The organism is Streptococcus sp. OMI750 (assembly GCF_047463895.1).
Taxonomy (GTDB): Bacteria; Bacillota; Bacilli; order Lactobacillales; family Streptococcaceae; genus Streptococcus.
In genome coordinates this window covers 747,469-862,811 of the sequence record NZ_JASHCZ010000001.1, presented here as the reverse complement: position 1 = coordinate 862,811, position 115,343 = coordinate 747,469, and the positions used below count along the sequence as shown (strand labels likewise).

Below are 115,343 nucleotides of genomic sequence, written 5' to 3'. Positions count from 1 at the left end.
AATTGAATATTTCTATATGAGGACAGACGAAACTTTTTTATCGGAGAATTTTCTACACAAATTATTTGGAATACTATTATTGTGGGGAATTCTTTCAATTAGCAAATTAGGATGGAAAGATATTGGTTTTACTTCTAACGGAATCATGAGTGGTGTAGGAAAGGGCCTGCTCTTTGGTTTAGTGTGCGCCATCTTTTCATATGTAGTTGAATGTCTTACCCTCTTTTTACTTCATGGAAATGTTTACGTATCGTTTTACGCTAGTGGTTTTTCCTTAACCAATGAAAAAGGATCACATGCAGGAATCTTATTTATCCTCTTAAGTGTTTTATTTAACCTGATAAATGTCTGGATGGAAGAAGGAATATTTCGTGGCCTTTTCACAAAAATTCTTGAAGGAATTTCTTACCGTAGAAGTCTATTTTTCATAGCCGTTTTATTTGGAATATGGCATTTGGTAATGCCGTTTAGAGATTTTCTTCAAGGAGAATCTTCCCTCACAAATCTTATTGTTATGGGAATTGGTTATGTCATCCTATCGGGAATGATGAGCATCAAATGGTCCTTACTCTACAAAATGACAGGTTCCTTGTGGCTAGGATTAGGAGACCATCTTTTCAACAATCTAGCTTCAAATCTGGTTCATGTTGTCTCAAATTCTGAAGGGGATAGTTTGCAGATAGTAAGAATTCTTCTGTGGCAGTTGTTGTCATTTGCAATTGTTTTGATCATTTATACAAGAAAGTCAAAGACGATAGCTAATCAATGATGAAGCTTTTTTAGGAATTTTTGAATCCTATTACAGTTTATAAACCGACGGTTTAAAAAGGAATTGTTTATAAGGAAGTAACAAAAATCCCCTGTCTGAAATGATCTCAGACAGGGGTCTTTCTTTATTCTTGGATCATGGCTAGGAGATCCTCTCCTGTAGTGGTTGGAAGGATCCGAACTCGTTTGAGGGAATAGAGGCCATCAGCGGAGCTGGCGAGTCCATTTTTAGTGGTGAGGCCCAGTTTGTAGTCAGCTTTCTTGGCTTGGTCGATCGTGACCTGGCTGTAGCGACCAGATGGGTAGACGATAACGCTGGTATTTTGATCCAGCACCTTATCCAGCAGGCGTTTAGAAGCGACGAGCTCATTCTTTTGGGTCTCAAGGCTGGAATTGGCTAGGTCTGGATGATTGACCGTATGGCTTTCAAAGGTCAAGCCAGCATGTTTCATCTCTTTGATTTGGTCAAAGGTCAGGACATTTTCTTTTTCCTGTTGAGTAAAGTCTGTGATGATATTGTTAGTGGCCGTCATCTTATATTTTTTAAGAAGCGGATAGACGATGGTATAGAAATCCTCGACGCCATCATCAAAGGTCAACCAGACATATTTCTTTCCTTTGGGAACTTCGTTCTTTGCGAGGATCCGATAGGCCTCCTCAGGGGTCAGTGTGTAGTAACCCGCTTTTTTCAGGGCCTTTAGTTGGCTTTCAAAGGTTTCTGGATCAACTATCAGATTGGCATTGGCAGCTTCGGACTCAGCCATATTATGTACAGAGTGGTACATGAGGATGGGCAGTTTGACCGGCTTTTTCACTCGGGTCCACTCGATAGAGGAGCTGTCTTCATCTAGCGAGCGCGTCATGGCAGTGTTACTTGTATTTCCATCACTGGGTTGAGTGATCCGTTTGATCAGAAGAAAGCTACAAATAAAGATAGAAACCAGAAGAAGGGCATTGATCCCAAGTAGGATTTTGATTTTTTTAGGTAGTCTTCGTTTACTCATGGTGTCACCGCTTTCATTATTTTCTTTATTGTACCACAAATTCTATGTTCTTTTCCAGAACTTGCTACAGCTTGCTATTGTCATGAAGATTCAGACTTTTTAAGGCAATTGGCTGTAAAAAACGCAAGTTTTTGTTATAATGGACCTATTATAGAAAATTCAAGGAGACCCATAGGATGTCTGTTAAGATTGCCTTACTAGGATTTGGTACTGTTGCCAGTGGCGTACCATTTTTATTAAAAGAAAACCATGAAAAGATTAGCCAGGCTGCTCAGGATGACATTGAGATTGCCAAGGTCTTGGTTCGCGATGATGCGGAAAAGCAAAGCTTGCAAGCGGCTGGCCATGACTACAACTTTGTGACCAATGTCGATGAGATTATTGAAGACAAAGAGATTGCCATCGTAGTTGAATTGATGGGCCGGATTGAGCCAGCGAAGACCTTTATCACCCGTGCTCTTGAAGCTGGTAAGCATGTGGTCTCTGCGAACAAAGACCTTCTAGCTGTTCATGGAAGCGAATTGCTAGAGGTTGCAAAAGAACACCAAGTAGCTCTTTATTATGAAGCTGCAGTAGCTGGGGGGATCCCAATCCTTCGCACCTTGGTGAATTCTTTGGCTTCTGACAAGGTGACCAAAGTACTCGGTGTGGTCAATGGAACATCCAACTTCATGATGACCAAAATGGTCGAAGAAGGCTGGACCTATGAAGATGCTTTAGCAGAAGCGCAACGCCTTGGTTACGCTGAAAGTGACCCAACCAATGACGTCGAAGGGATCGATGCAGCATACAAGATGGTGATCTTGAGTCAATTTGCCTTTGGGATGAACATCCAATTTGACCAAGTAGGTCACAAAGGGATCAGCCAGATCACTCCTCAGGATGTTTCGGTTGCACAAAGCCTTGGTTATGTGATCAAACTGGTCGGCTCTATCGTTGAAACAGAGTCAGGGATTGCAGCAGAGGTGACACCAACCTTCCTTCCAAAACAACACCCACTTGCTGGTGTGAATGACGTTATGAATGCGGTCTATGTGGAATCGATCGGGATTGGTGAGTCTATGTACTATGGACCAGGTGCAGGCCAAAAACCAACTGCGACTAGTGTCGTAGCCGACATCGTTCGCATTGTCCGTCGTCTAAAAGAAGGAACAATTGGTAAAGCCTTCAATGAATACAGTCGTCCCCTTCAATTGGCTAAGCCTGAAGATGTGAAGAACAATTATTACTTCTCAATCAAGGCACCAGATGCGACTGGTCAAATTTTGCGTCTCGCGGAGATCTTTAATGCAGAAGGAGCTTCCTTCAAGCAAATCCTCCAAGAAGACTCAGATGGTCACTATGCAAGTGTGGTCATCATTACTCACCAAGTCAACCAAACCCAATTCAAGAACTTGGTTGAAAAACTGGATTCAGAGCCGAATTTCGAACTCTTGAATACCTTTAAGGTCTTGGGAGAATAAGCATGAAGATTATTGTTCCAGCAACCAGTGCCAATGTAGGGCCCGGATTTGATTCTGTTGGTATCGCTGTTTCTAAGTATTTGACCATTGAAGTCCTTGAACCAGCAGATGCTTGGTTGATTGAGCATGATCTAGGAGCAGGAATTCCGACAGACGAGAAGAACCTCTTGCTCTCGACAGCCCTTTCCATCTCAACTGATATGCAGCCCCATCGGATCAAGATGACCAGTGAAGTGCCTTTGGCGCGTGGTCTTGGTTCTTCTAGCTCTGTCATTGTAGCTGGGATTGAGTTAGCCAATCAATTAGCCGACCTCCAGCTATCAGATGATGAAAAATTACGTATCGCGACCAAGATTGAAGGTCATCCGGACAATGTAGCCCCAGCTATTTTTGGGAACTTGGTCATTGCCAGTTACATCGGTGAAGATGTCCAATATGTGACAGCTGACTTCCCAACTTGTGATCTGGTAGCCTTTGTTCCCAGCTACCAATTGAAGACCAGTGATAGCCGCAATGTTTTGCCGATAGAATGGTCTTATAAGGAAGCTGTTGCAGCCAGTAGTGTAGCCAATGTGGCTATCGCAGCCCTCCTCAAAGGCGACTTGGTAACGGCTGGTCGCTCCATCGAGTTGGATCAATTCCACGAGCGCTACCGTCAATCCTTGGTTAAAGAATTCCCTCAGGTCAAAGAAGTTGCGCATCAACACGATGCTTATGCCACTTACCTTTCTGGTGCAGGTCCAACGATCATGAACCTTTTGGCACCGGAGCATACCGCATCCTTTGTAGCAGCTCTCGCAGCACTTGGGCTAGATGGTCAGATTTTCCAGCTTAAAATCGACACATTTGGCGTTTGTGTCGAGAAATAAGACTGAATGTAACACAATTGAAAAAAGGATGTATACATTTGTATATGTCCTTTTTCTTGATCCTATGGTAGAATAAGGAACTGTATGGGGAAATGCTCAAGCTTTCCCAATCATGTAGGGGGAAAAATGAAACCAGAATATTTACATAATATTGCTACAGATCTTGGTCTGCAGTTTGATAGTGAAGCGCGTGTCATGTATGGAGAGCGCGAGGGATTTTTATTAGTCATTGAAGGAACGGAAACCAAAAATGTTTTTAACATTTCATTCAGTGCTAAGCAAGGATCAGAGGGAGATTTGATCGAAGAGGGAAAAGACATCTGGGATGACTTAAAAACACAATCAAAAGCCATTCATGCGATTTCCTTCAATGATTATCTAACAACTGTCGTCGTCAAAGGTGGGATGACCAAAGGGAAGGCTGTCGAAACCTTGTGGACAGCCATCCAAGATATTGTCGATTTCTTGCTCAACCACCAATTCGTGCAAGTCAATGCGGCAACGGGTGAGGAAGAACCAATTGGTCTGTATCAAATCGGTGATACCATCTATTTAATCGATGATGCTACCTTCCAGGACTACCATGCAGAGGTTCAAGATACGGTTCAAGCATACGACGATCGGAAAGAAAACTTCCTTTTTGGGATAGTTGGGGCCGTAATCGGTGTGATCATCGGTGGAGCAGTTGCCCTCTTAGTAGCGCGTCTCGGCTATGTATCTGTTTTGGCAGGTGCAGCCCTCGGTTTTTGTACCATCAAGGGTTATGAGATTCTTGGTAAAAAATTGACTAAAAAAGGTGTGGTAGTTTCAGCAATTTTAATGGTCTTGACGGTCTTTTTGGTCAACCAATTAGATTATACTTTGGCGCTTATGAGTGAACTGGATTTGCCATTTGATATGACCTGGACGCTTCTCAATGAAGCGACATTCCAAGGGGACGTCCCAGATAACTTTTATTTGAATCTAGGCTTGTTAGCTGTCTTCACTCTTGGTGGTGCTTGGATTTCAGTTCAATCAGCTCTGGAAGGGAAAAAGAATCGTGCCATCGCACGTAAAATTGCCTAATTTATTAGAAAAGAAAAAAGCTGGGCAGGCCGTGTCCAGCTTTTGCTATTTCCTAGTAGTGAGTGCGTCCAATACTTTTTAAATTGGCTTGAAGAGGCTGGTGAATTTACCAGCCTCTTTCTTTATTGGGGGTCGAAAAAAAGTCAAAAATTTGGTATAATAGTTTGTATTTTATAGAGAGAGAACATATTGAAAGATGATCGAAAAAATGAACCAAATTCTTGAAGGGATTGATATCCGTTTTCAAGAACCATTAAAACATTATACCTATACAAAGGTTGGGGGAAATGCTGAATTTCTGGCCTTTCCTCGCAATCAATACGAATTAAAACGCATTGTACGCTTTGCGAACCAGGAGAATATTCCATGGATGGTCCTGGGGAATTCTTCTAATATTATTGTCCGAGATGGGGGCATTCCTGGTTTTGTTATTATGTTTGATCGCTTGAGGGACATTAGTGTAGATGGCTATGTGATCGAAGCAGAAGCAGGTGCAAAACTCATCGAAACGACTCATGTAGCCCTGTACCATAGTTTAAAGGGATTTGAGTTTGCAAGTGGTATCCCAGGAAGTGTCGGTGGGGCTGTTTTTATGAATGCTGGAGCTTATGGGGGAGAGATTGCTCATGTTCTGGTATCTTGTAAGGTCTTGACCAAGGAAGGGGAAATTGAAACCTTGTCGGCGAAAGAGTTGGCTTTTGGCTATCGTCACTCAAAGATTCAAGAGACAGGTGCTGTCGTCATCTCTGCCAAATTTGCTTTGTCTCCAGGTAATCATGAGCAAATCAAACAGGAGATGGAGCGTTTGACCCATCTTCGTCAGCTCAAGCAACCTCTTGAATACCCTTCTTGTGGATCGGTCTTTAAGCGTCCAGTAGGCCATTTCGCTGGTCAGTTGATTAGTGAAGCAGGACTAAAAGGCTATCGAATCGGTGGTGTTGAAGTCTCTGAAAAGCATGCTGGCTTTATGGTCAATGTGGACAATGGAACAGCTAAGGACTATGAAGATTTGATCGCTTATGTCATTGAAGCAGTCGAGGCTCATTCAGGTGTCCGTTTAGAACCAGAAGTTCGCATTATCGGCCAAGCCTAAGAACGTTAGTATTGAAGAACAATTGATAGTGTAAACATCGATAGCATCTGTTGGAGAGGGGGTGAGTGCCTATCGATACCGTAAATAGGTGGGGCAGTCTAGTAAGTCCCCGAGAGGTATTGGTGGCCTGACAGGTTTTCCTGTCAGCCGCTGCGTTTTCGTTTGAAAAGCAGTTTGGTAATCGCAGTAAAGAAGGAATTTATGTGAATTGAAAAAACCAATTATTGAGTTTAAAAATGTTTCAAAGGTCTTTGAAGATAGCGGAACCGTTGTCCTAAAGGATATCAATTTTGAATTGGAAGAAGGGAAGTTCTATACCCTGCTCGGTGCATCTGGATCAGGGAAATCGACCATCCTTAATATCATTGCCGGTCTTTTGGATGCTAGCGCTGGAGATGTCTACCTTGATGGGGAGCGGATCAATGATGTCCCAACCAACAAGCGGGATGTCCACACAGTCTTTCAGTCCTATGCTCTGTTTCCTCATATGACGGTCTTTGAAAATGTGGCTTTTCCCCTTCGTTTGAAGAAGGTAGACAAGGCTGAAATCGAGAGACGAGTAACAGAAGTCCTCAAGATGGTGCAATTGGGAGGCTTTGATAAACGTTCCATCCAGAAACTTTCTGGTGGGCAACGCCAGCGGGTAGCTATTGCACGGGCTATTATCAATGAACCACGAGTGGTCCTTTTAGATGAGCCTTTGTCTGCACTTGACTTGAAACTTCGAACAGACATGCAGTATGAGTTGCGAGAATTGCAACAACGCTTGGGCATTACCTTTGTCTTTGTTACCCACGACCAAGAAGAAGCCCTTGCCATGAGTGACTGGATTTTTGTCATGAATGAAGGGGAGATCGTCCAATCTGGGACACCAGTTGATATCTATGATGAACCGATCAACCACTTTGTAGCCACCTTTATCGGGGAGTCCAACATCCTTTCAGGTCGCATGATCGAGGACTACTTGGTTGAATTCAATGGCAAACGTTTTGAAGCCGTCGATGGGGGAATGCGTCCAAACGAACCAGTCGAAGTCGTCATTCGTCCTGAAGACTTGCAAATCACTCTTCCTGAAGAAGGCAAGCTCCAAGTGAAGGTGGACACCCAGCTCTTCCGTGGTGTGCATTACGAGATCATCGCCTATGATGATTTGGGAAATGAGTGGATGATTCACTCAACCCGTAAGGCTATCGTGGGAGAAGTCATTGGGCTAGACTTTGAACCAGAAGATATCCACGTTATGCGTCTCAATGAAACCGAAGAAGAATTCGATGCGCGGATCGAAGAGTACGTTGAAGTGGAAGAGCAAGAAGCTGGTTTGATTAATGCCATTGAGGAGGAAAGAGATGAAGAAAACAACCTCTAATCTATTTATCCTCCCCTATTTCTTGTGGATTTTTCTCTTTGTCTTGGCTCCTGTAGTCATGATCATCTTTCAATCCTTTTTCAACGTTGAAGGGCAGTTTTCACTTGAAAACTACAAAGAGTTCTTTACTTCGCAAAATCTGACTTATTTAAAGATGAGCTTTAATTCGGTCCTTTATGCCGGAATTGTCACCTTGGTGACGCTCTTGATCTCCTACCCAACTGCTTACTTTTTGACGCTTCTCAAACACCGGCAGTTGTGGTTGATGTTGATCGTCTTGCCGACCTGGGTCAATCTCTTGCTCAAGGCATATGCCTTTATCGGAATCTTTGGCCAAAACGGCTCCATCAATAGCTTTTTAAGCTTTCTCGGAGTCGCTCCCCAGCAGATCCTCTTTACCGATTTCTCCTTTATCTTTGTAGCTAGCTACATCGAGTTGCCTTTTATGATCTTGCCGATCTTTAACGTCTTAGATGACTTAGATCCAAACTTGATCAATGCCAGCTATGATTTGGGTGCCAATCGTTGGGATACCTTCCGTCGTGTGGTCTTCCCCTTGTCCATGAATGGTGTCCGCTCAGGTGTGCAGTCTGTCTTTATTCCTAGTCTGAGTCTCTTCATGTTGACACGGATGATCGGTGGAAACCGCGTCATTACCTTAGGGACTGCGATTGAACAGCACTTCCTGACAACACAAAACTGGGGAATGGGTTCTACCATCGGAGTTGTTCTGATCCTTGCCATGCTCTTTACCATGTGGGCAACGAGAGAAAGGAGAGAACGATGAAAAAAGTATCTCATTTCTATCTAGGTTTCGTCTTTCTGATCCTCTATCTTCCGATCTTTTATTTGATCTTTTATGCTTTCAATGAAGGGGGAGATATGAATGCCTTCACAGGCTTCACACTTGAGCATTTCAATGAGTTGTTCGCAGATAGTCGCCTGATGCTGATCTTATCAGAGACTTTCCTGTTGGCCTTCTTGTCAGCCTTGATTGCGACGGTGATCGGAACCTTTGGAGCCATCTATATATACCAATCAAAGAAGAAGTTAGAAGGACCATTGCTTTCCATCAACAACATTCTTATGGTAGCGCCAGACGTTATGATCGGGGCCAGCTTCTTGATTCTCTTTACGACGGTGAAGTACCAGCTAGGTTTCCTTTCTGTTCTGGCTAGTCACGTGGCTTTCTCGATTCCTATTGTGGTCTTGATGGTTTTGCCACGTCTCAAGGAAATGAACCGGGATATGGTCAATGCAGCCTATGACTTGGGAGCTACCCAAGTGCAAATGCTCAAAGAGATCATGTTGCCCTATCTGACACCAGCTATTATCGCCGGCTACTTTATGGCCTTTACCTATTCTCTTGATGACTTTGCCGTGACCTTCTTTGTAACCGGAAATGGTTTTACAACCTTGTCTGTAGAGATCTACTCACGTGCGCGTCAAGGGATTTCCCTCAGTATCAATGCCTTGTCCGCCCTTGTCTTTCTCTTTAGTGTGCTCTTGGTCATCGGTTATTACTTTATTACCCGTGAGAAGGAGGAAGCAGCATGAAAAAACTTTATTCATTCCTAACTGGGATTGTCCTTGTCATTCTGGTCCTCTGGGGAATTAGTCACCAGATCGAAGCGAGCATGAATACCAAGAATAGTGACAAGCTGGTCATCTATAACTGGGGAGATTATATTGATCCTGAATTGCTCCAGGAATTCACCAAAGAGACAGGGATTCAGGTGCAGTATGATACCTTTGATTCCAATGAAGCCATGTACACCAAGATCAAACAGGGGGGCACGACCTACGATATTGCGATTCCTAGTGAATACATGATTGCTAAGATGATGGATGAGCATCTGGTTGAAAAATTGGATCAATCCAAGATCAAAGGGATGGAAAACATTGATCCAAAACTCCTGAACCAATCGTTTGATCCGGGCAACCAATATTCCGTTCCTTATTTCTGGGGAACCTTGGGGATTATCTACAATACCAAGATGGTCAAAGAAGCACCAGAACACTGGTCAGATCTCTGGCGTGAAGAGTACAGAAATGACATTATGATGTACGATGGGGCGCGTGAGGTAATGGGAATTGGTCTCAATACCTTGGGCTATAGTCTCAACGAAAAGGATCCAAAGAAATTGCAAGAGGCGGTGGATAAACTCTACACCTTGACGCCAAATATCAAAGCTTTGGTGGCAGATGAGATGAAAGGCTATATGATCCAAAACAATGCAGCTATTGGGGTGACTTTCTCAGGGGAAGCCAGCCAAATGTTGGATGCCAATGAGGATCTTCGCTATGTCGTCCCAACGGAAGCCAGCAACCTTTGGTTTGATAACATTGTCATTCCAAAAACCGTTAAAAATAAAGAAGCAGCATATGCCTTTATTAACTTCATGCTTCGTCCTAAAAATGCTTTGAAAAATGCTCTTTATGTCGGCTACTCAACGCCAAATAAAAAAGCCAAAGCCATGTTGCCAAAAGAAATCCAAAATGACCAGGCCTTCTATCCAAGTGATGAAACACTGGACCATTTGGAAGTCTATCAACAACTTGGAAAAAAATGGCTCGGAATCTATAATGATCTTTACCTTCAGGTCAAGATGTATCGAAAATAACACAAAAGGAACCTCCGGGTTCCTTTTTGATTACCTTAGAAAAGCTCTAACTAGTGAGTTAGATTGAGATTCAAATGAAAGATGCTATAATAGTAAAGAAAGTGACTGGCCCATTCAGTCACGAAATGATTGATAGGAGAAAAAGAAATGAAGAGACGAGTGGAATTATTTTTGATCATCCTGTTACCGATTCTAGGACTTTTACTTCTAGGAGGAAAGATCATGAACATGACGAAGAAACCAGAACAGAAGGTAACGGCTTCTTCTTCAAAGAAAGTTGTACAAAAATCAAAGGAAGAAATAAAAAAAGAGCAAATCGCTTATCTCAAAGAGCACGAGCAAGAAATCGTCGATTTTGTGAAAGCTCAGAGTCCAAAAGTTGAATCCGTTCAGATTGATTGGGATGAAACTCAGATGAGTGATGGTGGACTTACAACTCCCGAATATAATATGAATGTTTTTGGGCGCATTAATCATATTGACGATTCTGGTTGGGGAATAGATATTCCAATTAATAATGATCAGTCAATTGAAATGCGAGAAATGTTTATGCTCCATGAACTTACGATTGGCGGAAAGCCTATTTCCTAATCAAGTACAATGGATTTTGAAAATGAACTGTTTTAGAGAAAGATAGAATATGATAAAACAAACGACGTTTAAATTAATCACTATATTAGCTCTCCTTGCAAGTATAGGAGGATGTACCATAAATTCAAAAGAGCAAACGAAACAAGTACCAATTGCAACCTCTTCGACAAGCAGAGAGGACAAAGAAGCGATAAATAAAAAACAAATCGCTTATCTCAAAGATCATGAGCAAGAAATGACGGCCTATGTGAAAGCACATAATGCTAACATTACGCAGGTGTCTTATGACTGGGACAGTATTAAAACAGTTGTAGGAGGTAATGGAACACCTCAGGGAGGTGATGAAATACTATTAGTATTCGGTTATGCCAATGGAAGTGATCTAACAAATTTTAGCCTGAATTTTACCTTAGACGAAAATAAGATGCCTAAAATAGATTCAATTGGTTCAGACAATTTATATCGGGTAGAAAAGAAATGATCCGTCCGTTAGATAATGAGAGATGCAATAGAGGAATCAGTTTTAAACGAAATAAAATTATGAAAAAACAAATAAACAATCTGGTGATCACAATTACTTTCATTTCAACACTTGGATGTCTAGTAGGATGTGTGAAGCAAGAACGTGAAAAGAGCAGACAAGAGAAAATTGTCGCATCCTCATCAATTAAAGAAGGCAAAGAAGCCATTAAACAAAAACAGCTCGCTTATCTGAAAGAACACGAGCAAGAAATCGTCGATTTTGTGAAGGTTCAAAATCCAAAAGTTGAATCCGTCCAGATTGATTGGAACAGTATGCAAATTGAAGAGTCTGGAAATGGAACGCCTCAGGGTGGTGGATACAATTTATCTATTTCTGGTCAGATTAATCAATTAGCAAACACAAAATTTTCAGTTGATTTTTACCTAGATGATCAAAATAGCCTACCAACTATTAAAAAAATGGGGATGCTTAATGATATTTATATCGAGGAAAATGGTGGTTGGAAAATTTTTTCCTGAGTAAATAGAAGTATTAGTGTTAGGAGGAAAATGAAAAGAAAAATGAAATTTATTCTTAAGTTAATAGCTTTAATGCTTGTTTTCACAAGAATTGGAGGTTGTAGTGTAAATCAAAAAGCCCATACGAAACAAGTACAAACTACCACCTCTTCCTCCACCAAAGAAAATGCAGAAACTGTCACACAAAAGCAAGTAAACTTTTTAAAAAAACACGAGTCCGAAATTACGAACTACATAAAGTCGAATGATCCAAAAGTTGTTCGGGTCAAGTATAACTGGGATAGCGTGAAAGTAGGAGATAGTGGTGCTTTTACGGAATCTGGATTTGACATCCGTTTAAAGGTCTATGGGGCAAATGATAAGGAACTCAATGGCTATTCATTCTTTATTGTCCCAAAACCAAATGTTGAGAATCCAATTTCAATTGATTCAATCTCTGGTTCAAATTTTCCTTAATATAATCAACAGATCATTCTACCTATTAAGAGGAAAGAATTTCAAGAATACTTGAGCTACGAGTTCATAATAGAATCAGAAATAACAGGTGGAAATTTTAGAGAATAAACTGTACAGAATGATAGGGGGACTTATGAAAAGTCGAAAAATTATGATGATGGTTGCTTCAATTGTAGCGCTCCTAAGTATAGGAGGGTGTACCGTGAAACAGAAAGAAGATACGAAGCAAGAGAAAACGAATCTTTCTTCATCTACGAAAGACCTGAAGGAAGAGAAGGAAGCTATAAAGAAAGAACAACTGGACTATCTAAAAGAACACGAACAGAAGGTCATTGATTTAGTCAAAGCACAAAATTCAAAAGTTGAATCCGTTCAGATTGATTGGGATCAGACACAATGGAGTGATGGTGGACTGACAACTCCTGAATATTATATGAATGTTTATGGAGGTATAAATAATATTGAAGAATCGAGTTGGGGAGTAGATATCCCAATTAATGAGGACAATACATTAAATTTAGATGAGATGTATATAGGATCCGACATTAGAATAGGGGGGAGATTACTTGAGTAATTGGCATTTGAGAAGTTTTGACAATCTATATGGTTCATTAGCTGAATCAACTTATCGTGATAGGCCCATGAACTTTCCATATAAACAATTGGATCAAATCCAGGAAGATCACTCAACGCTCAAATGGGAGTACGACAACGAGATCGATGCTTTCTATAAAAATCAGAAAAAGCTGGAATCGAAAGCCAAAAAAAATCAGTAAGATTGTCCTTACTGATTTTTTAGTTGGTTCCGGATGATGCTGTATCTGCGCCACTGTCTGTTGCGGTGGAGCCTTGGTCTTGTGCGGCAGACGAACTAGATTCTGTAGCGGATGAGCTATCGGTTTCTTTTTGTGAACTGGTATCTGTATTGCTTGAATCGGTTTGCGTATTGGCATCTGTATTGGTAGCGCTTGAGTCAGACTCCTTATCGTGAACCACGACGACGCTGGTGCTGCTAGATGGTTTTTCTTCTGTCTTTTGATTGTCTTTATTAAGCAGACTCATAATCGTAATAGAAGTGACGATAATCCCTAAAAGACTAGCAATGGTAGCTACAACTGTTTGAAATAGTGATAGACCTTGTTTGACTTTCTCACCGCGAGAAGGTCTTGTATCTGCTTTTTCCTCTGGTTTTTGGTTTTTATTACTTCTTGAATATTGTGACATGTTCATTCTCTTTCTATCAAAAATTGTTTTTTAACACTTTCTTATTATAAGTCATTTTCTGGAAAATGTCTAAAAAGAACTGAGTTTTAGGGAGTGATTTCCCCTCATCTCTCTTTATCAAATCCTTGTCCCAAGCGGTTAGAAATGATAAAATAGAAGTTACGTAAAAAGAAAGTGATGGATGCGTAGGACATGATTTATTTTGACAATTCAGCAACGACCAAACCCTATCCAGAGGCCCTTGCGACCTATACGGAAGTAGCGAATCGGATCTGGGGTAATCCTTCTAGTTTGCACAATCTAGGTAGTCAAGCTACTCGTGTTTTAGAGGCTTCTCGAAAACAGATTGCAGAGTTAATTGGTAAGAAAGCTGAGGAGATTTATTTCACGTCTGGTGGGACGGAAGGGGACAACTGGGCCCTCAAGGGTGTCGCTTTTGAGAAAGCTCCTTATGGCAAGCATATCATTGTCTCTGACATCGAGCATCCTGCCATTAAGGAATCGGCTACTTGGTTAGAAACGCAGGGATTCGAAGTGGATTATGCGCCAGTGGATGCCCGGGGCTTTGTCAAAGTGGATGCCTTGGCTAACCTACTTCGTCCGGATACGACCTTGGTCTCTGTCATGGCCGTCAACAATGAGATTGGCTCCATCCAGCCCATCCATGAAATTGCTGCTCTCCTAGAAGATCGCCCAACTATTAGTTTCCATGTTGATGCGGTTCAAGCCTTGGCCAAGGTAGCAACGGCGGGCTATCTACCAGAGCGCGTGGACTTTGCGACCTTCTCTAGTCACAAATTCCATGGTCTTCGCGGGGTTGGATTTGTCTATATCAAAGAAGGCAAAAAGATCACCCCTCTCTTAACGGGTGGGGGCCAAGAAAAAGAAATGCGCTCGACAACTGAGAACGTGGCAGGTATCGCAGCAACCGCAAAAGCCCTTCGCTTAGCTATGGAAAACCAAGAAGCTTTTGTCAGTAAGACCCAGCAGATGAAAGAAGTTATCCGCAAAGAATTGGCCAACTATCCTGATGTCACCATCTTTTCTGGTGAGGATCACTTTGCCCCTCATATCTTGACTTTCGGAATCAAGGGAGTTCGTGGTGAAGTAGTGGTCCATGCCTTTGAAGAGTTTGATATTTACATCTCGACCACTAGTGCCTGCTCGTCCAAGGCTGGAAAACCAGCTGGTACCTTGATTGCCATGGGAGTGGATAAGAGTATTGCCCAGACAGCTGTTCGCTTGAGTCTCGATCTGGAAAATGACATGAGCCAAGTCGAGCAATTCTTGACCAAATTCAAACTGATTTACGAAAAAACAAGAAAAGTACGTTAATTTTAGAAGGAAATCAACATGACCTTAACCTATTCAGAAATTATGATTCGCTATGGAGAGCTTTCTACGAAAGGAAAGAACCGTATGCGTTTCATCAATAAACTTCGCAATAATATCCAAGATGTTTTATCTATTTATCCGGCTGTCAAAGTGACAGCGGACCGCGATCGGGCCCATGCTTATCTACATGGGACAGATTATGAGCCGGTGGCAGAATCCCTCAAGCAAGTTTTTGGAATCCAAAATTTTTCACCTGTTTACAAGATTGAAAAATCAGTACCAGCCTTAAAAGCGGCAGTGCAAGGGATTATGAAAGAGATTTACGAAGAAGGCATGACCTTTAAAATCTCAAGTAAGCGGAGTGACCATACCTTTGAACTCGATAGCCGCGAGCTCAATCAAACCTTGGGTGGGGCTGTCTTTGAAGCGATTCCAACGATCCAGGCACAGATGAAAAAGCCAGATATCAATCTGCAAGTCGAAATCCGCGAAGAAGCAGCTTATATCTCTTATGAAACCATTAAGGGAGCTGGTGGCCTTCCTGTTGGTACATCTGGCAAAGGGATGCTCATGCTATCTGGTGGGATCGACTCTCCAGTAGCTGGCTACTTAGCCTTGAAGCGTGGGGTGGATATCGAGGCCGTTCACTTTGCGAGCCCGCCTTATACTAGTCCAGGTGCCTTGAAAAAAGCCCATGACTTAACACGGAAGTTGACCAAGTTTGGTGGCAATATCCAATTTATCGAGGTGCCCTTCACAGAGATTCAAGAGGAAATCAAGGCAAAAGCACCGGAAGCTTATCTCATGACCTTGACCCGCCGCTTTATGATGCGCATCACAGATCGTATTCGTCAAATCCGTGGTGGTTTGGTCATCATCAATGGAGAAAGCCTCGGTCAGGTAGCTAGCCAAACGCTAGAGAGCATGCAAGCCATCAATGCCGTGACCAATACACCGGTTATCCGTCCGGTAGTGACCATGGACAAGTTGGAGATTATCGATATCGCCCAAGCCATCGATACCTTTGAAATCTCTATCCAGCCTTTCGAGGATTGCTGCACCATTTTTGCGCCTGACCGTCCGAAGACCAATCCTAAACTCAAAAATGCGGAGAAATATGAGGAACGCATGGATGTGGAAGCTTTGGTTGAGCGTGCGGTAGCTGGCATCATCGTAACAGAGATCACACCAAAAGCAGAAAAAGATGAGGTAGATGACCTGATTGAGGACCTTTTATAATAGAGACTGGGATTTTCCAGCCTCTTTTTAAAAAGAACTAGAAGGAGAGAAAATGAAAAAAATTATCGTGTTAATGACGGGTTTGCTTCTGTTGACAGGCTGTGTCAAAGTATCCTTTACGAGCTCAAATAAAGAAACAAAAACGAGCCAAACCACAAGCAGTAAGAAAGAAGCCCTGACATTTGTTAGAGCTGACCAGTACAAAGATCAGGACAATGAGATTTTAGAACTTGCTGAAAAGTTTATCAAAGACAATCCGACGCTTGGGGATGCCGGTAAATTATTTGTCTTTTTCCCAGGTTATACGTTTGGAGATGAGGAAACTCGCTTGGCCCTGTTCTTAATGGTGAATCGGACCACTACAACCATTGATCGAGACGCTTCCTTTGTTGTGAACTTGGAATATGATGGAGCACCGATTCTTGAAAATATTACCGTAGATTATCAGATCAACGAATCAGGTGTTTTAAAACCGAATATGGTTTCAGCTATTCCTCTCAAAATCACCAAAGAGCAAGAAGAAAAATTGAATAGCATGACCGATTCGTCGAAAGCTAAAATGAGTTTTAAAGACTTTAAATATAAAAGCAAGGGATAAGAGGAAGAAGAGAAAAAATAATTAGACTTCAATCGCCCTGAACCTAGAGCTATCTTCTAGGTTGAGGGGCTTTTTGATATCAAGATAAAGAAAGGGATCTAGTCTGTAATGGGAAGGCTAGATCCTTTAAAATATAGAGGGTTACAAGATATATTTAGTAAGCATAGCTTAGTTTTTCGCTTGAATCGCTGCTTGAGCGACGGCTAGTCTGGCAGCAGGAACCCGGTAAGGAGAGCAGGAAACATAGGTGACTTGAATGTTTTGGAAGAAGGAGATCGAAGAAGGATCTCCGCCAACTTCGCCACAGATACCGATAGTGAGGTTCGGTTTTACTTGACGGGCCTTGCTGATAGCAATTCTCATTAATTCACCGACTCCCTCCCTATCGATTTTTTGGAAGGGATCAAAAGAAAGAATATCCTTGTCCTTGTAGTGGCCAATGAATTTACCAATATCATCCCGAGAGAAGCCATAGGTCATTTGGGTCAAGTCATTGGTGCCAAAGCTGAAGAAATCAGCCTCTTGAGCCAGTTTATCTGCGGTTAGGCAGGCGCGGGGCAGTTCAATCATGGTACCAATTTCATAAGGGAATGGCTCCTGACCATACTGTTTGAAAAGCTGTTCAATATGCTGAACAAGATACTCTTTGATGCATGCTAATTCTTTTTGATCAGCAATTAAAGGAACCATGATTTCCGGCTTAATCTGTTGACCTTCTTGATGCAATTTGATAGCACTTCTAAAAATAGCTTCTGTCTGTATCTTGTAGATATCCGGCTTGGTTATGCCGAGACGGCAACCCCGGTGTCCCAACATAGGATTGCTTTCCTGCAGACTTTCAATGCGGTCGGCAAGTTTATCAGGAGATTTTTTTAGTTTGCTTGCTAATAATGCAATTTCTTGGGAATCCTTAGGTAGAAACTCATGCATGGGTGGATCGAGCAGGCGGACAATCATTGGTTTATCTTGAACGGTTTGGAACATTTGGTAGAAATCTTCTTCTTGGAATTCTAGGAGCTTATTGAGGGCTTCTTTTGTTTCTTCTTCAGTATCCGCTAAGATGAGGCGACGCATTTCAAGAATCCGTTCTTTTCCAAAGAACATGTGTTCCGTCCGGGCCAACCCGACTCCTTTGGCCCCAAAGTTCATAGCGGTTGTCAAGTCTTTGACAGTTTCTGCATTGGCTCGAACTTGGAGGATGGCGACTTCATCTGCCCAAACAAGCAAGCGCTGGAGGTCTTGATTGTTCTCAACTAGGACAGTTGGAAGTTCGCCACGATAAATGCGACCAGAATAACCATCTACGGAGATGAGATCTCCCTCCCTTAGAACCAGATTGCCACAGGAAAGGCTTTTATTTTCTTCACTGATAGTCAATTCTCCGCAACCAGCGACACAGCAAGTTCCCATGCCACGAGCTACAACAGCAGCGTGGGAGGTCATTCCCCCTTGGCTGGTAACAATAGCTTGGCTGACAATCATGCCTTCAATATCTTCTGGGGAAGTTTCTTGCCGAACCAGGATGACTTTTTTACCTTCTTGATGGATTTCTTTAGCTCGGTCGGCGGTAAAGACGATTTGGCCAGTAGCTGCCCCTGGGCTGGCTGGTAGGCCTTGAGCTAAGATAGGTGCTTTCTCTAAAGCAATTTCTTCAAAGACTGGATGAATCAGTTGACTGATGGAACTAGGAGCGACTCTCAGGAGAGCTTCTTCCTTACTAATTAGACCTTGATCCACCATATCTAGAGCAATCTTTAAAGAAGCTTTGGCTGTTCGTTTACCATTTCGGGTTTGGAGGATGTAGAGCTTGCCTTTCTCAATGGTAAATTCAATATCCTGCATATCCTTATAGTGGTTTTCAAGGATCTTGGCGTAGTCTCTGAAAGCCTGATAGGTTTCAGGTTGGATTTCTTTTAAGGCTGCAATCGGCTCAGGAGTGCGGATCCCAGCTACCACATCTTCCCCTTGAGCATTGAGCAAAAATTCACCAAACAGTTCTTCCTCCCCAGTTGCAGGGTTTCTAGTGAAGCAAACCCCTGTACCACTGGCTTGGTCACTATTTCCAAAGACCATGGCCTGGACATTAACAGCAGTTCCTAAATCATGAGGGATCTGATGAAGCTCCCGGTAAATTCTAGCCCGGTTGTTGTTCCAAGATTTAAAGACTGCTTGGATGGCAGCATAAAGTTGCTCATTCGGGTTCTCAGGAAATTGCTTTTTGTGTGTGGAGTAGATATCTTTATAGTGTTGGATCAATTCTTGTTGCTGGGCTAGGTCAAAATCATGTACCTTTTTATTCTGTTTTTGTTCAAATGCTGCTAGTTGGTCATCAAAAAGTCCCTTATCGATACCATAGACCACATCAGCAAACATCTGGAGTAGACGGCGATAGCAGTTGTAGGCGAAATCAAGATTGGTTTCTTTGGCCAGTAATTGAGTCCGCTGATCATTGAGACCAAGATTGAGAATGGTATCCATCATCCCAGGCATAGAAAATTTGGCCCCGCTCCGGACAGAGACTAAGAGTAAGTGAGGATCTTCTCCGCTAAAGGACTTACTCGTTTTTTCTTCCAGTTGAGCAACTGCTTTCAAAACTTCCTCTTTTAAAGAGGACTCAAAGAAATCAGGATGATCGAGATAGTGGATACAACTTTTTGTGGTGATGGTAAATCCAGGAGGAACCGGTAGTCCCAGATGGCTCATCTCAGCTAAATTAGCGCCTTTCCCACCCAGGAGATCATTGGCCTTTGCACTTCCTTCTTCGAAGGAGTAAATCCATTTTGTCATATAAGCCTCCAAAAAAACTAAATATGTGTCACATTTAAGACAAAAACATTGTATTATACATCACATATATTTGTCAAATAAAACATACATCTTTTTCTGTTGACTAATTGGATTATTCTGCTATAATATTCAGTAAAAAAATGATGATTATTTGAAAGTGAAGGGTGAAAATATGATGAATATTGCTTTGGAGATGTCTGATATAATCATCATGGAGCTAGAAATAGAAAGGCTAGGAAATTTTGAAATTAAGTGAACGTCAAAAGAAAATAGTTGACATTGTAAAATTGCATCAGCCCTTAAGCGGAGAGAAAATTTCTGAGTTATTGGATATTTCAAGAGCGACCCTGCGCCCAGATTTGTCCTTTCTGACCTTGGTTGGTATTTTGAAAGCTACACCAAAAATTGGCTATACCTACTCTGGATTAGATCTCGAAACACTTTTCTTTTTTGATACTTTTCAAAAAGAAGTGGCAGAGATCATGACCTCTCCTGTTTTAGTCACCCAAGATTCCTATATTCAGGATGCCATTATCACCCTATTTATGTATGATGCCGATGTCCTCTATGTTATCGATGAAGACAAGCTTTTACTGGGAATTATGTCCCGTAAAGATTTATTGAGAGCATCTCTTAATTCGAGTATCCAGACCACCCCTGTAGCAGTTTGTATGACTCGAATGCCACATATCATTACCTGTACTAAAGATATGAATATCTTAGAAGCGGCTGCCCTCCTACAAGATCATGCCATCGATTCCTTACCAGTAGTCGATGAGGAGAATGACCGAAAAATTGTGGGAACGGTGACCAAATCAGCCTTGCTCGATTATATTATCCTACAAGCAAGAAGTGCTGAACTGAAGAGTGAAGAGGAATAAATATGAAAAAAGAGATCATTGTATATAGTATTTCAGATTCTTTGGGTGGAACTTCCCAAAAATTATTATCAGCAGTTACGGCACAGTATCCAGATATCATTTTTAATAATAGTTCCCGTTTCCCTTTTATCAATCAAGAAGAGGAACTCTTGGATATCTTATATGATGCCTTAAAGGATGATGCGCTTGTCATCAGCACCTTGGTCAATAGTCAGTTAGCATCAGTAGCTAGGGAATTTAGCCAAAAAAATGGTTTGGCTTATTTAGATCTTATGCATCCATTTTTTGAAATCATCCAAGAAAAAACCGGTACTAGACCAATAGAAGTTCCAGGAACCTTGCACCGCTTGGACAGTGATTATTTTAAGAAAATTTCAGCAATTGAATTTGCTGTGAAATATGATGACGGTAAGGCACCCCAGGGATTTTTAGAAGCCGATTTGGTCCTGCTTGGTGTTTCCCGTACCTCAAAAACGCCCCTGAGTATTTACCTGGCCAACAAGGGCTATAAGGTTGCAAATTTGCCTTTGATCCCAGAAGTTCCTTTACCTCAGGTCTTGGATAAGGTTGATTCTCGTCGCTTGATTGGGCTGATCTGTGAGCCCGAAAAATTAATGAAAGTTCGAAGCCATCGCTTGGATTCTTTAGGATTAACACAAGAAACAAGCTATACGGATTTAGAAAAAATCTATAAAGAATTGGATTATTCCAAGAAGGTCTTTAAACAATATGGCGCTCAAGTCATCAATATGACGGATAAATCGATTGAAGAGACAGCTTTCTTAATTGAGGAGCAAGTAAAGAAGATGAACTGATATTTGAATCAGCGTAGATGAGGTTGTAAATAGAGAATTTTTGGAGAGTTGATATGGAGCAATATAAGCGTATTTTACTAGAGAAATTTGATTCTCGTCAAAAAGTCATTACTGAATTGACTAATCTTGAAGCTATTTTAAACCTACCAAAAGGGACAGAACTCTACATAAGTGATATTCATGGAGAATTTGCGGCTTTTGATTATATTTTGAGAAGTTGCGCTGGAATTTTAAATGAGAAAATTAATGATTGCTTTGCAGCTTCCTTGACACAAGAGGAAAAGAATACACTGTCAGCTCTGGTATCTTATCCAGAGCGAGTTTTGGAAGGAGTGAATAAGGAGAAAGAGTGGTATAAATCAACGATTTCTCAACTCTTGACTCTATTGAGTTTTGTAGCAGCTAAATATAGCCGTTCCAAACTGAGAAAGGCCTTGCCCCAGGAATATGCCTATATTATAGAAGAACTGATCTATAGTGATCTTACGCTAGCTGATAAACATTCTTATTTCCATACTATCTTAAGTTATGTTATTGAACTAAGAGAAGCGGATCCCTTTATCTTGGGAATTGCCAGCAGTATTCGTCGCTTATTGATAGATCACCTGCATGTGGTAGGAGATATTTTTGATAGAGGGGCTGGAAGTGCCCAGGTAATGGATGAGCTTCTTCAGTTTCATTCCTTAGATATTCAATGGGGCAATCACGATATCATTTGGATGGGAGCTTTTTTTGGATCCAAGGCGTGTTTATTGAATGTATTGCGCATTGCAGCACGCTATGGTTATTTATGGGATATCGAAAAAGCTTATGGCTTAAACATTCGATCCTTAACCTTATTTGCGGATAAAACCTACAAAGCCAATCCTAAGTTTAGGCCTATCCTGGGGACAAGAGAGGAGGAATTTACACCAGAAGAAATATTACAGCTGGAAAAGGTCCATCAAGCGCTGGCCATTCTCCAATTTAAGATAGAAACTCAATTGATGAAGAGACGGCCAGAATTTCAGATGGGAAATCAAATCTTGCTGGATAACATTGATTATTGGAAGAATACAATCAGCATTGACGGGAAGAGCTATTCCTTGAAAAATACCTGCTTCCAAACCATAGATCGGGAAAATCCTTCTGAACTATCCTCAGAAGAAAAACAAATAGTAGACAGTATGCTGGCTTCCTTCCAAGGATCTCCCAAAATGGCCAAACATATGGAGCTGTTAATGAAAAAAGGTTCCATGTATAAGGTTTACAATCATCACCTGCTTTTTCATGGCTGTATTCCCTTGAAACCTTCTGGGGAATTTCAACCTCTGCTTCTTCATCAAGCCCAGTATGCGGGGAAAGAATTACTAGACTTTTTCGAATATCATATACGCTTTGCGGCAAAAAACAAAGAAGTTGGGGACGACCTTTCAACGGATTTAGTATGGTATTGCTGGCGAGGGCAATTATCTCCTCTCTTTGGGAAGAATAAGATGACGACCTTTGAACGGTATTTTATTGAGGAGGCAGAAACGCATAAGGAAATAGAAAATGAGTATTTTAGCTATCGCAATTCAAAAAAGATTTGCCAATTAATTTTAGAGGAATTTGGTCTTGAAGCCAAGGTATCTCGCATTGTGAATGGACATACACCAGTGAAGACAGGAAAGGGGGAATCGCCCATTCGGGGTGAAGGACTACTCTTTGTCATTGATGGGGGTCTTTGCGAAGCATATCAAAAGAAGACAGGTACAGCAGGCTATTCACTCCTTAATAATTCCTATGGTTTTCAACTGGTAACCCATCAGCCCTTCCAAGACATTCAAAAGGTAGTAGATTCGCCATTTGAGCAAACTTCCTTGAAGAGGGTTATTGAAGACCTGGAGGACCGTACTCTCATCCAATCCACCACCATCGGTCAGAACTTACTGGAACAACAGCAAGAACTGATCCAATTGCTCCATGAATTTTATGATGGGTGAGATCATTCATAAAAGGAAACAACTAAATCATAAATAGCTTCTTTATAAAGATAGCTGAGATTTATAGAAGTCATTTAATTCTAGTAAACACTTAAAAGAATTTTTTAAAAGAAAATTCGTTTTCAAAGCGCAAAAATGCTTGTCTTTGTCTGATAGAAGTGATATACTAAGAGAGTTGACTATGCACATGCCTGTGCAACCGCTCGATCATCGTTGCTCATTTTCATGAGAATAAGTGGTTCGTCCCACGATGCTAGGCGAGTCTTCACAAAAATACGGGGAAACCCAAAAATACATAGGAGGTGCATAATGAGCACATACGCAATCATTAAAACTGGCGGAAAACAAGTTAAAGTTGAAGTTGGTCAAGCAGTCTACGTTGAAAAATTGAACGTTGAAGCTGGTCAAGAAGTTACATTTAACGAAGTTGTTCTTGTTGGTGGTGAAAACACTGTTGTCGGAACTCCACTTGTTTCAGGAGCTACTGTTGTTGGAACTGTTGAAAAACAAGGAAAACAAAAGAAAGTTGTTACTTACAAGTACAAACCTAAAAAAGGTAGCCACCGTAAACAAGGTCACCGTCAACCTTACACTAAAGTTGTCATCAACGCAATCAACGCTTAATTTTTAGGAGAACACATGATACAAGCAGTCTTTGAACGAGCCGAAGATGGCGAGCTGAGGAGTGCAGAAATCACTGGGCACGCTGGAAGTGGCGAATACGGCTTTGATGTCGTGTGTGCATCGGTTTCTACGCTTGCCATTAACTTTGTCAACTCTGTTGAGAAATTTGCAGGCTATGAACCGGAACTAGAATTAAACGAAGAAGAGGGTGGTTTCATGCGGGTCACAATCCCGACAGACATTCCACCTCATCAAAGAGAAATGACCCAACTATTCTTTGAATCATTTTTCTTAGGGATGGCAAACTTATCGGAGAACTCATCTGAGTTCATCCAAACAAGAGTTATCACAGAAAACTAACATGGAGGAAAACAATTATGTTGAAATTGAATCTTGCTAACTTGCAACTTTTCGCCCACAAAAAAGGTGGAGGTTCTACATCAAACGGACGTGATTCACAAGCAAAACGTCTTGGAGCTAAAGCAGCTGATGGACAAACTGTAACAGGTGGATCTATCCTTTACCGTCAACGTGGTACTCACATCTACCCAGGTGTGAACGTTGGACGTGGTGGAGACGATACTTTGTTCGCAAAAGTTGAAGGCGTAGTACGCTTCGAACGCAAAGGTCGCGATAAAAAACAAGTTTCTGTTTACCCAATCGCAAAATAAAAAGGTTCAGTGAACTTTTTTATTCCGAGCCTTGAAATAAAAAGGTAAGGATGCTTTAAATAGCATAAAATAAGGCTTTCCGAATATATCGGAGAGCTTTTTTCATTGTTTTTGATAGAATTATTTGTTTAAGTCTGTTAATATAATGTTTGATTTTGTGTTTTTTAAAAAATGTAGTATAATAGAGACAAATATAGCAGGAATGGAAGTAGTACCATGAAAGATAGCAGACATGTTGAAATTCTTCAGGAACTGGATCGAAAAAGTGTGGTATCAGTCAAAGAACTCAAGGAACTCTTTGGGGTGACAGACATGACCATTCGTCGCGATCTGATCGATCTTGAAAAACAAGGTCTTTTAGTTCGTGTACATGGTGGAGCCCACAAAAAGGTAAAAGATAGCTTGTTAGAGGCTTCTCACAGTGAGAAAAATCTCATCAATATTGATGAGAAACGAACCATTGCAAAAAAATGTGCAGAGTTGATCGAAAATGGGGATACCGTCTTTATTGGGTCTGGTACGACAACAGATTTTATCGGGGACTATTTAGAAGGAAAGGAAATCAGTATTGTCACCAATTCCCTCCCCATTTTTGAAAAGCTAAAGGATTTTCCAAATTATGACTTGATCTTAGTTGGTGGTCGCTACCGAGTGAAGACACAAACTTTTGTAGGTCAATTTGCTAATAAACTCTTGAAAGAAATCAAGGTTTCTAAAGCTTTCATCGGGGTCAATGGCATCGATGGGCATCATGTTTCCACAGCCAATGAAGAAGAAGGAAATGGTAATGCCATTATTCTAAACAATGCAATTGAGAAATATGTGGTTGCTGATAACAGTAAGTTTGATAGCTATTCTTTCTATAGTTTCTATCGAGTGGAAGACCTGAATGCCATTATTACTGATGATAGTATTCCAAAGAAGATCAAAGACAAATATGCCTTGTATACGAAAATCATATAAAACAAAATATGGTGTATTTATTATTAAAAAATGTTCAAAAACAAACAATTTAATGTTGACTTTCGTTCGAAATAGGTGTAATATAATATCAAAAGTAAGAAAATGTTTCTTTGTGAAAAAATAACAACAGAAATATTGACGAAGCGAATAAAAGGAGGACAGGACATGTCTATTGTACTTGGTGCAGATGCTGCAGGATTAAGATTAAAAGATCTCGTAAAAGACTTTCTTTTAAAAGAGAGTTTCGATGTTGTGGATGTAAGCACAGATGGTCAAGATTTTGTTGATGTGACATTGGCAGTTGCGAGCGAAGTGAACAAAAGCGATCAAAATCTTGGAATCGTGATTGATGCTTATGGAGCTGGTCCGTTTATGGTTGCGACTAAAATCAAAGGAATGGTGGCAGCAGAAGTTTCAGATGAACGTTCTGCTTATATGACTCGCGGCCACAACAATTCTCGAATGATTACCATGGGAGCTGAAATTGTTGGGGATGAATTGGCGAAGAACATTGCCAAAGGCTTCGTCAATGGTAAATACGACGGAGGTCGTCACCAGATCCGTGTCGATATGTTGAATAAGATGTGCTAATGAGAGGAGAATTCAAATGAGAATTGCAATTGGTTGTGATCACATTGTGACAAATGAAAAAATGGCTGTTTCTGATTTTTTGAAATCAAAAGGATATGAAGTGCTCGATTTTGGAACCTATGACCATACGCGGACACACTATCCCATCTATGGTAAAAAAGTAGGAGAAGCCGTAGCAAGTGGCCAAGCAGATCTTGGTGTTTGTATCTGTGGTACTGGTGTTGGGATTAACAATGCTGTTAACAAAGTACCTGGTGTCCGTTCTGCCTTGGTACGCGATATGACAACTGCTCTTTATGCAAAAGAAGAATTGAACGCGAATGTCATCGGGTTTGGTGGTAAAATTACGGGTGAATTACTCATGTGCGATATCATTGAAGCATTCATCCACGCTGAATACAAACCAACTGAAGAAAATAAAAAATTGATCGCTAAGATCCAACATGTGGAAAGCCATAATGCTCATCAAGCGGATGCTGATTTCTTTGCAGAATTCCTTGAAAAATGGGACCGTGGTGAATACCACGACTAAGAGAAGAGGTGACGTATGATATTAACGGTCACGATGAACCCTTCGATTGATATTTCTTATCCTTTGGATGTACTCCAGTTGGATACAGTCAATCGTGTGGCTGAGGTGAGTAAGACAGCTGGTGGGAAAGGTCTTAACGTTACTCGTGTACTTTCTGAGATAAAGGATCCAGTGGCAGCGACTGGCCTACTTGGTGGTCGAACGGGGCAATTCATTCTCGATCATTTAGGAGAAGGGATAGAGGAACGTTTCTTTGAAATTGCTGGAGATACACGTAATTGTATCGCCATCCTTCACGAAGGCAAGCAAACAGAAATCTTAGAAAAAGGTCCAACCATTTCTGAGAAAGAAGGGCAAGACTTTCTCGACCATTATCGTCACTTGGTTGACCAAGTAGAGGTTGTTGCCATCTCTGGAAGTCTTCCTGCTGGTTTACCAGTGGACTACTATGCTAGCCTTGTCAAGATTGCAAAGGATGCTGGGAAACCAGTCGTACTCGATTGCTCGGGAGCTTCTTTAGAAGCTGCCATTCAAGAAGCTGTCAAGCCTACGGTCATTAAACCAAACAATGAAGAATTATCACAGTTGTTAGGAAAAGAAGTGAGTAAGAATGTGGAAGATTTAAAAGAAGTTCTTCAGGATTCTCTCTTTGATGGCATCGAGTGGGTAATTGTCTCCCTTGGTGCAAATGGCGCTTTCGCTAAGCATGGGGATGTCTTCTATAAGGTAGATATTCCTAAGATCGATGTCGTCAATCCAGTCGGATCTGGTGATTCGACTGTTGCAGGGATTGCATCTGGTCTCTATCATCATGAGAGTGACGCAGACTTGCTCAAGAAAGCAAATGTTCTTGGAATGTTAAATGCGCAAGAAGCACAAACAGGACATGTCAACATGGGGCACTATGATGCCTTGTATCAACAATTAATCGTAAAAGAGGTATAAAATGGTATTAACAGAACAAAAACGCAACTATTTGGAACGTCTTAGTACAAAAGACGGTGTCATTTCAGCTTTGGCCTTCGACCAACGTGGGGCTTTGAAACGCTTGATGGCCAAATACCAAGACACTGAGCCAACTGTAGCACAAATGGAAGAATTGAAAGTCCTTGTAGCAGATGAATTGACAAAATATGCTTCATCTATGTTGTTGGACCCAGAATATGGTTTGCCAGCTACGAAAGCCTTGGACAAAGATGCTGGTCTCTTACTTGCCTATGAAAAAACAGGTTACGATACATCAAGCACAAAGCGTCTACCAGACTGCCTCAACCTTTGGTCAGCAAAACGCATCAAAGAACAAGGCGCAGATGCTGTGAAATTCTTGCTCTACTATGATGTAGACAGTGCAGATGAACTCAACCAAGAAAAACAAGCTTATATTGAACGCATCGGTTCTGAATGTGCTGCAGAAGATATTCCATTCTTCCTTGAAATCTTGGCTTATGATGAAGGAATTGCGGATGCTGCGTCAGCTGAATATGCGAAAGTGAAACCTCGTAAGGTGATTGAGGCTATGAAAGTCTTCTCAGATCCTCGTTTCAATATCGATGTCTTGAAAGTGGAAGTTCCAGTTAATGTGAACTTCGTGGAAGGATTTGGAGAAGGAGAAGTAGTCTATAGTCGTGAAGAAGCAGCTGCTTTCTTCAAAGAACAAGAAGAAGCAACTAACCTTCCATACATCTATCTCAGTGCTGGTGTATCTGCAAAACTCTTCCAAGAAACCTTGGAATTTGCGCATGAGTCTGGTGCTAACTTCAACGGTGTTCTTTGTGGACGTGCGACATGGGCAGGTTCAGTAGAAGCCTACATCAAAGATGGAGAAGCAGCTGCTCGTGAATGGCTTCGTACAGAAGGTCGACAAAATATTGAAGAATTAAATGACGTCTTGGCTAAAGTAGCGACACCTTGGACAGAACGCGTATAAGATTCAAATGATGATTGCCTCCTAAAGCAACAGTTAGAGAGTGGGACAGAAATCGGTAATTCGTTAGAATTCTATTTCGTCGTCCCACCTCCGCACAGTTGAGTAGGGCTGTAAAAGCTGATGAAATCAGCGTAGTAGAGCCCACTCAACCACTGCGTCTTGCTCGACAATCCAAAGATGATTGAGAGGCTAGGACTTTTGTCCCAGCCTCTTCATTATTTTAAGGTCTTGTTTCTTTTTTATAAAAAAATGTTTAAAAATTTTCGCTGTAAGGGTTTACAAAACAAAAAGCTTATGATAGAATAAGTTTATAAAGTTGAATAGCAGTGAGCGTTACTAAGTTAGATTAGGCGTGACCACAAGTAGACTGAACAATTAGTGTAGGCTAATTTTTTCAGTTGCTTCGTGGTCATTTTTATTTGCTTTTAACAAATTTTACAAAGGAGAGCCTCATGTATCGTATTATCCATCCAATGAACAATAATGTTGCTTTGGTTCAAAATGAACTACAACAAGAGTTAATTGTTGTTGGGAGTGGGATTGCTTTTGGGAAAAAGAAAAATGATCTAGTAGCTGATGATAAGGTCGAAAAAGTATTTCGTTTAAACACGGATGAGTCAAGAGAAAACTTTATGGCCCTTCTAAAGGATGTTCCTCTTGATTTCATCACAACCACTTATGAAGTGATTGATACCTTGTCTAAGAAATATGCCTATCCTGTTCAAGAATATATCTATGTGACATTAACAGATCACATCTTTTGTTCTTACCAGGCAGTTCAACAGGGAAGATACAAACACAGTGACCTTCCTGATGCGTCTGCTATGCATCCAATTCCCTATAAAATCGCAAAAGAAGCGATTGAGATCTTTCGAAAGCGACTCTTGGATCAATTTCCTGACGATGAAGTGAATCGCATCGCTTATCATTTCATTAATGCACAAGGGGAAATGATTCATGAGCAAGATCCAGATGTCCAGGACCGACAAGTTATTTTGAAAGCTGTAGAAGAAAAACTAGCTCAAAATGGATTGAAACGGAAAGAAGAAAACAGTCATTTCTATGATCGCTTTATGATCCATCTCAATTATTTCCTAGATTCGCTAGATAAGGGAAGAGAAGATCCAGAAGGTTTGAGCGAGATGGAACAACTGATCCAGCTAAGTTATCCAAAGGCTTATGAGATTAGTCATCAAATCTACCAAACCATCGCTGAACAGACAGGAGCCAAGATATCTCCTAATGAAAGAGTCTATTTAGCCCTTCATATTCAACGTCTATTATAAAAATTTTCAAAAGGTATCATAAGGAGGAACCAACATGAATAAAGAAGAAGTCCAATTACTTGGGTTTGAAATTGTCGCTTATGCCGGTGACGCTCGATCAAAATTAGTGGAAGCCTTAAAAGCTGCTGAAAATGGTGATTTTGCTAAAGCAGAATCCTTAGTAGAAGAAGCAGGGTCTTGTATCGCTGAGGCTCACAAATCTCAAACGACCATGCTAGCGCATGAAGCAGCAGGAGAAGAAATCCCCTATAGCATTACCATGATGCATGGTCAAGACCATCTCATGACAACGATCTTATTAAAAGACGTGATTCACCATCTGATTGAACTATATAAAAGAGGAGCAAAATAATGAATAAACTGATTGAACTGATTGAAAAAGGGAAACCATTCTTTGAAAAGATTTCTCGAAACAAATATTTGCGAGCGATTCGGGATGGTTTCATTGCAGGGATGCCTGTAATCTTATTCTCATCTATCTTCATCCTAATTGCGTATGTACCAAACGCTTGGGGATTCCATTGGTCTAAAGATATTGAAACTCTCTTGATGACTCCATATAGCTATTCTATGGGCATCTTGGCCTTCTTCGTTGGTGGGACAACGGCTAAGGCTTTGACTGATTCAATGAACCGTGACCTCCCAGCAACCAACCAAATCAACTTCATTTCTACAATGTTGGCTTCTATGGTTGGCTTCTTGCTCATGGCTGCTGAACCTGCTAAAGATGGCGGATTCTTAACAGCATTCATGGGGACTAAAGGGTTGCTAACAGCCTTTATTGCAGCCTTTGTTACAGTTAATGTTTATAAGGTCTGTGTGAAAAACAATGTGACGATTCGCATGCCGGACGAGGTTCCACCAAATATTTCACAAGTATTTAAAGACTTGATTCCATTTACAGTTTCAATTGTTCTCTTGTATGCACTTGAATTAGTTGTGAAAGCAAGCCTTCATGTAACAGTTGCTGAATCAATCGGTACTCTTCTTGCACCACTATTCTCAGCTGCAGACGGATACCTCGGTATTACTTTCATCTTTGGTGCTTATGCCTTCTTCTGGTTTATTGGTATTCACGGCCCATCTATCGTTGAGCCTGTGATTGCAGCGATCACTTATGCAAATGCCGAAGTCAACTTGAACCTCCTTCAACAAGGTATGCACGCTGATAAGATCCTTACATCTGGTACACAAATGTTCATCGTCACTATGGGTGGTACAGGAGCAACTCTTGTGGTTCCATTCATGTTTATGTGGTTGTGTAAATCGAAACGAAATCGTGCTATTGGACGCGCTTCAGTAGTTCCTACATTCTTCGGTGTAAACGAACCAATCTTGTTTGGTGCACCACTTGTTTTGAACCCAATCTTCTTTATCCCATTCATCTTTGCACCAATTGCAAACGTATGGATCTTTAAGTTCTTTATTGAAACACTTGGCATGAACTCATTTACTGCCAACCTTCCATGGACTACACCAGGACCTCTTGGTATTGTTCTTGGTACAAACTTCCAGTTCTTATCATTCGCTCTTGCAGCATTGTTAATTGTAGTAGATATTGCTATCTACTATCCATTCCTCAAGGTTTATGATGAACAAATTCTTGAAGAAGAACGTTCAGGTAAAGCTAATGATGAATTAAAAGAAAAAGTAGCTGCAAACTTTAACACTGCAAAAGCAGATGCGATTCTTGAAAAAGCTGGTGTTGAAGGTGAACCAGTTCAAAACAATATCACAAAAGAAACTAACGTATTGGTTCTTTGTGCCGGTGGTGGAACTAGTGGACTTCTTGCCAACGCTTTGAATAAAGCTGCTGCAGAATACAATGTTCCTGTGAAGGCTGCTGCTGGTGGTTACGGTGCTCACCGTGAAATGTTGCCAGAATTTGACCTTGTTATTCTTGCTCCTCAAGTAGCTTCAAACTATGAAGATATGAAGGCTGAAACAGATAAACTTGGAATCAAATTGGCTAAGACTGAAGGAGCTCAATACATCAAGTTGACTCGTGATGGTAAAGGCGCTCTTGCATTCGTTCAAGAACAATTTCAATAATAAATACATTTACTGTTGATTAAAGTGAGATGGAGAAGGATTGCTCACTGACTCCTCTCCATCTTGCTTTATTTTTATTTTATGATTGAGAAGGGGAAACTTATGTCAAAAACATTACCTAAAGATTTTATTTTCGGTGGCGCAACAGCAGCTTACCAGGCAGAAGGTGCGACTCATACTGACGGAAAAGGACCAGTTGCATGGGATAAATATTTAGCAGACAACTATTGGTATACTGCTGAACCAGCGAGTGATTTCTACCATAAATATCCAGTAGACTTACAGTTGGCGGAAGAATATGGCGTAAACGGAATTCGTATTTCTATTGCTTGGTCACGTATTTTCCCAACTGGCTATGGTGAAGTCAATCCAAAAGGGGTAGAATTCTATCATAAGTTATTTGCAGAATGTCATAAACGTCATGTAGAACCATTCGTAACTCTTCACCACTTTGATACTCCTGAAGCTCTTCACTCAAATGGAGACTTCTTAAATCGTGAAAATATCGAACACTTTGTAGATTATGCTGCTTTCTGTTTTGAAGAATTCCCAGAAGTCAACTATTGGACAACCTTTAATGAAATTGGCCCAATCGGTGATGGTCAATACTTAGTCGGTAAATTCCCACCAGGTATTCAGTATGACCTTGCCAAAGTTTTCCAATCACACCACAATATGATGGTTTCGCATGCGCGTGCTGTGAAATTGTATAAAGACAAAGGTTATAAAGGCGAAATCGGGGTCGTTCACGCCCTTCCAACTAAGTATCCATTGGATCCTAAAAATCCAGCTGACGTTCGGGCGGCTGAATTGGAAGATATCATCCATAACAAGTTTATTCTAGATGCAACCTACCTTGGACACTACTCAGATGCAACCATGGAAGGGGTAAACCACATCTTATCCGTCAATGGTGGTAGCTTGGATCTTCGGGACGAAGACTTTGCAGCACTTGAAGCAGCTAAAGATTTGAACGACTTCCTTGGAATTAACTACTACATGAGTGACTGGATGGAAGCCTTTGATGGCGAAACTGAAATCATCCACAATGGTAAAGGGGAAAAAGGAAGCTCTAAGTACCAAATCAAAGGTGTTGGACGTCGTGTGGCTCCTGACTATGTCCCTCGGACAGATTGGGACTGGATCATCTATCCGCAAGGCTTGTATGACCAAATCATGCGCGTCAAGAAAGATTATCCAAACTACAAGAAGATCTACATCACTGAAAACGGACTGGGATACAAAGATGAATTTGTGGACAACACAGTTTACGATGATGGCCGGATTGATTATGTGAAACAACACTTGGAAGTCTTGTCGGATGCGATTGCTGATGGTGCAAACGTCAAGGGCTACTTCATCTGGTCACTCATGGACGTCTTCTCATGGTCTAATGGTTATGAAAAACGTTACGGACTCTTCTACGTTGATTTCGATACACAAGAACGTTATCCTAAGAAATCGGCTCATTGGTACAAGAAATTAGCTGAAACTCAAGTAATTGAATAAGTATCAACTGGAACTGTTTTAGTTCCAGTTTTTTTATTTTCACTTGATGAAGGTCTCTTAAACCCATCTCTTCTTTCAGCCCCTAATTTATGGTATAATAGATCGATACTGTAATAAGGAAAATAGAATGAATATACAACAATTACGATATGTAGTGGCGATTGCCAATAGTGGTACTTTTCGTGAAGCTGCTGAAAAAATGTATGTGAGTCAGCCGAGCTTGTCCATATCCGTCAGAGATCTGGAAAAAGAACTGGGCTTTAAGATTTTTCGTCGGACCAGTTCTGGGACTTTTTTGACCCGTCGAGGAATGGAATTTTATGAAAAAGCGCAGGATGTGGTCAAAGGGTTTGATATTTTTCAAAATCAATATGCTAGTCCTGAAGAAGAGAAGAATGAATTCTCCATTTCTAGTCAACACTATGACTTCTTGCCACCATTGATAACGGAATTCTCGATCCGCTATCCGGAAAATAAAAACTTCCGCATCTTTGAGTCAACGACGGTCCAAATTTTGGATGAAGTGGCTCAAGGGCATAGTGAGTTGGGGATTATTTATCTCAACCGTCAAAATACCAAGGGGATTATGCAACGGGTTGATAAATTAGGGCTTGAAGTGGTGGATTTGATTCCTTTTCAGACTCATATTTACCTTCGCAAGGGACACCCTCTGGCTAAGAAGAAAAAACTGGTCATGGAAGATCTAGCTCAGTTGCCAACTGTTCGCTTTACCCAAGAAAAAGATGAGTATCTCTATTATTCAGAGAATTTTGTCGATACCAGTTCGAGCTCCCAAATGTTCAATGTAACCGACCGGGCTACCTTGAATGGGATCTTGGAGCGGACAGATGCTTATGCGACAGGATCAGGCTTTTTAGATAGCCAGTCAGTGAATGGCATTACCGTGATTCCTTTAGAAGACAACTTGGACAATAAAATGGTCTATGTCAAACGCGAAGAGATGGATCTCTCCCCTGTAGCAGAGAAGTTTGTCACGGTCATGGTAGAGTATTTTGATCAAAAGAGGTAAGAAATGAAGAGAAAAACAATGGTTCCGGTAGCAATCGTGCTATTGGTCCTACTGGATCAGTTGGTCAAATGGTATGTAGTCAAGAACATTCCACTGGGTGTCATCAAATCCTTTGTCCCCCATGTGGTCAGCCTGACCTATCTTCAAAATACAGGTGCAGCCTTTTCGCTTCTTGAAAATCAGCAATGGTTCTTTACCATCATCACGCTCCTAGTGATGGCGGGAGCCTTTTACTATCTTTATAAGCACCTCAAGGGGTCGCTTTGGATGGTGACGGGCTTGACCTTGGTGATTGCAGGTGGCTTGGGGAATTTTATCGATCGCCTGCGTCAGGGCTTTGTGGTCGATATGTTCCACCTGGATTTTATGAATTTTGCCATTTTTAATGTGGCGGATAGCTATTTGACAGTTGGAGTTTTCTTGCTCCTGATCCTGATGTTGAAAGAGGAAATGCATGGAAATTAAAATCGAAGTAGCCGGTGCGCGACTGGATAAGGCTTTGGCAGATTTGACTCCCTTGTCACGAGCTGTAGCCAATGAGCAGATCAAAGAAGGAAAAGTTCTGGTCAATGGAACTGTGAAAAAGGCTAAGTATACGGTCAAACAAGGAGACATCATCCAGTATGAAGTCCCAGAAGTGGAAGAGGTCAGCTATGAAGCAGAAGATCTGCCCTTAGACATTGTCTATGAGGACCGGGATGTCGTCGTCGTCAATAAACCCCAAGGTATGGTCGTTCACCCCAGTGCCGGCCACACCAGTGGAACCTTGGTCAATGCCCTTTTATACCATGTCAAAGACCTTTCAGGAATCAATGGGGAATTGCGTCCAGGAATCGTCCACCGGATTGACAAAGACACGTCAGGCCTCTTGATGGTCGCAAAAAATGACCAAGCCCACGTCGCCTTAGCAGAGGAGTTGAAAGACAAAAAATCTCTCCGGAAGTATTGGGCCATTGTCCATGGTAATCTTCCGAATGATCGGGGCATGATCGAAGCACCAATTGGTCGCAGTGAAAAGGACCGAAAAAAACAGGCGGTGACGGCTAAAGGAAAACCTGCTGTGACCCGTTTTCAAGTCTTGGAACGCTTTGGGGATTACACGCTGGTAGAGTTGCAACTGGAGACCGGTCGGACCCACCAAATTCGGGTGCACATGGCCTATATTGGCCATCCAGTAGCTGGAGATCCTGCTTATGGTCCTAAGAAGACACTTAAAGGACAAGGGCAGTTTCTTCATGCACGAACACTTGGCTTTACTCACCCTCGCACAGGAGAGACTTTGGAATTTACAGCAGAAGTGCCAGCAATCTTTGAGAAAACGCTGGAAGACATTCGAAAAGGATAATGAAGATGACTGAATGGAGATTCAGTCACTTTCATTACATACGAAATAAATAGTATTAGAAAGAAACATAGAGATGAAAGCAAAACGAATCGTCTTTAAAGTAGGGACCTCGTCTTTGACCAATCCCGATGGGAGTCTCTCCAGACAGAAGGTCAAGGTCATTACCCAGCAGTTGGCTTCTCTTACACGAATCGGGTTATGAGTTGATCTTGGTCTCATCGGGGGCGGTTGCTGCTGGGTTTGGTGCCCTTGGTTTTAAGAAACGGCCGACTAAGGTGGCAGACAAGCAAGCCTCTGCGGCAGTTGGTCAAGGCTTATTGATGGAAGAATATACCTCTAATCTTCTTTTACGCAACATTGTTTCTGCACAAATTTTATTAACCCAGGATGACTTTGCGGATCAACGTCGCTATAAGAATGCCCACCAGGCCCTTTCTGTCTTACTCAACCGTGGGGCCATTCCGATTATCAATGAAAATGATACGGTCTCTATCGCTGAGCTAAAAGTTGGTGACAATGATACCTTGAGTGCGCAGGTTGCAGCCATGGCCCAAGCGGATCTTTTGGTGCTGTTGACGGATGTCGATGGCCTCTATACAGCCAATCCTTCTCAGGATCCAACAGCCAAGCGTTTGGAGCGGATCGAGCACATTTCTCGCGAGATGATCGAGATGGCTGGAGGTGCGGGTAGTAGCAATGGAACTGGCGGAATGCTGACCAAACTCAAGGCAGCCACCCTTGCGACCGAGTCAGGGGTTCCTGTCTATATTTGCTCGTCTCTTAAGTCCGATGCCTTGATCGAAGCGGCGCAAGAGCAAGCAGATGGCAGTTACTTCCTTGCAGAGGATAAGGGCTTGAAAACCCAGAAGCAATGGCTAGCCTTTTATGCAGAAAGTAAAGGAGCTCTTTGGGTGGATGCTGGAGCGGCTGAGGCCTTGTTGCAATACGGAAAGAGCTTATTAATTTCTGGAGTGACCAAGGCAGAAGGGGATTTTTCTTATCAAGACATCGTCAGCGTTTATCATCAAGAGTCAGGACAATTACTAGGGAAAGGGAAAGTTCGTCTCGGCCAGTCGGCTGTGCGGGATATGCTCCAATCTAAAAAAGCCAAGGGAATCCTCATTCACCGGGATGATTGGATCTCGGTAACTCCCGAGATTGACCTACTCTTTACAGAATTCTAGAGGAAAACGTATGGGAACAACACAAGAACAATTAGCCTTAGCGAGATCAGCTAAGAAAAGCATCAATACGGCCAGTACAGCTCTTAAAAATCAGGCCTTAGAAGCTATGGCCAGCCAACTTCTGAAAGCGACGGAAGCCATTTTAGCAGCCAATCAAATCGATATGGAAGCAGCACGCGGGAAGATCTCTGAAGTCATGCTCGATCGCCTCTTTCTTGATCAAGAGCGGATTGAAGGGATGGCACAAGGTATCCGTGCTTTAATCGATCTACCAGATCCGATTGGGGAAGTGCTGGATACTGAAGTTTTGGAAAATGGCCTTGAAATCCAGAAGGTTCGAGTCGCTATGGGCGTCATTGGGATCATTTATGAAAGCCGTCCAAATGTGACGTCGGATGCTGCGGCACTTGCCATCAAGAGTGGAAATGCAGTGGTTCTTCGTACTGGAAAGGATGCCTTTCATTCTGCCCAAGCGATCGTGACCTCACTCAAGAGTGGGTTGGAAGAAGCCGGACTCAATCCAGACCTTCTCCAATTGATCCAAGATACGAGTCGAGCTTCCAGCCTTGCTATGATGAAGGCCAAGGGCTACCTGGACTTGCTTATTCCACGTGGTGGTGCTGGCTTAATCCAAGCAGTGGTTGAAAATGCCATTGTCCCCGTGATTGAGACAGGAACTGGCATTGTTCATGTCTATGTGGACAAGGGGGCTGATTTCCAGAAAGCCCTAGCAATTATCGAAAATGCTAAGACCAGTCGCCCCTCTGTCTGCAATGCTATGGAGGTCTTGTTGGTCGATCAGGCGATCGCGTCTGATTTCTTGCCCTTGGTCAAAGAGCGCTTAGTGGATGAGCAGGAAAGATCGGTTGAGTTGCGTCTAGATGAGGACGCACAGGCTATCATTTCGGGGACAGCGGCGCAAGAGCAGGATTTTGATACTGAATTTTTGGATTATATATTAGCCATCAAGGTTGTTGATGGAGTCGAGGAAGCGGTGGACCACATTGAAGCTCATAGCACCCATCATTCGGATGCCATTGTGACTGAAAATCCTGATACAGCCGCTTACTTCACCAAGCAAGTAGATTCAGCCGCCGTTTATGTCAATGCTTCTACACGCTTTACAGACGGGGGTCAATTTGGCCTAGGTTGTGAAATGGGGATCTCGACCCAAAAACTCCATGCGCGTGGACCGATGGGACTGCGGGAGATGACCAGTTACAAGTATATCGTCAGTGGAAATGGTCAAGTGAGGTAAGTCATGAAAGTAGCATTTATCGGTCTTGGAAACATGGGAGCTAGTCTGGCCAAAGCAGTCGCAAAAGAAGTGGCTGCCACAGACTTGCTCTTGGTTAATCGTTCCCCACAAAAGGTGCAAGAGTTTATCAGCCAGTATGGGGGAACGGCGTCTGATCTTGAACAAGTCTTTCAAGAGGCGGAGGTCATCTTCTTAGGGGTCAAACCCTATCAGATTTGCCCTTTACTTGAAGAGTACCAGGACATTTTGGGCCAACGTTCCAATCTCCTGTTGGTTTCTATGGCAGCAGGTCTGGAATTGGAGCAAATGGCAAGTGTAGTTAAAAATGACCGCATGGGGCTCATCCGCATCATGCCTAATACGCCCGTTGCCATTGGGCAAGGGGTCATCAGTATGGCCCGCTCCCAAGCAGTGACAGACCAGCAAGTAGCCCAAGTCAACCAGCTCTTAGCAGGAGCAGGGGCCCTCTATGAAATCGAAGAAAAATTGATGGATCCTGCAACGGCTATCGCAGGCTGTGGTCCAGCCTTTGTTTATCAGATGATCGAAGCCATGGCAGATGCGGGAGTAGCCTTGGGACTTTCACGAGAGCAAGCCTTGCAGATGGCGGCCCAGACTTTCAAAGGAGCTAGCCAAATGGTCCTAGAGACAGGCGAGCATCCAGCCTGCTTACGAGATGCAGTTTGTAGCCCAGGTGGCTCTACCATCGCAGGAGTCAACCGCTTAGAACAAGTCGGCTTACGAGGCGACATTATTGCAGGAGTGGAAGCGGCCTACAAACGCACCCAAGAAATGGGACAAGAGGCAGGGCGAAATTAGATAAAATAATTGGTCAAAACCAAGTTTGGAGAACGTTGACAAACTGTTCTTTCATCCAAATCTAACAAATCAAGAATTATCCAATCCTCTATTGAAACTTTCCACCGTGAGAAAGAGTGCCTGAAACTTAATGGTTTCAGGCACTCGGAATTATTGAGACCTTAGGCTCAATAATTAGTCATGGAACTTCTATGAAGTTCGCTGATGTCCGTTCTCACCTAAGGAAAGTTTCTAAGGGGACTTTATTTTCAATGTAAAAGATTGGTTTTGGCCAATCTTTTTTACGTTAGAGCGACTCTATTTCTACCAAACCATTTTCCGTCAGACGATAGATTTTTTGGCAGACTTCTTTGAGGAAGGTCCGATCGTGGGAGACTGTAACCAGTCCGCCTGGGTAGTCTGCGAATAGGCGACGAATTTCTGGTTGGGAAGTGGGGGAAAAATTGCGAGTAGGCTCGTCCAAGAGCAGAAACTGGGGACTTGTAAGCACTAATTGAAGGAGAAAGAGTTTGCCTTGCTGGCCACCAGAAAGTTCAGAGATAGGATGGTGCATTTCAGAATAAGTAAAGTTGAGGGAGGCTAAATGCAATTGAATGGTATTGATTTCTTCGCGATCGCCTGAATGCTGCAGAAATTGAACGGGTGTCTGAGTTAGAGGGAGGCGTTCAGTGTAATCTTGAGGCATATAGGCAGTTCGGATACTCTTATTCTCTTGTAAAAGATCCCAGATCATTTTTAGGAAAGTGGATTTCCCAACACCGTTGGAACCGATAATCCCTATCTTATCCTGCCCTTGAAGTGTGAGGGAGAGGTTCTTGACTAGGACACGATCCCCAATTGCGAGCTCTTCCTGATCTAAGAGAAGGACTCTTTTTTGAGGAGACAAGGGAGTGAGGGAAGGGAAATGCAGATTAATGATTTCCTCATCATAGGGTTGGGAAGTCATGGATTGGAATTCTCGCTCGTAGCGCTTTTCTTGTGAGAGGAGGGACTTCATTTTTTTTGCCAGGAGACGTCCAGCAGTGCTATCCTTGGTATTTCGTAAGGAAATTTCGACTTGCTGACGGACGCGACGGTGCTTCTCCATTGTTTTTTGGTAGGCTCGTTGATCGTTGGCCGCTTGCTGAGACTGTTGCTTAAATTGTTGTTCCCTCTGGCTACTGTAGTCTTGATAGCCTAGGTGCTCTACGATGGTTTCAGCTTCCTTGCGGTGTTTGATCTGTCTGAGGTGTATGATGGTATCCGCCGTCTGAGTCAAAAAATCCTCATGATGGGAAATAAATATGATGGTTTGAGGACTCGTTTGGATCATCTGCTGGAGCCAATCCAAGGTCTCCAAATCCAGATCATTTGAAGGTTCATCTAAAAATAGCAATTCATGAGGACAACAAAGTTCGTGAAGCAGTTGGACCTTGAGGGCTTCTCCTCCAGATAGACTTCCGATAGTTTGATCGCTTGCAAAGCGGTCGCTATCAAAATGCAATTGATCAGCCAGTCTGTAGAGGCTGGCATAGTCTAGCTCGTCTTCTCCAAAAAAATATTCTTCCAAGCTTTTTTCTTTCAATGCTTCCGGCAAAGACTGGGGAATATAGGCATAGGAGTGAAAGTGAGTGGTGATTTCTCCTTCCATGGTCAGATAATCTGGTAGAGATTTTGGGGACATAAGGACATGAAGCAAGGAAGATTTTCCATTTCCTTCTTCGCCAATAATGGCAACTTTTTCCCCTTCATGAATAGTCAGGGATAGATCTCGAACCAGATCTCGTAAATCTTTTGTATGTCGGATAGTGAGGTGGGATAGTTTTAGCATAAGATTCCTTTCTACTGGGACAAAAAACAGCTCTACCTATTTAGTAGAGCTGTATTCATGTGGAACCCAAGCAGAAAAAAACCTTGTTTAGCCAACAAATGGTTGGAGAATAGGCGAGAGGGTACACAAAAAGAGATAGAACAAACAGTCCACTAAATAAAGTATTTTATTTAACGAAACTTAGTTGTTCATATCTCCTTACCTCCGAATATGATTAGATTTATTCTATTCCTTTTATTCGTTATTGTCAAGGAATTCCTTGCTTCTTATTCCCTTTTCTTTTCGGACTCGGGGGGATTTTATGGTATAATTAAAGGTATGCATACAAAACCAACGTCCGCTTATGTCCACATCCCATTTTGTACCCAGATTTGTTTTTATTGTGATTTTTCGAAGGTCTTTATTAAGAACCAACCGGTCGATGCTTATCTAGATCATTTGATCCAAGAATTTCGTCGGGAAGAAATTACAAACTTACGGACTCTCTATATCGGGGGTGGGACACCGACGGCCTTATCTGCAGATCAGCTAGCCTATCTGCTCAAGGAGCTGACCATGTCGCTTGATCTCTCTCAGATGGAAGAGCTGACTATCGAGGCCAATCCTGGTGATTTGGATCCGGATAAGATTGCGGTTTTGAAGGATTCGCCAGTTAATCGGGTTTCATTGGGCGTGCAGACCTTTGATAATCGTTTGCTCAAGAAGATTGGTCGAAGCCACCAAGAGCAGGACATTTATGACAATATCGACCGTCTGAAACTGGCTGGTTTTGACAATATTTCGATTGACCTCATCTACGCGCTTCCGACACAAACCATGGAGCAGGTCAAAGAGAATGTCGCTAAGGCTCTTGCCCTTGACATTCCCCACATGAGTCTTTATAGCTTGATTCTGGAGAATCACACAGTCTTTATGAATCGCATGAGAAGGGGCAAGCTTCCTCTACCTAAAGAGGAGTTGGAAGCAGAGATGTTTGAATACATCATTCAGGAGTTGGAGCGTGCGGGCTTTGAGCATTACGAAATTTCTAATTTCTCCAAGCCTGGTTTTGAAAGTCGGCACAATCTCATGTATTGGGACAATGCCGAGTATTATGGTCTGGGAGCTGGTGCATCCGGCTACGTCAATGGGATCCGCTACAAGAATCATGGGCCTATCCGTCACTATATGCAGGCTGTCGAAGAGGGAAATGCGCGTGTCCAAGAAGAGCACTTGAGTCAGACAGAAATGATGGAAGAAGAGATGTTTCTAGGACTCCGTAAGAAAACAGGCGTTTCCAAGAAGCGTTTTGAAGAAAAGTTTGGTGTGAATTTTGACCAACAATATGGACTAGTGGTTGAGGAATTGACCCAGCAGGGACTTTTGGTCCCTGACAAGGACATTGTTCGAATGACCAAGAAAGGTCTCTTTTTAGGAGACACTGTAGCAGAGAAGTTTATTTTGGAGTAGAAGATGGCAAAAACATTTGAATACAGCATGAAAATTCCTTTTGATATGAGCGATGTCAATGGTTCTATTAAGATTCCCCAATTGATCTTGCTGTCTTTACAGGTATCTGGCATGCAATCGATTGAGCTGGGCATGAGTGATATGTACATTTTAGAGAACTATAATCTGGTCTGGATTATCACGGATTACAATATGAAGATCGAGCGTCTCCCTGTATTTGATGAGAAAATCACTATCGAAACCTATGCCAAGAGTCACAATCGACTTTTCTGCTACCGGGCCTTTAATATCAAAGATGAAGCAGGAAATACTATCATTGAGATGGTCGCGACCTTTGTCTTGATGGATCGGGATACGCGCAAGGTTCATCCTGTTATGAGCGAAATCACGGATGCCTTTGACTCTGAATTTTCAAAAACTATGATCCGTGGTCCCCGTTTCAAAGAATTAGAAGGCGGCGTGGAACAAGAATACCGGGTTCGGTTTTACGACTTGGATATGAACGGACATGTCAATAACAGTAAGTACTTGGACTGGGTTTTTGAGGTGATGGGAGCAGACTTCTTGACCCATCATGTCCCTAAAAAAGTTCATCTGAAATATGTCAAAGAAGTGCTAGCAGGAGGTCTCATCACCTCTCAATATGAACAAGAGGGCTTGAAAACTCAGCACCAAATTACTTCAGATGGTCAGATCAATGCCCAAGCTGAAATTGAGTGGGAAGAAGTAGAAGAAAAGGGTTGGACTTATGGAAAGTAGAAGATTAAAAAATAAAAAACAGGAACTTGAAAGCTATCAAAAACGGGTTGTGGCCTATGCCAAGCGTCAAAAGAACCCTTTGTACATGTTGGGAGATTGGCTCTTGACTCTTTGTGCTTTGGGCATCATCCTGGTAGAGGAAATTTATAAATTTTTCCGCTATCGCTTGAATTTAGAGAGTTTTAGTCGCTTTTTGAGAGAAGATGTACGCTGGTATCGGGTCTGGATCCATTTCACCTTGGCCTTTCTTTTACCGGTCATGATCTTCTCGATTGGGATTACTAGCCAATCAGGATCCTTCTGGTCCAATTTCTATCACCGCTTGTCTCAAGGCGTGCTCTTTAGTACAACAGTCAGCCTCGCTGCGACCTTAGTGACGGATTTTGTGGAGAATTTGCAACCAGAAACTAAGTCTGACGGGAAAAATCGGAGCACCAAGCGCACGGTTTATCAAATCAGCGTGGATCAGGCAACCGTAATAGGATTGTTATTGACCATTGTGATCCTCATGGTGGCTTCCTTCTTGTTTACCCAATCAGGAAGTCAAGGAATCAATTTTACAGGTTTGATTTTACAATTTATCCTCTATGCTGGAGCCTTGCTCTTGTATGGGTCTGGTGGACGAGTCGATGCAGAGAAGTTGCATGAAGAAGCTAACACAGAAAGGGAAGAATAAATGCACTATAAGGGCTATTTGATTGATTTGGATGGCACTATTTACAAAGGAAAATCACGAATTCCTGCAGGAGAAGCTTTTGTTCATGAATTGCAGGCGCGTGAGATTCCATATCTCTTTGTCACCAACAATACAACCCGCACACCAGAGACTGTTCGGGATATGCTGGCCACTCATTTCAATATTGAAACCCCAGTTTCGACCATCTATACAGCTACCCTTGCTACCATTGACTACATGAATGACCAAAACTTGGGCAAAAAAGTCTATGTGATCGGAGAAGCGGGGCTCAAAGATGCTATTGAAGAAGCTGGCTATATCATCGATGAAGAAGCACCTGATTATGTTGTGATTGGACTGGATTGGCAAGTGGATTATGAGAAGTTTGCTAAAGCAACCTTGGCGATTCAAAAAGGGGCCCACTTTATCGGGACCAACCCTGACCTCAATATTCCAACAGAGCGTGGCTTGTTGCCGGGTGCAGGATCTCTAATTGCTCTTGTCGAAGCAGCAACACGGGTGGAGCCAGTGATCATTGGGAAACCAAAGGCCATCATCATGGATAAGGCTATTGAACATCTGGGGTTTGAAAGAGAAGAAGTCGTTATGGTAGGGGATAATTATCTAACAGATATTCGTGCTGGTATTGACAATGGGATTCCGACCCTTCTGGTGACGACTGGTTTTACCAAACCAGAAGAAGTGCCAACCTTACCAATTGCACCGACACATGTCGTTTCTAGTCTAGCGGAGTGGGATTTTGATGCTTAGAAGTTTGAGATCCATAAACCAAATCTTCTTCATCCTATCAGCTGCGATTCTTCTCACCATTGCTCTAGCCTGGGCCATCTATCCGCTGGAGATTCATTGGTTGGGGATTCAAAGTCGGACTGGTTTTTCGGCATCTGTCATCATGAAGAATTTCAATGTCTTGATGAACTACTTGACCAATCCTTTTCAATGGGTGTTGAAGATGCCCCAATTCCCCTCTTCTAAAAATGGCTTGCACCATTTCGAAGCCGTCAAGTACCTGTTTCATTTGGTGACGGTCGTTTTCTTGGTCACTCTACCTGGTTTTATCCAGTTTCTACGAACAGTTGTCAAAAAAGGCTATCTTGCCCTGTACCGTGGTCTATTTTTTTGGATGATGCTCCTACCGGTAATGGTTGCGGTGATGGCTGTCATCATTGGCTTTGATCAATTCTTTACGCTCTTTCATCAGATCTTATTTGCTGGGGACAATACCTGGTTGTTTGATCCGCGCGTGGATTCGATTATTCTAGCTCTACCAGAAGACTACTTTATGCATGCCTTTTTGATCTTCTTTGTTCTATATGAAGGAATATGTGCGAGTTTTTATCTATTATCTAGGAGAATCTAATGAACCAATACAACCGATTATTAGACCCCAAAAAGGATCTAGGAAAATTTTCTGGGACGCTTGCCATTTATCTCTTGGTGATGACCTTGGTGACCGTGCTGTGGGAAGTGCTCCTAGGCCTGATCCTTTCAGGTTCGCTCAGAAAAGATCCAAGTAAACTAGCGGAGAGAATGACTAGCCTGAATGTTTGGGCAGGAGTTCCCTATTTTATCTCCATTTTTATTGGCCTCTTTATCTTTAATGCCTATCGCAAAAAAGCCCTCTTTAAGTTTGATCTCAAGCATAAGGGACGCAAGATGACACCTTCTGTCTTCTTTATCCTTCTCGCCTTTTTAGGCTTCTCCCAAGTCTTCTCATCTGTCATGACGCAAGTGATTGAGCGCATGTTTGAGACCATTGGCCTTTATTCACCAAGTCCAGATATTGGCGATACCATTGAGCGGTCTTGGACCATGCTCTTGTATGCTGGTTTCTTGGGGCCGATCACAGAAGAGTTTTTCTTCCGTGGTGCTGGCTTGCGAGGCTTGGAGCGATTTGGAAAAATCTTTGCTATTGTCATGACGGCTATTTTATTCGGCCTCTTCCATGCCAATTTTGACCAGCTCTTTTTTGCAAGTATCATTGGTCTAGGATTTGGCTACATTGCTTTTGAATACAATATCTGGTGGGCGATTTTCTATCACATATTCAACAACTTTGTCATTTCCCAAGGCTTGCACTATGTGGCTTATCACGTGGATGAAGGATTAGCAAGTTGGCTCCAAATCGGCGTTTTAGCTATTGGATCCATTGTCATGCTTGTGGTTCTTGCGACCAAATGGCCAGCTATCAAGGCCTATATTGAGGATAATAAACCTCAACCGGGAGTTTTCCAGCGTGCCCTCGCTTCCTTCTGGTTCTGGTTCTTCGTGCTATTCACTATCCTGATGTCTATTGTTCCTTATGTGATTCCGATCTTCCAAATGGCAAATTTCAAAGGATAAGTATTATCAAAGGGGGATCCTTTTAGATCCCTCTTTTCTGCTATAATAGAGAGAGTAGAACACAAGGAGAGAAATTGTTTGATAGCTGGACTGGGCGTATAGTGCTCTTCGGCGATTTGTGACATGTAAGAAACTAATTAAAATCTCAGAGTAGTGGATTAGAAATTACAAATCTAAAAGATAAGGTAATTGAAAGGGGATAAATATGAAGATCTATGATGATGTGATCAATGCACTAAAAAATATAGACTTTTTGAAAGAGGAAAGAGCTATAAATTTACCAATCATTCAGTTAAAGACTCTCAAAGATGCGGAGAAGAGTATCAATAGTTTGAAGTGGGAGAATTTTGTATTAGAGAAAGATGGGGATTTTAGTGCTTATCTTTCTAAAAATCATAGTGATATGTATAAACACTGGAATTCACTGGCAATAAGTGCAAAAGAGGAAATTATTCCTCAAATTGAAGCACGATTAGATAACCTGATTGCAGATAGCAAACTGCTAGAATCCATGAAAGATCAGATAAAATTTGATATTGTTGGCTTGGCAATTTACTTAACCATCAAAAAAGAGATACCTCAAGCTAAGTCACAATTTTTCGATGAGTTGTATGCTTTATACCAAGCAGGCTACATTCCTTGCGGTTATGCCAAGGGGTGCTATAAGGTTTTATAAGAAGAATGAAGAATACAAGTTCAATTTGGATCGGTCATTTTTAAGATCTTATTTTGTTAAAAAAATCAATTAATTTAGTAGATTATAGAGAGGTTGGCTAAGTGCTAGACCTCCCTTTTTTGCTATAATAGAGAGTATGAATAACTTGATTAAATCCAAGCTCGAGCTCTTGCCGACGAGTCCGGGCTGTTACATTCACAAAGATAAGAACGGAACCATCATCTATGTAGGGAAGGCTAAGAATCTTCGCAATCGGGTGCGGTCCTATTTTAGAGGGAGCCACGATACTAAGACCGAAGCCCTGGTATCTGAGATTGTGGATTTTGAATTTATCGTCACTGAGTCTAATATTGAGGCCTTGCTTCTTGAGATCAACCTCATCAAGGAGAACAAGCCCAAGTACAATATCATGCTCAAGGACGACAAGTCCTATCCCTTCATCAAGATTACCAATGAGCGCTATCCGCGCCTCATCATCACGCGCCAGGTCAAAAAGGATGGCGGTCTCTATTTCGGTCCCTATCCGGATGTGGGAGCGGCCAATGAGATCAAGCGGCTTTTGGATCGGATTTTCCCTTTCCGCAAGTGTACCAATCCGCCTTCCAAGGTCTGCTTTTACTATCATCTAGGACAATGTATGGCCCACACAGTCTGCCACAAGGACGAGGCCTATTTCAAGGGCATGGCCCAGGAGGTTTCTGATTTCCTCAAGGGACAGGACGATAAGATTATCGATGAGCTCAAGCTCAAGATGAATACCGCTGCGCAAAACATGGAATTCGAGCGGGCGGCTGAGTACCGCGATCTGATCCAGGCCATCGGGACCCTGCGGACCAAACAGCGGGTCATGGCCAAGGATTTGCAGAACCGGGATGTCTTTGGCTACTACGTGGACAAAGGCTGGATGTGTGTGCAGGTCTTCTTTGTCCGTCAGGGTAAGCTGATCGAGCGCGACGTCAACCTTTTTCCTTACTACAATGATCCGGACGAGGATTTTTTGACCTATGTGGGGCAGTTTTACCAGGAGAAATCCCACCTGATCCCCAATGAAATCCTGATCCCTCAGGATATCGATGAGGAAGCGGTCAAGGCCCTAGTGGATACCAAGGTCCTCAAGCCCCAGCGTGGGGAGAAGAAGCAGTTGGTCAATCTGGCCATCAAGAATGCGCGTGTCAGTCTGGAGCAGAAGTTCAATCTCCTTGAAAAATCGATGGAAAAGACTCAAGGTGCCATTGAAAACCTTGGAAAACTCCTGCAAATCCCAACCCCTGTGCGCATTGAGTCCTTTGATAACTCCAACATTATGGGGACCAGTCCCGTATCTGCCATGGTGGTCTTTGTCAATGGGAAGCCAAGCAAAAAGGACTACCGTAAGTACAAGATCAAGACCGTCGTGGGGCCAGATGACTATGCCAGCATGCGGGAAGTCATTCGCAGACGCTACAGCCGGGTCATGCGGGATGGCCTGACGCCACCAGACCTGATCGTCATCGATGGGGGTCAGGGCCAGGTCAATATCGCTAAGCAAGTCATTCAAGACGAGTTGGGGCTGGATATTCCTATTGCAGGCCTACAAAAGAATGACAAGCACCAGACTCATGAATTGCTCTTTGGGGATCCTCTCCAAGTCATCGAACTCTCTCGAACCTCGCAGGAATTTTTCCTCCTCCAACGGATCCAGGATGAAGTACACCGCTTCGCCATCACCTTCCACCGCCAGCTTCGTTCCAAGAATTCCTTCTCTTCCCAGCTGGATGGCATCGAAGGTTTGGGACCAAAACGCAAGCAGTTGCTGATGAAACACTTCAAGTCACTGACCAAGATCAAAGAAGCTACTGTGGAAGAGATCGTCACAGTTGGCATCCCACGAGCAGTCGCGGAGGCGGTGCAAGCCAAGCTCCATCAAGGAAAGCAGGAAGAAGCAAGTCCATTGATGGAAGTGGCGGAGTCCGCAAAAGACTTGCAGTAAAGATAGGACACCAGAGGGTCAAGAGCTTGATTATTTATTGGAAATCGTAGAGTCATTGGGCTATGAAGTTCAATATGATAAGCGAGAACGATTTTTCCATATTAACTTGCAGCAAGTTGAGAATTTTCGTTTTGGTTTTTATTTTGTTTTTGAACATGGTAGATTGGAATTGATTTGGGTCATATATGAAGGAGATAAAGTCATCATGGGTAGTCCCTTTGAAATGGCTAATTTCTAGAGAGTATATTATTCTAGATCCAGTTATTTCTGATTATATTGATTTTCGGGATGTTATGAAAATTGCTTTTGAAATGTATGAGGATTTTAAACAAGCATTTATAAAGATTGCTAAAAATCAATAATTTAAAAATTTCAATTGGCCATCAGGCTCGTTCCATGCCAAAATGTGGTAACTAAGGTGTTATCGCATTTTTTATTTTTGTGAGTTTTTGTTATACTTGATTTAAACTTCTAACACTTTTTTACCAGTCAGCTACTGGTCACCTCGGGAATAAATACAAATCCTATAGAGCAAGTCAAGCAGCTAATGTGAACATCCACAGTGGGGAAGCGACTAGCTTTAAGGCTAGTATTAAAGATCGTGTCAAAACAACTTGGACGGAAGTTAAGACCAAGGTGGGTGATGTCAAGGTTCAAGCTGGAGAAGCTTTTGATAACTTCAAGAACCGTGTTTCAAATGTGAAGAACAAAACTGTTGCAGCAGGAGCAGAAGCGCTTCCAATAAAGTTCGGAACTTCAATGATTCGGAACTTCAATGATGCGATGGAAACAGGTCGACAAAATGTTCAAAACATGATGGATTCCATTGGAAATCAACGTCAACCTGCCTTTGCTCTTGCAGGGGATGGAAATGTTAATCTACCAAAGTCTAACGTCTCAACGAAGATAGATGATTTCGCCGATCGCATCCAACAAATCTCAGTCGATCACAAACAGAAGATTGCAGCATTCGAAGGTAGAGGTGGGGGAAGATCGATTCCTACACCAGTTAATAATATGCAAGAATTTTTTGAGACGGATTTTGGTGAACAGTTAAAAAGTTCGGTGAGAAAGACAAAGAAGCGATATGATGGACAAACTATTTATGAAGTAGTAGATAAGAGTATTCCTGGGCTTAAAAAAGGTGATCAGATATATTTAGATGGTATGCATAAAGACCATTTGGAAGTATTTAAGTCGAATGGAGAATTTAAAAAAGTAATAAATATTGACGGTACAATAAACAAAATGAAGACCAAATTAGGAGCAGGGCGGAGACTAAATAAATGATTGAAGTAAGCAAACTAATAAGACAATATATCGATTTTTTTGAACAATTAAATATTAAACAGCATATAGATAATTCTGAATATCTTATTGATTTAAAAACTTGTGAGAATGAAATAGAAGACTACTTGGAGCAATTAAAAAATGGAATTACCTTGTTAGACAAAAAGAAAGATAAGATTTCTTCATCAAAAGATCAAGATTATACAACTGGTTTTGTAGATGTCTTTTTGGCTCTAGACGGATTAGCAGATAGCTTTTCAGAGTTTAAGCAAATGTCCATAAAATTAAATAAGCAATTTATGTATCATAGCGGTGAAATCACTCATGAAGAATACCTAGATAATGGTTACTTGAATGTAGAGGTTGTAGAGGATGAAGAAGCCGATGATGAAGGGAATATCTAGTTCATTCTAGAACCTTATTATAATATAGTCTAAACCATTCATATTCATGTGGATGGTTTTCACGTTTTGTACTCGTTTTTGTTATACTAGTTTTATTGTATGCTGATTTAGGCGGGGCGAGATGTGATCACACGTCTTAAAATACAATAGGAACGAATGGATTTTAGGTTTGATGGAAAATAACTTACTACTGACAGGAGTAGATTTTGGTGGGGTTAGTCCTTTGTCTCTTAAAGAGTTGAAAACTAATCTAGAGTCTATTTCTGATGAAAAAGAATGTATTTTACTGATTGCAGAGATATTAAAAAAGGGGGATTTTTCAGTTAAACCATTGTTGATTGAACTGATGAATCAAACGAAAGATGAATCTGTCTTAAATTTGTGTATTCGATTGTTTTGCTCGGTATGCACCAATGAAGATTTAAGGGATGTTTCAAATCTTAGATGTTTATCCGATGCGTCGGAATTTGCTATTTTTACATTTATCACGGGTGCTGTGGACACGATGTCCTATGAAGTAGTTCCTTATTTGCTTGCACTTTGGGACGAGTGGGAAGATAGCAACTCTGACATTGAATATGCGATCAAAGATGCATTGGATAATTATTTTTATGATCAGAAATTATCGATGGAGGAAGCGACCAAAGAAGAGGTTGAAGGATTATGGATGTTAGTAGGTGATCAGAAAGAGCTAGATACCTATTACTATAAGGGGTGTCCGGTCTTTCCAGGAATGTTTGCTAAGGAAATTATGACCTCATTGTATGTAGGTATCCAAGCAGAGGGTAAATTTCATAAATACCTTCAGTCTGCTCTTCTTTCTACATATACTGGTAAAAGGGTTCCAGTAAAAGTCAACGAAATAATTTCAAGAAGAGATATTGATTCTATGATTGACTACATTGAATATGTTTCCAAACGAGACTGGGTCGAAGGAAGAAAATATTTTTATGGTTTTGAAATCAAATGATGACCGGTCGTTTAAAATGTGATATCCAAGTGTGATCACATTTTTTATTTTTGCTCGTTTTTGTTATACTTAAGGCACACAGATTTTTCAATCCAAAAAGGAGTAGTTATGAACCATCGAATCGCCATTTTATCTGATATACACGGAGATACGACAGCCCTGGAGGCAGTGATTGCGGATGCGCGTGCTCAAGGCGCGACGGAATACTGGCTTTTAGGGGACATTTTGCTACCGGGACCTGGACGAGAGGACCTTTTTGACTTGCTGGATGCAATTCCGATTACAACAGCTGTTCGTGGAAATTGGGACGATTGTGTCCTAGAGGCTTTGGATGGAGAGTACGGGCTTGAGGATCCGCAGGAGATCCAGATGCTTCGTCTCACTCAGTATATCATGGAGGGACTGGATCCTAAGCGGATCGATTGGCTTCGATCCCTTCCTTTGGTAGATAAGAAGGAGGTCAATGGTATTCGCTTTTCACTGACCCACAATTTGCCAGAAAAGAATTACGGTGGAGACTTGCGTCCAGCAAATAGAACGGAGAACTTTGACCAACTGCTGGATGACCAGACGGATATGGCCATCTACGGTCATGTCCACAAGCAGTTGCTTCGCTATGGCAGTCAGGGCCAGCAGATTCTTAATCCAGGAACCATTGGCATGCCTTATTTTGACTGGATGCCCCTACAAAACCATAGGGCCCAGTATGCGCTGATCGATGTCGAAGAAGATGGGGTGACCAACCTGCAATTTCGGAAGGTAGCCTATGACTATGAAGCAGAGCTCCAAGATGCCAAGGACAAGGGCCTTCCCTTTATTGAAATGTACGAAGAATTGAGACGAGAGGATAACTATCGGGGTCATAATAGTGAGTTGCTAGCTAGCTTAAATGAGAAATACAACTATGCAAAGGAAGTAGCTGCCTATTTTGACCTTTCCAATGAATCCTAGGTGGATCTCTTGTGTATTTAACCTATCCAAAAAGAGGTGGATCTTCAAAATGTCCGCTTCTTTTTTCACAATCTTGGGCTGTAAAACCCTGCAAGCTCTTTCATTTTGTGTTAAAATAGAGGTAATAGAATTAGAAAAGGAAGTTGACTATGAAATTCCTAGAACTCAACAAAAAACGTCATGCGATCAAGCATTTTACAGACCAGCCGGTCGATCCAAAGGATGTACGGACAGCTATCGAAATTGCGACCTTGGCACCAAGTGCGCACAATAGCCAACCATGGAAATTCGTGGTCGTTCGTCAGAAAAATGCGGATTTGGCAAAAGTAGCCTATGGTGGGAACTATGACCAAGTCATGGAAGCACCGGTAACTATCGCTCTCTTTACGGATACCGATTTACAACGTCGGGCTCGCAAGATTGCACGTGTCGGTGGGGTTAAGAACTTCTCAGATGAGCAGTTGCAATACTTTATGCAAAACCTTCCTGCTGAATTTGCGCGTTACAATGAGCAACAAATCAGTGATTATCTGGCTTTGAATGCTGGATTGGTGGCCATGAACTTGGTATTGGCCTTGACTGACCAAGGGATCGGCTCTAACATCATCCTTGGCTTTGACAAATCAAAAGTCAATGAAGTCTTGGAAATCGAAGAGCGTTTCCGTCCAGAACTCTTGATTACTGTCGGCTATGCTGCTGAGAAGGTAGAACCTAGCTACCGCTTGCCAGTAGACGAAATCATTGAAAAACGCTAATCCATCTAGCGAAAAAGAAGAACGAGGAGGAATGCATGACAACAGTTGATTTTAAAGCAGAAGTAGAAAAACGTCGCGATGAGATGATGGCTGACCTATACAGCCTCTTGGAAATCAATTCAGAACGGGATGACAACAAGGCAGATGCAGAGCATCCATTTGGACCTGGTCCTGTAAAAGCTCTTGAAAAATTCTTAGAAATTGCCAAGCGTGATGGCTATGAAACTAAGAACGTTGACAATTATGCTGGCCACTTTACCTTTGGTGAAGGAGAAGAAGAGCTTGGGATCTTTGCCCATATGGACGTGGTCCCTGCAGGTAGTGGCTGGAAGACAGATCCATACAAACCTGAGATTATCGATGGCAAGCTCTATGCGCGTGGCTCATCAGATGATAAAGGACCTACAGTAGCTTGTTACTACGGTTTGAAGATTATTAAAGACCTAGGACTTCCTGTTTCTAAGCGCGTGCGTTTTGTAGTCGGAACAGATGAAGAATCAGGCTGGGGGGACATGGATTACTATTTCAAACATGTCGGTCTTCCAGAACCAGATTTTGGGTTCTCACCAGATGCGGAATTTCCAATCATCAATGGAGAAAAAGGAAATATCACGGAGTACCTCCATTTTGGAAATGACAATACAGGGAGCGCCCATCTTCATAGCTTTACGGGTGGCCTTCGTGAAAACATGGTACCTGAGTCAGCGACTGCAGTCGTTTCTGGGCAATTACCAGATCTTGCAGGCCTCCTAGATGCCTTTGCTAAGCAACACCAGCTTCAGTATGAAATCTCAACAGTTGATGAAGAAACCTATACCATCACTATTGTAGGGAAATCTGCTCATGGCTCAACTCCGGAAGATGGGATTAACGGTGCGACCTATTTGGCTCTCTTGTTGAACCAATTCGATTTTGGTGGCGCTGCAAAAGGGTATCTTCATGTCGCAGCTTCACTTCTTCACGAAGATTTTGCCGGTGAAAAATTAGGTATTGCCCATACAGATGCCAAAATGGGTCCATTGAGTATGAACGCAGGTGTCTTCCATTTTGATGACAGCCAAGCAGATAATACCATTGCCCTCAATATCCGTTACCCTCAAGGAACAGATCCTGAAACCATCAAATCCATTCTCGAAAAAATTGACGGTGTAGCAATTGTGAGCTTGTCAGCCCATGGTCACACCCCTCACTATGTTCCGATGGATGATGAGTTGGTATCCACCCTCTTGCGTGTTTATGAAAAACAAACTGGCCTCAAAGGACACGAACAAGTTATCGGTGGTGGGACCTTTGGTCGCCTTTTGAAACGTGGGGTTGCCTTCGGTGCCATGTTCCCAGACTATGTCAATACCATGCACCAAGCCAATGAATTCGCAGATGTTGAAGATCTCTATCGTGCAGCGGCAATTTATGCCGAAGCCATCTATGAATTAATTAAATAATCCATACTCGGCCAGTTTTTCTGGCTGAGTTTTTTCTTAGAAGGAGTGCCCATGTCAAAGATTGAAACCATTAAGCAAGCCATTATGATGGATCCTCAAAATAAAGCTTATACGGATAGAGGGATTGAGCCACTCTTTGCGGCGCCAAAAACAGCTCGCATCAATATTATCGGACAGGCTCCTGGTCTCAAGACTCAGGAAGCGGGACTCTATTGGAAGGATAAGAGTGGTGGCCGCCTGCGCGAATGGTTAGGAGTTGACGAATCCACCTTTTACAATTCTGGTTTGTTTGCAGTCATTCCCATGGACTTTTATTTCCCAGGGCATGGAAAATCTGGTGATCTTCCCCCTCGCAAAGGTTTTGCGGAAAAGTGGCATCCTCAACTTCTCAAGGAGTGTCCGGATATTGAGTTGACCCTTCTGATTGGCCAATATGCGCAAGCTTACTACCTTCATGAAAAGGTTAGTGGCAAGGTAACCGAACGGGTTCAGCATTTTAAGAACTATTTGCCAACCTATTTTCCACTAGTTCATCCTTCCCCTCGTAATCAAATCTGGATGGCTAAGAATCCTTGGTTTGAGGCAGAGGTGGTGCCAGAATTGCAAACGTTGGTTCAACAGATCATTCAAAAATAAAGGAGATCGGAGATGGAGGCATACCAACAAGTTAAAGACAAATTAGAAGAACCTGGGATCGAATTTGAAGTAGTGGAACACCCACCTGCATTCACGACTGAGCAGGCCGATTCTTACATTGAAGGCTTAGAAGGTGTCCGGACCAAGTCCATGTTTTTGACCAACAAGAAGAAAACCCAATTCTATCTGCTCATCATGGACGACAAGAAATCATTGGATATGGATGATTTCAAAGAGCAAGTGGAAGCCAACCGGATCCGCATGGCTTCAGCAGATTCTTTAGCTGAAAAAATGCAATTACCGCCAGGTACGGTTTCTCCATTTGGTCTATTGAACAATGAAGAAAAAGATATTCGAGTCTATTTCGATAAAGACATTGTGTCAGAGGAGATCATGACCTTCCATCCCAATACCAATGAAAAAACCATCTTTATTAAAACCCAAGACTTGTTCCGATTTTTAGAGTCAATTAGCTTTAACTATGAAATCCTAACCCTTCCATAACAGACCATATAGGAGAAATCATGAAAGAAATTCTATTTTCAAGCTTTTACCAAGCTTATCAAAAAGGAGACTTACACGTTCTTGATGTACGCGAGCAGGAAGAGTATGATGTGCTTCATTTAGATGGAGTTCGTCTTCTTCCCCTATCGGAGTTAGCAGATCGCTACCAGGAATTAGAGAAGGATCAGTCCTATTATGTCATCTGCAAGTCTGGTCGACGCTCAGCACGCGCTTGCCAATTTTTGGAAGAGCAAGGCTATGATGTGACCAACGTCCAAGGTGGCATGGATGCATTTGAATCCTAAAAAAAGACCTCTGAAAAGAGGTCTCAGATTGAAGATAAAATCAAATTAAAAACTTTCCTTAGGTGAGTACGGACGTCTGCGAACTTCTTCGAAGTTCCAAGACTAATTATTGAGCCTAAGGTCTCAATAATTCCGAGTGCCTGAAACGTTATTGTTTCAGGCACTTTACTCACAGCGGAAAGTTTTGGTATTTTTTTGAATCGATTTTAAAATGGAACTCATTTTTATTTCTTTGAAGAATAGCTTAACTTATTTTACTTTAAAATAGTTTGTCTACATTCTACGACCTCTGAAAAGAGGCGTTTTTCTTTACTATTTCTAAAATGTATAGGATTTGTATGTTTTTCAAAAGATATTACAGGGATTTTCCAGTCTTTCATTGAAAATGGTTCAGAAATTTTGTATAATACCCTAGTATGAACAATAGTTAAGGAGATTAAATATGTCAAAACAAGATTGGCTGGATTATTTTGAAGCCGTAAATGGTCGTTCTGCTAGTGCAGAAGAAATTGCTCAAGCACTTGCTGCTGGAGAGTTTCAAGAAGAAGTAGTGGTTCCAGAAGCATCACAAGCCCCAGAGTTTGTCGCAGCCCCAGTTCAAGAACCAGTTTCAGCACCACAAGCACCAGAATTTGTGGCTGCTCCTGCAGCCCCAGTTCAAGAACCGGTTTCAGCGCCACAAGCCCCTGAGTTTGTTTCAGCGCCACAAGAACCAGTTTCAGCGCCACAAGCCCCTGAGTTTGTTGCAGCACCACAAGAACCAGTTTCAGCGCCACAAGCCCCAGAGTTTACCGCAGCCCCAACTGCCCCATTTGAAGCGCCAGCTCAAGGACCTGCGCCTCAAACTGCTCAAAATAATGGGCCTGCCTTCCAGCAAGCACCACAACAAGCTTACCAACAACAAGCTTACCAACAACCAAGTCAAGCTGGGTACCAACAAGCTCCTTTCCAAGGCCAACCTGGTCAACCTTACCCAGCACAACCAAGTCAATTTGGTGTAGCCGTTGGTGGTTATTGGAATTGGTTCCTCTCAGCTTTGAAACGTCCAACAGCTGTAAACCAACCAAAAGCGCTCAACGGTATTTTACAATATGTTTTGACTGCTTTTGTAATGAGCTTGGCTACATTCTTTACTGCTAGTGGATATACAGGTGGTTATGGTGCAGATTTCCGTGCCTTTCTGATCATCTTGATCATGGCTTATTTCAATATCTATGCCTTCCAGGTAGCAGGTTTCTTTGTCCGTCGTATCGTTCTTCAAGATAAAGAATATTCATACGGCCGCTCATTTGAAGAGTTTGGACGTTTGTCTGTTTACGCCTTGCCTGTTTCTCTATTTGCATTCTTAGTTGGACTTGTAAAAGCTTATGAATTCTATGGATTCCTAAACTTTTTGATCTTCTTCTTGTATACAGTTGGAACCTTGTATGTTGTATACCAAGCCTTGAACAACACAAAATTTAAAGCAGATAAATTCATATTGCTTGTAGCATCCATTGCGATTTTAATTGTGTTTGCAGCTCTTGTTGTTTACTTGGATCGTCAAATTTTGGAACAAGCTATTATGGGATCTATTACAAATACTCCAAATTTTGGAGACTTGGGTAATTTTGGATACTAAACATATCACAAAAAGGAAGGTGGGAATACCCACTTTCCCTATTTTATAATGAGGGAGATGAAATCCATGCAAAAGAAATGGGTTGAATTATTTGAAAAAGTGATCGGTCGCAAACCGTCACCAGAAGAGTTTATGGCTGGGAAAGCCTGTGGATTTGATTTAAAACAAATTCAGTCTATCGCAGGGAATACCCCAGTAGAGGAAGTAGCTCCTGTAGAGGAACTAGAGGTTAAGCCTGTTGAAGAAGTAAAGAATGTCGATCCACTTCTAGCAGCTCGTCAGGCTTGGTTGCAACATTTTGAAGAAACCTATGGTCGCAAGCCAAGTGCGGAAGAATTTACCGCGGCTAAAAGTCAAAACTTCGAGTTTTTTGTAGGACCTGTGCCTGAAGCAGAATTTGCAACCCCAGATTCAACAGAAGAAACACAGGAATATGTCGCTCAAGAGCCGACTCAAGAGTTTGCTCCACCACTTGCTGCAGAGCAAACCCAGGTCTATCCTGAAGCAAACTTTACAGAAGCTCTTCCAGCTCAGGAAAAACAAAAGGCACCTAAAAAGCAAAAAACAAAGAGTGGGAAGAAAGGTTCCAAGAAGAAAATTGGGATTATTGCTGCTCTTATCCTTCTTGTCATCGCATTAGTAGCCACTTTCTTTTACTTCCAGTCTACGACACGGGTCGAAGTCACAGCTGATCAATTTATTAAGGCTGTTGATACCAAGGACTATCGAGAAGCAGCGGACTTGCTTTCAACCGATAGCGATAAGTGGACAAAAGACGAAGCTGAGAGCTTTATCACCAGTATGGAAGATCAAGGCATCGATATTGGTACAGAGTTAAACAAGATCATTGATGATGGTGGTGAAGGCACCTATACGGATAAATCTGGAAACAAGATCTTTGGTCTGGAAAAGGCCGACAAGAAATTCGGGATCTTCCAAGAATACCGTGTGTCTAGCTATCCGATCCACGTTAAGGTCAAGACCAATTTGGATCAGGCTAAACTCAAAGTAGCAGATAATAAAACAGTGACCTTGAAAAAAGATGAGGTCACAGATTTAGGTTCTTTCCATTACAATGCAAAAGAAATGGAGTTGACCGCGAAAACAGAGGTTGGAAATGTTACTTCTAAGATCCACCTCAATCCTAAGAAAGCCACTAAGAATGCATTAGAATTGCAACTGAATTCTGAAAAACGCAATTTAGAAGTTGAGTTTCCAGAAGAAGTTGAAAATCCAACAGATGTGAAGGTTGTGGTCAATGGCAAAGAAGTTGGAACGAGTACGACTTTTGAAGTCGATAGCATTCCTTATCAAGAAATTGAAGTGCATGCTGTTTTCAACATGAATGGAGAAACCTACACAACTGAAAAAGCCAAGGTGACCATTGAAGAGGGGGAGAACGATCCGATCGAACTCAAACTAGCAAAGGATACCTATAAACGCATTAAGAGTGCTCAAGATGCTAAGAAAGCACAAGAAGCCAAGGAAGAGCAGAACCGTACTTTGGCAGAAGAGTTCTTGAAAGAGTATCGTGAAGCAGTCTTTAGCTCTGTCTCTAATCGAAACAATACCTATTCCAAATATTATGACACACAAAGTCAAGCCTACAAAGAGATGGTTGAATTCACAACCGGTGATGGTGTTCGCAAGGCTAAGATTGACTACTACACTCCAGGAGCTTTGGATATCCAAAGTGTCACGGAAGAAAATGGTGTGGTAACCATCAAGACCTATGAAGATTTCACGGTCCATTATACAGATAGCCATCCAGATTCACAAAACCGCAAGTACAAGACTTATACCTTGAAAAAAGTAGGTGCAAGTTATGTCATTACGGATATTGTCGTTACAAAAGAATCATAGGAGATTCCCCATGAAAGCAAGATTTTCCAAATTAACTTTGGTGACAGTTGCCTTGTTAACCCTGACAGCATGCTCCCAATTTCAATCAAGCAGTTCCAAATCTTCTGAAAAAGAAGAAACCTCACAAACAGCTAGCAAGTCTTCTAAAGAGACGTCTTCAGTAAAAGATCCATCTAAAGAGACAGGGAAAGAGGAGTCATCAAAAGCAAGCAAGTCAGATGTCAAAGTGGACTCTGGTGTTAGCTATAATGGTTCCTATTATAGTGTCAAAGGGAAATATGGCGAAGTCATGATCGCTAACAAACATTATCCTTTGGCGCCGGACTTTAATCCAGGTGAAGATCCTGAAGCTGTTTCGGCCCTTCATGAATTGATTGCAGCCATGCAGGCAGAAGGTTATCCGATCAGTGACCAATATAGTGGTTTTCGTAGTTACGATACCCAAGTTGGCCTCTATCAAAACTATGTCAATCAAGATGGTCAGGAAGCAGCAGATCGCTATTCAGCAAGACCTGGTTACAGTGAGCATCAAACGGGTTTAACTTTTGATTTGATTGATACTAGTGGGAATTTGCTGACAGAGCCTGCGCCAAGTAAATGGTTGCTCAAGAATGCTGCCAAATATGGTTTTGTAGTTCGTTACCAAGAAGGAAAAGAAAAGGTGACAGGTTATATGCCAGAAAGCTGGCATCTTCGCTATATCGGAAAAGAAGCACAGGATATCGCGGACTCAGGCTTGAGTCTGGAAGAATACTATGGCTTCACTGGCGGAGATTACGTTGATAAATAAGAAAAGGCTGGGATTTTAATCCCAACCTTTTTTATTGTATTGTTTTTAGAAATGCATCTAGCTCTTTTTGATTCTTGAGAGAGATGAATTTATCTGGATAGGTAGAACGGATATTTCGATACCTTTCTTTGGCATTCTTAGTTCGACCGTCCCAAAGGATCCAACGGATGAATTCCCAGTCGAAGCGTTCAGAGCAACCTGCTGCCATACTCTCACGGACCCGACCTTTATAACGACGGTATCGTTTCCAGGCTCTATAGAGGCAGTTCCAACGAGAGAAGTTGAGAAAGATAATGTGATCGGCTTGCTCCATTCTTTCCTCATAGCAACACCATGAATAATTTCCATCAATGACCCAGTCTTTATGTTGGCTAAGAAACTGTTTCATCTGTCCCTCCATCCAATCCCGGTCACTGTCCACCCATCCCGGTTGAAATTGAAGGGTATCCATGTGGAGCTTGGGGATGGAGTAGTGGCAAGATAAGGCTCCAGCCAAGGTAGATTTTCCAGATCCAGAATAGCCGATAATAACAATTTTCATAAGCACCTCTCAAAAAATTAGGAACAAAAAAAGCTCCGGAGAGCTTGATTTTTATGCTGTTCTTGATTAACCAAGTTTCGCTGCAAGACGTGCTTTATCACGGCTAGCTTTGTTCTTGTGGATCAAACCTTTAGTTTCTGCTTTATCGATAGCTGAGCTAGCAGCGCGGTAAAGTTCTTCAGATGGGTTTGCTTCAAAAGCTTTGATTGCAGTACGCATAGCTGATTTTTGAGCTGAGTTTTTTTCGTTTTGTTTAACGTTCAATTCAGCGCGTTTGATAGCTGATTTAATGTTTGCCAAGTTATTCACCTCCATTGATAATCTAACTATCTCATTATATATGAAAAGTTAAGATTTGACAAGCCTAAAATAGCTTTTCCTTAAAAAAGTACCGGTAAAAGGCCATTTTCTCTAGCATTTGAGATAAATTTCGTCGATTTCATGGTTGGTCGCCTTATGGAGAATCAGATCAGCCCGGTTACGGGTTGGTTGAATGTAATGTTGCAAGTTGACTAAATTAATGGATTCCCAGACCTGATGGGCCATGCTTAAAACTTCTTCTAGGGGTTGCTCTGTAAATCGATAGTAGTAGTTCTTGGGATCATTCTGAGCTAATGCCAGGAGTTTTTGGAAGCGATCGATATACCAAGATTCGATATCATCGACTGCGGCATCCACATAGATTGAAAAATCAAAGAAATCGGTCATATAGAGACTGTCATTTTGCGGATTTTGAAAGACATTGATCCCTTCTACAATGACAAAATCAGCCGGTAAAATCGTTTGCTTCTCATCTGGGACAATATCGTAAATTTCGTGGGAATAGACAGGGATTTCTACACTCTTGTTGTTTTTGATTTGATTGAGAAAATCAAGAAGCAATTCCATATCATAGCTTTCAGGAAATCCTTTTCGATTGAGGAGCTCTTGTTCTTTTAAGATAGCATTTGGATAGAGAAATCCATCTGTTGTCACCAATTCCACGGTCGAGCCTTCGAAAGTCCGCGAAAGTAGGATTTGGAGAAGACGGCTAGTAGTCGATTTCCCAACAGCGACACTCCCAGAAACCCCAATGATAAAGGGTTGGCGTTCACTGGTTTTTTGAAGAAAAATCCCTTTTGAGAAGGCTAAATCTTCTTTGGAACGCTTGTAGATTCCGATCAAGTTTGTCAAAGGCAGGTAGATGTCACGCACATCCTGAAGGTTGATGCGGTCGTTAAAACTTTTAATAGAATTTAGCTCTGTTTGAGAGAGAGGCGGGGTGGTTTTGCGATGCAAATTTTGCCAGGTTTCCCGATTGATTTTTTCAAAATGTAAAAATTCTTTGTCCATATGTCACTCCTATTGTAGTCTTTAGTATACCAATTTTTAGAGGTCGTGTAAACGATTTAAAAAACGAATGAATTATGATAAAATAACCTTATGAGTAAAATGTATTTCGATATAAACCCAGATGCAGCCCACGATATTCATGATCTGGCTGTTGTTTTATTGGGACAAAAGATGAATTTCTTTACAGATGCGGGCGTCTTTAGTAAAAAAATGATTGATTATGGAAGCCAGGTGCTCTTATCAACCCTGGATTTCCAAGGAGGAGAAAGCGTTCTTGATGTCGGTTGTGGCTATGGTCCAATTGGTCTCTCTCTAGCTAAAGCACAGGGAGTAGCCGTGACCATGGTGGATGTCAATGAGCGGGCGCTAGACTTGGCTAAGAAAAATGCCAGCCGAAATGGCGTGGAAGCTCAGATCTTTTCTTCGGATGTCTATGAAGCGGTTGAAGGGGTCTTTGACCATGTGATCAGTAATCCACCGATCCGAGCTGGTAAGAAAGTGGTGCATCAGGTGATTACGGGTAGTTTTGATCATTTGAAGCCAGGTGGAGACTTGACCATTGTCATTCAGAAAAAGCAAGGAGCTCCAAGTGCTAAGGCCAAGATGGAAGAGACGTTTGGCAATTGTGAGATCGTAAAAAAAGACAAAGGCTATTATATTTTAAGAAGTGAGAAAGAATCATGAGAGCAGTAGATATCATTCAGAAAAAAAGAGATGGTCTTGCCTTAAAAAAAGAAGAAATTGAATGGCTGATTGAGGGATATGTGGCTGGAACAGTTCCAGATTACCAAATGTCCGCTTTTGCTATGGCTGTTTATTTTAAAGGGATGACGACAGAAGAAATCTCCCATATGACCATGAAGATGGTCCAAACAGGGCAACAGTTTGATTTGTCAGCTATTCCAGGAATCAAGGTAGACAAACATTCAACTGGTGGTGTGGGAGACAAGGTAACCTTAGTCTTGGTACCTCTGGTTGCAAGTTTCGGAGTGCCAGTTGCTAAAATGAGCGGTCGTGGCTTAGGCCACACGGGTGGAACGATTGATAAATTAGAATCGATTAAAGGATTCCAAATTGAGCGGACTCAAGAGGAATTTATCCAGCAGGTGCAGGAGATCGGCTTATCGGTTATTGGTCAATCTGATCAACTTGTGAAAGCAGATAAACTCTTGTATGCTCTTCGGGACGTGACGGCGACAGTGGATACCATTCCGTTGATTGCTAGCTCCGTCATGAGTAAGAAAATTGCTGCTGGAGCAGATGCCATCCTTCTCGATGTCACCGTTGGAGAAGGGGCCTTTATGAAGACCATTGAAGATGCTCGTCGTCTAGCACGCACCATGGTGGATCTTGGAAATGCAGTGGGACGGAAAACCATCGCTGTCATTACAGATATGAGTCAGCCTTTAGGAACCAGCATTGGTAATCGTTTAGAAATTTTAGAAGCCTTGGATATTCTTAAGGGGCAGGGCCGAGCGGACGTAACGGAGTTTATTTGTGAGTTAGCGCAAATCATGTTGAAATTAGCTAATGTAGATCAATCGATTGAAGCCATACAGGAGCAGTTGACTAATGGACAAGCCTTGGCAAAATTCGAAGAAATGGTTCTTGCCCAAGGTGGCGACATCGAAGATTTGCATCGGCCTGTTAAAGTGGATCAGGTCATTGAAGTAACAGCGGATCAAGATGGTTTCATTGCAGCCTTGCCAGCCATGGAGTTTGGGCTATTTGCCATGCGTTTAGGAGCGGGACGTGCTGTCAAGTCAGATCCCTTGGATTATGAAACAGGTATTGTGTTTGATAAAAAAGTGGGAGAGCAGGTAAAAAAAGGTGAACGAATCGCGCGCATCTACATGAATGAAAAAAATTCACAAGAAAGCGTTACAGAATTCAAAAAAAATGTTAAAATACTAAAAAGAGCTGAAAGCGTTACAGAGATTATTGAAATAATATCTTAGGGACCTTTAGGAGATGATATGAATTTAAATAAATATATTGATCACACTCTTTTAAAACCAGATGCACAACAAGAACAAATCGAAAAGTTGATTGAAGAAGCTAAGAATTATGATTTTGCAAGTGTCTGTGTCAATCCTACATGGGTGAATTTTGCTGCGGAAGGTTTGCGTGAGTCAGACGTTAAAGTTTGTACCGTCATTGGTTTTCCTTTGGGAGCAAATACACCATTTGTCAAAGCGTGTGAAACAAAAAATGCCATTCAAAATGGGGCCGATGAAATTGATATGGTCACCAACATCGGAGCTCTTAAGTCTAAGAATTTAGCACTAGTTGAGGAAGATATTCAAGCAGTAGTGGAAGCGAGCGGTGATAAGCTTGTCAAGGTCATTATTGAGACCTGTCTCTTAACAGATGATGAAAAGGTCCTTGCTTGCCAAATTGCTAAGTCAGCTGGAGCAGATTTTGTGAAAACCTCAACTGGTTTCTCAACTGGAGGAGCGACTGTAGCAGATGTGGCCTTAATGCGCCAAACAGTAGGACCAGAAATGGGTGTCAAAGCTTCTGGTGGGGCTCGATCTTATGAAGATGCTCTTGCTTTTATCGAAGCTGGTGCGACCCGTATTGGGACTTCTTCTGGTGTAGCGATTGTGGAAGGGAATCTAGCTGATGGCGACTACTGATTTGATCGAATTAGCAGTTGAAGTGAGCAAGCAGGCCTATGTACCTTATTCTCATTTTCCGGTGGGAGCTGTACTGTTAACAAAGAATGGGAACATCTATACAGGTGTCAATATTGAAAATGCTAGTTTTGGATTAACCAATTGTGGGGAGCGGACAGCGATTTTTAAGGCTGTCTCTGAAGGGGCTCGCGATTTTAAAGAGCTCATTGTCTACGGGCAAACAGAGAAACCAATCTCACCATGCGGGGCCTGTCGTCAGGTGATGGCTGAATTTTTTGAGCCGGACCTTCCTGTAACCTTGGTATCTCAAAATAAATCGACGGTCGTGATGACGGTCAAGGATTTACTTCCATATTCCTTTACAGACCTTACTTAGAGAGTCTGTGAGGCGGTCTGTTGACCCTTTCAATACTTCGCAACAATGTTGCACAACAATTTAGGAGGTTCAGTAATGAACAAGAAACAATGGCTAGGTCTTGGTCTAGTAACTGTCGCTGCTATCGGACTTGCAGCATGTGGTAATCGTGCGTCTAAAAAAGATAGCGCTAACTCAGAATCTAAAACAGATTTGAAAGCTGCTATCGTTACCGATACTGGTGGTGTGGATGACAAATCATTCAACCAATCTGCTTGGGAAGGTTTGCAAGCATGGGGGAAAGAAAACGGTCTTTCTAAAGGAAATGGTTTTGATTACTTCCAATCAACAGATGAATCACAATATGCAACAAACTTGGACCAAGCTATTTCTGACGAATACAAATTGATCTTCGGCGTTGGTTTTGCCTTGCGTGATGCAGTAGAAAAAGCAGCTTCTGACAATGAAGACACTAACTTTGTTATCATCGATGACCGTATTGAAGGTAAAAAGAATGTAGTATCTGCAGTATTTGCGGATAATGAAGCTGGTTACCTTGCTGGTGTTGCTGCTGCGAAAACAACAAAATCAAAACAAGTTGGTTTCGTAGGTGGTATGGAAGGTGAAGTTATTTCACGTTTCCAAGCTGGTTTTGAAGCTGGTGTTAAATCTGTTGACCCATCTATTAAGGTTCAAGTAGACTATGCTGGTTCATTTGGTGACGCCGCTAAAGGTAAAACTATTGCTGCTACTCAATACGCTGCAGGTGCAGACGTTATCTACCAAGTAGCTGGTGGTACTGGTGCAGGTGTCTTCTCTGAAGCAAAAGACTTGAACGAGAAGAAAAATGAAGACGAAAAAGTTTGGGTTCTCGGTGTAGACCGTGACCAAAAAGCTGAAGGTGAATATACTTCTAAAGATGGTAAAAAATCAAACTTTGTATTGGCTTCTTCTTTGAAACAAGTTGGTAAATCAGTACAAGACTTGGCTAAATTAGCTTCTGAAGGTAAATTCCCAGGTGGTGAAGTGAAGACATTCAGCTTGAAAGATGGCGGTGTTGACTTGACAACGGACAATCTTTCTGCAGATGCTAAAAAAGCTGTTGAAGATGCAAAAGCTAAAATCCTTGATGGTTCTATTAAAGTTCCTGAAAAATAATATTTGATTGGACCGGCCCTGCCTTATAGGGCCGTTTCTTTTAAAGTGAGACTTTTTTGTCTCAATAAAATTTGTTAGTGTGGATCTAATAGATTTTATTGAAATAAAAATTTTTGAAAGGAAACAGCACATGACACATCAATATGTCATCGAAATGCGTGAGATTACCAAAAAATTTGGTGAATTTGTAGCAAATGACAAGATTAACCTTCAGTTGCGCAAAGGTGAAATCCATGCACTTCTTGGAGAAAACGGTGCAGGAAAATCTACCCTGATGAATATGCTAGCTGGTTTGTTGGAACCAACGAGCGGAGATATCTTGGTAAATGGAACAACTGTTAACCTAGACTCACCTTCAAAAGCAGCTTCTTTAGGAATTGGAATGGTGCACCAACATTTTATGTTGGTTGAAGCCTTTACTGTTGCTGAAAATATTATCCTTGGTTCTGAAACCACTAAACATGGTGTTTTAGACCTTAAAAAAGCCAGTCAAGATATTCTTGAATTATCTAAAAAGTATGGTTTGGCAGTAGATCCCTATACGAAAGTTGAGGATATTTCTGTTGGTGCTCAGCAACGTGTGGAGATCTTAAAGACACTTTATCGTGGAGCCGATATCCTGATCTTCGATGAACCAACTGCGGTTCTAACTCCTTCTGAAATCGAAGAATTGATGACCATCATGAAAAACTTAGCCAATGAAGGTAAATCGATTATCTTGATTACGCATAAGCTAGATGAAATTCGTGCTGTCGCAGACCGCGTAACAGTCATTCGTCGTGGTAAATCCATTGAAACAGTTGAAATTGCAGGTGCTACAAACCAAGATTTAGCTGAAATGATGGTCGGTCGTTCTGTTTCCTTTAAAACAGAGAAAGGTCCTTCTGAACCGAAAGAAGTGGTCTTATCTATCGAAAACTTAGTAGTTAACGAAAACCGTGGTGTGCCTGCTGTTAAGAATCTATCTTTAGAACTTCATGCAGGTGAAGTCGTCGGGATTGCGGGGATTGATGGAAATGGTCAGTCTGAATTGATCCAAGCTATTACTGGTCTTCGGAAGGTGAAATCTGGTTCGATTAAGATTAAAGGCAAGGATGTTGTCGGACTTCGTCCCCGTCAAATTACGGAGATGAAGGTGGGACACGTTCCAGAAGACCGTCACCGGGATGGATTGGTTCTGGATATGATGATCTCTGAAAACATTGCCTTGCAAACTTATTATAAGGAGCCACTCAGTAAGAATGGGATTTTGAACTATCCAAAAATCACTTCTTTTGCTAAGAAACTGATGGAAGAATTTGACGTTCGTGCAGCCAGTGAAGTGGTTCCTGCTAAAGCCCTTTCCGGTGGTAACCAGCAGAAAGCCATTATCGCTCGTGAAATCGACCGTGACCCAGATCTCTTGATTGTCAGTCAACCAACACGTGGCTTGGACGTTGGAGCGATTGAGTACATTCACAAACGTTTGATCCAAGAACGGGATAATGGGAAAGCTGTCCTCGTTGTCAGCTTTGAACTAGATGAAATTTTGAATGTTTCTGACCGTATTGCGGTTATTCATGATGGGAAGATCCAAGGGATTGTAACCCCTGAAACGACGAATAAGCAAGAACTTGGAATCCTGATGGCAGGAGGAAAGGTTGAGAAGGGAGCATCAAATGAATAAGAATGTAAAACAAATTGCTGTTCCATTGGTGTCTGTCTTTCTAGGTTTGATCTTAGGGGCCATCATCATGTGGATCTTTAGCTATGACGCGCTTTGGGGATACGAACTTCTCTTCAACAAAGCCTTTGGCTCAGTGAAAAGTTTGGGACAAATCTCTCGTGCGATGGGGCCACTTATCTTAATAGCCCTTGGATTCTCGGTAGCTAGCCGTGCCGGCTTCTTCAATGTCGGCCTTCCAGGACAAGCCTTTGCAGGATGGATTATGGCGACTTGGTTTGCTTTGTCCTTCCCAGATTTACCACGTGTTGTCATGATCCCGATGACAGTTTTAGTGGCAGCTATTGCAGGAGGATTTGTTGGATCGATTCCAGGTTTCCTTCGTGCTTACCTCGGTACTAGTGAAGTCATCATCACCATCATGATGAACTATATTGTTCTCTTCTCCGGGAATGCCCTCATTCACAGCTTCCCAGCGAGTATTATGAAGAACAAAGACTCGAGTATTGATGTTGGAGCGAATGCTGTTTATCAAACACAATGGTTGAGAGAATTGACCAACAAATCACAAATGAATATCGGTATTTTCTTTGCCCTTATTGCAGTTGTAGTGATTTGGTTTGTAATGAAGAAAACGACCCTTGGATTTGAAATTCGTGCCGTAGGTTTGAATCCAAATGCTGCGGATTATGCAGGGATGTCTGCTAAACGGACTATCATCCTTTCAATGATCATTTCTGGAGCCCTAGCTGGTATTGGTGGGGTTGTAGAAGGATTGGGTACTTACTCAAATGTTTATGTCCAAGGTAGCTCAATGAGCGTTGGATTTAACGGAATGGCAGTAGCCCTTCTTGCTATGAATTCACCTATTGGTATTCCATTTGCGGCCTTCTTGTTTGGAGTTCTTCAAGTTGGTGGTGTCGGAATGAAGCCAGCGGCTATTCCGGAAGAAATTGTTCAAATCGTAACAGCTTCTATCATCTTCTTCGTATGTGCTCACTACATTATTGAAAAAATGATTTCGATGCGTTCAGCTAAAAAAGGAGGAGCAAACTAATGAGTATTGTAACGATTTTAAGTATTCTTGTTTCCTCTATGATTGTGTATGCAGCGCCGCTCATCTTCACAAGTATTGGAGGAGCTTACTCAGAACACGCAGGAGTTGTCAACGTTGGTCTTGAAGGAATCATGGTGATGGGAGCCTTCGCAGGGATTGTCTTTAACTTGACTTTTGAACCTACTTTAGGAAGTTGGACACCTTGGGTTTCCTTGATTGTCGGAGCAGGTATCGGAGTTCTCTTCTCTTTGATTCACGCGGTCGCAACGGTGCATTTTCGTGCAGATCATATCGTCTCAGGAACAGTCTTGAACTTGATGGCAGCACCATTGGCAGTCTTTCTTGTTAAAGCGATGTACAACAAAGGGCAAACGGATAATATCAAAGTTGCCTTTGGGAAAACATCAATTCCAATTTTATCCAAAATTCCAGTCATTGGCGATATCTTTTTCAATAATGCCAGCATTATCGGCTGGATAGCCATTCTCTTCTCATTCTTTGCTTGGTTTGTTATGTTCAAGACAAAATTTGGATTGCGTCTTCGTTCAGTTGGAGAGCACCCACAAGCAGCGGATACCTTGGGAATTAACGTTTATAGAATGCGTTACCTGGGGGTTATGATTTCTGGAGCTCTAGCTGGTATTGGAGGAGCCATTTATGCGCAATCCGTTTCAGTTAACTTTGCAGTAACAACCATCGTAGGACCTGGATTTATCGCCCTTGCAGCTATGATTTTTGGTAAGTGGAATCCTATTGGTGCTATGTTGGCTAGTCTTTTCTTCGGAGCTTCACAAAGTTTGGCGGTTATCAGTAACCAATTAGCCTTCCTTAAAGGAGTTCCAACTGTTTACTTGCAAATTGCACCGTATGTCTTAACCATGATTGTCTTGGCAGCCTTCTTCGGACAAGCAGTTGCTCCGAAAGCAGATGGTGTCAACTATATTAAATCGAAATAATACAAAGAGAGACACGGGGTTTCCTCGGTCTCTTTTGCTTTCTAAAGGCGCCTCTTAGTCGCAATTTCTTTGGATTTAGGGTACAATAGGAATACAACTTTTCACGTATTGGAGAAACAAATGTTTAAATGGATCAGACGCCTAATTGGCTTGTTTATCGTTTTATTTATTTTATTAGTGGTCTTGTTGGTTCCTGGATCTATCCCTGAAGGGGAGCAATTAAGAAACGTGCAAGCAGGAAGCTCATTTATTGAACTAGCTCAAAATGCGGTTTCAAATGCCTCTGTGAGTACGGAGGGTCTTTCTACTGAGCTGACTCTTAATTCTGTGCAATTGAGCCAAGTCGTAAAAACTAGTGCAGGATCAGCTCTTGAAAATTCTGACTATGAAAAGATGGCTCTTGGGATGGATGGCAATGACCTTCATGTCAAAGTTCCAGTATCGCTTGGACCTGTTGATAGTTACCTGGATTTGACGATGACGGGACAAGTCGAGAATAATGTTATGAAGTTGACTGTAACAGGTGCTAAATTAGGGAAAATGCCTATTCCGAAATCCTTGGTTCTCAACTATTTGAAAGATCAATCCAGTCAAGACGGATCAGCCTTGACAGTGAGTGGGGATCAAATTTTGCTAGAGATTCCTCAGGCTGGTTATAGCATTCCAAAAGCGAGAGTAGAAAATGGCAATGCTAAAGTGACAATTCGTATATCGTTATTTTAAATCTTTGAAGATGGAGTTGTGATGGTTGTCTTTGAATTTTGTGCGGAGAATTTAACCTTGCTTGACAAGGCGATTGCTGCCGGTGCTAGTCGCATTGAACTATGTGATAACCTTGCAGTAGGAGGGACTAGCCCCAGTCTGGGCGTGATCAAAGAAGCGCTCAAACTCACAAGCGAGAAGTCTGTGGATCTTTGTGTCATTATTCGTCCGCGTGGAGGAGATTTCGTCTATACAGCTTCTGAAGTCGATGCCATGTTGACAGACATTGGTGCGGCAAAAGAATTAGGGGTGTCTAGTTTTGTGCTTGGGGCGCTGTCCGAGGATGCTCAGTTGGATCGGTTAGTCATCCAGAGATTACTGGCTGCATGTGGGGACTCAGAAGTTGTCTTTCATATGGCTTTTGACGAGCTAGCAGTTGAGGATCAGCTAGAGGCAATTGACTGGCTCGCTAGCCAGGGTGTGGCTCGCATTTTGACACGTGGTGGCAGTCTAGACGCAACACTTGAGCAACGCTTTGCCCACTATCATCGTTTACTGGCTGTAGCCAAGGGAAAGATTCAGATCCTACCAGGTGGGGGCGTAACGCTAGAGAATCGTCAGCTTTTTTTGAAGCAATTAGGCGTTCATCAACTGCATGGGACACGCATCGTGTTTTAAAGGATTAGATCACTAGCTTAGGCCGTTTTATGGTTGAGTTATCAAGGTTGGGCACATTGTTCCCAGCCTCTTCTCGTTCAGTCATGCATAAGGGAGAGTAGATGTTTTTAGAGCATTATTTTGACAAATATAGCTTTCAGCCAGATAAAGCACAGGCATATGGTTTTAAGAAAATGGATGGCATTTTCGAATACCAATGCCCAGTCTTGTCTGGTAGTTTTTTCTTAAAGATGTGGATTAAGGCTCAGGAGGTTTCCTTTAAGGTCTATGACCAGGATACGGGTGATGAATATATCCAGATCCATCTGGAACAACTTCAAGGAGATTTTGTCGGCCAAGTTCGCGAAGCTTGTCAGGAAACCCTGGCAGCCATTCGACAGTCATGTTTCGAGGTGGAAGATTTTCTCTACCCACAAGCAAAACGTCTCATGAACTATATTTCCCAACGCTTCCAAGGAAGGATTGAGTATTTATGGGAAAGATCTCCAGATTCAGGTGCTATTCGTCATCGAGACACTCTCAAGTGGTATGGGGTGTTTATGGCCATTGATTGGAAAAAATTGGATGCTGGTAAATCTGGAAAAATTGAAGTCTTGAATGTCAAGACCAATCAAGTTGCGGATTTAACGCAAGAGAAGGGGATTTATCCGGCATTTCATATGAATAAAAAATATTGGGTGAGTATCCCATTAGACAATACATTAGCTGATGAAGAGCTATTTGCACTAGTGGATCGGAGTTGGCAACTCACAAAAAAGGGGAAATAAAATGAACCTGTTAGGGAAACTCTCATGGTTTTTTAAAGTCGAAAAGAAGGGCTATTTGATTGGGATAGGGTCCTTGATTTTGGTCAGTTTTTTAAATCTCATTCCTCCAAGAATCAAGGGAATGGTGATTGATTTGATTGATAATAGACAGTTAAGGCCATGGCGGTTATTTATGGATATCGCACTTTTAGTCATTGTAGCTCTTACCATGTATGGACTTCGTTTTATTTGGCGTCGCTATATATTTGGAACCGCCAATAAGTTGGCCCGGATTTTACGTTATCGCTTGTTTAAACAATTTACATTCATGTCGCCTTCTTTCTATCAGCGCTATCGAACAGGGGATCTCATGGCGCATGCGACCAATGATATCAATGCAGTAACCATGTTTGCAGGTGGTGGGGTCATGTCTGCAGTCGATGCCTCTGTGACAGCCTTGGTAACCCTAATTAGTATGTTTTTCATGATTGATTGGCGCTTAACCCTACTAGCGATTGTCCCCTTGCCGGTCATGGTCCTAGTGACTTCAGCTATTGGACGCAAAAATCATCAGGCCTTCAAGGAAGCCCAAGAAGGCTTTTCAGAATTGAACAACTTTGTTCAGGAATCAGTTTCTGGTGTTAGGGTAACCAAATCCTTTGGCTTTCAAGAAGATGAGATTCAAGCCTTTGAAAAGACCAATCAAATGGTCTTTCAAAAGAATATGACTTCAGCTAGTTATAATGCTTTATTTGATCCGACCACTCTTCTTTTTGTAGGTCTCTCCTATGTCTTGACCCTTTATTTTGGGGGCCTCTTTGTCCAGGAGGGGAGCTTGACGGTTGGTCAAATCGTCACGTTTATCACTTATCTCAATATGTTGGTGTGGCCCCTACAAGCCATGGGATTTTTGTTTAATATTAGTCAGAGGGCTAGCGTCTCTTATGAGCGAATTGAAACACTTTTAGCGGAAACGCCTGCTATCAAAGATCCAGTTCATCCAGTCACAGGCATTCAAAATGGAGATTTGGAGTATGCTATCGAAGAATTTTCCTATGAGAAAGAGCCTGTTCTTGAAAAGGTTTATTTTCGCTTAGAACAAGGGCAAACTCTTGGCATTGTGGGACCAACTGGATCTGGAAAGACCACCTTGTTGCGTCTCTTACTTAGAGAGCACGACTTAGATCAGGGAGCTATCTTTCTAAATGGGATCATCATCAAAAACTATCGGTTGGACGATTTGCGCAGCTTGATTGGCTATGTCCCTCAAGATCAGATCCTCTTTGCCATGACCATTCGCGAGAATGTGGCTTTTTCTGATCCACAGATCAAGGAAGAAGAGTTAATCGATGCCCTGAGAACTTGTGGGGTCTATGAGGATATCCTAGCCATGCCAGACCAGATGGAAACAGTCATCGGTGAGAGAGGAGTTTCTCTCTCCGGAGGGCAGAAGCAGCGGATAGCTATGAGTCGAGCCTTGGTCATGAATCCGGAAATCCTAATTTTGGATGATTCCCTCTCTGCAGTAGATGCTAAGACGGAGCATCAGATTATAGAAAATATGAAGCAGGAACGCGAGGGGAAAACAACGATTATTACCGCCCATCGCTTGTCTTCTGTTGTACATGCGGATTTGATCCTGGTAATGGAGAATGGTCAGATCAAGGAGCGTGGAAAGCACGAGGAATTAATGGCCCAACAAGGCTGGTACTATGAGACCTACCAAGCGCAACAATTATCGGAAGAAATGGAGGGAAGGCTCAATGAAAACATCTGAAGTACCTGTCATGAAGCGTCTCTTGACATACATGTGGCGCTATAAGTGGTTGACGGCTTTGGCCTTGGTCTTTACCTTTTTGACCAGTCTCTTGTTAACAGCGATTCCTCTTGCGGCGCGTTGGTACATTGACCACCTGGTGGATCCAAAAGAAGCAGATTCACCGGTTATGAATGCTTTTCAGTTTCTTATTCTTTATTATGGACTATTTATTGGGCGCGTGCTTGCAACATATCTGAGTCAATTGACCTTTTCACGTGTCTCCAATTCGATTGTAAGAGATATCCGGCTAGATGTTTTCCGCAATCTACAAGGGTTGGGCATGGCTTTTTACGACCAGACAGCAGCAGGTTCGATTGTTTCCCGTGTGACCAATGATACACAGGCAGTCGCAGATATGTTTTCCACAGTCTTCTCAAGTCTGGTTTCATCCTTTTTACTTTTTGTAGTGACCTTGGTGACCATGTTTAGTCTGGACTGGCATTTGACTATTTGGATTTTGCCTTTTCTTCCGATTATTTGGTTTTCTATTAGTCTCTATCGCAAGTTATCCAGTCGTCTGGTCAAGATGACCCGACAGAAATTATCAGATATCAATGTGAAATTATCTGAATCCATAGAAGGAATGCGGATCGTGCAGGCTTTCCGTCAAGAAAAACGTTTGACGGATGAGTTCGAACAGATTAATGGGGAACATTTGGACTATGCCAACCGGTCTGTAGATATCAATTCCCTCTTTTTAAGGCCAGCGATGACTCTGTTACAGGTGTTGGCCTATGCAGTTATTCTGACCTTTTTCGGCCTCAATTGGCAGTCCTCTGGCTTTACAGCGGGTCTTATCTACGCTTTTATTCAGTATGTCAGTCAGCTGTTCCAACCCTTGATTGATGTTACGCAGAACTTTGCTACCTTGCAGACCTCTACTATCTCTGCGGGGCGTGTTTTTGAAGTTATGGATCGATCAGATAAGGAACCCAAGCAAGCCGGCAGCCGAGAAGAAATCGAACGAGGAGATATTCGCTTTGAACATGTGTCTTTTTCTTATGATGTTAAACAAGAGGTCCTGAAAGATATTTCGTTTGAGGTCAAAAATGGAGAAACCATTGCCTTTGTCGGCCATACTGGTTCTGGTAAATCCTCTATCATCAATCTCTTTATGCGCTTTTATGAGTTTGATCGTGGTCAGATTTTGATTGATGGACACGATATCAAAGAATATAGTCAAGAAGCCTTGCGAAATGCTATAGGTTTAGTCTTGCAAGAACCCTTCCTCTATCATGGAACCATTGCTTCCAATATCCGAATGTATCATGAAGAATTGTCGGATGAGAAAATACAAGAAGCTGCGGAATTTGTGGATGTTGCAGACTTTATTGAGAGTCTTCCTGATGGCTATGACCATCCAGTAACTGAGCGAGGATCGACTTTATCCACTGGTCAGCGTCAGCTTCTTGCTTTTGCTCGGACCATTGCAGCCCGGCCAAAGATATTGATTTTAGATGAGGCGACTGCAAATATTGACCAAGAGACTGAAGAGTTAATTCAAAACTCTCTGAAGAAGATGCGCCAAGGTCGGACGACCATTGCCATCGCCCATCGACTCTCAACCATCCAGGATGCTACCTGTATCTATGTTCTTGAAAAGGGAAGAATCATCGAAGCGGGGAACCACGAACAACTCATTACTCTTGGTGGAACTTACAAGAAAATGTACGACCTCCAAGCAGGCATGATGAAATAAAGACAAACAAGGAGAGTGGGACAGAAATCGGTCATTCGTTAGAATTCGATTTCGTCGTCCCACCTCCGCACAGTTGAGTAGGGTTGTAAAAGCTGATGAAATCAGCGTAGTAGAGCCCACTCAACCACTGCGTCTTGCTCGACAATCCAAAAACAAGAGGCTAGGACTTTTGTCCCAGCCTCTTGTTTTTGTTGATGGAAAGCTGTAAAATAGAGAAAAGAACAGAAAAGGAAGCACAAGCTATGTCAAATGATCTTATCCTGATGGGGGTTGTCCTTGTCTTGTTTGGACTTTATTTCACTCTTCAAGTTGAGCTCAATAAAGTCAGAAGTCAATTTACCCATTATCTCCTTCAACCAGGTAGTATCCCCAAGGAACAAAAGGAAAAGTACCTCAAAGAATCTGAGATGGAAGCGATTCGCTTAATTCGTCTAGACTATCATGTCGGTATTCAAAATGCTAAAATAATCTATGAGCAGTTGAAGAAATAGATGAAAACCTCGTATAGTTTTATACGAGGTTTTCTGTTTTAAATAAGGAGGAGAGTTCAGGTAAAACACGAGCAACATCAGCTGATTTGATCTTAACTAGTTGATAAGGACAGTTAGCAATATAGGCTGCTTCAAAAAAATCAAGAGGGAGGCCACTGTGTTTTAAGGCCGCAAGGGATCTAACGTAGCTGAGATCAACTAGGACCCCGTCGTGGTTCAGGGTGAGTTGAGATAGGAGGGAAGACTGAGAAATTAAGGTCTTCAGATTTGTCTCTTCCTCTTTTCTTCGAGCTAGGAGTCTTTTTTTATTTGTTAGATACATCCCGTTATCAATATAGAGGCTTAAAGCCTTTTGCATGATGAGGTTGCTATCATAGTCTAGAATGGTCTTATAGGTTAAGACCGGCTTTAGGAGTTCCTTGGGAAGAATCATGGACGTGATTCGAAGGGCAGAAAAGAGATTGGTCGAAAAAGATTTGATATAAATGACCCGGTTGTTCCGATCCAGATAATGAAAAGAAGGAGCATTACTGGCATCGAGATCGGCCAGATAGTCGTCCTCGACTAGGTAGACATCATATTGATCCGCTAGTTGTAAAATAGCTTCTTTCTCCTTAGGGGAATAGCTATGACCGAGTGGGTAGTGAAAACGGGGGATGGTGTAAAAGAATTTGATATGGCCACTTTTAAAAATCTCCTCAAGGTTTTCGAGATCAATCCCCTTTAAGGTTCTCTCGATCGTCCGGTAGGGAAGTTGCTGAGTATCGAGGAGCTGGTTCATCCGATGATAAGTCGGTTGCTCGATCAAAATCTGCGATTTTTTATTGGGGAAGTCAATCTGGCTGAGGATATTAAGCGCCTGCTGAGTTCCAGAGGTCAATACAATCTGATCTGCAGTTGTATAGATACTTTCCTCCTCTAATAAAGCCTGAATAGACTGGCGTACCTCTTGCAAGCCCGCCTGATCTGAAAAATTATTAAATAAATAATTTTCACGACCGATTAAGGTTTCATTGATACAAGTCCGAAAATCTTCAAAAGCTTGGTTCCGGTCTTCCTCGAATTTAAGAGGGAGATCTTGGTGGCGACCCGGCTCTTGCTCCAAAACATAGAAGCCACTTTGAGGCTTGGCGTAAATCAAGTGCTGATAGGTTAAGTCTAGCAAAGCCCGCTGAACGGTATCCTTACTGCAAGTAAATTGACTGGCCAACTGGCGAACAGAAGGAATTTTCTGCCCGGTTTCAAGTTGGCCCTCTTGAATAGCTTCTTTTAAAAATGCGCTAATTTGTTGGTATTTGCTTGTTTTCGTCATAGCTGTCCCCATACAGTTTTTTTCTATTGTACAGGAAAAGACACAAAAAAACCACTCAAAAGAGTGGTGGCAGGATTACATAAAGTATACAATGGCTAAATACTGAAGAGCAGAAGCCGCAAGGATAAAGAGATGCCAAATCATGTGGAAGTATGGTTTTTTCTTAGCATAAAAGCCAGCTCCAACAGTGTAGCACAGGCCACCCATGAGCATTAGTCCCCAAAAAACTGGTGTTGTTTGGCTAATGATTTGAGGAATGATAAAGACAACCAACCAGCCCATGATCAAGTAAAGAGCTAGGCTGAACTTCTCATTGACTTTTTTAGCAAAGATTTTGTAGAGGATACCAAAAATAGTAGTGCTCCATTGAATAAAGATAATGCTATAGCCCATCCAGTTGTTCATCAAGGTGAGGACAACAGGCGTGTAACTGCCTGCGATCGCAATGTAGATCATGGAGTGGTCGATAATGCGAAGCACATACTTTTGAGGAGAATCATAAGACATGGCATGGTAGATAGTCGAAGACAGAAACATCAAAAAGAGGCTAATGACAAAAATAGAAGTCCCAAAAGCACTAAGAAGACCGTGCTGCTCAAAGCTGTAGATAGCGGAAATTGGAAGCAGAATCAGCATGAGGAAAGCCCCAACCGCATGGGTAACGCTGTTTGCAATCTCTTCTCCAAAAGATAATTTTTTACTTAGTTTCATGGTGTAATTCATCTGGTTCATCCTCCGTTTTTGATGGTTGAATATAAGATAGAGTTTCTAGATACAGTTGTACGGTCTGACAAGCAGAGCGAATAATTGGAGCAAGTGGCTCTTTTTGCTCATTGAGATAAGCGACAAAGCTATTGTAGAGAAGATCGGAGCTAGCCTCTTTTTGTAAAAAATTCAGGGTAGAAGAGATCTCCTGGATCGAAAAGACCGTTTTTAAGGTTGTAATAGCGATTAAGCGAGCTACTTGGTGACGCTGGTATTTTTTCTTTTCAGGCTTTTCGATGTAACCATGTTTCACGTAATTGTTGATCATGGCAGCCGTCAAGCCCTTGTCTGAAGAAGAGAGAACAGGTGCACATGTTTTATTGACATAAAGCAGGACCTGATCGAGATAGAGGTCTAGCTCAGGCAGTTGCTCCCATGTTGGATAGGAAAAAGTGGACACAAAATCTTCACCTTTCTTTAATCTGGTTTTCATAACTAGATAATAACATTAATAAAAACTCCTGTCAAGAAAATTTGAAAAATATGGTACAATAGGACTATGAAACTATTAATTCCATCCGCTAAAGAACTGAACGAACAGGCTCGTACCGTCGAGGCAAAGCCCTTATCCGATCATACACAAACAATCCTCCAAACTTTAAAGGACTATTCGCTAGCAGATTTGGCTAGCTTTTACGGGATTTCAGAGGAAAGAGCCCAGGTAGAAAAGGAGAGGATTGAGTCTCTATTAAATGGGAGTGCCAAGTCCTATCCTGCGTTAGAACTCTTTGACGGCCTGATGTACCGAAGCATCCAGCGTCAGGACTTATCCAAAAAAGAGCAGGCCTATCTTCAGGAACATTTGTTGATCACCACTGCCCTTTATGGAGTTATCCCAGCCTATGAAGGGATTGCTCCCCATCGTCTAGACTTTATGATGAAGCTAAAACCTGCTGGGCAGTCTTTAAAGGTGCTCTGGAAAGAGGAGTACGATCGATCTATAGAAGAAGAGGAGCAGATCCTATCACTCTTGTCATCTGAGTTCGAAATGGTCTTCTCAAAAAGCATTCGAGAACGAATGATACAGATTAAATTTATGGAGAACCGTGGTGGCAAACTTAAAGTTCACTCGACGATTTCAAAAAAAGCACGAGGTGCTATGGTCACTGCTATGATGAAAGCAGGTATTAGCCAGCTAGAAGATCTGAAACTATTAGAAGTAGCAGGTTTCTCATATCGTGAGGATTTATCGCAAGAGAAAGAATGGGTATTTGTGAAAGAATAAATAAAAATGAGGCTGGGACAAAAGTCCTAGCCTCTCCATTGTCTTTGGATTGTCGAGCAAGACGCAGTGGTTGAGTGGGCTCTACTACGCTGATTTTATCAGCTTTTACAGCCCTACTCAACTGTGCGGAGGTGGGACGACGAAATCGAATCCTAACGAATGACCGATTTCTGTCCCACTCTCATTTTTTTGATCTATCAGATAAAGAGAATGCACCACGAAAACTCCAAAATGAAGAATTTTGGAGTCATTACCATCTTGATTTGTGCAATTAGGCGATGTGTTTGAATTTCTTCAAAAGTTCTGTCAATTCAGCTTGTTCGCCACTGTTAAAGACTTGCATCAAGCGTTGGATATTTTTGATATGATCTGGAAGTGCTTCCTCGATCTTTTGACGACCAGCATCTGTAATCGAAACAAGATAAGCACGACGGTCTTCTGGATCTGTTTCACGTGTAATCCAGCCATCACGAACCATATTACGGATTACAACTGTCATATTTCCGGAGGTCGCAAGGATGCTGTCGATCAAATCTTGAATGCGGAGATCGCCCTTAGTATACAAAGTCTCAAGTACAGAGAATTGAGTTGGTGTCAACTGGTGCTTTTTAAAGATATGCGCTTCAGATGCACGGATCAATCGTTCTGCCTTGTGGAAGACGATCATGGTTTTTAAATCTACGTTTGCTTCTTTGAATAATCTCTTTAAATTTTCCATATCTATATTTTATCAATAAATAGTGTTTCTGTCGTTTAATTTTATTTTCAAATTAGTTACAAAATTGTAACAAATTTATCCAACTATGAACAAATGGTGTTAAAGATGTTAATTTTACTTTGTTGCTCAAACAATTTTATACTAAAATATTATAAAAGAGATGAAATATTAGTAACAATTCTTTCTTTAAAAAATCTATAGAATTCTAAGTGGCTTTGGTGTATAATGGGGGAGTGAAACAGAAAAAAAATCTTTTTATCGTATGGCAACACGTTATAGGAATTTGTATCGTAATAGTGACGGTTCTCTTTTCTTGGCTATTTCTTGCTGAAAAAACTTCTGATCGCATGCACAATCAAATTGCGCAAGCAAGAAAAGTAGCTTTGTCTCACTCTTCCTTAGCCACAATTGATAGGGAGAGTTTCTTTCATGGTAAAGAAGCTTATGTTTCCTTTATCGGGAAGGACCAAGAGGGGCAAAAGCTGGCGGTCTTGGTCGCGCAGGCAAATGATCAGGTCTATACTTATCCTTTAGTAGAAGGGACTAGCCAGAAGGAGGCTATCGCGCTTGTGAAAGAGGAGAGTCAGGACGCGATTGATCGAGTAACTTTTGGTCGCTTTAAGGGAAAACCGATCTGGGAAGTTAAGTCTGGCAGTTCTTATTATGTGGTGGATTTTAAGACTGGGAAAGTAACTAGTGTTTTTTAAGATTTGAGGAGGAAATATGAAATTATCAAATCGTGTATTGGAAATGGAAGAAAGTGTGACCTTGGCAGCAAATGCGCGTGCTAAAGCTTTGGCAGCTGAAGGTCGTGATATCTTGAGTTTGACGCTTGGTCAACCTGACTTTGCGACTCCAAAAAACATTCAAGAAGCAGCAGTTGCATCTATCGAGGATGGTCGAGCTAGCTTTTATACGGTAGCGTCTGGACTTCCAGAATTGAAGGATGCCATTAGTGACTATATGAAAGAGTTTTATGGCTATGCTGTCAGCCGCAATGAAGTAGTAGTCGGTACAGGTGCCAAGTTTATCCTTTATGCTTTCTTTACTTCTGTTATCAATCCAGGTGATGAAGTCATCATTCCAACACCTTGCTGGGTCTCTTATGTGGATCAAGTCAAGATGGTTGAAGGAACACCCGTTACTTTCCAAACAACAGAAGAAAATCACTTTAAGGCAACAGTTGAGCAACTGGAAGCAGCACGGACAGACAAGACCAAGGTTGTCTTGCTAAATTCGCCATCCAATCCAACAGGAATGATCTACAGCAAAGAAGAACTCGAAGCGATTGGAAACTGGGCTGTTGAGCATGACATCTTGATTTTGGCAGATGATATCTATGGTCGTTTGGTCTATAATGGCAATACTTTCACGCCAATTTCTAGCTTGTCAGAAGCGATTCGCAAGCAAACCATCGTGATTAACGGCGTTTCCAAAACTTATGCTATGACCGGATGGCGTGTTGGGTTTGCAGTTGGAGAGCCGGAGATTATCGGGGCTATGGCCAAGGTGATCAGCCAAACAACTTCGAATTTGACGACGGTTTCCCAGTATGCTGCCATCGAAGCACTCACAGGAGATCAATCTTCTATTGAGACCATGCGTCAAGCTTTTGAGGAACGCTTGAATACCATTTATCCTCTCTTGAATGAAGTGCCTGGTTTTGAAGCTATCAAACCTCAAGGGGCCTTCTATCTCTTCCCAAATGTGAAGAAGGCCATGGAGATGAAGGGTTACACGGATGTGACAGAATTTACCACAGCGATTTTAGAAGAAGCGGAGGTGGCTCTGGTAACTGGTGCAGGCTTTGGTGCCCCAGAAAATATACGCTTGTCTTATGCGACAGATTTGGATACGCTAAAAGAAGCGGTTCGCCGTATCAAGGCCTTTATGGAGAAATAAAAGAAAAGACCTTTGTCTCAACTGACAAAGGTCTTTTTGATAGGCTAGGAAATTCCTGCTTATAAATAATCGACAGCAAGGATAGTATGTCCTTTTTTAACAGGAATACGTGTCTTTGCGCCATTGTTCCCTTTTGGAAGGCGGAATTTTTTCACTTCTGGACTGGCTGGTTTACTTTGAACTTTTTTACCAACTGGAACCCGTGTTTTTACTCCATTATTCCCTTTTGGAAGACGGAGTTTTTGACTAGGTTTTTCTGGTAGCTGAGGAGTTACAGGTTTTTCAACAACTGGTGTGGTGACTTCTTTATAGAAATAGGTTACTGTAACCAGGTTTGAAACACGAAGTTTATGGGAAGTTAATTCCCCTTTGTCAGCAGATTGGTAAGTATAAGTTTTTCCATTGGCTTGGATCTGAGCAGGTGCTTTAGGAAGACCAGCTTCATAAGCCAAATCAAGGCTCCGCTCGATGCTATTTTCTTGGGAAGGAGCAATTTCTTGTCCCTTATCGTCTAAAAAACGAGCACGTTTTACAACTTCAGGATTCAAATCGATATCATCATAGAGATGGATGACTTCAATGACGGGCGCGGTAGCAGTGCCTTTTTCAGGAGCGCTCTTGTAATGGAAGCCATCTTTAATATCAAGCTCAGAATAACGTACTCGATACCATGTTTTTCCATTTTCGTCTGTAACGGTTGCTGGTCCATTTCCAGATACGTCATATTCGGTAAAAGCACGTGCCTCAACTGTCTTGTAGACGACATCTGTTGAAGATGCAACTGGAGAATAGTCTGGTTTAAGAGTCCGACGACGATGGATAACACGAATTTCAGAGATTCGTGGATCTAAGGGAGCTTCTGTTGGAGTTTCTTCACTGGTACTGAGGTTTAAAGGTGCTTCTGGAGTGACTGGTGTAACAGTTTCTTCTGAAGCAAGCGGAGCTAGGGAAGGGGTTGCCTGTAGTTCAGTCATTGGTGCTTCGGCAGATGCAGTTTGCTCCTCTGCATAAGTGGTAGTAGCAAGACTGAGGGCTAAAACAGCAGCGCACAGTCCTGTTGTTAGTTGAATGTTCTTTTTCATATTTTCCTCCTTATTATGTAGTGATATTATAGCTTGAAAAAGTTTTCTCTGTCAAAAAAAAGCAAGTTTCATGACCTGAAATGCAAGGATTTCAGTTTGAAAAATCAAATAAGTGTGGATTTTTTAAAAAGTGGTTCAAGATTTTGAGAAAACAAGGGCTATTCAACAGATTGGGACGTGTGATCAATTAGAGAGTCATGTCATCCGTTAAAATTTTGATATTTCGACGGTAGAGGATAGCTATTAGCTTCTATTTGTGGTAAAATGAGAAATGATAATGTCTTCGGACAAGTACAATGAGAAAAGGAAGATGTATTATGACAAAACGGATTACCATCATCGAAGTAAAAGACTACGTCGGTCAAGAAGTGACTATCGGTGCTTGGGTTGCGAATAAATCAGGAAAAGGGAAAATTGCTTTCTTGCAATTGCGTGACGGAACGGCCTTCTTCCAAGGTGTAGCTTTCAAACCAAACTTTATCGAAAAATTCGGTGAAGAAGTAGGTCTTGAAAAATTTGATACCATCAAACGCTTGAGCCAAGAAACGTCTGTTTTTGTAACAGGTATTGTCAAAGAAGATGAGCGCTCAAAATTTGGTTATGAGTTGGATATTACAGACATTGAAGTCATCGGTGAATCTCAAGATTATCCAATCACTCCAAAAGAACACGGTACAGATTTCTTGATGGACAACCGTCATTTGTGGTTGCGTTCACGCAAACAAGTAGCAGTGATGCAAATTCGTAACGCAATCATTTATGCAACTTATGAGTTCTTTGATAAGAATGGCTTCATGAAATTTGATAGCCCAATCCTTTCAGGAAATGCTGCAGAAGACTCTACAGAACTTTTTGAAACAGACTACTTTGGAACACCAGCTTACTTGAGCCAATCAGGACAGCTTTATCTTGAAGCAGGTGCTATGGCCCTTGGTCGCGTCTTTGACTTTGGACCAGTATTCCGTGCGGAGAAATCAAAAACTCGTCGTCACTTGACTGAGTTCTGGATGATGGACGCTGAGTACTCATACTTGACACATGATGAGTCACTTGACTTGCAAGAGGCTTATGTTAAAGCGTTGCTTCAAGGTGTTCTAGATCGTGCTCCTCAAGCCTTGGAAACCTTGGAACGTGATACAGAGCTCTTGAAACGCTACATTGCTGAGCCATTTAAACGTATTACTTACGATGAAGCGATTGACCTCTTGCAAGAGCATGAAAACGACGAAGATGCTGACTACGAACATTTGGAACATGGAGATGATTTCGGTTCACCACACGAAACGTGGATTTCAAACCACTTTGGTGTACCAACCTTTGTGATCAACTATCCAGCTGACATCAAGGCTTTCTACATGAAACCAGTTCCTGGGAACCCAGATCGCGTGCTTTGTGCAGACTTGCTCGCGCCAGAAGGCTACGGAGAAATCATCGGTGGTTCTATGCGTGAGGAAGATTATGATGCACTTGTAGCGAAGATGGAATCACTTGGTATGGATCGTACAGAGTACGAATTCTACCTTGACCTTCGTAAATATGGTACAGTACCACACGGTGGATTTGGTATCGGTATCGAGCGTATGGTCACCTTCGCAGCTGGAACGAAACACATCCGTGAAGCTATTCCATTCCCACGTATGTTGCACCGTATCAAACCTTAATAACTATAAAAACGCCGTCTGGCGTTTTTACTTTAATGAAAGAGGTGGAGAAAATGTAGGCAAATCTAGGTAAGTCTTTTAGAAACAGTCATACTACATATGGAAAGAGAGAAAACAATGTTTAAAAGAACTTACAAAGGCAATATTCCACTCCTAGCAGGTCTGGAATTCACATCTTATTTTGGAATTACCAGTTTTTGGATTTTATTCTTTATTCAAAATGGTCTTTCCTTGCTTCAAATCGGTTTACTAGAAAGTATCTTTCATGGGACCAGTCTCTTGTGTGAGATCCCATCAGGTATGTTGGCAGATCGATTTAGCTACAAGGCCAATCTCTATTTGGCTCGCTTGGCCAGTATTGGATCCTCTATCTTGATCTTACTTGGTCAGGGGAATTTTTGGATTTATGCGCTTGCTATGATGGTCAATGCTTGGTCCTACAATTTTGACTCAGGGACCAGTACCGCTTTCTTATACGATTCTGCGGTAGAAGCAGGGCAAAAGGACCGGTATCTTCAGATTTCTAGCTTTTTGTCTGGGGTGGCCGAAGTCACCCGAACTTTAGGTACCGTTGTGGCAGGCTTCTTTGTTCATGGAGCATTGGCTTGGACCTACCTGATTGCTATTGGACTCTCCTTGCTTTCCATTCTCTTGATTTTTCTGATGAAAGAGCCAGAGAGCAAGAGTAGTGAAAGAAATCATTTGACCTTAAAACGGATATTGGTAGTAGTGAAACAAGAATGGCAGGAAAAACCTGTCTTGTTTTACTTGATGCTCACCTATCAGCTGCTAGGAACCATCATGTGTATGTTTTATTTTTACTACCAACAGAAAATCAGTGACTTAGCCAGTTGGCAAGTTTCGCTCATTATGTTGATTGGCAGTGGATTCAATCTCCTAGCGGTTTATCTGGCCAGTCAAATCGGGAAAAAATGGAATAGTAATCAAGTCTTTCCAATTCTGGTTGCGTTGACAGGTTTGGCCTTGCTTTTGGTAGCTTTCAAGACTCCATTTGCCTATCTGAGTGTCTATCTTTTGACCAATGCACTATACGCAGTTTATCAACCCATTTACTACAATGAGCTACAAGCTTATTTACCTTCTAGTGTACGAGCAACCATGCTGAGTATCAATTCCATGATGTTTAGTCTTTCCATGATTGTGATCTTCCCACTTACTGGTTGGTTGATCGATACTTGTGGATTTGTAGTTGTTTTTCTTGTGCTAGGCCTGATAACACTCCTTTCTTTCCCACTCTTACTGATTGGATTGAGGAAAATGGGCAAGATCTTAAATAAGGGGACAAAGATGGAATAACATTCCTGGCCTTCATTCGTCTAAACAAGTGCAAATGAAACAAGAGCATGCTGAATAAGCTGGTCAAGAAAAACCGAACGAACTCTCTCTGCTTTGCAGGGAGAGTTTTTTTATCTTTAAAAATTGTGATAAAATAGGTACATCTCTTACAATTAGAATCGAGTAGTATGAAATCTTTATTGAAGTATTTTAAGGGCTATCTAAAAGAGACTATATTAGGTCCTGTGTTCAAACTATTAGAAGCCATTTTTGAATTATGTGTCCCCTTAATCATGGTCCACTTGGTCGATCAGGTCATTCCGAAAAAGGAAACGAGCGGAGTTGTGATGATGGTCGGTGCTTTATTTTTATTTGCTAGCCTTGGTGTCGTCGTTGCTATTACGGCTCAGTATTTTTCATCTAAAGCAGCTGTCGGATTTACCCGTGAGATGACCAAGGATTTGTATGATAAGATCTTGTCCCTTCCAAAGGACAAGCGCGATAAAATCGGTACTTCTAGTTTGGTAACCCGTCTGACTTCTGATACTTATCAAATCCAGGTTGGGATCAATCTCTTCTTGCGCCTCTTTTTGAGGGCGCCGATCATTGTCTTTGGCTCTATCATCATGGCCTTCACCATCAGTCCTAAACTAACTCTTTGGTTTTTGGGGATGGTGGCGATTTTAACCCTGATTATTGTTATCATGTCTCGGATTGTCAATCCGCTCTTTGCTAAGATTCGGAAAATCACAGACCGAATGGTCACAGTAACTCGTCAGCATTTTCAAGGGATGCGAGTGATTCGGGCCTTTGGACAAGATGCTAGTGAATTAGAAGATTTTAGAGAGGTCAATCAGGACTACAAAGTCTGGCAAATTCGCGCTGGTATCTGGTCTAGTTTGGTGAGTCCCTTGACCTTCCTTGTGGTCAATACGACCTTAGTCTGTGTTATTTGGCAGGGACAGTTGACTATCTCTGCTGGTCTTCTGACTCAAGGAATGTTGGTCGCTTTGGTCAATTATTTATTGCAAATTTTAACAGAATTGATCAAGCTGGCTATGCTGGTCACGTCTTTAAATGTCAGCTATATTTCAGCCAAGCGGGTACAAGAGATCTTTGATTTGAAAGAAGAAGACCTCCTAGAAGCTTTGACAGAGGAAACCGCAAGAGAACAAGAAGCGATCAGTGCAGAGGAAGTTTCTTTCACCTATCCAACGGCTTCAAGCCCAGCCCTAGAGGGAATTTCCTTTGATCTTGACCAAGGACAGATGCTGGGAATTATCGGTGGTACAGGATCTGGGAAGTCCACCCTTGTTCAGTTATTGAGTCATTTGTATGCTGTTAGTCAGGGAAAATTAGCCCTCTATCATCAAGGTCACTCTCCTAGAACTCTCAAGGAATGGCGGGAGTGGATAGCTGTAGTCCCACAGAAGGCAGAGCTCTTTAGAGGAACTATCCGCTCGAATCTCTTATTAGGGATGGATGAAAGTCTGACGGATCATGATTTGTGGTGGGCGCTAGAAACGGCTCAGGCGGCTGATTTTGTCCGTGAAAAAGAAGGAAAGCTGGATGAGCCGGTAGAAGCCTTTGGTCGAAATTTTTCAGGTGGCCAACGCCAGCGGTTGACCATTGCGCGTGCTCTTTTGAAAAAGGCCCCTTTCTTGGTTTTGGATGATTCGACTTCTGCCTTGGATTATTTGACGGAGGCTCGTCTCTTAAAATCGATTAAAGAAGAATTGAGTGACACAAGTTTGATCTTAGTATCTCAACGAACCAATAGTCTCAAGTCGGCTGATCAGATTTTGGTCTTGAATAAGGGGCATCAAGTAGGACTGGGAAATCATGATTTCCTCTTGTCCACGAATGAGATTTATCAAGAAATTCATGATTCACAACACGGAAGGGAGGAAGCATGAGTCAAAAACGTTCCAGTTATTTAAAACGTCTCTTTAGAGATTTTGCTCACCATCCCGGTCTCCTGATTCTAGCCAGTATTGGAACTATCGTTCAAGTTGGCTTAACGGTTTGGTTACCGATCCTGATCGGACATGCGGTTGACTTTGTCATGAATCCTCAAGGGATGAAAGTCTTATGGCCCGTTTTGATCCAGATGCTTCTAATCATTGTGGCCAATACCTTGATCCAATGGATTAATCCTCTTCTCTACAATCAATTGGTCTATCGGTTTAGCCAAACCCTAAGAGAAAAAGTAATGGAAAAAGTGCATCGCTTGCCCTTGTCTTATCTGGACAAGCAAGGAAGTGGGGATTTCGTCAGTCGTTTAACAACCGATGTAGAGCAACTTAATAGCGGTCTTCTCATGGTCTTTAACCAGTTCTTTGTGGGCCTCTTAACCATTCTTGTCACCATCGTGACCATGGCAGGATTAGATTTCTTTATGATGGTAGCAGTTCTGGTATTGACCCCATTGTCTCTCTTGATTGCTCGTTTCATTGCCAAGCGCTCCTATACGCTTTTCCAAGCACAAACCAAGGCGCGTGGCCTGCAAACTCAGTTGATCGAAGAGTCTTTGACCCAGGAAAGTTTAATCCAGTCCTTTAACGCTCAGGATCAATTCCGTAAGGCTTTTAAAGGAACGAATGAAAGCTATGCCAAGTATTCCCAATCTGCTGTCTTTTATTCTTCAACGGTCAATCCTGCAACTCGCTTTGTGAATGCCTTGATTTATGCGGTAGTGGCTGGATTTGGAGCCGTACGGATTATTTCGGGATCTCACTTTACTGTCGGTCAATTAGTGACCTTCCTCAATTATGTCAACCAATACACCAAACCCTTTAATGATATTTCTTCTGTCTTGTCAGAACTCCAAAGTGCTCTTGCCTGCGCAGAGCGCCTGTACAGCGTATTGGATCAAGTTGAGATCGAAGAGACGGGACATCGTGTTATAGAAACTCAGGATGTCAAAGGAGCGATAGGTTTTGAGCACGTCGCATTTGGCTATGATTTAGGGAGGACCTTGATCAAAGATTTAACCATTCAGGTTCCAGCCGCTAGTAAGGTAGCGATTGTAGGGCCTACAGGAGCAGGGAAGTCGACCTTGATCAATCTACTCATGCGTTTCTACCCTGTGAACTCTGGGATGATTACGATTGATGGGGTGCCGATTACGGACTACACCCGTGCTTCCTACCGCCAACAGTTTGGTATGGTTCTACAAGAAACCTGGCTCAAGGTCGGGACGATTCATGAAAATATCGTTTTTTCTCGTCCAGATGCGACCAGAGAAGAAGTGATAGAAGCAGCCAAAGCGGCCAATGCGGATTTCTTTATCAGGCAGTTGCCACAAGGGTATGATACTTATCTTTCAGATGCTGGAGAGTCTTTGTCTCAAGGACAACGTCAGCTCTTAACGATTGCGCGTGTTTTCCTTTCCGTTCCTAAGATTTTGATCTTGGATGAAGCGACATCGTCCATTGATACTCGGACTGAGGCCTTGATTCAAGATGCCTTTCATCAACTCATGAAGGGACGGACCAGCTTTATCATCGCCCACCGCTTATCGACCATTCAAAATGCCGATATGATCCTTGTCATGGTGGATGGCGATATTGTCGAGCATGGCACTCATGAAGAGCTAATGCAAGCACAAGGTGTTTACTACAAGATGCAAACAGCTCAGCAACAGATTCGTTAACATGAAAAGCATTTTCAGATTTGAAAATGCTTAGATTGAAGATAAAGACATATTCAAAACTTTCCTTAGGTGAGTACGGACGTCAGCGAACTTCTACGAAGTTCCATGACTTAGTTTTGAACCTAAAGTTTCAAAACTCCCGAGTGCTAGAAACTGATTTGTTTCTAGCACTTTTCTCACAGCGGAAAGTTTCAATATTTTCTTGATTCATTTTAAAAATTGAAAATCATTGTTGTTCCTTTTAGAAACGTTTTACTTATTTTATTTTAAAATAGTTAGTCCACATTCTAAGCATTTTCAGGTTTGAAAATGCTTTTTTAGTCTAAAAAAAGCATCTAGCAATTTTGCTAGATGCTTCAGGAACCACTCGTTTTTATCTCAATTAAACGTTTAAAACCTTATCCAAGAATTCTTTCAAACGTGGGTGTTGGGGGTTATCGAAAATTTGGTCTGGTTTGCCGTCTTCGAGGAATTCACCATCTGCGGTGAAGATGACGCGGTTGGCCACTTGGCGGGCAAATCCCATCTCGTGGGTGACGATAATCATGGTCATCCCTTGCTTGGCCAAGTCCTTCATAACGTTCAATACATCTCCAACCATCTCAGGGTCAAGGGCAGAAGTCGGTTCGTCAAAGAGCATAATATCTGGATTCATGGCGAGTCCACGGGCAATGGCCACACGTTGTTTTTGACCACCGGAAAGGCTGTTTGGATTGGCATCGGCTTTATCTGCGAGACCAACTTTTTCTAATAATTCCATCCCGACTTTTTGAGCTTCTTCGCGAGTCATCAGTTTGTGCTCTACTGGCGCAAACATAATGTTTTCTAGGACGCTCATGTGAGGGAAGAGGTTGAAGTGTTGGAAAACCATCCCAATATTTTCACGGACCAAATCAACATTGGTTTTTGGATCGGTTAGATCATATCCATTTACGGTAATTTGACCTTTTGTAACTTCTTCGAGGAGATTGAGACTCCGAAGGAAAGTAGATTTACCAGAACCGGACGGTCCGATAATACAGACCACATCCCCTTCGTAGAATTTCGTTGAGATTCCTTTTAAGACCTCATTTTCACCATAGTATTTGTGGAGGTCATGGACATCAATTTTTAATTTAGCCATTAGTTAACCTTCTTTTCTAATTGTTTTGCAAAACGTGTCAATAAGGTAATGATGACGAGGTAGACGACTGCCAGGATAGCATACATCTTGAAACTTTGGTAGTTTCGAGCAATGATGATCTTACCAGTTTGGAAGAGTTCTACCAATCCGATCGCAGAAACGATAGTCGTATCTTTCAGCGCAATGACGAATTGGTTAACAAAGTTTGGAAGCATGAGTTTGGTTGCTTGTGGCAAGATGATCTTGCGCATGGTCTTGCCATAAGAGATCCCAAGGCTTCGGCTGGCTTCCATCTGTCCAATCGGTACAGCTTGGATCCCCCCACGAACAATTTCTGCGATATAGGCAGCAGCATTGAGAGAGAGGGCGATGGTACCTGCGACAAAGTCGTTGATTGGGGATTGATGACCTGTGACCGATTCAATCAAGTTTGGAATTCCCCAGAAGATGAAGGCAGCGAGGATCATGAGTGGGATCCCACGAATAACATCGACAAAGATTTCTGCTGTCCAGCGGAGCCACTTATAAGGGCTAACACTAAACATCCCAAAGATAACACCGATCACCATAGCGATGGCAAAGGAGAGAATAGCAAGGGCAAGAGTTATACCCAAACCACTTAACAATTGTTTGTAGTTGTTTTGAAGCAATCCCCAGATTGTTGTTTCATCTACGGCTGTACTAGAAGTACTTGATTTGCTATCTGACTTAAGATATTTATCGAGAATCTTTTGGTATTGGCCATTTTTCTTTAAGTTTGCAAGACCGTAATTGAACATCTCGATCAATTCAGGATTTTCACCTTTTTTAACGGCAAATGCTAGTTGACCACTTGGAGTTCCTTCGATAGGTGTTTTGAATTTACGTCCTTGTTTAATAGCGTATTTGATGACGGGTTCGTCATCCATAATCGCAGCGACAGAACCTGAGTTCAAGCTGTCGTACATAGAAGCCCCGTCAGAGAAAGTTTTGATCTTGTAGCCATATTTATTTTTATTCTTTTCAAGGAAGGTCTGCGATGCAGTTCCGTTTTTAACACCGACCGTCTTACCTTTTAAGTCATCGTAAGAATCAATCTTACTATCTTCTTGGACTGCAAGAATAGAGTTAGCAGTATAATATGGTTCAGAAAAATCAAATGTTTCTTTCCGAGCATCGGTCACGGTCATCCCTGCGATCATTCCTTGCGCATGACCAGATTGGACATCACTTACCGCAGCGTCAAATCCAGGGTTATCAATTTCAATGGTAAATCCTTGGTCTTTGGCAATGGCCTTGATCAAGTCCATATCGATCCCTGTATACTTATTTTTCCCATTCTGGAAAACGAATGGTGCAAAAGATGAGTCACTTGAAATTACATATTTTGACTTTTTAGGCGTTGCTTTTTGTCCAGCAGGAGTAGTTGTTGTTGGAACAGCACTGTTAGCAGTTGATTGGCTTTCACCGGTCCATTTCTTGATGATCTCATCAAGTGTTCCATCAGCTTTCATTTGAGCGAGGGCCTTGTTAAATTCAGTGATCAACTTTTCATGATTTCCACCTTTTTTAACACCAAAGGCAAAGCCACCGACTGCTTCCCCGTCCATATTTATCGCTAGGTCCTGACCCTTTTGGATGGCATATTGAATGACGGGTTGATCATCCATGACTGCATCCACTGCACCAGTTGATAAACTGTTGTACATGAGATCACCCGTATCAAAAGTCTTGATCTTGTAGCCGTATTTGTCCTTGTTTTTGTCGAGGAAGCGTTGGGCTGCAGTACCGTTTTTGACACCGACTGTCTTCCCTTTTAATTGGCTGTACTTCGTGATTTTGTCGGCTTTTGTAGTTGCAATGACAACCTTTGTATCGTAGTAAGTATCAGACATGGTGAAGACTTTTTCACGTTCAGTTGTTTTGGTCATTCCGGCCATAATGGCATCCGCTTGACCAGCTTGGACAGCATTAACTGCAGCATCAAATCCAGGGAAGGATTTATCTAAATCCCAGCCATTGATTTCAGCGACCTTGTCCAAGATTTCTACGTCAATTCCTTTATAGGTTTGATCTGAATCCTTAAATTCAAACGGAGCATAAGCTGTGTCGAAAACGACCTTGATCGTCTCAGCATGAGCATGACCAGCGAATGCTACCAGTGGAAATAAGAAAAGCAAATAGGCTAGTAATTTTTTCTTCATTTCTGTCTCCTTTTTCTTCATTTCTCTTTGGGTGTTTGACCCATGAGTGCATTGACCAAAGGATGGCCTGAAAAAACAAAACATTCATACCAAATAGAGTATGAATGATCTTATGTTTTTCTATAAAAGCTATTATATCAGAAAAGTATCAGTTCAGCAAGAAAAATCAACTTTCGATGTTAGGTTTTCTGACATGAAGTGGTGTTGCAGGTCTGGATTTTCTTTGCTACAATGGACCTATCAGATAAATGGAGGTTATTAGATGAAGAAAGGGATGATCATTCAAGGTATCAAAACGAAAGCTTCTGTGCCAGTTTTCGTTTCTACACTATTCTACGTGTTTTTAGCTTCCTTCTTTATAGAAGGAGGACTATGGATCAGTAGTGAATTGGTGGGACCATTTTCCATTGCAATAGGTACTCTAACAGAGTTCTTCTCACCAGGAAATGGGGTTGCAAGTATTCAAGAGTTTTTCTACCATTATATTCTCTATTATGAGCTCTTCAGTTTTGTATTTATTCTCTTACTCTTTATTTTTTGGGTGAAGTTCATTGAGAAGAATCCCTTATCGACTTTAGGTTTTGTAAAAAGAAATTGGCTTAAATATCTTAGCTGGGGAGTCTTAATCTCCCTGCTTCAAATGGGTGTGATTGCCCTTGTCTACCAGGTGGGGGGAATCGGGTCTTTTGAGCTTAATGAATTAAGTTTAGAACCCATCCTCTTTATTCTAGGTTTATTCCCTTTTTGGCTTCTTCAAGGAGGGACTGAAGAAGTAGCGACGCGGGGTTGGCTCCTAACTCGGATTGCAGCAAGAACTAATCTACCTTTAGCAATCGCGATTTCTAGTAGTCTCTTTGGCTTTCTCCATCTGGGAAATTCAGGAGTGACCTTCTTATCCGTACTGAATATCATCCTCGATGGAGTGCTAGCTGGTCTTCTCCTTATCTACACCAATAGTATCTGGCTAGTGGTCGCCCAACACGGCACCTGGAACTATGTACAAGGCAATCTCCTTGGTTTTCAAGTCAGTGGGACGGGGGCAGATGCCTCTATCTTTACCTTTACCATGGGGTCAGGACCTGACTGGTTGACTGGAGGGGAATTTGGAGCGGAAGGATCGATCATCACAACTCTGGTTCTTCTAGTATCCGTCGTGATTGTTTATCGTTTAGGGGAGAGGAAAGAAAGAGTTTAATGACTAACTTCTGTGTAATGTCTGAAAGTCATATATGAAAAAGACAAACACCAAAAATGACGTTTGTCTGTATTCTGAGTCGAACACATATTGATGAGTTCGGCTTTTTCTATATAATAATGGGAATGATTAGCTTGACTTGTGCACCATCATGAATATTTTCTAAATGCATCGTTCCATTATGAAGTTTCATGACGCGTTTTACGAAAGATAAACCAAGTCCATAGTGACTTTCTTGAGAGGATGTTCTTGCTTGGTCATCTTTATAGAAAAGATTTCCAGCATTCTGTAATATATTTTTTGAAAAAGTAGATTGATTATTCCATATGGTTAGAACTAATCGATTATTTTCTTGTGACATTGTTAGCTGGATCTTTGCATCATTATCTTTTTGATGTTGTATTGCATTATTAATAACATTTGTGATTGCTCGAAAAAATAAATTGGAATGAATAGCAATTTGTGCCGATGAAGTTACTGTGTTATTAAAAACAAAATGTGTATTTCTCGGGAGTAAAGGTGTGATATATTCCTTCAATTGATGAGTTACTTGTTGAATCGATATATTTTCAAGTTGAATATCATGGTCGTAAAAGGTTTTGGAGTATTGGATGAAGTGGTTGAAATAATCGTTTAATTGAATACTTGCTTGCTCAAGATCTTTTAGACATTCCATTGTTTGAGGTGTTTGCTTGGTAGATTGTAGGAATTCAGCATTTCCTCTGATGACAGTTAGAGGGCTACGAAGATCATGTGCAGCGCTAGATACTTGAAACATGAGTTCTTTTTTTTGTTCTTTTTCATGTTCAATCCTATTTTTTATATCAGATTGCATTTTTTCGATTAGTTCATTTGTTTCAATGAATTCTTTAATCTGCAAATGGTGATGTTCATTTTTGGTGAAATATAGACCACTATGATAAACCATGTTCATTTCTTTTTGAATCTTGGTTAATAATTGTCTAATATTTATTACAATGATAAAAATCAAAATGATGCAAAGATAAATCCAAGAACTGACGCTAAAAAATAAAGCAAAGCGATTGGCATTTCTCTCATTTATTCCAGATACAGAAGATAGAAGAGCTGGAACTATGTAAAAAAGTATCAGACATAGAAGAAATTGCCAAATGATTTTAAGGTAGGTACGCTTAATGAGTTGCTTGATTGTCAATTCTTTTTCCATTTGTATCCTCCTCCCCATACTGTTTTGATAGGATCAATTTGATGAGCCTTGAATTTTTGTCTAATTTGATAGATGTATTCAGTGATTGACCGTAGTTGAGCATCAGAGCTTACGGGATAGAGGTAATCGTAAAGTTCCTCTACGCTAAATATTCGGTTCTCATTTTTAGCTAAAAGATAAAGTAAATCAAACTCTCGCTTAGTTAATGAAATTCTCTTTGAATGATAATAAACTTCTTGACTATCTCGATAAAAAGTTATATTTGACTCCATCTCTTCTTTAGAGGAATGGTGTGATCTTTCTTCTCTACGAAGATGCATTTGAATTCTTGCAATCAATTCTTTAATGCTGAATGGTTTTGTGATGTAATCATCGGCTCCGGCTTGTATTCCTTTTAATAAATCTTCTTCAAAATCTTTAGCGGTTAGAAATAAGATTGGAGTAGCAATTTGTGAACGAATGGAACGACAAATTTCTATACCAGAAATAGGCATCATGACGTCAAGTAAAATTAGATCAAATCCAGTAAAGTCACAGATATTGATCTCCTCTATATTTTTACGAGTTTCCACGTGAAAGTTGTTTGCTTCTAATGCATTCCCTATTAATCGTAAGATTTTTTCATCATCGTCAATGGCTAAAATTTTATACTTCATAGTTCCTCCAATTATATGAGCATATTATAGCAAATATAGAATGTAATTTGTTGAAAATAAAAAAAATAATTATTCTGAGAATTTCCTGATTTTCTCCTGTTATACTTGCTCCAAGTGAAGGTGGAATTTCACTAAAAGTCAGAAGGGAAAAAGAATGAATGATAACAATTCAAAAGCTACATAAGGAATATAATAATAAAATTGTCCTTCAAAACGTGTCTTTCAAAGCTAAGAAAGGTGAGATTACTGGATTGATTGGACCGAATGGATCTGGAAAATCAACTTTAATCAGAATTTTACTTGGATTAGAAAATAGTCAAATGGGAATGACGTTGATCGATGGCAAAAAATACTCTCAATTGGGAGATAATCCTTTTTGTATTGTTGGATCGTTCCTTGACAGTTGCCAACCTTACCCAACCAGAACAGGATTTCAACATCTTCGTTGGATTGGCTTGGCTTGTGGGGTTGATAGAAATAGGTGCAAGGAATGTTTAGAGTTGGTGGGGTTAAGTGAAGCTAAAAATAAAAAAGTAAAAGACTATTCATTAGGAATGAAGCAACGTCTTGGTTTAGCGACAGCCTTATTAGCAAATCCTGACATCTTAATTTTAGATGAACCAATCAATGGACTAGATCCAGAAGGAATTCGCTGGGTACGTAATTTTTTGCAGTCTTTTGTCAATGAAGGTAAAACTGTATTAATGACAAGTCATTATATGAGTGAGTTAGAATTAACTGTAGATCATTTGGTTGGTATTTCTAATGGCAAAATTGTTATTGATGCTTCTACAAAAGATATTTTGAAACAGTTTGGCTCTTTTGAGGAAGCATATTTTAAGGCACTCGAAGGGAAAGAAGGTGAATAATATGTTGAAGCGTTCCTTTTTTAGTGATCTCTATAAATATTGTAGTTTACCTACTTTTAAATTCACTTTTTTTCTTATTTTGGGAGTCAGCATATTTTTTACAATTCAAAATATCCAGGTGATAAATGCCTTAGTAGAAGGAAATGGACAGGCGGTTAACCTTGATCCATCTATGTCATCATCGAATCCAGTGTATACAGTCAGGGATGCTCTCTTATCTTCACCCTACCAAGCAAGTGTTATTTTCTTGCCAATTCTTGTTTCACTTGTTTATTCAACCCATTATCAATTTGGTGATGATTATTTTAGCCAGTTATTGATTCCTAACTGGAAAGTTCGTCTTACTGGGTTTATTGCAAGTTCAATTGTCCTATCGTTACTTTCTACTTTAATAATTTCTATAGTAAATGCTGTTATCTTACTCATTTTTCTAGATTCAACTCTAAAGAATCATTTAGAATTGACCTTGTTCTTAGATGTCACGGTAAGAATTATGATATTTGCAATCGTTCTTACTTTATTAGCTTTACTTTTCGTAATCGTAACGAAAAAACCAATGACTGCATTAATTGCAGACGTTTTATTATTGGTAATCACCTTATCAGGTATTCTAAGAGGAATTTCCTCTAAAATAGAAAATCTATTGCCTTTGATTGGAGCAAAGTCATTTGCATTTGGTCGAATTGAAGGGACTCAAACGAGCCAATTGTATGGAATTACACTTTTAATAGTAGAAGGGATCTTGTTCTTGGTGTTCATAATGGTTGTAGAAAAGATTCGAATGGGGAGGAAGAATGGCAAAAGTATTTTTCAGTCTTATCGTCAAAAAATATAGTTTAAAACCCGTAAAGTACCAGATAGGCATACAGTCTCTTTTAATAGGTTTTGTGTGTCTATTGGGTGTGTTACCAGTTGCAATTAATGGTGCAATTGTAGAATTATCTTTAAAGCAAGCTCTTGTTTTTGCATCAATGCTCTCTGTTGGTATTGGGTGTGTTAATGCATTTGTTGAGTTACAATCACACGAAACAAAGCTAGTTTACTTGGAAAGTGGAAAAAGGATCTTAAGTTCAATTAGGATCCTGTTCATAGAGTTATTTGATGTAGTACTACAATCAACCTTGTATTTCATTGTACTGCTTATATGGTTTCAATTTTATAGGAGCGAAAATGGTGTCAGTTTAGAAATCTTCAGTTTCTATTTGTTTGGCTCCATCCAATACTTTTTGATTTCTTACTTCTTAAGTTATTTTTTCAAAAGTCCAATGGGGAGTTTAGCTATTTTGCTGCTATTTCCTATTTTGGTACAACCATTCATAGAAAGAGTAGTGGAACCATTGACTAGTTATCTATTTTATAATATTGTTGCGGATACAATATTAGGGAGAGCTTCCTATCTGCAACTCTGTATTTACGTTATTGGACTGGTATGTTTACTTGGAGCAACACTCTACTTCTTGGTAAGGAATCAAGAAGTTAAGTAGTAAATAAAAATGATACTGATGAGCAAACCTTGCTAATTTTGTAAATCAATGACATTGATGTTTATTACGTATTTCATGGTTTTAGAATAAAAGACAAGACTTCCGAAGTAATTGCGAGAGTCTTGTTTAGTTTTTATGCTAATGCGTGTCCAATTAATTAGATTGTAATTCGCTCATGTACTAATTTAATGAATCGTTCTGTAACATGTTGTCTTCCCTCTTCATTCCTCATCTCAGAGAATTCTAGTGATTTATGGTAAAATAAGGTCTATATATGTGAGGACAAAGAGATGATTAATCGAATTACAGACAACAAATTTAAACTAGTATCCAAATACCAACCGTCTGGGGACCAACCGCAGGCCATTGAGCAGTTGGTGGATAACATCGAGGGAGGCGAGAAGGCCCAAATCTTGATGGGGGCGACTGGTACGGGGAAGACCTATACCATGAGCCAGGTTATTGCCCAGGTCAATAAACCGACCCTGGTCATTGCCCACAATAAAACGCTAGCAGGTCAGCTCTATGGGGAGTTCAAGGAGTTCTTTCCAGAGAATGCTGTCGAGTACTTCGTTTCTTACTACGATTACTACCAGCCAGAAGCTTATGTACCATCGAGTGATACCTATATCGAAAAGGATAGCTCGGTCAATGATGAGATTGACAAGCTTCGTCACTCAGCAACCTCAGCGCTCTTGGAGCGTAACGATGTCATCGTTGTAGCGTCTGTTTCATGTATCTATGGGTTGGGTTCGCCTAAGGAATATTCCGACAGCGTGGTCAGTTTGCGTCCAGGTCTGGAGATTTCTCGTGATCGTTTGCTCAATGACTTGGTGGACATCCAGTTTGAACGTAATGATATCGACTTTCAACGGGGGAAATTCCGTGTCCGTGGAGATGTGGTCGAGATTTTCCCAGCTTCGCGTGATGAGCATGCCTTTCGAGTCGAGTTTTTCGGAGATGAGATTGAGCGGATTCGTGAGATTGAAGCTTTGACCGGCCAGGTTTTAGGAGATGTGGACCACTTAGCGATCTTCCCAGCCACTCACTTCGTGACCAATGACGACCATATGGAAGTGGCCATTGCCAAGATTCAGGCGGAACTAGAGGAGCAGTTGAAGGTCTTTGAAAAAGAAGGTAAGCTCTTAGAAGCCCAACGCCTGAAGCAACGGACCGAGTATGATATTGAAATGTTGCGAGAGATGGGCTACACCAACGGGGTGGAGAACTATTCTCGCCACATGGATGGACGAAGCGAAGGAGAGCCGCCTTACACCCTTCTTGACTTCTTCCCAGAAGATTTTCTCATCATGATCGATGAAAGCCACATGACCATGGGACAGATCAAGGGAATGTACAATGGTGACCGTTCTCGTAAGGAAATGCTGGTCAACTATGGTTTCCGTTTGCCGTCTGCCTTGGATAACCGGCCACTGCGTCGGGAGGAGTTTGAAAGCCATGTCCACCAGATTGTCTATGTGTCAGCGACACCGGGTGATTATGAGATGGAACAAACCGATACTGTCATCGAACAGATCATTCGTCCGACAGGTCTACTCGATCCCGAGGTGGAAGTGCGCCCTACCATGGGACAAATGGACGATCTCTTGGGTGAGATCAATGCGCGTGTAGAACGGGGAGAGCGGACCTTTGTCACCACCCTGACCAAGAAGATGGCAGAGGACTTGACCGACTACTTCAAAGAAATGGGTGTCAAGGTCAAATACATGCATTCGGATATTAAGACTTTGGAGCGGACAGAAATTATCCGTGATTTGCGTCTGGGTGTCTTTGATGTCTTGGTCGGGATCAACCTCCTTCGGGAAGGGATTGACGTACCGGAAGTGAGTCTAGTTGCCATCCTCGATGCGGATAAGGAAGGTTTCCTCCGTAACGAGCGGGGACTCATCCAGACCATCGGTCGTGCTGCCCGTAATAGTGAGGGGCACGTGATCATGTATGCGGACACCATGACTCAGTCTATGCAAAAAGCTATCGATGAAACAGCCCGTCGTCGTCAGATTCAGATGGCTTATAATGAAGAGCATGGCATTGTGCCACAAACCATCAAGAAGGAAATCCGTGACCTGATCTCTGTTACAAAGGCGGTGGCCAAGGAAGAGGACAAGGAAGTGGATATCACCAGTCTCAACCGCCAAGAGCGCAAGGAACTGGTCAAGAAACTACAAAGCCAGATGCAAGAAGCCGTCGAAGTGCTTGACTTTGAGTTAGCAGCGCAAATCCGTGATATGATGTTGGAAGTCAAGGCCTTGGATTAGATAGGATAATGCGAATGAAGATTATCATTAAAACAATGGAAACTCCTGAAGAGATAGAAGGAAAATCTCTCGTTCATTGGCAAACGTGGAGAGAGGCTTATGACAATCTTTTACCCGCGGAATTTCAGGAGACGATGACTTTAGATAGATGTCGTTTCTTTAGTCAAAAGTATCCAGAAAATACCTTGATTGCGATGGATGGAAAGAAAGTCGTTGGATTTATCAGCTATGGAAATTTTCGTGATGAGGCCATTCAAGCTGGTGAAATCATTGCTTTATATGTTTTAAAAGACTATTATGGAAAAGGTATTGCTCAGAAATTAATGAAGGAAGCTTTGAGGACTCTTGATCATTTTTCTGAAATTTATTTATGGGTATTGAAAGATAATAAGTGAGCCATTGCTTTCTATCAAAAAATGGGTTTTACTTTTGATGGGCAAGAAAAAATACTTAAACTTGGAAAACCCGTTAAGGAATTGCGGATGATGTGTTCTTCAAATAATAATTCCTAAAGGACCTATCTATCAATCTTTGAATCATTATCAATTAATCAAGTAAAAAAATAAAAGAGATAGAATGAACTAAAGAAATGAAGGAGAAGACGAATGAAGATTTTAGTGATCAATGGGCATCCGGATAAGGAAAGTTACTGTCAGGCTATTTTTCAAACCATTGTAGAAAATATTGACTCAGGTCGCCATGAGCTTAAAGTGATCAATCTCAATGAAGAGGACTTTGATCCGGTTCTTCGCTGTGGCTATCGAAAGCGGATGGAGGAAGATCCATTTATCCTTCGTTCTCAAGAATGGATTCAGTGGGCGGATCACCTGATCTTTGTCTATCCCATCTGGTGGAGTAGTATGCCGAGCCTTATGAAGGGCTGGATCGACCGGGTCTTTACACCGGGGATTGCCTACTCGGCCAATGATCAAGGAAGCTTCATCTGGAATTACCTTAGAGGCAAGCAATTTAAGAAGTTGCTTAAAGGAAAAACAGCCAGCATTTATGCGACCTCCATGGCGCCTACTTGGTGGTACAAGATCTTTTCAGGCCCTCTCAACATTCCAGATAGTTATGGCATCTCTGTTTTGAAGAATGCCGTCTTGAACCACTGTGGGATTAAAACCAAGCGCGTCTGCATCTTAGGAGAAGTCGGTCGCGATGTGAATACCGCTAGTATGCGGGAACAGCATCTCCAAAAGGTCGCAGAAGAAGTGAAGAAACTCTGAGTAAATCCTTAACGTTAGGAAATGAGGGTAATGAAGCAGAAGAAAAATACTTTAAAGAAGGTCAACCATCAAAATAGAATAAAGAGTAAAAGAAGCTGGTTAGATCGCTTAAACCTGTGGCTTGAAAGGCATTCAGGTATTGGTATGCTTCTGGATTTTATCATGTTTTTGTCAATGGGAGCGACCCTAGGTGTCTTTCTTTTTGACAATCATCTAATCCCAAGGACATACCGTGATTTTAATTATCTATTTCCCTTATTCATGAATCTATATTTATTGCTGAATGGATTGTATTTTAATGTCTTTCGAGTGCAGAAAGAAGACCGAGCTTCCATTGAATATTTCGCAACCGTCTTTTTGTACGTGAATGCAATTACGTCTGTTGTGCATATTGGGTTTGGGATCAAAGGGCGACGCATGGGAGATTATATTCCACCGCTTTACACTTTGAATCTGAAATACATCTGGTTTCCTATCGTGACCTATGCGATATTCTTCATTATAGCGGCCTTGATCTTGTTCATAATAAAATTGAGGAAAAAGAAGAGAAATAAGGAATGATTAAACTCATAAAAGTATTTCAAATTGTTTATATTCTTTTACTGACTTTCATGTTTGCTAACGTCCTTTTAGGTTTCTATGGCTACGCATTTACGCCGCTTCTGTGGAATCCTTGGCTGTATCTTGGAGCTGTGACGGCTTTTAGTCACAGCTGGTATCGCTTCTATCGAAATCATGCTACAAATTGGAAGAATCTTGTGAGTGTTCTTTTGAGTCTCTTTGCTATGCTGATTCTAGTATTTTTCATTGAGTTGGTCCTTAGCTTCGATGGTCATGGTTCGGTAACGATTCACTCGGAGTATTATTTAAAAGAGAAGTCAATTGTCTTTCAGAGAGGCTCTCTTTTGGATGCCTATGATGAATACCATGAGCTGGTAAATCCCTTTGTGATGAAAAAAGAGATAAAGAAAAAAGTTTATATTGATTAATTGTCAATATCATAGAAAGGAAATATATGTCACGTACAACGCCTACTATACTGTGCAATCTTTGCATGGTCGAAGATCTTGAAAATGGGAAAGTAGTCCTCCAATACCGCTCACCTGAAAAGACTCACTGGGCTGGCCATGCTTTTCCAGGTGGCCATATCGAAGAAGGAGAAAGCCTTGTAGAATCCGTCATTCGTGAAGTTTACGAAGAGACAGGACTGACAATTGCAGATCCAAAACTGGTTGCAGTCAAAGACTGGGAGCCAGATGAGGGAGGCCGCTATATTGTCTTTTGCTACAAAGCGACAGAATTCACCGGCCAGCTCAGATCGTCTGATGAAGGAGAAGTTTCTTGGGTTGAGAAGGACCAATTAGAAAAGTTGGACTTGTCCTACGACATGCTTCCTCTACTGGAAGTGATGGAAGACCCGGATTTATCGGAGTACTATTACCGCAAACGGACAGACGATGGCTGGGAAAAATTAAGATTTTAAGCAAAGAGCTAGAACTATCTAGTTCTTTTTTAGCTCTAAGGAACTGCCCCTTTTCTTGTATCTAGTCCTTAATTGTAGTATGATAGAGGAGTTGAAAAGATGCTAGAAAAGGTGGCAAATAGATGAAAGATTTTCACTTCGATGCGATTGCTGCATTTGAAAATTATGACATTAAAAAGATGAGAGACGGCCATGTCATTGTGACAACCAAGGTCGTGGAATCGTCTCTCAATTATTATGGAAATGCGCACGGTGGCTATCTCTTTACCTTGTGTGACCAGATTAGTGGCTTGGTCGTGATTTCTCAGGGAGTAGACGGGGTAACCTTGCAGTCTTCTATCAATTACTTGAAAGCAGGTGCTCTGGGGGATGTTCTGACCATTCACGGGGAATGTGTCCACAGTGGGCGGACGACTCGTGTTGTAGATGTCGATATTACCAATCAAGACGGTACCAATGTCTGCAAGGCAACCTTTACCATGTTTGTTACGGGAGTGAGAGATGAATCCGCGCAAGTACGCATTTAAAAACTATATTTTTGATTTTTATGGAACTTTAGTCGACATCGAAACTGATGAGTCGAGTCCAGTCTTATGGGATACCATGGCTCAGATCTACCAATCCTACGGGGCAAGTTACACAGGAGAAGGTCTGCGCCTGCGTTATAGAGAGTTGGTGCAACAAGCCGAAGAAGACTTGGCTAAGGAAAAACAAGTTGCCTATCCTGAGATTGATCTGACGGTTATTTTTGTGCAATTGTATTTAGAAAGTCATCCAAGTGGAAACAGTGTTGCCCACCTCAAAGAGTGGGGACGTTTGATTGCACGGACTTTCCGTGTCCTTTCTCGCAAACGATTGGAGCTTTATCCTCACACGAAAGAAGTATTAGAGGATATGAAAGCTGCAGGTTGCCGGATCTATCTCTTATCCAATGCCCAAGCAGATTTTACCAATCCTGAGATTGATTTATTAGGCTTGAGAGAACTTTTCCATGCCATTTACTTGTCATCAGATGCAGGCATTCGCAAACCTCAGCCAGAGTTCCTCTTGAAAGTGCTGAAAGAACACCAGTTGAACCCTGAGAAAACAGTCATGGTGGGCAATGACTTTACAACAGATGTTGCTGTTGCCCAAAGTATCGGCATGGAGAGTATCTTGATCAATACCTTCCCATACTCTGAAGCTGAACTGCGCGAAAAGAATCAAGCAGGAGTGTGCGTGATTCGGGATATTCAAGAATTGCAAGAAGATTGAAAGATATCATCCATGTAAGGGGGCCAAGTTGCCTCCTTTTTATACAGTCGAGCAGGATTTGTCAAATGTTCGCTTTCATGGTATACTATGAAAGTTAATTTGAATAAGGAGATTGAAATGAATAACTTACCAAACTGTCCAAAATGTAACTCTGAATATGTCTATGAAGATGGAGCTCTCTTGGTGTGCCCAGAGTGTGCTTATGAATGGAACCCAGCTGAGGTCGAAGAAGAAGAGGGTGTCGTAGCGATTGACGCCAACGGAAATAAATTGGCTGATGGCGATACCGTGACCTTGATCAAAGACTTAAAAGTCAAGGGGGCACCAAAAGATTTGAAACAAGGAACGCGCGTGAAAAACATCCGTATCGTCGAAGGCGATCATAACATCGATTGTAAGATTGATGGCTTTGGCGCAATGAAACTCAAATCAGAATTTGTAAAGAAAATCTAAGGATAAGAAGAAGGGCCCAGCCCTTTTCTTTCAGGAGAATACTATGAAATTCAAACTATTGTTTAGCTATCGTTTTCTATTGTTTATCTTGAGTGTCATCGGCGTTTATCTGCAACTGACCAAGCATGGTGGTTTTGGGATGATGCTTTATTACACTATTTTGTCCAACATGTTGGTCATGTTCTTCATGGGAGACATGGTCTGGCGCATGCTTCGGGGTCGATCAACCCAGACCCAAGGTTACCTTCGCATAAAGGGGGCGGTCACCATGTCCATTATGATCACCTGTGTCATCTACCACTTTATGCTAGCTCCCATCGCGACACCTGAGAAGTTTTACCGCTTGGAAAACTTCCTCTGTCACTATATTGTTCCCTTGATGTTCTTCTTTGACACTCTAGTGATTGATAAGCCCAAGCAATACCGTAAGCTGGATCCTTTGGCTTGGACCTTGCTTCCTGTAGCTTATATGCTTTTTGCTCTTCTCAATGGTTTGGTTCTTAAGTGGCCGATTCCAGGTGCTAAAGATAGTCCCTTTGCCTATTTCTTTATCAATGTCAATAAATACGGCTGGGCTTTTGTGGGCAAATGGGTGGTGATCATCTTTATCGCCTACCTTTTAGCGGGCTATGTGCTCTATGGGATCAAAAATATCAAGCAAAAATCGTCTGTTTCTTAGTAAAAACCGAACGTTCTTTCATGTAAAAGTGCAGTTTTTAAATTTTTTTGAAAAAAATTGCGTTTTTTCTTGCATGTCGTTTGAAACTGTGATATAGTTATCTCAATTAAATAAATCCTTTAATCCTGTCCCGTGAGGCAGGCAAGGAGACTGTGAAAAACAATGGCTAGGACCATAGGGCGAGACTCTATCCTCTTAGACCATTCATTTGCTGAACCTCCTTGAAAAAGGAGGTTTTTCTTTTACCACTAAGGAGGACTGAATGAAAACCAAAGAAGTCGTTGATGATTTGACGATGAAGCGGGCCATTACCCGCATCACCTACGAAATCATTGAACGAAACAAAGATTTAAGCCAGATTGTGCTGGTGGGGATCAAGACGCGCGGTGTTTACATTGCTCGCCGGATCCAAGAACGCCTCTCTCAGCTGGAGCAAATTGATGTTCCTGTTGCAGAACTCGATACCAAGCCTTTCCGAGATGATATGAAGGCAACAGAAGATACGACAGTGTTACCAGTTGATATCGCTCACAGAGAGGTCATCTTGATCGATGATGTCCTCTATACAGGTCGCACGATTCGCGCTGCCATTGACAATCTGGTCAGTCACGGTCGTCCTGCTCGAGTAAGTCTTGCGGTTCTAGTCGACCGTGGGCATCGGGAGTTACCGATTCGTCCAGACTTTGTTGGGAAAAATATCCCGACAAGTAAGTCAGAAGAAATCATTGTCGAGATGGTGGAGCTAGACGGTCAAGACCGCGTCCTCATCAAAGAAGCTTAATTAATTTGTAACCATCTACATCCAAACTAAAAGGAGAATCATCATGTCTGAAAATCAAATCGCTCTTAAAAACCTTGTCTCAATGGAAACTCTTACCAACGAAGAAGTAATGGCTTTGATCAAGCGTGGGATTGAGTTCAAAAACGGAGCTAAAGTAGCCTACGAAGACCAACATATCGTCTCAAACCTTTTCTTTGAATCTTCAACTCGTACCCATAAAGCCTTTGAAGTAGCAGAGTTGAAATTGGGATGTGATCTCCTTGACTTTGATGTGAAGACAAGCTCTGTAAACAAAGGGGAAACACTCTACGATACCATCTTGACCATGTCTGCTCTTGGAGTAGATGTCTGTGTCATCCGTCACCCTGAAGTGGACTACTACAAAGAATTAGTGGAAAGTCCAACCATTACAGCTTCAATTGTCAATGGTGGGGATGGTTCAGGTCAGCATCCAAGCCAAAGCTTGCTAGATTTGATGACCATCTATCAAGAATTTGGTCACTTTGATGGCTTGAAAGTTTGTATCGCTGGAGATTTGGACCACTCACGTGTGGCAAAATCTAACATGCAAATCTTGAAACGTTTAGGAGCAACCCTTTACTTCGCTGGTCCAGACGAATGGAGAAGTGAAGAATTTGAAGAGTATGGAACCTTTGTCACTATCGATGAAGTGATTGAAGAAGTAGATGTGATGATGTTCTTGCGTGTGCAGCACGAACGTCATGATTACGAATCACTCTTCTCTAAAGAAAACTACCACCGTCTTCATGGTTTGACACAAGAACGTTATGACCGTATGAAAGATACTGCGATCTTGATGCACCCAGCACCAGTCAACCGTGACGTTGAAATTGCTGACCACTTGGTAGAAGCTCCTAAATCACGCATCGTAGAACAAATGACCAATGGTGTCTTTGTCCGTATGGCCATCATTGAAGCCGTCCTTAAAGGGCGTGAAGCTAAATAAGTTAACTGACAATCCATTGAAAGGAAAGAAAGAGGACAGAGTAGATCGCTACATGGAATCTGACTTTCCTTTTTTTGAGGAACTGTGATAAAATTGGATTAGTGTAATAGAAGGGAGGGGTTCAATGAAACGATTATTGGTCCTAGAGGATGGGACTGTATTTGAAGGAGAAGCCTTTGGTGCAGATCTATATGTGACTGGTGAGTTGGTCTTTACCACAGCCATGACAGGTTATCAAGAATTGCTCACGGATCAGGCTTTTAGTGGCCAAATTCTCTCCTTTACCTTCCCGGTTATTGGCGCAGCAGGGATCAATCGGGATGATTCTGAATCCATTACACCCACTTGTTTAGCGGTAGTGGTTCAGCATCTGGTGGAAATGCCGAGCAATTGGCGGCAACAGATGACCTTGGATGAGTTCTTGAAGCGAAAAAAAATCCCAGGTATTGTAGGGATTGATACCCGCCAGGTTGCAAAAATTGTCCGCAAGTATGGACGGATGAAGGCAACTGTTATTAACAAGGGGGATTCGATCGAGCATATCTTGGATCAGTTGCGAGCGACAGTCCTTCCAAAAGACCAAGTGCGTCAAGTCTCGACCAAAACGGCCTATCCTGTACCTGGTTTTGGAAAGAGTATTGCCTTGATTGATCTAGGGGTCAAGCACTCTGTCTTACGCCAGCTGAGTCAAAGGGACTGTAATGTGACAGTTTATCCCTATGATATCTCTTATTTTGAGCTGATGGAGCAACAACCAGATGGGGTTATTTTATCCAGTGGGCCAGGCGATCCCCGTCAGGTGAAAAAACTCTGCCGCTTGATCAAAAAGCTCAATGGTCAGATTCCGATGTGGGGCATGGGCTTGGGAGCACAGGTGTTAGCTCAAGCTTATGGAGCAGAACTAGCCCCTATGGAAGTTGGTCACTTCGGATTGAATATTCCTGTTCGTGAAATAGCAACAGGAAAAATTGAGTTGACCAGCCAAAATCACTTGTATAGTATAGCGAGGGACAGTCTGCCCCATGATTTATTGGTCACACATGAAAATGTCAATGACCATAGTATTGAAGCTTTTCGTCATCGTTACCAACCAATTTTAGGGGTTCAATTCCAAGTAGATGCTAGTCCAGGTCCAAGAGAAAATCTCTATTTTTACGACGAATTTTTAGAGTTGATTGATGCCAAAATTCACGAAAGTAGAAGGGAGAAGGAATGATGAAACAAAACCAGAAATTGCTTCTCCTGTGTGGAGATTCTTATCAGGATATTAGTCTTTTGGCTGCGGTAAATGAAGCACAAAAACTCAATGCCAAGGATGGGAATGCTCTTGTCCTTTACTTGGGCGAAGAAAATGCTATCACCCAAGAAGCTGCAGATATAGTTGTAGTTAGTAAGCTCAAGCTGGATGCTCTTAGGACGACTCTTCTTTCTTATACTGGATCTCGCTTGCTCTTAGCTTTCGCGGACAAACAGATTTTGAATCTCTTGTTTCGTTTGGAAGAAACTGGATTTTTCAAAGATGCATCGATCATGATTGTCGGGCCGAGTCTCCAACGGTACCGTAGCTTTTATCAGCAGGCAGATCAACGACGTCTCTTTCAAGAGCTGGGCTATCAGGTACCGGCTTCGGCACTGGTGAGCTCAGTTCGAGAAGCTATCGAGTTTTCTGAAGGCATTCAATTTCCTGTTATGATCTGGCCGGTAGCAAGTAAACAAGGGCAAGGGCGAAAGATTGCTCATAACCTGGATGATTTGTGCGAAGCTGTAGAAATGGGACTTTCGGTCTCTCCAAGTCAGCAGTGTTTGCTAGAATTTTCGACTTATGGCTTTAAGGAACTGGATTTTGTAGTCATGCGGGATCGTGAAGACAATCACTACTTGGCGGCCTCTATTGAAAGCATTGATCCTGTTGGGATCCACTCCAGTGACTCTTACCAATTCATGCCAGCGGTCACTCTGACTGACCGGGAGTTTCAAAATCTTCGTGAAGCAGCGATCCACATCAGTCGCTATCTGAAGCTGACAGGAGCCATATCCATCAAATTTGCTCTAGATCCGACTAGCTATGCTTTTTATATCTTAGAGGTTAATCCATTTGCTTCAGATAGCATATCGATGGCCTCTATGGGCTTGGGCTATTCCTTGTTTGAGCAAGGCGTGCAGCTGCAATTGGGGCGCTCTCTCGAGCATTTGCCTCACCCTTTATTAGAGGATCTAAAGGCTGTCTATGAACCCAGTCTAGACTATATTTTCTTTAAGATTCCGATCTTTTTAGATGCTGCACAGAATGCCCGTCTCAATACCCAAATTCACTCTTATGGGGCAGTTTATGGATTTGGAAAGAGGATCGATGAAGCTTACCAACAGGCCTTAGAAACCATTAAAGATAAAAAACTGCTGACTGTCTTTCCTGAAGAAATGAGCGATGATGAGTTAATCCAAAAAATAGCTCGTCATATGCCCCATCGGCTCTTCTATATTTTAGAGGCTCTGAAACGTGGTTTTGAATTTGAGGAACTATTGGATTTAAGTAAATTAGCACCGATTTATTTGCAGGTTTTAGCCAACCTTGTAGAAATGGAAAAAGTAGCAGAAGCTGAAATCAAACCAGCATTTCTTCCGGTTGAGCCATCAGCTGGCTTATATGAGGTCAAAGAAGGAGCGGCCTATTATCTGACCCAAAACGGGACCAATGAGTCATTCGGTTTGGATGCTGCTTGTGTCTTGGTGGATGATCTAGACATTCGCGATGTTCACTTTTATGAGAAAGTCCGCCTGCAAGTTCAAAAGCTGAAAGAAAAGGGACAAGAAGTGATCTTGCTCACCAATCGTCCTTTTACAGAATCTTTGGCAGATAAAGTCTATTATCTCCCTATCAATGAGACAAGCCTTACCCTAATTCAGTCCATTGATCAGGTAAAAGATATTGTCAATCTTTCTAACATACAATAAAGGATCCGGACAATCTATCCGAATCCTTTTTTTACTTATTTTTTGGTCACAATACCGATAATGGTATCAACAGCGCGTTCCATGGTTTGGAGGCTAACGTATTCAAAGCGACCGTGCATATTTTCGCCACCGGCAAAGATGTTTGGTGTAGGAATTCCCATAAAGGAAATTTTAGACCCATCTGTACCACCGCGGATCGGTTCAATAATTGGAGTGATGCCAAGATCTTCCATGACTTCCTTAGCAAGGGTAATCGGCGTCATATCTTTTTCAATCACTTGCTTCATGTTGTAGTACTGATCTTTGAGGGTGAGGAGAACGCGTTCGCTACCAAGCTCCGCATTCATCTGATATGCAATAGATGTCATGAGGTCTTTGCGTTTCTCAAAGCTTTCAGTTTCAAAGTCCCGGATGATGTAACTGGCACTTGCTTCCTCAACAGTTCCTTCAATGTTCATCAAGTGGTAGAAGCCTTCATAGCCTTCGGTCAATTCAGGACGTGCTCCTTCAGGTAGTTTGTTATGGAAATCAATGGCCAATTGAAGGGCATTGATCATTTGACCTTTGGCTGTACCTGGGTGGACATTGCGTCCTTTGAAGGTGATTTCAGCTCCAGCTGCTGAGAAGGTTTCGTATTGAAGCTCCCCAAGAGGACCGCCATCAACCGTATAGGCGAAGTCTACATCAAAATCTTCTGCATCAAATTGATCTGCTCCGACGCCGATTTCTTCATCTGGACCAAAGCCGACACGGATCTCCCCGTGTTTGATTTCAGGATGCGCTGTCAGATATTCGATAGCCGTCATAATTTCAGCTATACCAGATTTATCATCTGCTCCCAGAAGAGTAGTACCGTCCGTCGTGATCAAGGTTTGTCCCTTGTAGTTGTTCAAATGAGCAAAATCAGCTGGATCCAGTGTGAAACCAGAGTCACCAAGGGCAATGACACCCCCATCATAATTCTCAACGATTTGTGGATTGACATTTTCCGCATTGAAGTCAGCGGTGTCCATGTGAGAGATAAATCCAATCTTGCGCGTAAAGCTTGGATCATTAGCTGGAAGTGTCCCAATGGCATAGCCGTTTGGTAGGTAGTAGACATTTTGAAGACCCACGCGTTTCATCTCAGGGATCAAGACGTTGGTAGCAAAATCAACTTGTGATTGGGTACTTGGAGTGGTTGTAGAGTTTTCGTCCGAACGTGTGTTGACCTTTACATAGGTAATAAAACGGTCCAACAGATTTGCGTATTTCATAATCATTCTCCTTTTTCAGTTTCAATTAATTTGTGTATAGCATGGGCTACGCCATCCTCATCATTAGTCAAGGTGATGAAGTCAGCTATTTCCTTGACAGCAGCATTTCCATTTCCCATAGCGACGCTATAGCCAGCAAAACGAAGCATCTCAAGGTCATTATTGGCATCTCCAAGAGCCATAACCTGGTCTCTGCTGTAGCCTAATGTTTGGCTCAATGCTTGAAGAGCAGATGCCTTGCTCGCACTTTTTGGAAGGATTTCAAATAAGATATCCTGTGAACGAACAGTGTTAAAATCAGTTTCTAACGCAGCCTCGTGCTGAGCTTGAAAGGCATCAATAGCAGAAGGAGCTCCGACGTACATAGCTTGAAAAATAGGAACAAGGTTGGGTAGATCCTCTTCTGAGACAGGTGTCGGTTTACTATTTACGATGCCGGCATCCATCGTAACAAGTTCACTGGCTTCAGGTGCGACTACTAGGTAATGATCCATGTCGAATAAGGTCAGCTGGACGTCTGAATCTTTCGTCAAAACATGCAACCGGTGCATCTCCTCAAGGCTTAATTCTTCCTTGCCAATGATTTCCCAATTCTTAGTAGACAAAGTTGTACAGCCGTTATTGATAATCATATAGTAGTTGCCATCCGGAAGACCAATCTCTTCAAAGATGGGACGGACACCCGCTAAGGGACGTCCCGTACAGATCACAATATCATAGCCCGCTTCATGGGCTTTATGAAGAGCTTCGATATTGCCTTTGGATAAAGTCTTGTCCTCGTGTAAGAGGGTGCCATCTAAGTCAATCGCAATTAATTGAATCATTTGATCTCCTCCAGATTGAGAGGAACAAAGCCATCTATAACTTTACCGATCACACCAGGTTCCTCATCCAGTGGAATAATCTGATCACTATATTTCTTATTGAGGGAAACGAGTCGTACCCCGTTGGCCTCACGAAAGACGCGTTTGATCAAAGTTTGCCCATCAAAATCAATGGCATAAATAGCCCCTGCCTGATCGTAGTAGGTTTGCTTGATTAGCACAACAGCTCCCTTTTCATATTTGGGCTCAAGGGAGTCCGTATGAATCCAAAAAGCCAAATCGTAAGGAATCTTTTGATCAAACCAGACGATATCAGCTTGCTTCTGATTTTGATATGCTGCAAAAGAATCATAGACAGAATAAGAGTGGTATTGCTTTTCAATTTTCTGTCTTTCTTTTTGATGGGTCAAGAGACTCTTTCCATAAGAAAGAAGATTTTCTTGATTTCCTTCATCGAGCTGTTTATACAATCGTTCGATCTCTGAATCAATGACCACAAAATCATTGCGCAATCGAGGGTCAATTTCAGAAACTGCTACCTGGAAAAAGGCTGCAATCTTCTCTAAATTTTCAGGAACGGGAAGAGAAGTTCCTTTTACATATCCAGTCAAGGTACTGGCAGGGATTCTAGTAACACGAGATAATTCGATCTGTTTTTTCCCTTGTTCTTTCAGTAATTCTCTGATTTTTTCCGATATAATCCGTAATGCCTCTTTGTCTTGAGGGCTTGCTTTTCCACGACCTCTGGCCAACGTACTCACCTCCTTGTATTTACCTTTTCTATTATAATGAATTAAATCGAAAAAGTAAACAGAAATCCCTGATAAATGCTAAAAAAGATTAATTCGATATAAATCCGATTTTTAATTGAAATTTTATTTGCATTTCCTTTACTTTTTGAGGGAAAAGTTCTAATATGAAAGCAGATAATTCATGGAGGTTGGAGTATGATTCGTACTGTTCAAGTCAAAGATGCAGGTCAAATTAGAGATTTATGTCACCAAGCATTGGGGTATGATTCTACCCTTGAGAAAGTGGCGGCTCAGATCGAAAAATTCAATCTGCCAGACTCGGGTCACTTTTGCTTTGTTTATGAAGAGGACCAAACAGGTAATATTCTTGGTTATGTCGAAGCAGAAGCCTATGAGAGTGTATATAGCGATTCGGGTTTAAATGTTTTAGGACTTGCTGTTTTTCCTTCTGCTCAAGGACGTGGGATTGGTCGCCAATTGATGGAGCGAGTTGAAGAATTTGCCAAAAGCAGCCATTATGCTTTTATTCGTTTAAATTCTGCATCTCATCGAAAAGAAGCCCATGTCTTTTACGAACGAATAGGCTATGATGGAAATAAAACGCAGAAGCGATTTTTGAAAATAATGGATTAAGATAGGCAAAGGCCTATCTTTTTTGTTATAATGAAGAGTACGATTAATTTTACTAGGAAGATGATTATGCCAAATTTTGAAGAATTAAAAAAACGACAAGAGAAGATTCGGAACTTCTCGATCATCGCCCATATTGACCATGGAAAGTCAACCTTGGCCGATCGAATTTTAGAAAAAACTGAAACCGTATCTAGTAGGGAGATGCAAGCCCAACTCCTAGATAGTATGGACCTGGAACGGGAACGTGGGATTACCATCAAGCTCAATGCCATCGAGTTGAACTACACGGCTAAAGATGGGGAAACCTATATCTTCCACTTGATTGACACACCGGGACACGTGGACTTTACCTATGAGGTTTCTCGTTCGCTCGCTGCCTGTGAGGGGGCGATTCTCGTAGTGGATGCGGCTCAAGGGATTGAAGCCCAGACCCTAGCCAATGTTTACTTAGCACTTGATAATGATTTGGAAATCCTTCCAGTCATCAATAAAATTGACTTGCCAGCTGCAGATCCAGAACGTGTGCGCACAGAAGTAGAAGATGTGATCGGCTTGGATGCCAGTGAGGCGGTTTTAGCCTCTGCTAAGGCTGGTATTGGGATTGAAGAGATTTTGGAACAGATCGTTGAGAAGGTTCCTGCTCCGACTGGTGATGTCGAGGCCCCTCTTCAAGCTTTGATCTTTGACTCCGTTTATGATGCCTATCGTGGGGTAATCCTTCAGGTCCGAGTGGTCAATGGAATGGTCAAACCAGGCGATAAGATCCAGCTCATGAGCAATGGCAAAACCTTTGATGTTACCGAGGTTGGGATTTTCACTCCTAAAGCAGTTGGACGCGATTTCCTTGCGACTGGAGACGTTGGCTATATTGCGGCCTCTATCAAGACTGTTGCGGATACTCGTGTCGGGGATACGGTGACCCTAGCGACCAATCCAGCAAGTGAGCCCCTTCATGGTTACAAGCAAATGAATCCAATGGTCTTTGCCGGTCTTTACCCGATCGAATCCAACAAATACAACGATCTTCGGGAAGCACTGGAAAAATTGCAACTCAACGATGCCAGTCTTCAATTTGAGCCGGAAACTTCTCAAGCTCTCGGGTTTGGTTTCCGTTGTGGTTTCTTGGGTCTCCTTCACATGGATGTTATCCAGGAACGCTTGGAACGCGAGTTCAATATTGACTTGATTATGACGGCACCGTCTGTTATCTACAAGGTGAATTTAACAGATGGCGAAGCACTGGATGTGTCCAACCCATCCGAGTTCCCAGATCCAACCAAGATCGCTTCGATCGAAGAACCTTATGTCAAGGCCCAAATCATGGTGCCACAAGAGTTTGTCGGAGCGGTGATGGAATTGGCCCAACGCAAACGTGGGGACTTTGTCACCATGGATTACATCGATGAAAATCGGGTTAATGTCATCTATCAAATCCCACTGGCGGAAATCGTCTTTGATTTCTTTGATAAATTGAAATCCTCGAC

117 protein-coding genes, 2 pseudogenes and 1 other annotated feature (2 of these 120 only partly in view) are annotated in these 115,343 nt (G+C 41.8%); of the genes and pseudogenes, 100 read left to right on the top strand and 19 right to left on the bottom strand.

What is annotated here, in order from left to right:
• A protein-coding gene (locus QM830_RS04370) for a CPBP family intramembrane glutamic endopeptidase (RefSeq protein ID WP_414325749.1) crosses the window boundary here: on the top strand, positions 1-769 show its 3' portion. Its footprint begins 74 nt before the window's first position; the window shows 769 of its 843 coding nt (coding positions 75-843); its start codon lies off the left edge, out of view; its stop codon occupies positions 767-769.
• A gap of 124 nt (positions 770-893) precedes the next feature.
• Here the strand turns inward: QM830_RS04370 and QM830_RS04365 are convergent, their stop codons facing one another.
• Positions 894-1,772, bottom strand: coding sequence for a polysaccharide deacetylase family protein (locus tag QM830_RS04365; protein ID WP_414325748.1), 879 nt, complete (start codon positions 1,770-1,772; stop codon positions 894-896).
• A 176-nt stretch (positions 1,773-1,948) separates the two neighbouring features.
• Between QM830_RS04365 and QM830_RS04360 the strand changes: the two genes are divergently transcribed.
• The 14 genes from QM830_RS04360 (at position 1,949) to QM830_RS04295 (ending at position 13,077) form a co-directional block, all read left to right on the top strand.
• Entirely contained in the window at positions 1,949-3,235 is a 1,287-nt protein-coding gene (locus QM830_RS04360) for a homoserine dehydrogenase (protein ID WP_414325747.1), read from the top strand.
• A gap of 2 nt (positions 3,236-3,237) precedes the next feature.
• Positions 3,238-4,104 carry a homoserine kinase gene (gene thrB / locus QM830_RS04355; protein ID WP_414325746.1) on the top strand — a complete coding sequence of 289 codons (867 nt, stop codon included), beginning with the start codon at positions 3,238-3,240 and terminating at the stop codon, positions 4,102-4,104.
• A gap of 126 nt (positions 4,105-4,230) precedes the next feature.
• The gene (locus tag QM830_RS04350; RefSeq protein WP_414325745.1) at positions 4,231-5,169 is read left to right on the top strand and encodes a hypothetical protein; all 939 of its coding nucleotides are present in this window, start codon (positions 4,231-4,233) and stop codon (positions 5,167-5,169) included.
• Positions 5,170-5,365: 196 nt separating this feature from the next.
• The gene (gene murB / locus QM830_RS04345) at positions 5,366-6,262 is read left to right on the top strand and encodes a UDP-N-acetylmuramate dehydrogenase (RefSeq protein ID WP_009731239.1); all 897 of its coding nucleotides are present in this window, start codon (positions 5,366-5,368) and stop codon (positions 6,260-6,262) included.
• A 208-nt stretch (positions 6,263-6,470) separates the two neighbouring features.
• Positions 6,471-7,628, top strand: coding sequence for an ABC transporter ATP-binding protein (locus QM830_RS04340; RefSeq protein ID WP_009731238.1), 1,158 nt, complete (start codon positions 6,471-6,473; stop codon positions 7,626-7,628).
• Positions 7,609-8,415 carry an ABC transporter permease gene (locus tag QM830_RS04335; RefSeq protein ID WP_009731237.1) on the top strand — a complete coding sequence of 269 codons (807 nt, stop codon included), beginning with the start codon at positions 7,609-7,611 and terminating at the stop codon, positions 8,413-8,415. The genes QM830_RS04340 and QM830_RS04335 overlap by 20 nt, the downstream gene beginning before the upstream one ends.
• Complete coding sequence (locus QM830_RS04330; protein ID WP_009731236.1) at positions 8,412-9,185, top strand: ABC transporter permease; 774 nt, start codon at positions 8,412-8,414, stop codon at positions 9,183-9,185. The genes QM830_RS04335 and QM830_RS04330 overlap by 4 nt, the downstream gene beginning before the upstream one ends.
• A complete protein-coding gene (locus QM830_RS04325) occupies positions 9,182-10,252 on the top strand; it encodes an ABC transporter substrate-binding protein (protein ID WP_009731235.1) in 1,071 nt (356 codons plus the stop codon). The genes QM830_RS04330 and QM830_RS04325 overlap by 4 nt, the downstream gene beginning before the upstream one ends.
• 147 nt (positions 10,253-10,399) lie before the next feature.
• The gene (locus QM830_RS04320; RefSeq protein ID WP_009731234.1) at positions 10,400-10,843 is read left to right on the top strand and encodes a hypothetical protein; all 444 of its coding nucleotides are present in this window, start codon (positions 10,400-10,402) and stop codon (positions 10,841-10,843) included.
• 49 nt (positions 10,844-10,892) lie between these two features.
• Complete coding sequence (locus QM830_RS04315) at positions 10,893-11,324, top strand: hypothetical protein (protein WP_414325744.1); 432 nt, start codon at positions 10,893-10,895, stop codon at positions 11,322-11,324.
• Between the two features lie 59 nt (positions 11,325-11,383).
• Complete coding sequence (locus tag QM830_RS04310) at positions 11,384-11,845, top strand: hypothetical protein (protein ID WP_414325743.1); 462 nt, start codon at positions 11,384-11,386, stop codon at positions 11,843-11,845.
• Positions 11,846-11,875: 30 nt separating this feature from the next.
• The gene (locus QM830_RS04305) at positions 11,876-12,301 is read left to right on the top strand and encodes a hypothetical protein (RefSeq protein ID WP_414325742.1); all 426 of its coding nucleotides are present in this window, start codon (positions 11,876-11,878) and stop codon (positions 12,299-12,301) included.
• Positions 12,302-12,452: 151 nt separating this feature from the next.
• Entirely contained in the window at positions 12,453-12,875 is a 423-nt protein-coding gene (locus QM830_RS04300; RefSeq protein WP_414325784.1) for a hypothetical protein, read from the top strand.
• Positions 12,868-13,077 (top strand): hypothetical protein, encoded by a 210-nt coding sequence (locus QM830_RS04295; RefSeq protein WP_414325741.1) that lies wholly within the window; start codon positions 12,868-12,870, stop codon positions 13,075-13,077. Before QM830_RS04300 ends, QM830_RS04295 begins: the two co-directional genes overlap by 8 nt.
• A gap of 19 nt (positions 13,078-13,096) precedes the next feature.
• On the opposite strand, the gene QM830_RS04290 is transcribed toward QM830_RS04295, so the two are convergent.
• A complete protein-coding gene (locus QM830_RS04290; RefSeq protein WP_414325740.1) occupies positions 13,097-13,525 on the bottom strand; it encodes a DUF6556 family protein in 429 nt (142 codons plus the stop codon).
• A gap of 192 nt (positions 13,526-13,717) precedes the next feature.
• Between QM830_RS04290 and QM830_RS04285 the strand changes: the two genes are divergently transcribed.
• From QM830_RS04285 to QM830_RS04275, 3 genes are read left to right on the top strand one after another with little or no spacing between them, the layout of a single operon-like run.
• Positions 13,718-14,860: a cysteine desulfurase family protein gene (locus QM830_RS04285; protein WP_414325739.1), complete on the top strand. Its 1,143-nt coding sequence runs from the start codon at positions 13,718-13,720 to the stop codon at positions 14,858-14,860.
• An 18-nt stretch (positions 14,861-14,878) separates the two neighbouring features.
• Positions 14,879-16,099 carry a tRNA uracil 4-sulfurtransferase ThiI gene (gene thiI, locus QM830_RS04280; protein WP_414325738.1) on the top strand — a complete coding sequence of 407 codons (1,221 nt, stop codon included), beginning with the start codon at positions 14,879-14,881 and terminating at the stop codon, positions 16,097-16,099.
• A gap of 52 nt (positions 16,100-16,151) precedes the next feature.
• Entirely contained in the window at positions 16,152-16,697 is a 546-nt protein-coding gene (locus QM830_RS04275; RefSeq protein ID WP_414325737.1) for a hypothetical protein, read from the top strand.
• Between the two features lie 168 nt (positions 16,698-16,865).
• Here the strand turns inward: QM830_RS04275 and ppdK are convergent, their stop codons facing one another.
• Positions 16,866-19,484 (bottom strand): pyruvate, phosphate dikinase, encoded by a 2,619-nt coding sequence (gene ppdK / locus QM830_RS04270; protein WP_414325736.1) that lies wholly within the window; start codon positions 19,482-19,484, stop codon positions 16,866-16,868.
• A 242-nt stretch (positions 19,485-19,726) separates the two neighbouring features.
• On the opposite strand from ppdK, the gene QM830_RS04265 reads away from it, so the two are divergent.
• From QM830_RS04265 to proC, 21 genes and pseudogenes are all read left to right on the top strand, one after another.
• Complete coding sequence (locus QM830_RS04265; RefSeq protein ID WP_414325735.1) at positions 19,727-20,365, top strand: CBS domain-containing protein; 639 nt, start codon at positions 19,727-19,729, stop codon at positions 20,363-20,365.
• A gap of 2 nt (positions 20,366-20,367) precedes the next feature.
• Positions 20,368-21,180, top strand: a complete 813-nt coding sequence (locus tag QM830_RS04260; RefSeq protein WP_414325734.1) for a pyruvate, water dikinase regulatory protein — start codon at positions 20,368-20,370, stop codon at positions 21,178-21,180.
• 53 nt (positions 21,181-21,233) lie between these two features.
• A complete protein-coding gene (locus QM830_RS04255) occupies positions 21,234-23,144 on the top strand; it encodes a fructose-1,6-bisphosphatase (RefSeq protein WP_414325733.1) in 1,911 nt (636 codons plus the stop codon).
• A gap of 187 nt (positions 23,145-23,331) precedes the next feature.
• Positions 23,332-23,419 (top strand) — a sequence feature (ribosomal protein L21 leader region).
• A 34-nt stretch (positions 23,420-23,453) separates the two neighbouring features.
• Complete coding sequence (gene rplU, locus QM830_RS04250; RefSeq protein ID WP_003007734.1) at positions 23,454-23,768, top strand: 50S ribosomal protein L21; 315 nt, start codon at positions 23,454-23,456, stop codon at positions 23,766-23,768.
• A 15-nt stretch (positions 23,769-23,783) separates the two neighbouring features.
• Positions 23,784-24,128, top strand: a complete 345-nt coding sequence (locus QM830_RS04245; protein ID WP_009731218.1) for a ribosomal-processing cysteine protease Prp — start codon at positions 23,784-23,786, stop codon at positions 24,126-24,128.
• 17 nt (positions 24,129-24,145) lie between these two features.
• Entirely contained in the window at positions 24,146-24,439 is a 294-nt protein-coding gene (gene rpmA, locus QM830_RS04240; protein ID WP_003002805.1) for a 50S ribosomal protein L27, read from the top strand.
• 216 nt (positions 24,440-24,655) lie between these two features.
• The gene (locus tag QM830_RS04235; RefSeq protein ID WP_009731217.1) at positions 24,656-25,402 is read left to right on the top strand and encodes a DeoR/GlpR family DNA-binding transcription regulator; all 747 of its coding nucleotides are present in this window, start codon (positions 24,656-24,658) and stop codon (positions 25,400-25,402) included.
• Between the two features lie 165 nt (positions 25,403-25,567).
• Positions 25,568-25,993, top strand: coding sequence for a galactose-6-phosphate isomerase subunit LacA (gene lacA, locus QM830_RS04230; RefSeq protein WP_414325732.1), 426 nt, complete (start codon positions 25,568-25,570; stop codon positions 25,991-25,993).
• Positions 25,994-26,009: 16 nt separating this feature from the next.
• A complete protein-coding gene (gene lacB / locus QM830_RS04225) occupies positions 26,010-26,525 on the top strand; it encodes a galactose-6-phosphate isomerase subunit LacB (protein ID WP_414325731.1) in 516 nt (171 codons plus the stop codon).
• A gap of 15 nt (positions 26,526-26,540) precedes the next feature.
• The gene (locus tag QM830_RS04220; protein ID WP_324737720.1) at positions 26,541-27,470 is read left to right on the top strand and encodes a tagatose-6-phosphate kinase; all 930 of its coding nucleotides are present in this window, start codon (positions 26,541-26,543) and stop codon (positions 27,468-27,470) included.
• A gap of 1 nt (position 27,471) precedes the next feature.
• Positions 27,472-28,452 carry a tagatose-bisphosphate aldolase gene (gene lacD / locus QM830_RS04215; RefSeq protein WP_009731213.1) on the top strand — a complete coding sequence of 327 codons (981 nt, stop codon included), beginning with the start codon at positions 27,472-27,474 and terminating at the stop codon, positions 28,450-28,452.
• Positions 28,453-28,904: 452 nt separating this feature from the next.
• Positions 28,905-29,738: a PRD domain-containing protein gene (locus QM830_RS04210; RefSeq protein ID WP_371610957.1), complete on the top strand. Its 834-nt coding sequence runs from the start codon at positions 28,905-28,907 to the stop codon at positions 29,736-29,738.
• Positions 29,739-29,772: 34 nt separating this feature from the next.
• The gene (locus tag QM830_RS04205; protein WP_003007713.1) at positions 29,773-30,090 is read left to right on the top strand and encodes a PTS lactose/cellobiose transporter subunit IIA; all 318 of its coding nucleotides are present in this window, start codon (positions 29,773-29,775) and stop codon (positions 30,088-30,090) included.
• Positions 30,090-31,790, top strand: coding sequence for a lactose-specific PTS transporter subunit EIIC (locus tag QM830_RS04200; RefSeq protein ID WP_371610955.1), 1,701 nt, complete (start codon positions 30,090-30,092; stop codon positions 31,788-31,790). Before QM830_RS04205 ends, QM830_RS04200 begins: the two co-directional genes overlap by 1 nt.
• A gap of 102 nt (positions 31,791-31,892) precedes the next feature.
• A complete protein-coding gene (gene lacG / locus QM830_RS04195; protein WP_315377470.1) occupies positions 31,893-33,299 on the top strand; it encodes a 6-phospho-beta-galactosidase in 1,407 nt (468 codons plus the stop codon).
• Between the two features lie 127 nt (positions 33,300-33,426).
• Positions 33,427-34,329: a LysR family transcriptional regulator gene (locus QM830_RS04190; RefSeq protein WP_414325730.1), complete on the top strand. Its 903-nt coding sequence runs from the start codon at positions 33,427-33,429 to the stop codon at positions 34,327-34,329.
• Between the two features lie 3 nt (positions 34,330-34,332).
• A complete protein-coding gene (lspA, locus tag QM830_RS04185) occupies positions 34,333-34,794 on the top strand; it encodes a signal peptidase II (protein WP_414325729.1) in 462 nt (153 codons plus the stop codon).
• On the top strand, positions 34,784-35,674 hold the full coding sequence (locus QM830_RS04180) for an RluA family pseudouridine synthase (RefSeq protein ID WP_414325728.1): 891 nt from the start codon (positions 34,784-34,786) through the stop codon (positions 35,672-35,674). The genes lspA and QM830_RS04180 overlap by 11 nt, the downstream gene beginning before the upstream one ends.
• 73 nt (positions 35,675-35,747) lie before the next feature.
• Positions 35,748-36,858, top strand: a pseudogene (gene proB, locus QM830_RS04175) (glutamate 5-kinase).
• Positions 36,859-36,868: 10 nt separating this feature from the next.
• Positions 36,869-38,116, top strand: a complete 1,248-nt coding sequence (locus tag QM830_RS04170; protein WP_414325727.1) for a glutamate-5-semialdehyde dehydrogenase — start codon at positions 36,869-36,871, stop codon at positions 38,114-38,116.
• A gap of 3 nt (positions 38,117-38,119) precedes the next feature.
• On the top strand, positions 38,120-38,935 hold the full coding sequence (gene proC, locus QM830_RS04165; RefSeq protein ID WP_414325726.1) for a pyrroline-5-carboxylate reductase: 816 nt from the start codon (positions 38,120-38,122) through the stop codon (positions 38,933-38,935).
• Positions 38,936-39,221: 286 nt separating this feature from the next.
• On the opposite strand, the gene QM830_RS04160 is transcribed toward proC, so the two are convergent.
• The gene (locus QM830_RS04160; RefSeq protein ID WP_414325725.1) at positions 39,222-40,745 is read right to left on the bottom strand and encodes an ATP-binding cassette domain-containing protein; all 1,524 of its coding nucleotides are present in this window, start codon (positions 40,743-40,745) and stop codon (positions 39,222-39,224) included.
• A gap of 318 nt (positions 40,746-41,063) precedes the next feature.
• On the opposite strand from QM830_RS04160, the gene hemW reads away from it, so the two are divergent.
• The 20 genes from hemW to ldcB all read left to right on the top strand — a co-directional run bounded on the left by hemW (position 41,064) and on the right by ldcB (position 60,169).
• Positions 41,064-42,194, top strand: a complete 1,131-nt coding sequence (gene hemW, locus QM830_RS04155; RefSeq protein ID WP_414325724.1) for a radical SAM family heme chaperone HemW — start codon at positions 41,064-41,066, stop codon at positions 42,192-42,194.
• A 3-nt stretch (positions 42,195-42,197) separates the two neighbouring features.
• Complete coding sequence (locus QM830_RS04150; protein ID WP_414325723.1) at positions 42,198-42,953, top strand: acyl-ACP thioesterase domain-containing protein; 756 nt, start codon at positions 42,198-42,200, stop codon at positions 42,951-42,953.
• The gene (locus QM830_RS04145) at positions 42,943-43,629 is read left to right on the top strand and encodes a hypothetical protein (RefSeq protein WP_414325722.1); all 687 of its coding nucleotides are present in this window, start codon (positions 42,943-42,945) and stop codon (positions 43,627-43,629) included. The genes QM830_RS04150 and QM830_RS04145 overlap by 11 nt, the downstream gene beginning before the upstream one ends.
• A complete protein-coding gene (locus QM830_RS04140; protein WP_414325721.1) occupies positions 43,630-44,400 on the top strand; it encodes a TIGR01457 family HAD-type hydrolase in 771 nt (256 codons plus the stop codon).
• Positions 44,393-45,010 (top strand): TIGR01906 family membrane protein, encoded by a 618-nt coding sequence (locus tag QM830_RS04135; RefSeq protein WP_414325720.1) that lies wholly within the window; start codon positions 44,393-44,395, stop codon positions 45,008-45,010. The genes QM830_RS04140 and QM830_RS04135 overlap by 8 nt, the downstream gene beginning before the upstream one ends.
• A complete protein-coding gene (locus tag QM830_RS04130) occupies positions 45,010-45,993 on the top strand; it encodes a lysostaphin resistance A-like protein (RefSeq protein WP_414325719.1) in 984 nt (327 codons plus the stop codon). Before QM830_RS04135 ends, QM830_RS04130 begins: the two co-directional genes overlap by 1 nt.
• 205 nt (positions 45,994-46,198) lie before the next feature.
• Positions 46,199-46,669, top strand: a complete 471-nt coding sequence (locus QM830_RS04125; RefSeq protein ID WP_254732425.1) for a hypothetical protein — start codon at positions 46,199-46,201, stop codon at positions 46,667-46,669.
• 136 nt (positions 46,670-46,805) lie between these two features.
• Positions 46,806-48,638 (top strand): excinuclease ABC subunit UvrC, encoded by a 1,833-nt coding sequence (gene uvrC / locus QM830_RS04120; protein ID WP_414325718.1) that lies wholly within the window; start codon positions 46,806-46,808, stop codon positions 48,636-48,638.
• A 549-nt stretch (positions 48,639-49,187) separates the two neighbouring features.
• Positions 49,188-49,928 (top strand): hypothetical protein, encoded by a 741-nt coding sequence (locus QM830_RS04115; protein WP_320909117.1) that lies wholly within the window; start codon positions 49,188-49,190, stop codon positions 49,926-49,928.
• Positions 49,925-50,332 carry a hypothetical protein gene (locus QM830_RS04110; protein ID WP_024054867.1) on the top strand — a complete coding sequence of 136 codons (408 nt, stop codon included), beginning with the start codon at positions 49,925-49,927 and terminating at the stop codon, positions 50,330-50,332. Before QM830_RS04115 ends, QM830_RS04110 begins: the two co-directional genes overlap by 4 nt.
• Positions 50,333-50,504: 172 nt before the next feature.
• On the top strand, positions 50,505-51,302 hold the full coding sequence (imm47, locus tag QM830_RS04105) for an Imm47 family immunity protein (protein WP_414325717.1): 798 nt from the start codon (positions 50,505-50,507) through the stop codon (positions 51,300-51,302).
• A 108-nt stretch (positions 51,303-51,410) separates the two neighbouring features.
• Positions 51,411-52,253: a metallophosphoesterase family protein gene (locus QM830_RS04100; RefSeq protein ID WP_414325716.1), complete on the top strand. Its 843-nt coding sequence runs from the start codon at positions 51,411-51,413 to the stop codon at positions 52,251-52,253.
• Between the two features lie 149 nt (positions 52,254-52,402).
• Entirely contained in the window at positions 52,403-53,008 is a 606-nt protein-coding gene (locus QM830_RS04095) for a nitroreductase family protein (protein ID WP_414325715.1), read from the top strand.
• Between the two features lie 35 nt (positions 53,009-53,043).
• Positions 53,044-54,450, top strand: coding sequence for a dipeptidase PepV (pepV, locus tag QM830_RS04090; protein ID WP_414325714.1), 1,407 nt, complete (start codon positions 53,044-53,046; stop codon positions 54,448-54,450).
• 51 nt (positions 54,451-54,501) lie between these two features.
• Positions 54,502-55,086, top strand: a complete 585-nt coding sequence (locus QM830_RS04085; protein WP_414325713.1) for a uracil-DNA glycosylase family protein — start codon at positions 54,502-54,504, stop codon at positions 55,084-55,086.
• A 12-nt stretch (positions 55,087-55,098) separates the two neighbouring features.
• Positions 55,099-55,590 carry a prolyl-tRNA synthetase associated domain-containing protein gene (locus QM830_RS04080; RefSeq protein WP_414325712.1) on the top strand — a complete coding sequence of 164 codons (492 nt, stop codon included), beginning with the start codon at positions 55,099-55,101 and terminating at the stop codon, positions 55,588-55,590.
• Between the two features lie 20 nt (positions 55,591-55,610).
• Positions 55,611-55,895 carry a rhodanese-like domain-containing protein gene (locus QM830_RS04075; RefSeq protein WP_009731176.1) on the top strand — a complete coding sequence of 95 codons (285 nt, stop codon included), beginning with the start codon at positions 55,611-55,613 and terminating at the stop codon, positions 55,893-55,895.
• A gap of 442 nt (positions 55,896-56,337) precedes the next feature.
• A complete protein-coding gene (locus tag QM830_RS04070) occupies positions 56,338-57,516 on the top strand; it encodes a DUF6574 domain-containing protein (RefSeq protein ID WP_414325711.1) in 1,179 nt (392 codons plus the stop codon).
• A 66-nt stretch (positions 57,517-57,582) separates the two neighbouring features.
• Positions 57,583-59,379, top strand: a complete 1,797-nt coding sequence (locus tag QM830_RS04065; protein ID WP_414325710.1) for a TcaA second domain-containing protein — start codon at positions 57,583-57,585, stop codon at positions 59,377-59,379.
• Between the two features lie 10 nt (positions 59,380-59,389).
• Positions 59,390-60,169, top strand: a complete 780-nt coding sequence (gene ldcB, locus QM830_RS04060) for an LD-carboxypeptidase LdcB/DacB (protein WP_414325709.1) — start codon at positions 59,390-59,392, stop codon at positions 60,167-60,169.
• Positions 60,170-60,200: 31 nt separating this feature from the next.
• Here the strand turns inward: ldcB and QM830_RS04055 are convergent, their stop codons facing one another.
• The 3 genes from QM830_RS04055 to coaA form a co-directional block, all read right to left on the bottom strand.
• Positions 60,201-60,710: a DNA topology modulation protein gene (locus tag QM830_RS04055; RefSeq protein WP_414325708.1), complete on the bottom strand. Its 510-nt coding sequence runs from the start codon at positions 60,708-60,710 to the stop codon at positions 60,201-60,203.
• A gap of 66 nt (positions 60,711-60,776) precedes the next feature.
• Positions 60,777-61,025 (bottom strand): 30S ribosomal protein S20, encoded by a 249-nt coding sequence (gene rpsT / locus QM830_RS04050; protein ID WP_003007640.1) that lies wholly within the window; start codon positions 61,023-61,025, stop codon positions 60,777-60,779.
• Positions 61,026-61,121: 96 nt separating this feature from the next.
• The gene (gene coaA / locus QM830_RS04045) at positions 61,122-62,042 is read right to left on the bottom strand and encodes a type I pantothenate kinase (protein ID WP_414325707.1); all 921 of its coding nucleotides are present in this window, start codon (positions 62,040-62,042) and stop codon (positions 61,122-61,124) included.
• A gap of 90 nt (positions 62,043-62,132) precedes the next feature.
• On the opposite strand from coaA, the gene QM830_RS04040 reads away from it, so the two are divergent.
• From QM830_RS04040 to QM830_RS03975, 14 genes are all read left to right on the top strand, one after another.
• Positions 62,133-62,726, top strand: coding sequence for a class I SAM-dependent methyltransferase (locus QM830_RS04040; protein WP_272106789.1), 594 nt, complete (start codon positions 62,133-62,135; stop codon positions 62,724-62,726).
• Entirely contained in the window at positions 62,723-64,000 is a 1,278-nt protein-coding gene (locus tag QM830_RS04035) for a pyrimidine-nucleoside phosphorylase (protein WP_414325706.1), read from the top strand. Before QM830_RS04040 ends, QM830_RS04035 begins: the two co-directional genes overlap by 4 nt.
• Before the next feature lie 18 nt (positions 64,001-64,018).
• Positions 64,019-64,681: a deoxyribose-phosphate aldolase gene (gene deoC, locus QM830_RS04030; protein WP_414325705.1), complete on the top strand. Its 663-nt coding sequence runs from the start codon at positions 64,019-64,021 to the stop codon at positions 64,679-64,681.
• Entirely contained in the window at positions 64,668-65,057 is a 390-nt protein-coding gene (locus tag QM830_RS04025) for a cytidine deaminase (RefSeq protein ID WP_414325704.1), read from the top strand. Before deoC ends, QM830_RS04025 begins: the two co-directional genes overlap by 14 nt.
• Positions 65,058-65,132: 75 nt before the next feature.
• Entirely contained in the window at positions 65,133-66,194 is a 1,062-nt protein-coding gene (locus QM830_RS04020) for a BMP family lipoprotein (RefSeq protein ID WP_009731165.1), read from the top strand.
• A gap of 130 nt (positions 66,195-66,324) precedes the next feature.
• Positions 66,325-67,860 carry an ABC transporter ATP-binding protein gene (locus QM830_RS04015; RefSeq protein ID WP_414325703.1) on the top strand — a complete coding sequence of 512 codons (1,536 nt, stop codon included), beginning with the start codon at positions 66,325-66,327 and terminating at the stop codon, positions 67,858-67,860.
• Positions 67,853-68,914 carry an ABC transporter permease gene (locus QM830_RS04010; RefSeq protein WP_009731163.1) on the top strand — a complete coding sequence of 354 codons (1,062 nt, stop codon included), beginning with the start codon at positions 67,853-67,855 and terminating at the stop codon, positions 68,912-68,914. Before QM830_RS04015 ends, QM830_RS04010 begins: the two co-directional genes overlap by 8 nt.
• Positions 68,914-69,870 carry an ABC transporter permease gene (locus QM830_RS04005; protein WP_414325702.1) on the top strand — a complete coding sequence of 319 codons (957 nt, stop codon included), beginning with the start codon at positions 68,914-68,916 and terminating at the stop codon, positions 69,868-69,870. The genes QM830_RS04010 and QM830_RS04005 overlap by 1 nt, the downstream gene beginning before the upstream one ends.
• 120 nt (positions 69,871-69,990) lie before the next feature.
• Positions 69,991-70,593: a hypothetical protein gene (locus QM830_RS04000; RefSeq protein ID WP_414325701.1), complete on the top strand. Its 603-nt coding sequence runs from the start codon at positions 69,991-69,993 to the stop codon at positions 70,591-70,593.
• Positions 70,594-70,614: 21 nt separating this feature from the next.
• Positions 70,615-71,250 (top strand): copper homeostasis protein CutC, encoded by a 636-nt coding sequence (locus QM830_RS03995; protein WP_414325700.1) that lies wholly within the window; start codon positions 70,615-70,617, stop codon positions 71,248-71,250.
• A gap of 101 nt (positions 71,251-71,351) precedes the next feature.
• Positions 71,352-72,017, top strand: coding sequence for an MmcQ/YjbR family DNA-binding protein (locus tag QM830_RS03990; protein WP_414325699.1), 666 nt, complete (start codon positions 71,352-71,354; stop codon positions 72,015-72,017).
• Between the two features lies 1 nt (position 72,018).
• Positions 72,019-73,773 (top strand): ABC transporter ATP-binding protein, encoded by a 1,755-nt coding sequence (locus tag QM830_RS03985; RefSeq protein WP_414325698.1) that lies wholly within the window; start codon positions 72,019-72,021, stop codon positions 73,771-73,773.
• Positions 73,760-75,514 (top strand): ABC transporter ATP-binding protein, encoded by a 1,755-nt coding sequence (locus QM830_RS03980; protein ID WP_414325697.1) that lies wholly within the window; start codon positions 73,760-73,762, stop codon positions 75,512-75,514. The genes QM830_RS03985 and QM830_RS03980 overlap by 14 nt, the downstream gene beginning before the upstream one ends.
• Positions 75,515-75,756: 242 nt before the next feature.
• Positions 75,757-76,005 carry a hypothetical protein gene (locus QM830_RS03975; RefSeq protein ID WP_009731156.1) on the top strand — a complete coding sequence of 83 codons (249 nt, stop codon included), beginning with the start codon at positions 75,757-75,759 and terminating at the stop codon, positions 76,003-76,005.
• 19 nt (positions 76,006-76,024) lie between these two features.
• On the opposite strand, the gene QM830_RS03970 is transcribed toward QM830_RS03975, so the two are convergent.
• The 3 genes from QM830_RS03970 to QM830_RS03960 form a co-directional block, all read right to left on the bottom strand.
• A complete protein-coding gene (locus QM830_RS03970; protein WP_414325696.1) occupies positions 76,025-77,329 on the bottom strand; it encodes a PLP-dependent aminotransferase family protein in 1,305 nt (434 codons plus the stop codon).
• A 63-nt stretch (positions 77,330-77,392) separates the two neighbouring features.
• Positions 77,393-78,040 carry a PAQR family membrane homeostasis protein TrhA gene (trhA, locus tag QM830_RS03965; RefSeq protein ID WP_009731154.1) on the bottom strand — a complete coding sequence of 216 codons (648 nt, stop codon included), beginning with the start codon at positions 78,038-78,040 and terminating at the stop codon, positions 77,393-77,395.
• On the bottom strand, positions 78,015-78,515 hold the full coding sequence (locus QM830_RS03960) for a DUF1836 domain-containing protein (RefSeq protein ID WP_009731153.1): 501 nt from the start codon (positions 78,513-78,515) through the stop codon (positions 78,015-78,017). Before QM830_RS03960 ends, trhA begins: the two co-directional genes overlap by 26 nt.
• Positions 78,516-78,581: 66 nt before the next feature.
• Between QM830_RS03960 and yaaA the strand changes: the two genes are divergently transcribed.
• Positions 78,582-79,307 carry a peroxide stress protein YaaA gene (yaaA, locus tag QM830_RS03955; protein ID WP_414325695.1) on the top strand — a complete coding sequence of 242 codons (726 nt, stop codon included), beginning with the start codon at positions 78,582-78,584 and terminating at the stop codon, positions 79,305-79,307.
• A gap of 271 nt (positions 79,308-79,578) precedes the next feature.
• Here the strand turns inward: yaaA and QM830_RS03950 are convergent, their stop codons facing one another.
• On the bottom strand, positions 79,579-80,025 hold the full coding sequence (locus QM830_RS03950) for a MarR family winged helix-turn-helix transcriptional regulator (RefSeq protein WP_009731151.1): 447 nt from the start codon (positions 80,023-80,025) through the stop codon (positions 79,579-79,581).
• A gap of 209 nt (positions 80,026-80,234) precedes the next feature.
• Here QM830_RS03950 and QM830_RS03945 point away from each other — a divergent pair, with 209 nt between their 5' ends.
• Positions 80,235-80,732, top strand: a complete 498-nt coding sequence (locus tag QM830_RS03945) for a DUF5590 domain-containing protein (protein WP_009731150.1) — start codon at positions 80,235-80,237, stop codon at positions 80,730-80,732.
• Positions 80,733-80,748: 16 nt separating this feature from the next.
• Positions 80,749-81,927 (top strand): pyridoxal phosphate-dependent aminotransferase, encoded by a 1,179-nt coding sequence (locus QM830_RS03940; protein WP_414325694.1) that lies wholly within the window; start codon positions 80,749-80,751, stop codon positions 81,925-81,927.
• A gap of 59 nt (positions 81,928-81,986) precedes the next feature.
• On the opposite strand, the gene QM830_RS03935 is transcribed toward QM830_RS03940, so the two are convergent.
• A complete protein-coding gene (locus tag QM830_RS03935) occupies positions 81,987-83,009 on the bottom strand; it encodes a cell surface protein (RefSeq protein ID WP_414325693.1) in 1,023 nt (340 codons plus the stop codon).
• A 317-nt stretch (positions 83,010-83,326) separates the two neighbouring features.
• Here QM830_RS03935 and asnS point away from each other — a divergent pair, with 317 nt between their 5' ends.
• The 4 genes from asnS to QM830_RS03915 all read left to right on the top strand — a co-directional run bounded on the left by asnS (position 83,327) and on the right by QM830_RS03915 (position 89,621).
• Positions 83,327-84,670: an asparagine--tRNA ligase gene (gene asnS, locus QM830_RS03930; RefSeq protein WP_037616614.1), complete on the top strand. Its 1,344-nt coding sequence runs from the start codon at positions 83,327-83,329 to the stop codon at positions 84,668-84,670.
• 117 nt (positions 84,671-84,787) lie between these two features.
• Positions 84,788-85,987: an MFS transporter gene (locus QM830_RS03925; RefSeq protein WP_414325692.1), complete on the top strand. Its 1,200-nt coding sequence runs from the start codon at positions 84,788-84,790 to the stop codon at positions 85,985-85,987.
• Between the two features lie 167 nt (positions 85,988-86,154).
• The gene (locus tag QM830_RS03920; RefSeq protein WP_414325691.1) at positions 86,155-87,882 is read left to right on the top strand and encodes an ABC transporter ATP-binding protein; all 1,728 of its coding nucleotides are present in this window, start codon (positions 86,155-86,157) and stop codon (positions 87,880-87,882) included.
• The gene (locus QM830_RS03915) at positions 87,879-89,621 is read left to right on the top strand and encodes an ABC transporter ATP-binding protein (protein ID WP_414325690.1); all 1,743 of its coding nucleotides are present in this window, start codon (positions 87,879-87,881) and stop codon (positions 89,619-89,621) included. Before QM830_RS03920 ends, QM830_RS03915 begins: the two co-directional genes overlap by 4 nt.
• A 382-nt stretch (positions 89,622-90,003) precedes the next feature.
• Here the strand turns inward: QM830_RS03915 and QM830_RS03910 are convergent, their stop codons facing one another.
• Together QM830_RS03910 and QM830_RS03905 are read right to left on the bottom strand one after the other, a co-directional pair.
• Positions 90,004-90,744 (bottom strand): amino acid ABC transporter ATP-binding protein, encoded by a 741-nt coding sequence (locus QM830_RS03910; protein WP_009731143.1) that lies wholly within the window; start codon positions 90,742-90,744, stop codon positions 90,004-90,006.
• Complete coding sequence (locus QM830_RS03905; RefSeq protein ID WP_414325689.1) at positions 90,744-92,927, bottom strand: amino acid ABC transporter substrate-binding protein/permease; 2,184 nt, start codon at positions 92,925-92,927, stop codon at positions 90,744-90,746. The genes QM830_RS03910 and QM830_RS03905 overlap by 1 nt, the downstream gene beginning before the upstream one ends.
• A gap of 262 nt (positions 92,928-93,189) precedes the next feature.
• On the opposite strand from QM830_RS03905, the gene QM830_RS03900 reads away from it, so the two are divergent.
• On the top strand, positions 93,190-94,122 hold the full coding sequence (locus tag QM830_RS03900; RefSeq protein ID WP_414325688.1) for a CPBP family intramembrane glutamic endopeptidase: 933 nt from the start codon (positions 93,190-93,192) through the stop codon (positions 94,120-94,122).
• 109 nt (positions 94,123-94,231) lie between these two features.
• On the opposite strand, the gene QM830_RS03895 is transcribed toward QM830_RS03900, so the two are convergent.
• Positions 94,232-95,308, bottom strand: a complete 1,077-nt coding sequence (locus QM830_RS03895) for a sensor histidine kinase (RefSeq protein ID WP_251457417.1) — start codon at positions 95,306-95,308, stop codon at positions 94,232-94,234.
• A complete protein-coding gene (locus tag QM830_RS03890) occupies positions 95,293-95,964 on the bottom strand; it encodes a response regulator transcription factor (protein ID WP_251457420.1) in 672 nt (223 codons plus the stop codon). Before QM830_RS03890 ends, QM830_RS03895 begins: the two co-directional genes overlap by 16 nt.
• Before the next feature lie 158 nt (positions 95,965-96,122).
• On the opposite strand from QM830_RS03890, the gene QM830_RS03885 reads away from it, so the two are divergent.
• The 17 genes and pseudogenes from QM830_RS03885 (at position 96,123) to QM830_RS03805 (ending at position 110,394) form a co-directional block, all read left to right on the top strand.
• A complete protein-coding gene (locus QM830_RS03885) occupies positions 96,123-96,833 on the top strand; it encodes an ABC transporter ATP-binding protein (RefSeq protein WP_414325687.1) in 711 nt (236 codons plus the stop codon).
• Position 96,834: 1 nt separating this feature from the next.
• A complete protein-coding gene (locus QM830_RS03880) occupies positions 96,835-97,668 on the top strand; it encodes a hypothetical protein (protein ID WP_414325686.1) in 834 nt (277 codons plus the stop codon).
• Positions 97,628-98,317 (top strand): hypothetical protein, encoded by a 690-nt coding sequence (locus tag QM830_RS03875; RefSeq protein ID WP_414325685.1) that lies wholly within the window; start codon positions 97,628-97,630, stop codon positions 98,315-98,317. Before QM830_RS03880 ends, QM830_RS03875 begins: the two co-directional genes overlap by 41 nt.
• A 290-nt stretch (positions 98,318-98,607) precedes the next feature.
• Positions 98,608-100,596, top strand: a complete 1,989-nt coding sequence (uvrB, locus tag QM830_RS03870; protein ID WP_414325684.1) for an excinuclease ABC subunit UvrB — start codon at positions 98,608-98,610, stop codon at positions 100,594-100,596.
• Between the two features lie 14 nt (positions 100,597-100,610).
• Positions 100,611-101,108: pseudogene (locus QM830_RS03865) on the top strand (N-acetyltransferase family protein).
• A 93-nt stretch (positions 101,109-101,201) separates the two neighbouring features.
• Positions 101,202-101,825, top strand: coding sequence for an NAD(P)H-dependent oxidoreductase (locus QM830_RS03860; protein ID WP_414325683.1), 624 nt, complete (start codon positions 101,202-101,204; stop codon positions 101,823-101,825).
• Positions 101,826-101,855: 30 nt separating this feature from the next.
• On the top strand, positions 101,856-102,386 hold the full coding sequence (locus QM830_RS03855) for a hypothetical protein (RefSeq protein ID WP_414325682.1): 531 nt from the start codon (positions 101,856-101,858) through the stop codon (positions 102,384-102,386).
• Complete coding sequence (locus QM830_RS03850) at positions 102,383-102,814, top strand: hypothetical protein (RefSeq protein ID WP_414325681.1); 432 nt, start codon at positions 102,383-102,385, stop codon at positions 102,812-102,814. Before QM830_RS03855 ends, QM830_RS03850 begins: the two co-directional genes overlap by 4 nt.
• Positions 102,815-102,840: 26 nt before the next feature.
• On the top strand, positions 102,841-103,308 hold the full coding sequence (locus QM830_RS03845) for an 8-oxo-dGTP diphosphatase (protein ID WP_414325680.1): 468 nt from the start codon (positions 102,841-102,843) through the stop codon (positions 103,306-103,308).
• Positions 103,309-103,430: 122 nt separating this feature from the next.
• Positions 103,431-103,835, top strand: coding sequence for a PaaI family thioesterase (locus QM830_RS03840; protein WP_009731129.1), 405 nt, complete (start codon positions 103,431-103,433; stop codon positions 103,833-103,835).
• Entirely contained in the window at positions 103,810-104,562 is a 753-nt protein-coding gene (locus tag QM830_RS03835) for an HAD family hydrolase (RefSeq protein WP_414325679.1), read from the top strand. Before QM830_RS03840 ends, QM830_RS03835 begins: the two co-directional genes overlap by 26 nt.
• A 117-nt stretch (positions 104,563-104,679) precedes the next feature.
• Complete coding sequence (locus QM830_RS03830; RefSeq protein WP_003016288.1) at positions 104,680-105,015, top strand: zinc ribbon domain-containing protein YjdM; 336 nt, start codon at positions 104,680-104,682, stop codon at positions 105,013-105,015.
• A gap of 43 nt (positions 105,016-105,058) precedes the next feature.
• On the top strand, positions 105,059-105,694 hold the full coding sequence (locus tag QM830_RS03825; protein ID WP_414325678.1) for a Pr6Pr family membrane protein: 636 nt from the start codon (positions 105,059-105,061) through the stop codon (positions 105,692-105,694).
• Positions 105,695-105,956: 262 nt separating this feature from the next.
• Positions 105,957-106,475: a bifunctional pyr operon transcriptional regulator/uracil phosphoribosyltransferase PyrR gene (pyrR, locus tag QM830_RS03820; RefSeq protein ID WP_003001719.1), complete on the top strand. Its 519-nt coding sequence runs from the start codon at positions 105,957-105,959 to the stop codon at positions 106,473-106,475.
• Positions 106,476-106,518: 43 nt separating this feature from the next.
• A complete protein-coding gene (locus QM830_RS03815; protein ID WP_009731124.1) occupies positions 106,519-107,442 on the top strand; it encodes an aspartate carbamoyltransferase catalytic subunit in 924 nt (307 codons plus the stop codon).
• A gap of 124 nt (positions 107,443-107,566) precedes the next feature.
• Positions 107,567-108,658 carry a carbamoyl phosphate synthase small subunit gene (locus QM830_RS03810; RefSeq protein WP_414325677.1) on the top strand — a complete coding sequence of 364 codons (1,092 nt, stop codon included), beginning with the start codon at positions 107,567-107,569 and terminating at the stop codon, positions 108,656-108,658.
• Positions 108,655-110,394 carry a carbamoyl-phosphate synthase large subunit gene (locus QM830_RS03805; protein ID WP_414325676.1) on the top strand — a complete coding sequence of 580 codons (1,740 nt, stop codon included), beginning with the start codon at positions 108,655-108,657 and terminating at the stop codon, positions 110,392-110,394. The genes QM830_RS03810 and QM830_RS03805 overlap by 4 nt, the downstream gene beginning before the upstream one ends.
• Positions 110,395-110,429: 35 nt before the next feature.
• On the opposite strand, the gene pepT is transcribed toward QM830_RS03805, so the two are convergent.
• From pepT to QM830_RS03790, 3 genes are read right to left on the bottom strand one after another with little or no spacing between them, the layout of a single operon-like run.
• The gene (gene pepT, locus QM830_RS03800) at positions 110,430-111,650 is read right to left on the bottom strand and encodes a peptidase T (RefSeq protein ID WP_414325675.1); all 1,221 of its coding nucleotides are present in this window, start codon (positions 111,648-111,650) and stop codon (positions 110,430-110,432) included.
• Between the two features lie 2 nt (positions 111,651-111,652).
• Positions 111,653-112,474, bottom strand: coding sequence for a Cof-type HAD-IIB family hydrolase (locus QM830_RS03795; RefSeq protein ID WP_414325674.1), 822 nt, complete (start codon positions 112,472-112,474; stop codon positions 111,653-111,655).
• Complete coding sequence (locus QM830_RS03790; RefSeq protein WP_414325673.1) at positions 112,471-113,226, bottom strand: LexA family transcriptional regulator; 756 nt, start codon at positions 113,224-113,226, stop codon at positions 112,471-112,473. The genes QM830_RS03795 and QM830_RS03790 overlap by 4 nt, the downstream gene beginning before the upstream one ends.
• Positions 113,227-113,421: 195 nt before the next feature.
• On the opposite strand from QM830_RS03790, the gene QM830_RS03785 reads away from it, so the two are divergent.
• Positions 113,422-113,859 carry a GNAT family N-acetyltransferase gene (locus QM830_RS03785; protein ID WP_414325672.1) on the top strand — a complete coding sequence of 146 codons (438 nt, stop codon included), beginning with the start codon at positions 113,422-113,424 and terminating at the stop codon, positions 113,857-113,859.
• 66 nt (positions 113,860-113,925) lie between these two features.
• Positions 113,926-115,343: the 5' portion of a translation elongation factor 4 gene (gene lepA / locus QM830_RS03780; RefSeq protein WP_009731117.1), read on the top strand. It continues 409 nt past the right edge of the window; the window shows 1,418 of its 1,827 coding nt (coding positions 1-1,418); its start codon is at positions 113,926-113,928; the stop codon falls past the right edge of the window.

Bases quoted from the DNA above. Each gene is read 5' to 3' on its own strand.
- QM830_RS04365 (WP_414325748.1), bottom strand. From the start codon at position 1,772: ATGAGTAAACGAAGACTACCTAAAAAAATCAAAATCCTACTTGGGATC.
- QM830_RS03975 (WP_009731156.1), top strand. From the start codon at position 75,757: ATGTCAAATGATCTTATCCTGATGGGGGTTGTCCTTGTCTTGTTTGGA.
- QM830_RS04140 (WP_414325721.1), top strand. From the start codon at position 43,630: ATGCACTATAAGGGCTATTTGATTGATTTGGATGGCACTATTTACAAA.
- QM830_RS03785 (WP_414325672.1), top strand. From the start codon at position 113,422: ATGATTCGTACTGTTCAAGTCAAAGATGCAGGTCAAATTAGAGATTTA.
- QM830_RS03895 (WP_251457417.1), bottom strand. From the start codon at position 95,308: ATGGAAAAAGAATTGACAATCAAGCAACTCATTAAGCGTACCTACCTT.
- QM830_RS04350 (WP_414325745.1), top strand. From the start codon at position 4,231: ATGAAACCAGAATATTTACATAATATTGCTACAGATCTTGGTCTGCAG.
- QM830_RS04135 (WP_414325720.1), top strand. From the start codon at position 44,393: ATGCTTAGAAGTTTGAGATCCATAAACCAAATCTTCTTCATCCTATCA.
- QM830_RS03910 (WP_009731143.1), bottom strand. From the start codon at position 90,744: ATGGCTAAATTAAAAATTGATGTCCATGACCTCCACAAATACTATGGT.
- QM830_RS03950 (WP_009731151.1), bottom strand. From the start codon at position 80,025: ATGGAAAATTTAAAGAGATTATTCAAAGAAGCAAACGTAGATTTAAAA.
- QM830_RS04260 (WP_414325734.1), top strand. From the start codon at position 20,368: ATGAAAAAAGAGATCATTGTATATAGTATTTCAGATTCTTTGGGTGGA.
- QM830_RS04080 (WP_414325712.1), top strand. From the start codon at position 55,099: ATGGAGGCATACCAACAAGTTAAAGACAAATTAGAAGAACCTGGGATC.
- QM830_RS03905 (WP_414325689.1), bottom strand. From the start codon at position 92,927: ATGAAGAAAAAATTACTAGCCTATTTGCTTTTCTTATTTCCACTGGTA.
- QM830_RS04025 (WP_414325704.1), top strand. From the start codon at position 64,668: ATGGCGACTACTGATTTGATCGAATTAGCAGTTGAAGTGAGCAAGCAG.
- QM830_RS03810 (WP_414325677.1), top strand. From the start codon at position 107,567: ATGAAACGATTATTGGTCCTAGAGGATGGGACTGTATTTGAAGGAGAA.
- rpmA (WP_003002805.1), top strand. From the start codon at position 24,146: ATGTTGAAATTGAATCTTGCTAACTTGCAACTTTTCGCCCACAAAAAA.
- QM830_RS03815 (WP_009731124.1), top strand. From the start codon at position 106,519: ATGTCTGAAAATCAAATCGCTCTTAAAAACCTTGTCTCAATGGAAACT.
- QM830_RS03835 (WP_414325679.1), top strand. From the start codon at position 103,810: ATGAATCCGCGCAAGTACGCATTTAAAAACTATATTTTTGATTTTTAT.
- murB (WP_009731239.1), top strand. From the start codon at position 5,366: ATGATCGAAAAAATGAACCAAATTCTTGAAGGGATTGATATCCGTTTT.
- QM830_RS04320 (WP_009731234.1), top strand. From the start codon at position 10,400: ATGAAGAGACGAGTGGAATTATTTTTGATCATCCTGTTACCGATTCTA.
- QM830_RS03935 (WP_414325693.1), bottom strand. From the start codon at position 83,009: ATGAAAAAGAACATTCAACTAACAACAGGACTGTGCGCTGCTGTTTTA.
- lacA (WP_414325732.1), top strand. From the start codon at position 25,568: ATGTCTATTGTACTTGGTGCAGATGCTGCAGGATTAAGATTAAAAGAT.
- QM830_RS03860 (WP_414325683.1), top strand. From the start codon at position 101,202: ATGAAGATTTTAGTGATCAATGGGCATCCGGATAAGGAAAGTTACTGT.
- QM830_RS04065 (WP_414325710.1), top strand. From the start codon at position 57,583: ATGCAAAAGAAATGGGTTGAATTATTTGAAAAAGTGATCGGTCGCAAA.
- QM830_RS04150 (WP_414325723.1), top strand. From the start codon at position 42,198: ATGGCAAAAACATTTGAATACAGCATGAAAATTCCTTTTGATATGAGC.
- QM830_RS03830 (WP_003016288.1), top strand. From the start codon at position 104,680: ATGAATAACTTACCAAACTGTCCAAAATGTAACTCTGAATATGTCTAT.
- QM830_RS03980 (WP_414325697.1), top strand. From the start codon at position 73,760: ATGAAAACATCTGAAGTACCTGTCATGAAGCGTCTCTTGACATACATG.
- QM830_RS04220 (WP_324737720.1), top strand. From the start codon at position 26,541: ATGATATTAACGGTCACGATGAACCCTTCGATTGATATTTCTTATCCT.
- QM830_RS04020 (WP_009731165.1), top strand. From the start codon at position 65,133: ATGAACAAGAAACAATGGCTAGGTCTTGGTCTAGTAACTGTCGCTGCT.
- QM830_RS04145 (WP_414325722.1), top strand. From the start codon at position 42,943: ATGGAAAGTAGAAGATTAAAAAATAAAAAACAGGAACTTGAAAGCTAT.
- QM830_RS03900 (WP_414325688.1), top strand. From the start codon at position 93,190: ATGAAGAAAGGGATGATCATTCAAGGTATCAAAACGAAAGCTTCTGTG.
- QM830_RS04210 (WP_371610957.1), top strand. From the start codon at position 28,905: ATGTATCGTATTATCCATCCAATGAACAATAATGTTGCTTTGGTTCAA.
- QM830_RS04275 (WP_414325737.1), top strand. From the start codon at position 16,152: ATGAAAAAAATTATCGTGTTAATGACGGGTTTGCTTCTGTTGACAGGC.
- QM830_RS04305 (WP_414325742.1), top strand. From the start codon at position 11,876: ATGAAAAGAAAAATGAAATTTATTCTTAAGTTAATAGCTTTAATGCTT.
- QM830_RS03885 (WP_414325687.1), top strand. From the start codon at position 96,123: ATGATAACAATTCAAAAGCTACATAAGGAATATAATAATAAAATTGTC.
- uvrB (WP_414325684.1), top strand. From the start codon at position 98,608: ATGATTAATCGAATTACAGACAACAAATTTAAACTAGTATCCAAATAC.
- QM830_RS03845 (WP_414325680.1), top strand. From the start codon at position 102,841: ATGTCACGTACAACGCCTACTATACTGTGCAATCTTTGCATGGTCGAA.
- yaaA (WP_414325695.1), top strand. From the start codon at position 78,582: ATGAAACTATTAATTCCATCCGCTAAAGAACTGAACGAACAGGCTCGT.
- lacD (WP_009731213.1), top strand. From the start codon at position 27,472: ATGGTATTAACAGAACAAAAACGCAACTATTTGGAACGTCTTAGTACA.
- QM830_RS04035 (WP_414325706.1), top strand. From the start codon at position 62,723: ATGAGAGCAGTAGATATCATTCAGAAAAAAAGAGATGGTCTTGCCTTA.
- asnS (WP_037616614.1), top strand. From the start codon at position 83,327: ATGACAAAACGGATTACCATCATCGAAGTAAAAGACTACGTCGGTCAA.
- ldcB (WP_414325709.1), top strand. From the start codon at position 59,390: ATGAAAGCAAGATTTTCCAAATTAACTTTGGTGACAGTTGCCTTGTTA.
- QM830_RS04245 (WP_009731218.1), top strand. From the start codon at position 23,784: ATGATACAAGCAGTCTTTGAACGAGCCGAAGATGGCGAGCTGAGGAGT.
- QM830_RS04200 (WP_371610955.1), top strand. From the start codon at position 30,090: ATGAATAAACTGATTGAACTGATTGAAAAAGGGAAACCATTCTTTGAA.
- QM830_RS04015 (WP_414325703.1), top strand. From the start codon at position 66,325: ATGACACATCAATATGTCATCGAAATGCGTGAGATTACCAAAAAATTT.
- ppdK (WP_414325736.1), bottom strand. From the start codon at position 19,484: ATGACAAAATGGATTTACTCCTTCGAAGAAGGAAGTGCAAAGGCCAAT.
- QM830_RS03825 (WP_414325678.1), top strand. From the start codon at position 105,059: ATGAAATTCAAACTATTGTTTAGCTATCGTTTTCTATTGTTTATCTTG.
- pyrR (WP_003001719.1), top strand. From the start codon at position 105,957: ATGAAAACCAAAGAAGTCGTTGATGATTTGACGATGAAGCGGGCCATT.
- QM830_RS04000 (WP_414325701.1), top strand. From the start codon at position 69,991: ATGTTTAAATGGATCAGACGCCTAATTGGCTTGTTTATCGTTTTATTT.
- deoC (WP_414325705.1), top strand. From the start codon at position 64,019: ATGAATTTAAATAAATATATTGATCACACTCTTTTAAAACCAGATGCA.
- QM830_RS03805 (WP_414325676.1), top strand. From the start codon at position 108,655: ATGATGAAACAAAACCAGAAATTGCTTCTCCTGTGTGGAGATTCTTAT.
- QM830_RS04055 (WP_414325708.1), bottom strand. From the start codon at position 60,710: ATGAAAATTGTTATTATCGGCTATTCTGGATCTGGAAAATCTACCTTG.
- QM830_RS03855 (WP_414325682.1), top strand. From the start codon at position 101,856: ATGAAGCAGAAGAAAAATACTTTAAAGAAGGTCAACCATCAAAATAGA.
- QM830_RS04110 (WP_024054867.1), top strand. From the start codon at position 49,925: ATGATTGAAGTAAGCAAACTAATAAGACAATATATCGATTTTTTTGAA.
- QM830_RS04040 (WP_272106789.1), top strand. From the start codon at position 62,133: ATGAGTAAAATGTATTTCGATATAAACCCAGATGCAGCCCACGATATT.
- QM830_RS04075 (WP_009731176.1), top strand. From the start codon at position 55,611: ATGAAAGAAATTCTATTTTCAAGCTTTTACCAAGCTTATCAAAAAGGA.
- QM830_RS03915 (WP_414325690.1), top strand. From the start codon at position 87,879: ATGAGTCAAAAACGTTCCAGTTATTTAAAACGTCTCTTTAGAGATTTT.
- lacB (WP_414325731.1), top strand. From the start codon at position 26,010: ATGAGAATTGCAATTGGTTGTGATCACATTGTGACAAATGAAAAAATG.
- rpsT (WP_003007640.1), bottom strand. From the start codon at position 61,025: ATGGAGGTGAATAACTTGGCAAACATTAAATCAGCTATCAAACGCGCT.
- QM830_RS04100 (WP_414325716.1), top strand. From the start codon at position 51,411: ATGAACCATCGAATCGCCATTTTATCTGATATACACGGAGATACGACA.
- QM830_RS04130 (WP_414325719.1), top strand. From the start codon at position 45,010: ATGAACCAATACAACCGATTATTAGACCCCAAAAAGGATCTAGGAAAA.
- QM830_RS04170 (WP_414325727.1), top strand. From the start codon at position 36,869: ATGGGAACAACACAAGAACAATTAGCCTTAGCGAGATCAGCTAAGAAA.
- QM830_RS04290 (WP_414325740.1), bottom strand. From the start codon at position 13,525: ATGTCACAATATTCAAGAAGTAATAAAAACCAAAAACCAGAGGAAAAA.
- QM830_RS03970 (WP_414325696.1), bottom strand. From the start codon at position 77,329: ATGGGGACAGCTATGACGAAAACAAGCAAATACCAACAAATTAGCGCA.
- QM830_RS03890 (WP_251457420.1), bottom strand. From the start codon at position 95,964: ATGAAGTATAAAATTTTAGCCATTGACGATGATGAAAAAATCTTACGA.
- QM830_RS03960 (WP_009731153.1), bottom strand. From the start codon at position 78,515: ATGAAAACCAGATTAAAGAAAGGTGAAGATTTTGTGTCCACTTTTTCC.
- QM830_RS04125 (WP_254732425.1), top strand. From the start codon at position 46,199: ATGAAGATCTATGATGATGTGATCAATGCACTAAAAAATATAGACTTT.
- proC (WP_414325726.1), top strand. From the start codon at position 38,120: ATGAAAGTAGCATTTATCGGTCTTGGAAACATGGGAGCTAGTCTGGCC.
- pepT (WP_414325675.1), bottom strand. From the start codon at position 111,650: ATGAAATACGCAAATCTGTTGGACCGTTTTATTACCTATGTAAAGGTC.
- QM830_RS04205 (WP_003007713.1), top strand. From the start codon at position 29,773: ATGAATAAAGAAGAAGTCCAATTACTTGGGTTTGAAATTGTCGCTTAT.
- QM830_RS04330 (WP_009731236.1), top strand. From the start codon at position 8,412: ATGAAAAAAGTATCTCATTTCTATCTAGGTTTCGTCTTTCTGATCCTC.
- QM830_RS03840 (WP_009731129.1), top strand. From the start codon at position 103,431: ATGAAAGATTTTCACTTCGATGCGATTGCTGCATTTGAAAATTATGAC.
- rplU (WP_003007734.1), top strand. From the start codon at position 23,454: ATGAGCACATACGCAATCATTAAAACTGGCGGAAAACAAGTTAAAGTT.
- thrB (WP_414325746.1), top strand. From the start codon at position 3,238: ATGAAGATTATTGTTCCAGCAACCAGTGCCAATGTAGGGCCCGGATTT.
- QM830_RS04325 (WP_009731235.1), top strand. From the start codon at position 9,182: ATGAAAAAACTTTATTCATTCCTAACTGGGATTGTCCTTGTCATTCTG.
- QM830_RS04095 (WP_414325715.1), top strand. From the start codon at position 52,403: ATGAAATTCCTAGAACTCAACAAAAAACGTCATGCGATCAAGCATTTT.
- trhA (WP_009731154.1), bottom strand. From the start codon at position 78,040: ATGAATTACACCATGAAACTAAGTAAAAAATTATCTTTTGGAGAAGAG.
- coaA (WP_414325707.1), bottom strand. From the start codon at position 62,042: ATGGACAAAGAATTTTTACATTTTGAAAAAATCAATCGGGAAACCTGG.
- QM830_RS04085 (WP_414325713.1), top strand. From the start codon at position 54,502: ATGTCAAAGATTGAAACCATTAAGCAAGCCATTATGATGGATCCTCAA.
- thiI (WP_414325738.1), top strand. From the start codon at position 14,879: ATGACCTTAACCTATTCAGAAATTATGATTCGCTATGGAGAGCTTTCT.
- QM830_RS03985 (WP_414325698.1), top strand. From the start codon at position 72,019: ATGAACCTGTTAGGGAAACTCTCATGGTTTTTTAAAGTCGAAAAGAAG.
- lspA (WP_414325729.1), top strand. From the start codon at position 34,333: ATGAAGAGAAAAACAATGGTTCCGGTAGCAATCGTGCTATTGGTCCTA.
- QM830_RS03795 (WP_414325674.1), bottom strand. From the start codon at position 112,474: ATGATTCAATTAATTGCGATTGACTTAGATGGCACCCTCTTACACGAG.
- QM830_RS04335 (WP_009731237.1), top strand. From the start codon at position 7,609: ATGAAGAAAACAACCTCTAATCTATTTATCCTCCCCTATTTCTTGTGG.
- QM830_RS04315 (WP_414325744.1), top strand. From the start codon at position 10,893: ATGATAAAACAAACGACGTTTAAATTAATCACTATATTAGCTCTCCTT.
- QM830_RS03990 (WP_414325699.1), top strand. From the start codon at position 71,352: ATGTTTTTAGAGCATTATTTTGACAAATATAGCTTTCAGCCAGATAAA.
- QM830_RS04190 (WP_414325730.1), top strand. From the start codon at position 33,427: ATGAATATACAACAATTACGATATGTAGTGGCGATTGCCAATAGTGGT.
- QM830_RS04235 (WP_009731217.1), top strand. From the start codon at position 24,656: ATGAAAGATAGCAGACATGTTGAAATTCTTCAGGAACTGGATCGAAAA.
- QM830_RS04180 (WP_414325728.1), top strand. From the start codon at position 34,784: ATGGAAATTAAAATCGAAGTAGCCGGTGCGCGACTGGATAAGGCTTTG.
- QM830_RS04005 (WP_414325702.1), top strand. From the start codon at position 68,914: ATGAGTATTGTAACGATTTTAAGTATTCTTGTTTCCTCTATGATTGTG.
- QM830_RS03875 (WP_414325685.1), top strand. From the start codon at position 97,628: ATGGCAAAAGTATTTTTCAGTCTTATCGTCAAAAAATATAGTTTAAAA.
- QM830_RS04160 (WP_414325725.1), bottom strand. From the start codon at position 40,745: ATGCTAAAACTATCCCACCTCACTATCCGACATACAAAAGATTTACGA.
- QM830_RS03920 (WP_414325691.1), top strand. From the start codon at position 86,155: ATGAAATCTTTATTGAAGTATTTTAAGGGCTATCTAAAAGAGACTATA.
- lacG (WP_315377470.1), top strand. From the start codon at position 31,893: ATGTCAAAAACATTACCTAAAGATTTTATTTTCGGTGGCGCAACAGCA.
- QM830_RS04300 (WP_414325784.1), top strand. From the start codon at position 12,453: ATGATGATGGTTGCTTCAATTGTAGCGCTCCTAAGTATAGGAGGGTGT.
- pepV (WP_414325714.1), top strand. From the start codon at position 53,044: ATGACAACAGTTGATTTTAAAGCAGAAGTAGAAAAACGTCGCGATGAG.
- QM830_RS03995 (WP_414325700.1), top strand. From the start codon at position 70,615: ATGGTTGTCTTTGAATTTTGTGCGGAGAATTTAACCTTGCTTGACAAG.
- uvrC (WP_414325718.1), top strand. From the start codon at position 46,806: ATGAATAACTTGATTAAATCCAAGCTCGAGCTCTTGCCGACGAGTCCG.
- QM830_RS03925 (WP_414325692.1), top strand. From the start codon at position 84,788: ATGTTTAAAAGAACTTACAAAGGCAATATTCCACTCCTAGCAGGTCTG.
- QM830_RS04255 (WP_414325733.1), top strand. From the start codon at position 21,234: ATGGAGCAATATAAGCGTATTTTACTAGAGAAATTTGATTCTCGTCAA.
- QM830_RS03880 (WP_414325686.1), top strand. From the start codon at position 96,835: ATGTTGAAGCGTTCCTTTTTTAGTGATCTCTATAAATATTGTAGTTTA.
- hemW (WP_414325724.1), top strand. From the start codon at position 41,064: ATGCATACAAAACCAACGTCCGCTTATGTCCACATCCCATTTTGTACC.
- QM830_RS03940 (WP_414325694.1), top strand. From the start codon at position 80,749: ATGAAATTATCAAATCGTGTATTGGAAATGGAAGAAAGTGTGACCTTG.
- QM830_RS03850 (WP_414325681.1), top strand. From the start codon at position 102,383: ATGATTAAACTCATAAAAGTATTTCAAATTGTTTATATTCTTTTACTG.
- QM830_RS04010 (WP_009731163.1), top strand. From the start codon at position 67,853: ATGAATAAGAATGTAAAACAAATTGCTGTTCCATTGGTGTCTGTCTTT.
- QM830_RS04310 (WP_414325743.1), top strand. From the start codon at position 11,384: ATGAAAAAACAAATAAACAATCTGGTGATCACAATTACTTTCATTTCA.
- QM830_RS04070 (WP_414325711.1), top strand. From the start codon at position 56,338: ATGTCAAAACAAGATTGGCTGGATTATTTTGAAGCCGTAAATGGTCGT.
- QM830_RS04285 (WP_414325739.1), top strand. From the start codon at position 13,718: ATGATTTATTTTGACAATTCAGCAACGACCAAACCCTATCCAGAGGCC.
- imm47 (WP_414325717.1), top strand. From the start codon at position 50,505: ATGGAAAATAACTTACTACTGACAGGAGTAGATTTTGGTGGGGTTAGT.
- QM830_RS04360 (WP_414325747.1), top strand. From the start codon at position 1,949: ATGTCTGTTAAGATTGCCTTACTAGGATTTGGTACTGTTGCCAGTGGC.